108 protein-coding genes, 4 tRNA genes, 1 other RNA gene and 2 pseudogenes (2 of these 115 only partly in view) are annotated in these 113,575 nt (G+C 68.9%); 74 read left to right on the top strand and 41 right to left on the bottom strand.

What is annotated here, in order from left to right; translation table 11 throughout:
• Positions 1–90 carry the 3' end of a class I SAM-dependent methyltransferase gene (locus KEC56_RS10220; protein WP_227530871.1) on the top strand. The gene continues 660 nt to the left of window position 1, outside the view, so 90 of the gene's 750 nt are visible here — the last part of the coding sequence; the start codon falls outside the window, past its left edge; the stop codon is at positions 88–90.
• Positions 87–545 (top strand): pyrimidine dimer DNA glycosylase/endonuclease V, encoded by a 459-nt coding sequence (locus KEC56_RS10225; protein ID WP_227530872.1) that lies wholly within the window; start codon positions 87–89, stop codon positions 543–545. The genes KEC56_RS10220 and KEC56_RS10225 overlap by 4 nt, the downstream gene beginning before the upstream one ends.
• Positions 546–611: 66 nt before the next feature.
• On the opposite strand, the gene map is transcribed toward KEC56_RS10225, so the two are convergent.
• Positions 612–1,394, bottom strand: a complete 783-nt coding sequence (map, locus tag KEC56_RS10230) for a type I methionyl aminopeptidase (protein ID WP_175988252.1) — start codon at positions 1,392–1,394, stop codon at positions 612–614.
• Positions 1,395–1,492: 98 nt separating this feature from the next.
• On the opposite strand from map, the gene KEC56_RS10235 reads away from it, so the two are divergent.
• The 9 genes from KEC56_RS10235 to KEC56_RS10275 all read left to right on the top strand — a co-directional run bounded on the left by KEC56_RS10235 (position 1,493) and on the right by KEC56_RS10275 (position 8,625).
• Complete coding sequence (locus tag KEC56_RS10235) at positions 1,493–1,987, top strand: MFS transporter permease (RefSeq protein WP_227530873.1); 495 nt, start codon at positions 1,493–1,495, stop codon at positions 1,985–1,987.
• 166 nt (positions 1,988–2,153) lie between these two features.
• Complete coding sequence (rplS, locus tag KEC56_RS10240; protein WP_175988256.1) at positions 2,154–2,501, top strand: 50S ribosomal protein L19; 348 nt, start codon at positions 2,154–2,156, stop codon at positions 2,499–2,501.
• Between the two features lie 121 nt (positions 2,502–2,622).
• On the top strand, positions 2,623–3,354 hold the full coding sequence (lepB, locus tag KEC56_RS10245; protein WP_227530874.1) for a signal peptidase I: 732 nt from the start codon (positions 2,623–2,625) through the stop codon (positions 3,352–3,354).
• Positions 3,351–4,010 (top strand): ribonuclease HII, encoded by a 660-nt coding sequence (gene rnhB, locus KEC56_RS10250; RefSeq protein WP_175988260.1) that lies wholly within the window; start codon positions 3,351–3,353, stop codon positions 4,008–4,010. The genes lepB and rnhB overlap by 4 nt, the downstream gene beginning before the upstream one ends.
• 19 nt (positions 4,011–4,029) lie before the next feature.
• Positions 4,030–4,356, top strand: coding sequence for a DUF2469 family protein (locus KEC56_RS10255; protein ID WP_175988262.1), 327 nt, complete (start codon positions 4,030–4,032; stop codon positions 4,354–4,356).
• 92 nt (positions 4,357–4,448) lie between these two features.
• The gene (locus KEC56_RS10260; protein WP_175988264.1) at positions 4,449–4,811 is read left to right on the top strand and encodes a YraN family protein; all 363 of its coding nucleotides are present in this window, start codon (positions 4,449–4,451) and stop codon (positions 4,809–4,811) included.
• Positions 4,808–6,337: a YifB family Mg chelatase-like AAA ATPase gene (locus tag KEC56_RS10265; protein WP_227530875.1), complete on the top strand. Its 1,530-nt coding sequence runs from the start codon at positions 4,808–4,810 to the stop codon at positions 6,335–6,337. Before KEC56_RS10260 ends, KEC56_RS10265 begins: the two co-directional genes overlap by 4 nt.
• Entirely contained in the window at positions 6,334–7,491 is a 1,158-nt protein-coding gene (gene dprA, locus KEC56_RS10270) for a DNA-processing protein DprA (protein WP_227530876.1), read from the top strand. Before KEC56_RS10265 ends, dprA begins: the two co-directional genes overlap by 4 nt.
• 231 nt (positions 7,492–7,722) lie before the next feature.
• The gene (locus KEC56_RS10275; RefSeq protein ID WP_227530877.1) at positions 7,723–8,625 is read left to right on the top strand and encodes a tyrosine-type recombinase/integrase; all 903 of its coding nucleotides are present in this window, start codon (positions 7,723–7,725) and stop codon (positions 8,623–8,625) included.
• A gap of 3 nt (positions 8,626–8,628) precedes the next feature.
• On the opposite strand, the gene KEC56_RS10280 is transcribed toward KEC56_RS10275, so the two are convergent.
• Positions 8,629–9,120, bottom strand: coding sequence for a murein hydrolase activator EnvC family protein (locus tag KEC56_RS10280; RefSeq protein ID WP_227530878.1), 492 nt, complete (start codon positions 9,118–9,120; stop codon positions 8,629–8,631).
• A 376-nt stretch (positions 9,121–9,496) separates the two neighbouring features.
• Between KEC56_RS10280 and rpsB the strand changes: the two genes are divergently transcribed.
• The 8 genes from rpsB to KEC56_RS10320 all read left to right on the top strand — a co-directional run bounded on the left by rpsB (position 9,497) and on the right by KEC56_RS10320 (position 15,435).
• Positions 9,497–10,378 (top strand): 30S ribosomal protein S2, encoded by an 882-nt coding sequence (gene rpsB / locus KEC56_RS10285; RefSeq protein ID WP_227530879.1) that lies wholly within the window; start codon positions 9,497–9,499, stop codon positions 10,376–10,378.
• 40 nt (positions 10,379–10,418) lie between these two features.
• Complete coding sequence (tsf, locus tag KEC56_RS10290) at positions 10,419–11,246, top strand: translation elongation factor Ts (RefSeq protein WP_175988281.1); 828 nt, start codon at positions 10,419–10,421, stop codon at positions 11,244–11,246.
• 93 nt (positions 11,247–11,339) lie between these two features.
• Positions 11,340–12,056: a UMP kinase gene (gene pyrH / locus KEC56_RS10295; protein ID WP_175988283.1), complete on the top strand. Its 717-nt coding sequence runs from the start codon at positions 11,340–11,342 to the stop codon at positions 12,054–12,056.
• Positions 12,057–12,126: 70 nt separating this feature from the next.
• Complete coding sequence (gene frr, locus KEC56_RS10300) at positions 12,127–12,681, top strand: ribosome recycling factor (RefSeq protein ID WP_175988285.1); 555 nt, start codon at positions 12,127–12,129, stop codon at positions 12,679–12,681.
• Positions 12,682–12,685: 4 nt separating this feature from the next.
• Positions 12,686–13,810: a phosphatidate cytidylyltransferase gene (locus KEC56_RS10305; RefSeq protein ID WP_175988287.1), complete on the top strand. Its 1,125-nt coding sequence runs from the start codon at positions 12,686–12,688 to the stop codon at positions 13,808–13,810.
• A complete protein-coding gene (locus tag KEC56_RS10310) occupies positions 13,792–14,391 on the top strand; it encodes a DivIVA domain-containing protein (protein WP_372456267.1) in 600 nt (199 codons plus the stop codon). The genes KEC56_RS10305 and KEC56_RS10310 overlap by 19 nt, the downstream gene beginning before the upstream one ends.
• 48 nt (positions 14,392–14,439) lie before the next feature.
• Complete coding sequence (locus KEC56_RS10315; protein ID WP_227530880.1) at positions 14,440–15,138, top strand: aggregation-promoting factor C-terminal-like domain-containing protein; 699 nt, start codon at positions 14,440–14,442, stop codon at positions 15,136–15,138.
• A 9-nt stretch (positions 15,139–15,147) separates the two neighbouring features.
• On the top strand, positions 15,148–15,435 hold the full coding sequence (locus KEC56_RS10320; protein WP_227530881.1) for an Rv1322 family protein: 288 nt from the start codon (positions 15,148–15,150) through the stop codon (positions 15,433–15,435).
• A gap of 129 nt (positions 15,436–15,564) precedes the next feature.
• On the opposite strand, the gene KEC56_RS10325 is transcribed toward KEC56_RS10320, so the two are convergent.
• Positions 15,565–16,614 carry an AI-2E family transporter gene (locus tag KEC56_RS10325; protein WP_227530882.1) on the bottom strand — a complete coding sequence of 350 codons (1,050 nt, stop codon included), beginning with the start codon at positions 16,612–16,614 and terminating at the stop codon, positions 15,565–15,567.
• Between the two features lie 171 nt (positions 16,615–16,785).
• Between KEC56_RS10325 and KEC56_RS10330 the strand changes: the two genes are divergently transcribed.
• Positions 16,786–18,666, top strand: a complete 1,881-nt coding sequence (locus KEC56_RS10330; RefSeq protein WP_227530883.1) for a DUF8094 domain-containing protein — start codon at positions 16,786–16,788, stop codon at positions 18,664–18,666.
• Positions 18,663–19,610, top strand: coding sequence for a tetratricopeptide repeat protein (locus KEC56_RS10335; protein ID WP_227530884.1), 948 nt, complete (start codon positions 18,663–18,665; stop codon positions 19,608–19,610). Before KEC56_RS10330 ends, KEC56_RS10335 begins: the two co-directional genes overlap by 4 nt.
• Before the next feature lie 9 nt (positions 19,611–19,619).
• On the opposite strand, the gene glgB is transcribed toward KEC56_RS10335, so the two are convergent.
• From glgB to glgX, 3 genes are read right to left on the bottom strand one after another with little or no spacing between them, the layout of a single operon-like run.
• Positions 19,620–21,797, bottom strand: coding sequence for a 1,4-alpha-glucan branching protein GlgB (glgB, locus tag KEC56_RS10340; protein ID WP_227530957.1), 2,178 nt, complete (start codon positions 21,795–21,797; stop codon positions 19,620–19,622).
• Positions 21,798–21,802: 5 nt separating this feature from the next.
• The gene (locus tag KEC56_RS10345; protein WP_372456268.1) at positions 21,803–23,869 is read right to left on the bottom strand and encodes a maltotransferase domain-containing protein; all 2,067 of its coding nucleotides are present in this window, start codon (positions 23,867–23,869) and stop codon (positions 21,803–21,805) included.
• A 57-nt stretch (positions 23,870–23,926) separates the two neighbouring features.
• Positions 23,927–25,987, bottom strand: a complete 2,061-nt coding sequence (glgX, locus tag KEC56_RS10350; protein WP_227530885.1) for a glycogen debranching protein GlgX — start codon at positions 25,985–25,987, stop codon at positions 23,927–23,929.
• A 92-nt stretch (positions 25,988–26,079) separates the two neighbouring features.
• On the opposite strand from glgX, the gene KEC56_RS10355 reads away from it, so the two are divergent.
• From KEC56_RS10355 to ligA, 3 genes are read left to right on the top strand one after another with little or no spacing between them, the layout of a single operon-like run.
• The gene (locus KEC56_RS10355; protein ID WP_227530886.1) at positions 26,080–27,255 is read left to right on the top strand and encodes a cysteine desulfurase family protein; all 1,176 of its coding nucleotides are present in this window, start codon (positions 26,080–26,082) and stop codon (positions 27,253–27,255) included.
• A 9-nt stretch (positions 27,256–27,264) separates the two neighbouring features.
• Positions 27,265–28,362, top strand: a complete 1,098-nt coding sequence (gene mnmA / locus KEC56_RS10360; RefSeq protein WP_227530887.1) for a tRNA 2-thiouridine(34) synthase MnmA — start codon at positions 27,265–27,267, stop codon at positions 28,360–28,362.
• Between the two features lie 31 nt (positions 28,363–28,393).
• Positions 28,394–30,709, top strand: a complete 2,316-nt coding sequence (gene ligA / locus KEC56_RS10365) for an NAD-dependent DNA ligase LigA (RefSeq protein WP_227530888.1) — start codon at positions 28,394–28,396, stop codon at positions 30,707–30,709.
• Positions 30,710–30,714: 5 nt separating this feature from the next.
• Here ligA and KEC56_RS10370 read toward each other — a convergent pair whose 3' ends face one another.
• The 3 genes from KEC56_RS10370 to KEC56_RS10380 form a co-directional block, all read right to left on the bottom strand.
• Entirely contained in the window at positions 30,715–30,987 is a 273-nt protein-coding gene (locus KEC56_RS10370; protein ID WP_227530889.1) for an acylphosphatase, read from the bottom strand.
• A 100-nt stretch (positions 30,988–31,087) separates the two neighbouring features.
• Entirely contained in the window at positions 31,088–32,902 is a 1,815-nt protein-coding gene (locus KEC56_RS10375) for a DEAD/DEAH box helicase (RefSeq protein ID WP_227530890.1), read from the bottom strand.
• Between the two features lie 48 nt (positions 32,903–32,950).
• Positions 32,951–34,648, bottom strand: a complete 1,698-nt coding sequence (locus KEC56_RS10380; RefSeq protein ID WP_227530891.1) for a long-chain-fatty-acid--CoA ligase — start codon at positions 34,646–34,648, stop codon at positions 32,951–32,953.
• Between the two features lie 28 nt (positions 34,649–34,676).
• Here KEC56_RS10380 and gatC point away from each other — a divergent pair, with 28 nt between their 5' ends.
• From gatC to KEC56_RS10410, 6 genes are all read left to right on the top strand, one after another.
• On the top strand, positions 34,677–34,976 hold the full coding sequence (gene gatC, locus KEC56_RS10385) for an Asp-tRNA(Asn)/Glu-tRNA(Gln) amidotransferase subunit GatC (protein WP_175988734.1): 300 nt from the start codon (positions 34,677–34,679) through the stop codon (positions 34,974–34,976).
• The gene (gene gatA, locus KEC56_RS10390; RefSeq protein ID WP_227530892.1) at positions 34,973–36,490 is read left to right on the top strand and encodes an Asp-tRNA(Asn)/Glu-tRNA(Gln) amidotransferase subunit GatA; all 1,518 of its coding nucleotides are present in this window, start codon (positions 34,973–34,975) and stop codon (positions 36,488–36,490) included. Before gatC ends, gatA begins: the two co-directional genes overlap by 4 nt.
• A complete protein-coding gene (gatB, locus tag KEC56_RS10395; RefSeq protein WP_227530893.1) occupies positions 36,490–38,028 on the top strand; it encodes an Asp-tRNA(Asn)/Glu-tRNA(Gln) amidotransferase subunit GatB in 1,539 nt (512 codons plus the stop codon). Before gatA ends, gatB begins: the two co-directional genes overlap by 1 nt.
• 162 nt (positions 38,029–38,190) lie before the next feature.
• The gene (gene dinB, locus KEC56_RS10400; protein ID WP_227530894.1) at positions 38,191–39,447 is read left to right on the top strand and encodes a DNA polymerase IV; all 1,257 of its coding nucleotides are present in this window, start codon (positions 38,191–38,193) and stop codon (positions 39,445–39,447) included.
• 38 nt (positions 39,448–39,485) lie between these two features.
• Positions 39,486–39,806, top strand: coding sequence for a hypothetical protein (locus KEC56_RS10405; protein ID WP_227530895.1), 321 nt, complete (start codon positions 39,486–39,488; stop codon positions 39,804–39,806).
• Positions 39,790–40,371, top strand: a complete 582-nt coding sequence (locus KEC56_RS10410) for a nucleoside/nucleotide kinase family protein (RefSeq protein WP_175988723.1) — start codon at positions 39,790–39,792, stop codon at positions 40,369–40,371. Before KEC56_RS10405 ends, KEC56_RS10410 begins: the two co-directional genes overlap by 17 nt.
• A 6-nt stretch (positions 40,372–40,377) precedes the next feature.
• Here the strand turns inward: KEC56_RS10410 and KEC56_RS10415 are convergent, their stop codons facing one another.
• The 6 genes from KEC56_RS10415 to orn form a co-directional block, all read right to left on the bottom strand.
• Complete coding sequence (locus KEC56_RS10415; protein ID WP_227530896.1) at positions 40,378–40,881, bottom strand: DUF2017 family protein; 504 nt, start codon at positions 40,879–40,881, stop codon at positions 40,378–40,380.
• Positions 40,878–41,174 (bottom strand): ATP-dependent Clp protease adapter ClpS, encoded by a 297-nt coding sequence (gene clpS / locus KEC56_RS10420; protein ID WP_227530897.1) that lies wholly within the window; start codon positions 41,172–41,174, stop codon positions 40,878–40,880. Before clpS ends, KEC56_RS10415 begins: the two co-directional genes overlap by 4 nt.
• Entirely contained in the window at positions 41,171–41,518 is a 348-nt protein-coding gene (locus KEC56_RS10425; RefSeq protein ID WP_175988717.1) for a metallopeptidase family protein, read from the bottom strand. The genes clpS and KEC56_RS10425 overlap by 4 nt, the downstream gene beginning before the upstream one ends.
• 28 nt (positions 41,519–41,546) lie before the next feature.
• A complete protein-coding gene (locus KEC56_RS10430) occupies positions 41,547–42,173 on the bottom strand; it encodes a LysE family transporter (RefSeq protein ID WP_175988715.1) in 627 nt (208 codons plus the stop codon).
• A 55-nt stretch (positions 42,174–42,228) separates the two neighbouring features.
• Positions 42,229–42,304 (bottom strand) — tRNA-His (locus KEC56_RS10435).
• 35 nt (positions 42,305–42,339) lie between these two features.
• Positions 42,340–42,966, bottom strand: coding sequence for an oligoribonuclease (orn, locus tag KEC56_RS10440; RefSeq protein WP_175988713.1), 627 nt, complete (start codon positions 42,964–42,966; stop codon positions 42,340–42,342).
• Positions 42,967–43,019: 53 nt separating this feature from the next.
• Between orn and KEC56_RS10445 the strand changes: the two genes are divergently transcribed.
• Positions 43,020–43,091 (top strand) — tRNA-Arg (locus KEC56_RS10445).
• 2 nt (positions 43,092–43,093) lie between these two features.
• Here KEC56_RS10445 and KEC56_RS10450 read toward each other — a convergent pair.
• On the bottom strand, positions 43,094–43,363 hold the full coding sequence (locus KEC56_RS10450) for a hypothetical protein (RefSeq protein WP_227530898.1): 270 nt from the start codon (positions 43,361–43,363) through the stop codon (positions 43,094–43,096).
• Between the two features lie 191 nt (positions 43,364–43,554).
• Here KEC56_RS10450 and KEC56_RS10455 point away from each other — a divergent pair, with 191 nt between their 5' ends.
• The 7 genes from KEC56_RS10455 (at position 43,555) to KEC56_RS10485 (ending at position 48,046) form a co-directional block, all read left to right on the top strand.
• Positions 43,555–44,046, top strand: a complete 492-nt coding sequence (locus KEC56_RS10455; RefSeq protein WP_175988710.1) for a single-stranded DNA-binding protein — start codon at positions 43,555–43,557, stop codon at positions 44,044–44,046.
• Between the two features lie 222 nt (positions 44,047–44,268).
• Positions 44,269–44,475, top strand: coding sequence for a hypothetical protein (locus tag KEC56_RS10460; protein ID WP_227530899.1), 207 nt, complete (start codon positions 44,269–44,271; stop codon positions 44,473–44,475).
• Positions 44,476–44,603: 128 nt separating this feature from the next.
• Positions 44,604–45,011, top strand: coding sequence for a cupin domain-containing protein (locus KEC56_RS10465; protein WP_227530900.1), 408 nt, complete (start codon positions 44,604–44,606; stop codon positions 45,009–45,011).
• A gap of 35 nt (positions 45,012–45,046) precedes the next feature.
• Complete coding sequence (locus KEC56_RS10470; RefSeq protein ID WP_227530901.1) at positions 45,047–45,193, top strand: hypothetical protein; 147 nt, start codon at positions 45,047–45,049, stop codon at positions 45,191–45,193.
• 127 nt (positions 45,194–45,320) lie between these two features.
• Positions 45,321–45,821, top strand: a complete 501-nt coding sequence (locus tag KEC56_RS10475; protein ID WP_227530902.1) for a DUF6993 domain-containing protein — start codon at positions 45,321–45,323, stop codon at positions 45,819–45,821.
• A gap of 58 nt (positions 45,822–45,879) precedes the next feature.
• Positions 45,880–47,559: an energy-dependent translational throttle protein EttA gene (gene ettA / locus KEC56_RS10480; protein ID WP_227530903.1), complete on the top strand. Its 1,680-nt coding sequence runs from the start codon at positions 45,880–45,882 to the stop codon at positions 47,557–47,559.
• The gene (locus KEC56_RS10485) at positions 47,552–48,046 is read left to right on the top strand and encodes an acyl-CoA thioesterase (RefSeq protein WP_227530904.1); all 495 of its coding nucleotides are present in this window, start codon (positions 47,552–47,554) and stop codon (positions 48,044–48,046) included. The genes ettA and KEC56_RS10485 overlap by 8 nt, the downstream gene beginning before the upstream one ends.
• A gap of 9 nt (positions 48,047–48,055) precedes the next feature.
• On the opposite strand, the gene KEC56_RS10490 is transcribed toward KEC56_RS10485, so the two are convergent.
• The gene (locus KEC56_RS10490; protein ID WP_227530905.1) at positions 48,056–48,943 is read right to left on the bottom strand and encodes an acyl-CoA thioesterase; all 888 of its coding nucleotides are present in this window, start codon (positions 48,941–48,943) and stop codon (positions 48,056–48,058) included.
• A gap of 65 nt (positions 48,944–49,008) precedes the next feature.
• Between KEC56_RS10490 and KEC56_RS10495 the strand changes: the two genes are divergently transcribed.
• Complete coding sequence (locus KEC56_RS10495) at positions 49,009–49,692, top strand: DUF8185 domain-containing protein (protein ID WP_175988695.1); 684 nt, start codon at positions 49,009–49,011, stop codon at positions 49,690–49,692.
• A gap of 2 nt (positions 49,693–49,694) precedes the next feature.
• Here the strand turns inward: KEC56_RS10495 and KEC56_RS10500 are convergent.
• The 4 genes and pseudogenes from KEC56_RS10500 to pepN all read right to left on the bottom strand — a co-directional run.
• A pseudogene (locus tag KEC56_RS10500) lies at positions 49,695–50,983 on the bottom strand (FAD-binding dehydrogenase); the annotation flags it as partial.
• A gap of 79 nt (positions 50,984–51,062) precedes the next feature.
• Entirely contained in the window at positions 51,063–51,515 is a 453-nt protein-coding gene (locus KEC56_RS10505; protein WP_227530906.1) for a globin, read from the bottom strand.
• Entirely contained in the window at positions 51,512–52,591 is a 1,080-nt protein-coding gene (locus KEC56_RS10510; RefSeq protein WP_227530959.1) for a mechanosensitive ion channel family protein, read from the bottom strand. Before KEC56_RS10510 ends, KEC56_RS10505 begins: the two co-directional genes overlap by 4 nt.
• Positions 52,592–52,632: 41 nt before the next feature.
• On the bottom strand, positions 52,633–55,191 hold the full coding sequence (gene pepN / locus KEC56_RS10515) for an aminopeptidase N (RefSeq protein WP_227530907.1): 2,559 nt from the start codon (positions 55,189–55,191) through the stop codon (positions 52,633–52,635).
• A gap of 122 nt (positions 55,192–55,313) precedes the next feature.
• On the opposite strand from pepN, the gene KEC56_RS10520 reads away from it, so the two are divergent.
• The 8 genes from KEC56_RS10520 to KEC56_RS10555 all read left to right on the top strand — a co-directional run bounded on the left by KEC56_RS10520 (position 55,314) and on the right by KEC56_RS10555 (position 65,280).
• A complete protein-coding gene (locus tag KEC56_RS10520; protein ID WP_227530908.1) occupies positions 55,314–56,495 on the top strand; it encodes a ferrochelatase in 1,182 nt (393 codons plus the stop codon).
• A 35-nt stretch (positions 56,496–56,530) separates the two neighbouring features.
• Positions 56,531–57,016: a ribose-5-phosphate isomerase gene (locus KEC56_RS10525; RefSeq protein WP_227530909.1), complete on the top strand. Its 486-nt coding sequence runs from the start codon at positions 56,531–56,533 to the stop codon at positions 57,014–57,016.
• 1 nt (position 57,017) lies between these two features.
• Positions 57,018–58,016 carry an Fpg/Nei family DNA glycosylase gene (locus KEC56_RS10530; protein WP_227530910.1) on the top strand — a complete coding sequence of 333 codons (999 nt, stop codon included), beginning with the start codon at positions 57,018–57,020 and terminating at the stop codon, positions 58,014–58,016.
• Positions 58,017–58,061: 45 nt separating this feature from the next.
• Positions 58,062–59,540, top strand: a complete 1,479-nt coding sequence (locus KEC56_RS10535) for an alanine/glycine:cation symporter family protein (protein WP_227530911.1) — start codon at positions 58,062–58,064, stop codon at positions 59,538–59,540.
• Between the two features lie 44 nt (positions 59,541–59,584).
• Entirely contained in the window at positions 59,585–60,241 is a 657-nt protein-coding gene (locus KEC56_RS10540; RefSeq protein ID WP_227530912.1) for an FMN-binding negative transcriptional regulator, read from the top strand.
• Entirely contained in the window at positions 60,238–61,713 is a 1,476-nt protein-coding gene (locus KEC56_RS10545; protein ID WP_227530913.1) for an amidohydrolase, read from the top strand. The genes KEC56_RS10540 and KEC56_RS10545 overlap by 4 nt, the downstream gene beginning before the upstream one ends.
• Positions 61,714–61,789: 76 nt before the next feature.
• Positions 61,790–63,100 (top strand): HNH endonuclease signature motif containing protein, encoded by a 1,311-nt coding sequence (locus tag KEC56_RS10550; protein WP_227530914.1) that lies wholly within the window; start codon positions 61,790–61,792, stop codon positions 63,098–63,100.
• 62 nt (positions 63,101–63,162) lie between these two features.
• The gene (locus KEC56_RS10555; RefSeq protein WP_227530915.1) at positions 63,163–65,280 is read left to right on the top strand and encodes an acyltransferase family protein; all 2,118 of its coding nucleotides are present in this window, start codon (positions 63,163–63,165) and stop codon (positions 65,278–65,280) included.
• A gap of 63 nt (positions 65,281–65,343) precedes the next feature.
• Here the strand turns inward: KEC56_RS10555 and KEC56_RS10560 are convergent, their stop codons facing one another.
• Complete coding sequence (locus KEC56_RS10560; RefSeq protein WP_175986175.1) at positions 65,344–65,829, bottom strand: Dps family protein; 486 nt, start codon at positions 65,827–65,829, stop codon at positions 65,344–65,346.
• A 140-nt stretch (positions 65,830–65,969) separates the two neighbouring features.
• Between KEC56_RS10560 and KEC56_RS10565 the strand changes: the two genes are divergently transcribed.
• Together KEC56_RS10565 and KEC56_RS10570 are read left to right on the top strand one after the other, a co-directional pair.
• Positions 65,970–66,509: a gamma carbonic anhydrase family protein gene (locus KEC56_RS10565; protein ID WP_227530916.1), complete on the top strand. Its 540-nt coding sequence runs from the start codon at positions 65,970–65,972 to the stop codon at positions 66,507–66,509.
• A gap of 14 nt (positions 66,510–66,523) precedes the next feature.
• Positions 66,524–66,597, top strand: a tRNA-Ile gene (locus KEC56_RS10570).
• An 11-nt stretch (positions 66,598–66,608) separates the two neighbouring features.
• Here KEC56_RS10570 and KEC56_RS10575 read toward each other — a convergent pair.
• Together KEC56_RS10575 and KEC56_RS10580 are read right to left on the bottom strand one after the other, a co-directional pair.
• Positions 66,609–66,851, bottom strand: a complete 243-nt coding sequence (locus tag KEC56_RS10575) for a hypothetical protein (protein WP_175986177.1) — start codon at positions 66,849–66,851, stop codon at positions 66,609–66,611.
• Between the two features lie 17 nt (positions 66,852–66,868).
• Positions 66,869–68,866 (bottom strand): DUF262 domain-containing protein, encoded by a 1,998-nt coding sequence (locus KEC56_RS10580; protein WP_227530917.1) that lies wholly within the window; start codon positions 68,864–68,866, stop codon positions 66,869–66,871.
• A 176-nt stretch (positions 68,867–69,042) separates the two neighbouring features.
• Between KEC56_RS10580 and KEC56_RS10585 the strand changes: the two genes are divergently transcribed.
• Together KEC56_RS10585 and KEC56_RS10590 are read left to right on the top strand one after the other, a co-directional pair.
• Positions 69,043–69,816: a hypothetical protein gene (locus KEC56_RS10585; protein ID WP_175986179.1), complete on the top strand. Its 774-nt coding sequence runs from the start codon at positions 69,043–69,045 to the stop codon at positions 69,814–69,816.
• A gap of 155 nt (positions 69,817–69,971) precedes the next feature.
• The gene (locus KEC56_RS10590; protein ID WP_175986180.1) at positions 69,972–70,475 is read left to right on the top strand and encodes a DUF3145 domain-containing protein; all 504 of its coding nucleotides are present in this window, start codon (positions 69,972–69,974) and stop codon (positions 70,473–70,475) included.
• 131 nt (positions 70,476–70,606) lie between these two features.
• On the opposite strand, the gene KEC56_RS10595 is transcribed toward KEC56_RS10590, so the two are convergent.
• The 7 genes from KEC56_RS10595 to aceE all read right to left on the bottom strand — a co-directional run bounded on the left by KEC56_RS10595 (position 70,607) and on the right by aceE (position 78,666).
• Positions 70,607–71,068 carry an ASCH domain-containing protein gene (locus KEC56_RS10595; RefSeq protein ID WP_227530918.1) on the bottom strand — a complete coding sequence of 154 codons (462 nt, stop codon included), beginning with the start codon at positions 71,066–71,068 and terminating at the stop codon, positions 70,607–70,609.
• Entirely contained in the window at positions 71,068–72,309 is a 1,242-nt protein-coding gene (locus KEC56_RS10600; RefSeq protein WP_175986182.1) for a beta-ketoacyl-[acyl-carrier-protein] synthase family protein, read from the bottom strand. The genes KEC56_RS10595 and KEC56_RS10600 overlap by 1 nt, the downstream gene beginning before the upstream one ends.
• Before the next feature lie 75 nt (positions 72,310–72,384).
• The gene (locus KEC56_RS10605; RefSeq protein WP_227530919.1) at positions 72,385–72,633 is read right to left on the bottom strand and encodes an acyl carrier protein; all 249 of its coding nucleotides are present in this window, start codon (positions 72,631–72,633) and stop codon (positions 72,385–72,387) included.
• 66 nt (positions 72,634–72,699) lie between these two features.
• Entirely contained in the window at positions 72,700–73,707 is a 1,008-nt protein-coding gene (locus KEC56_RS10610) for a beta-ketoacyl-ACP synthase III (RefSeq protein WP_227530920.1), read from the bottom strand.
• Positions 73,704–74,624, bottom strand: a complete 921-nt coding sequence (locus KEC56_RS10615) for an ACP S-malonyltransferase (RefSeq protein ID WP_175986185.1) — start codon at positions 74,622–74,624, stop codon at positions 73,704–73,706. The genes KEC56_RS10610 and KEC56_RS10615 overlap by 4 nt, the downstream gene beginning before the upstream one ends.
• A 90-nt stretch (positions 74,625–74,714) precedes the next feature.
• On the bottom strand, positions 74,715–75,908 hold the full coding sequence (locus KEC56_RS10620; protein ID WP_227530960.1) for a PucR family transcriptional regulator: 1,194 nt from the start codon (positions 75,906–75,908) through the stop codon (positions 74,715–74,717).
• A 31-nt stretch (positions 75,909–75,939) separates the two neighbouring features.
• Positions 75,940–78,666, bottom strand: coding sequence for a pyruvate dehydrogenase (acetyl-transferring), homodimeric type (aceE, locus tag KEC56_RS10625; RefSeq protein WP_227530921.1), 2,727 nt, complete (start codon positions 78,664–78,666; stop codon positions 75,940–75,942).
• Between the two features lie 155 nt (positions 78,667–78,821).
• Between aceE and KEC56_RS10630 the strand changes: the two genes are divergently transcribed.
• Positions 78,822–78,894 (top strand) — tRNA-Val (locus KEC56_RS10630).
• A gap of 13 nt (positions 78,895–78,907) precedes the next feature.
• Here KEC56_RS10630 and KEC56_RS10635 read toward each other — a convergent pair.
• On the bottom strand, positions 78,908–79,747 hold the full coding sequence (locus tag KEC56_RS10635) for an aldo/keto reductase (protein WP_175986209.1): 840 nt from the start codon (positions 79,745–79,747) through the stop codon (positions 78,908–78,910).
• A gap of 59 nt (positions 79,748–79,806) precedes the next feature.
• On the opposite strand from KEC56_RS10635, the gene KEC56_RS10640 reads away from it, so the two are divergent.
• The 4 genes from KEC56_RS10640 to rnpB all read left to right on the top strand — a co-directional run bounded on the left by KEC56_RS10640 (position 79,807) and on the right by rnpB (position 82,989).
• On the top strand, positions 79,807–80,184 hold the full coding sequence (locus tag KEC56_RS10640; protein ID WP_227530922.1) for a YchJ family protein: 378 nt from the start codon (positions 79,807–79,809) through the stop codon (positions 80,182–80,184).
• On the top strand, positions 80,181–80,912 hold the full coding sequence (locus tag KEC56_RS10645; protein WP_227530923.1) for a zinc ribbon domain-containing protein: 732 nt from the start codon (positions 80,181–80,183) through the stop codon (positions 80,910–80,912). The genes KEC56_RS10640 and KEC56_RS10645 overlap by 4 nt, the downstream gene beginning before the upstream one ends.
• The gene (locus tag KEC56_RS10650) at positions 80,909–82,600 is read left to right on the top strand and encodes a bifunctional 3'-5' exonuclease/DNA polymerase (RefSeq protein ID WP_227530924.1); all 1,692 of its coding nucleotides are present in this window, start codon (positions 80,909–80,911) and stop codon (positions 82,598–82,600) included. The genes KEC56_RS10645 and KEC56_RS10650 overlap by 4 nt, the downstream gene beginning before the upstream one ends.
• Positions 82,601–82,614: 14 nt before the next feature.
• Positions 82,615–82,989, top strand: an RNA gene (gene rnpB / locus KEC56_RS10655) — RNase P RNA component class A.
• 74 nt (positions 82,990–83,063) lie between these two features.
• Here the strand turns inward: rnpB and ppgK are convergent.
• Positions 83,064–83,807, bottom strand: coding sequence for a polyphosphate--glucose phosphotransferase (gene ppgK, locus KEC56_RS10660; protein WP_175986213.1), 744 nt, complete (start codon positions 83,805–83,807; stop codon positions 83,064–83,066).
• Between the two features lie 69 nt (positions 83,808–83,876).
• On the opposite strand from ppgK, the gene KEC56_RS10665 reads away from it, so the two are divergent.
• The 8 genes and pseudogenes from KEC56_RS10665 to KEC56_RS10700 all read left to right on the top strand — a co-directional run bounded on the left by KEC56_RS10665 (position 83,877) and on the right by KEC56_RS10700 (position 93,362).
• Positions 83,877–84,116, top strand: coding sequence for an SPOR domain-containing protein (locus tag KEC56_RS10665; protein ID WP_227530925.1), 240 nt, complete (start codon positions 83,877–83,879; stop codon positions 84,114–84,116).
• Positions 84,117–84,131: 15 nt separating this feature from the next.
• Complete coding sequence (locus KEC56_RS10670) at positions 84,132–85,469, top strand: glutamine synthetase family protein (RefSeq protein ID WP_227530961.1); 1,338 nt, start codon at positions 84,132–84,134, stop codon at positions 85,467–85,469.
• A gap of 4 nt (positions 85,470–85,473) precedes the next feature.
• Positions 85,474–88,449, top strand: coding sequence for a bifunctional [glutamine synthetase] adenylyltransferase/[glutamine synthetase]-adenylyl-L-tyrosine phosphorylase (locus tag KEC56_RS10675; RefSeq protein ID WP_227530926.1), 2,976 nt, complete (start codon positions 85,474–85,476; stop codon positions 88,447–88,449).
• A gap of 4 nt (positions 88,450–88,453) precedes the next feature.
• A complete protein-coding gene (locus KEC56_RS10680; protein WP_227530927.1) occupies positions 88,454–89,371 on the top strand; it encodes a diacylglycerol/lipid kinase family protein in 918 nt (305 codons plus the stop codon).
• A gap of 698 nt (positions 89,372–90,069) precedes the next feature.
• Positions 90,070–91,161, top strand: a complete 1,092-nt coding sequence (locus KEC56_RS10685) for a hypothetical protein (RefSeq protein ID WP_227530928.1) — start codon at positions 90,070–90,072, stop codon at positions 91,159–91,161.
• 75 nt (positions 91,162–91,236) lie between these two features.
• Positions 91,237–91,563 carry a transposase gene (locus KEC56_RS10690; RefSeq protein ID WP_227530962.1) on the top strand — a complete coding sequence of 109 codons (327 nt, stop codon included), beginning with the start codon at positions 91,237–91,239 and terminating at the stop codon, positions 91,561–91,563.
• Between the two features lie 72 nt (positions 91,564–91,635).
• A pseudogene (locus KEC56_RS10695) lies at positions 91,636–92,880 on the top strand (IS3 family transposase).
• A gap of 71 nt (positions 92,881–92,951) precedes the next feature.
• Positions 92,952–93,362, top strand: coding sequence for a hypothetical protein (locus KEC56_RS10700; RefSeq protein ID WP_175986217.1), 411 nt, complete (start codon positions 92,952–92,954; stop codon positions 93,360–93,362).
• A gap of 199 nt (positions 93,363–93,561) precedes the next feature.
• On the opposite strand, the gene glnA is transcribed toward KEC56_RS10700, so the two are convergent.
• Entirely contained in the window at positions 93,562–94,986 is a 1,425-nt protein-coding gene (glnA, locus tag KEC56_RS10705; RefSeq protein WP_175986218.1) for a type I glutamate--ammonia ligase, read from the bottom strand.
• A 122-nt stretch (positions 94,987–95,108) separates the two neighbouring features.
• Between glnA and KEC56_RS10710 the strand changes: the two genes are divergently transcribed.
• The gene (locus KEC56_RS10710) at positions 95,109–95,504 is read left to right on the top strand and encodes an RDD family protein (RefSeq protein WP_227530929.1); all 396 of its coding nucleotides are present in this window, start codon (positions 95,109–95,111) and stop codon (positions 95,502–95,504) included.
• Positions 95,505–95,507: 3 nt separating this feature from the next.
• Here KEC56_RS10710 and KEC56_RS10715 read toward each other — a convergent pair whose 3' ends face one another.
• Entirely contained in the window at positions 95,508–95,996 is a 489-nt protein-coding gene (locus KEC56_RS10715) for an ATP-dependent zinc protease family protein (protein ID WP_175986219.1), read from the bottom strand.
• 17 nt (positions 95,997–96,013) lie between these two features.
• Here KEC56_RS10715 and KEC56_RS10720 point away from each other — a divergent pair, with 17 nt between their 5' ends.
• A complete protein-coding gene (locus tag KEC56_RS10720; protein ID WP_175986220.1) occupies positions 96,014–97,198 on the top strand; it encodes a RimK family alpha-L-glutamate ligase in 1,185 nt (394 codons plus the stop codon).
• 27 nt (positions 97,199–97,225) lie between these two features.
• Here KEC56_RS10720 and KEC56_RS10725 read toward each other — a convergent pair whose 3' ends face one another.
• On the bottom strand, positions 97,226–97,936 hold the full coding sequence (locus KEC56_RS10725) for a DUF4191 domain-containing protein (RefSeq protein WP_175986221.1): 711 nt from the start codon (positions 97,934–97,936) through the stop codon (positions 97,226–97,228).
• Between the two features lie 106 nt (positions 97,937–98,042).
• Between KEC56_RS10725 and KEC56_RS10730 the strand changes: the two genes are divergently transcribed.
• Positions 98,043–99,512, top strand: a complete 1,470-nt coding sequence (locus KEC56_RS10730) for a hypothetical protein (RefSeq protein ID WP_227530930.1) — start codon at positions 98,043–98,045, stop codon at positions 99,510–99,512.
• A 14-nt stretch (positions 99,513–99,526) separates the two neighbouring features.
• On the opposite strand, the gene sucB is transcribed toward KEC56_RS10730, so the two are convergent.
• The 3 genes from sucB to KEC56_RS10745 form a co-directional block, all read right to left on the bottom strand.
• Positions 99,527–101,311, bottom strand: a complete 1,785-nt coding sequence (gene sucB / locus KEC56_RS10735; protein WP_227530931.1) for a 2-oxoglutarate dehydrogenase, E2 component, dihydrolipoamide succinyltransferase — start codon at positions 101,309–101,311, stop codon at positions 99,527–99,529.
• A 65-nt stretch (positions 101,312–101,376) separates the two neighbouring features.
• Entirely contained in the window at positions 101,377–102,750 is a 1,374-nt protein-coding gene (lpdA, locus tag KEC56_RS10740) for a dihydrolipoyl dehydrogenase (RefSeq protein ID WP_227530932.1), read from the bottom strand.
• On the bottom strand, positions 102,750–104,225 hold the full coding sequence (locus tag KEC56_RS10745; RefSeq protein WP_227530933.1) for a leucyl aminopeptidase: 1,476 nt from the start codon (positions 104,223–104,225) through the stop codon (positions 102,750–102,752). Before KEC56_RS10745 ends, lpdA begins: the two co-directional genes overlap by 1 nt.
• A gap of 102 nt (positions 104,226–104,327) precedes the next feature.
• Here KEC56_RS10745 and KEC56_RS10750 point away from each other — a divergent pair, with 102 nt between their 5' ends.
• The 4 genes from KEC56_RS10750 (at position 104,328) to murJ (ending at position 108,975) form a co-directional block, all read left to right on the top strand.
• Positions 104,328–105,272 (top strand): proteasome assembly chaperone family protein, encoded by a 945-nt coding sequence (locus tag KEC56_RS10750; protein WP_175986225.1) that lies wholly within the window; start codon positions 104,328–104,330, stop codon positions 105,270–105,272.
• 159 nt (positions 105,273–105,431) lie between these two features.
• Entirely contained in the window at positions 105,432–106,700 is a 1,269-nt protein-coding gene (locus KEC56_RS10755) for an RNA polymerase sigma factor (RefSeq protein WP_227530934.1), read from the top strand.
• On the top strand, positions 106,700–107,392 hold the full coding sequence (locus tag KEC56_RS10760) for a coenzyme F420-0:L-glutamate ligase (RefSeq protein ID WP_227530935.1): 693 nt from the start codon (positions 106,700–106,702) through the stop codon (positions 107,390–107,392). The genes KEC56_RS10755 and KEC56_RS10760 overlap by 1 nt, the downstream gene beginning before the upstream one ends.
• Positions 107,392–108,975 carry a murein biosynthesis integral membrane protein MurJ gene (gene murJ / locus KEC56_RS10765; protein WP_227530936.1) on the top strand — a complete coding sequence of 528 codons (1,584 nt, stop codon included), beginning with the start codon at positions 107,392–107,394 and terminating at the stop codon, positions 108,973–108,975. The genes KEC56_RS10760 and murJ overlap by 1 nt, the downstream gene beginning before the upstream one ends.
• A gap of 22 nt (positions 108,976–108,997) precedes the next feature.
• Here the strand turns inward: murJ and KEC56_RS10770 are convergent, their stop codons facing one another.
• The gene (locus KEC56_RS10770; protein WP_227530937.1) at positions 108,998–110,023 is read right to left on the bottom strand and encodes a sugar-transfer associated ATP-grasp domain-containing protein; all 1,026 of its coding nucleotides are present in this window, start codon (positions 110,021–110,023) and stop codon (positions 108,998–109,000) included.
• Between the two features lie 98 nt (positions 110,024–110,121).
• Between KEC56_RS10770 and KEC56_RS10775 the strand changes: the two genes are divergently transcribed.
• Both KEC56_RS10775 and KEC56_RS10780 read left to right on the top strand, forming a co-directional pair.
• Positions 110,122–110,826, top strand: coding sequence for an alanine racemase C-terminal domain-containing protein (locus KEC56_RS10775; RefSeq protein WP_227530938.1), 705 nt, complete (start codon positions 110,122–110,124; stop codon positions 110,824–110,826).
• Positions 110,827–111,846: an alanine racemase gene (locus tag KEC56_RS10780; RefSeq protein ID WP_227530939.1), complete on the top strand. Its 1,020-nt coding sequence runs from the start codon at positions 110,827–110,829 to the stop codon at positions 111,844–111,846. It abuts the gene before it with no gap.
• 49 nt (positions 111,847–111,895) lie between these two features.
• On the opposite strand, the gene KEC56_RS10785 is transcribed toward KEC56_RS10780, so the two are convergent.
• The gene (locus KEC56_RS10785; protein WP_175986229.1) at positions 111,896–112,114 is read right to left on the bottom strand and encodes a DUF7455 domain-containing protein; all 219 of its coding nucleotides are present in this window, start codon (positions 112,112–112,114) and stop codon (positions 111,896–111,898) included.
• Between the two features lie 183 nt (positions 112,115–112,297).
• Between KEC56_RS10785 and KEC56_RS10790 the strand changes: the two genes are divergently transcribed.
• Positions 112,298–113,575, top strand: the 5' portion of a protein-coding gene (locus KEC56_RS10790; protein WP_227530940.1) for a DNA gyrase/topoisomerase IV subunit B. The gene runs 813 nt beyond the window's last position; the window shows 1,278 of its 2,091 coding nt (coding positions 1–1,278); the start codon lies at positions 112,298–112,300; the stop codon falls past the right edge of the window.

Genomic DNA, 113,575 nt, shown 5'->3' on the forward strand with positions numbered 1-113,575 from the left:
CTCGACGCCGATCCCGAGACTGTGGGCCGCGACGAGTTCGTCCTGCCGATGGTGACCGAGGTGTTCATCTACCGCGCGGGCGCCGCATGAGGATCTGGTCGGTCCACCCGCGCCACCTCGACCGCCAGGCGCTCATCGCCTGCTGGCGGGAGACGCTGCTGGCGCAGAAGGTGCTCGTCGGCGAGACCCGCGGATACACGCGTCATCCCCAGCTGGAGCGGTTCCAGGCACAGGCAGACCCCATCGCATCCGTCGGCGTGTACCTCGAAGCGCTGGCCGATGAGGCCGACGCGCGCGGCTATCGCTTCGACCGAACCCGCATCCGCGTGGCGGGCGCAGAAGTCCCGCAGATCGACGTCACCGAAGGACAGCTCGCCCTCGAATGGCGCCACCTGCGCACCAAACTCGCCGCCCGCAGCCCTGAGGTCCTCGCTCGGTGGCAGAACCTGGCCGCGCCGGACTCGCATCCGCTGTTCCGCGTCACCCCCGGCCCGGTGGCGAGCTGGGAGCGCGCGGTTCCCCGCGAAACAGGCCCTGCCCGCTGAAACAGGCCGTGTCGGGGCCTGTCTCGGACGGCAAGACCTGTTTCGCGGAAGAAGCGAGGCGCCGAACTACTTGACGCCGAGGAAGCTGCGGTCGGTCAGGACGATCGGGCCGTCCGCGGTGATCGCCACGGTGTGCTCGGAGTGCGCCCCCCGCGAGCCGTCGGCGCTGCGCAGAGTCCAGCCGTCCTCGTCCGTGCGCAGCTCGTCGGTGGTCGCCAGGAACCAGGGCTCGAGCGCCAGCACGAGGCCGTCGCGCAGCGGGAAGCCCCGGCCGGCCCGCCCGTCGTTGGCGACGTGCGGGTCGCCGTGCATGGTGCGGCCGACGCCGTGGCCGCCGAAATCGGTGTTGATCGAGTAGCCCTCGCCGTGCGCGATCGCAGCCACTGCGGCGGAGATGTCGCCGATGCGGTTGCCCACGGTGGCGGCGGCGATCGCGGCATCCAATGCCCGTTCGGTCGTCTCGATCAGACGCAGATCCTCATCGCGAGCGGTTCCGACGACGAAAGAGACGGCGGAGTCCGCGACCCAGCCGTCGACGGCGACGGCGAAATCGAGCGAGACGAGGTCGCCGTCGCGCAGGGTGTAATCGTGGGGGAGCCCGTGCAGCACGGCGTCGTTGATCGACGTGCAGATGACCTTGCCGAACGGCCCGTTGCCGAACGAGGGGGCGTAATCGATGTAGCAGGACTCGGCACCGGCCTTGCGGATCAGATCGTGCGCCTTGCGGTCGATCGTGAGCAGGTTGGTGCCGACCTTCGTCTCGTCGCGCAGCGTCGCCAGGGTCTCGGCGACGAAACGTCCCGCAGCTCGCATCTCGTCGATCTCGGCCGGGGTGCGCAGTTCGATCATGGTGTTCCTCTCGTCCCTCCCATTCTCCCCGAGATCGCCGAGGAGTGCTCACAGCGAACATCCCGTCTGCACCAAGCGCGCGCGCCTACCATCGGAGTATGTGGTTGCGACGAGCCTTCTACCGCTGGATGTTCCCGGCCGTCGTCGTGCTGCCGCTGTGGCTGCTCCTCGGCTGGGGGATCTTCAACGCGGGCGGCTGGGCTTTCCTGTGGGTCCTGTTCATCGCCATCCCCTCGGTCTTCGTCGGGCAGCTCGCACTGACGCTGCTGCAGCGCGCGCGGCCCTCGGCCCGCGAGACCGGGGCCGCGTCCTGGTGGGACGTGCTCGGCTTCGGCGTGTGGCACGCGTTGACGATCGCGATCGGATGCTACCCGCAGACGTGGTTCCCGCTGCTGCTGACGGCTGCGATCGTCGTCGGCCTCGGGCTGTTCTGGCTGATGCTGCGGCAGCTGTGGAGCGAGGCGGGTATCGCGGGCGTCGGCATCGGCTTCCCCTCCTCGGTCACCGAGGATGCGCAGCCGGACGCCCCGCGCCGCGCGCCGGCCGACGGCGACGTGTTCGTCATCCAGGAGAAGCCCGCCTCCGAGCGCTGACGAGTTTTGGCCGACCGCCGGATCCATGGCAGAATGGTTCCTTGTGCCGTGACCGGCTCTGCCTCAGGGGAGCCCGCGTTCGCATCATGCGCCGTTCGGCACACACTTCACGTATTCCTTCCATCCATTGCATCCCGACCTGTGGCGAGTGCAGAGAGAGACGATCATGCAGATCCTGGACGCCGTCGACGCGGCTTCGCTCCGTTCCGACATTCCCGAGTTCCGTCCCGGCGACACCGTCAAGGTGCACGTCAACATCACCGAGGGCAGCCGCTCTCGTATCCAGGTCTTCCAGGGCGTCGTCATCGGCCGCCAGGGCGACGGCGTGCGCGAGACCTTCACGGTCCGCAAGATCAGCTTCCAGGTGGGCGTCGAGCGCACCTTCCCGGTGCACTCCCCGGTGATCGACCACATCGAGGTCGTCACCCGCGGTGACGTGCGTCGCGCGAAGCTCTACTACCTCCGCAACCTGCGCGGCAAGAAGGCCAAGATCAAGGAGAAGCGCGACAACTGATCGCGTCTTCCACACCAAGCACCCCGGGACACCGCGTCCCGGGGTGCTTCGTTTCATCCGGAGTGTGCGAACCTTGAAGCTGCCGTCGCCGTGCGGTGATGAGACCCACCGAAGGAATGCGATGACCACTGAATCCGCCGCGGACGCCCCGAACAAGCCGAGGCGCGGGTTCTGGATCTTCCTGCGCGATGTTCTCGTCATCATCGTCATCGCCGCGCTCGTCTCCTTCCTCGTCAAGAGCTTCGTCGTCCGCTCGTTCTACATCCCGTCCGCGTCGATGGAGAAGACGCTGATCGTCGACGACCGAATCCTCGTCGATGAGCTGACGCCACGCTGGACCGGCTACGAGCGGGGCGATATCGTCGTCTTCGCCGATCCCGGCGGGTGGCTCCCCGTGCAGCCGCAGGCTCCGCGGGGACCGGTCGTCCTGGAATGGGTCGACGGCCTGCTCACGCTCATCGGGCTCTCCTCGTCCGACAGCGAGGACCACCTCGTCAAGCGGCTGATCGGCCTGCCCGGCGACCACGTCGTGTGCTGCAACTCGCTCGGCCAGATCACGATCAACGACGCGCCGATCGACGAGCTGTCGTACCTGAACCTGCCCGACGGCGACACGGCGGCCTCGAATGAGCCGTTCGACGTCACCGTTCCCGAGAACTCGATCTGGGTGCTCGGCGACAACCGCGACCGCTCGCAGGACGCCCGCGCGCATCAGGACCTGCCCAGCGGCGGCTTCGTCCCGCTCGACAACGTGGTGGGCAAGGCGTTCCTGACCACGTGGCCGCTCGCCAGGATCGGCACGATCGACGGTCACCACGACGTCTTCAACGGCGTGCCGGACCCCGAAGAATGACCGTCGTCGCACCGCGCCTCACCCTGGAGCGCAAGCTCCTGGCCGAATACGACCTGATCATCTCGCTCGACGAGGTCGGACGAGGAGCCCTCGCGGGCCCGGTCGCGGTCGGAGCCGCAGTCATGGATGCCGCAGGCTCCCGCCGCCGCGTCCCGGAGGGCCTGCGCGATTCGAAGCTCGTGACCGAGAGGCGCCGGCCGGAGGTCGCCGCCCGCGCGGCGGCATGGGTGCAGGCTTCCTCGGTCGGCTGGGCGAGCGCCGCGGAGGTCGACGAGGTCGGCATCATGCGCGCGCTCGGCCTCGCCGCGTCCAGGGCGATCGACGCGGTGGCGGCGCAGGGCGCCGCGCTCGACGGGGCGCTGGTGATCCTCGACGGCAACCACGACTACGTCTCGCGCGTTCATCACACGCCGCTGCAGGTGCGCTCGGTCATCAAGGGCGACCGCGACTGCGCATCCGTCTCGGCGGCGTCCGTCATCGCCAAGGTCTCCAGGGACGCCCACATGGGCGATCTGCACGTCGAGCACCCGGCGTACCAGTGGGATCGCAACAAGGGGTACGCGAGTCCCGAGCATCGTGCCGCCATCCGCGAAGGAGGGCTGTCGCCGTTCCACCGCTCGTCGTGGGCGATCACGGATGCCCCGACCCTGTTCTGACTCATAGGATGGACTCATCATGGATGAAGAGGCATTCGACGACTACGACCGCGAACTCGAACTCGCGCTGTTCCGCGAGTACCGCGACGTTGTCGGTCAGTTCCAGTACGTCGTCGAGACCGAGCGGCGGTTCTACCTCGCCAACGAGGTCAACGTCGTCCGCCGCGACACCGAGCACGACTTCTACTTCGAGATCTCGATGGCCGATGTCTGGGTGTGGGACATCTACCGTGCCGACCGGTTCGTGAAGGCCGTCCGTGTGCTGACGTTCAAGGACGTCAACGTCGAGGAGCTCCAGCGCCGCGAGTTCGAGCTGCCGGAGGAGCTCTCGCTCGACGGCAACTGACTCGAGCGCACATGTGCTCCGCAGGGGGCGGGTGTGCACCGGTCGTGCGATCCGGGGTCCGCGGCACGGCCTGCTGACTGCAAGCTGTCGGCATGGCAGCGAAAGACGACTTCGGACGAGCCGGTGAGGACCGTGCCGCACTCCATCTGAGCACGCACGGCTATCGCGTGCTCGACCGCAACTGGCGGTGCTCCCAGGGCGAGATCGACATCGTGGCGGAGACCGCAGGAACGATCTGCGTCGTCGAAGTCAAGACTCGGCGCAGCATCGCGTTCGGCCACCCCTTCGATGCCGTCGACGACCGCAAGCGCGAGCGGCTGTGGCGGCTCGGGTACGCCTGGTGCCGGACGCACCCCGAGTTGGCCGGGAACCGGATGCTGCGGCTCGAGGTCATCGGCATCGTCGGTCCCGACCCGGTGGACGCGGTGCTCGAGCACCTGATGGATCTGCGATGAAGACGGCGCGCACGTGGGCCGTGGCGCTCACCGGCGTCGACGGCCACCTCGTCGAGATCGAGGCGGACGTGTCGAATCAGACGCCGGGGTTCAAGATCGTCGGGCTGCCCGACAAGGCGCTGGACGAGGCGGCGCAGCGCGTGCACAACGCGGTCACGAACGCGCAGCTCGAGCTCACTCGTCGCCGCCTCACCGTGAACCTCTCGCCCGCCAGCCTGCCCAAGCACGGCAGTGGATTCGACCTCGGCATCGCCGTCTCAGCGGTGGCGACGGGTGGAGTGCTGGATGCCGCATCCATCGCGCGGACCGTGCACATCGGCGAGCTCGGTCTCGACGGGCGGGTCAGGCCCGTCCCCGGCGTCCTGCCGGCTGTGTTCGCGGCGTCGAGGGCGGGCTTCGACCGGGTGATCGTGCCGCACGCCAATGAGGCGGAGGCGCGCCTGGTGCCGGGTATGCAGGTGCAGGCGGCCACCACACTCGCCGAGGTCGCGATGTGGCACGGAGCCGATCTCGCGGTCGCCGAGGTAGAACCCGTCGGAGCCGAGATCTCGCCGGCGCCGGCTGCGGATCCGCTCGACCTCGCGGACGTCGTCGGACAGGAGGAGGCGGTCGAGGCGCTGATCGCCGCCGCGGCCGGTGGGCATCACCTGCTGATGAGCGGCCCGCCCGGTGCGGGCAAGACGATGCTCGCGCGCCGGCTGCCCGGCATCCTGCCGCCGCTCACGCAGGAGGAGGCGCTCGAGGTCGCCGCCGTCCGTTCCCTCTCCGGAGCGGTCGTGAGCACGCTCGACGACCTGCCGCCGCTGGAGGCGCCGCACCATTCGGCGTCGGTAGCGGCGCTCGTGGGCGGCGGATCGCGCGCCGTCCGTCCCGGCGCCATCGTGCGAGCCCATCGCGGCGTGCTGTTCCTCGATGAGGCGGCCGAGTTCTCGCGCGTGGCCCTGGACGCACTGCGGCAACCTCTCGAATCCGGGGCGATCGAGATCGATCGTGCAGGATTCCGCGCCCGGTTCCCCGCGCGCTTCCAGCTCGTGCTGGCGACCAACCCGTGCCCGTGCGGCAACTACGGCGTCCGCGGCGCGGAGTGCATCTGCCCGCCTGTGGCGATACGCCGGTACGGGGCACGTCTGTCCGGGCCGCTCCGGGACCGCATCGACATCGACCTCCAGGTCGCCCGCGTCGCGGCATCCAGGGCGACCTCGGTGGATCGAGCGGGCATCACCAGCGCACAGGCCGCCGCACAGGTGGCCGCAGCGCGTGGCCGAGCGGCCGAGCGATGGGCGGGGACGCCGTGGCGCCTGAACGCCGAGGTCGCCGGCGCATGGCTGCGCCAGGGCGACCGGAGGCTCGCTCCTGCTGTCCGGGCGCCGCTGGATCGTGCGCTCGAGCGCGGGCAGCTCACCCTGCGCGGCTACGACCGAGTGCTGCGTCTCGCCTGGACCATGGCGGACCTCGCCGGCGTGGATGCCCCGGGCGGCGACGAGCTCGGGCGGGCGCTGTTCCTGAAGAGAGGACTGATCGCATGATCGATGCGCTGATGAACGACCGGGAGATCCGCCGCGCTGCGGAGAGCGCGCGGCCGGGCGACGAGCCCGTCCAGACGCTGGCGCGGGCCGCCTGGAGCGTGATCGCCGAACCGGGAGACGGTGTCGCGGGAGCCCTCATCGCCCAGTTGGGTGCGGCGGAGGCGCTGCGGTTCGGGCTGTCCGACGAGAGCTTCGGACTGGCGGAGAAGGCGGTGCAGGACGGGAGGCGCCGGTGGATGCCGCGGGCGCATCCGCGTGCCGTCCGCGATGCCCTGCGGGGAGCTGCGGAGGTCGGCGCGCAGGTTCTGCTTCCGGGTGATGCGGATTGGCCGTCCGCCGTCGACGATCTCGGCGACCATGCCCCGACAATGCTGTGGGTTCGCGGCGAGGCGTCGCATCTGGCCGCCACGAGTCGGGTCGCGATCGTTGGTGCCCGCGCCGCGACGGCGTACGGCGACTCGGTCGCGGCGGAGCTCGCGGGCGATCTCGCGGCGGGCGGCACGATGGTGGTCTCCGGCGGAGCCTACGGGATCGACGGATCCGCGCACCGGGCATCGCTCGGCGCCGGGGGAGCGACCGTGGCGTTCCTCGCCGGCGGCGTCGATCGCGCATACCCGGCAGGCCACCAGCAGCTGTTCGAACGCATCCGCTCGTCCGGGGCGGTCCTCAGCGAGCTACCGTGCGGTGCCGCTCCGACGAAGTTCCGGTTTCTGGCTCGCAACAGGCTCATCGCCGCCCTCGGCGCGGCGACGGTCGTCGTCGAGGCCGGGTGGCGCAGCGGCTCGCTCAACACCGCCGGACACGCCTCATCGCTCGGCCGGCCCCTCGGGGCCGTCCCCGGGCCCGTGACGAGCGCGGCGTCGGCCGGCTGCCACCGGCTCATGCGCGAGTACGACGCGGTGTGCGTCACCAATGCCGCCGAGGTCCGCGAGATGCTCGGGATCGACGCTGCGCCGACTGCCGACACCGACAGGACGGACCCGGAGCAGGTCCGGCTGCTCGACGCGTTGAGCACCCGTACGGCCCATCCGCCGGTCGAGCTCGCGCGTCTGTCCGGCCTGTCCGTCGAACGCACCCGCGCGCTGCTCGGGACGCTCAGCCTCGAAGGCACCGTGAAGCAGGAGGAGAACGGGTGGCGACGTGCGCGCACCTGATCAGCGGCGGGCGGTCAGGTCGGGCGATATCCGCCTTCGCGGGCGGTCTCGATCCTCCGAGTCCCGCCCCGGGCGCGGCATCCGTCGCCCGCGCTGCATCCGACGGTGCCGGCTCCTCCCTTCAGCACCCCCGTCCCCAGCCCCAGGCGCAGCCGCCCCGGTCCCACGCCGGGCGGCTGCGTGTCGGCGGGGCATCTGCGCCGGGCCTGCGGGACGCGGCAAGCTGTATCCATGGATCTTCCGTCCGCCGCAGACGCGTTCACGACGCACCTCGAGCAGGTGCGTCGCCTGTCCGCTGCGACGGTGCGCGCGTACCGTTCCGATCTGCGTGATCTGGCTGGCGTCGTCGGCGCGGTGCCACTGCGCGAGGTCGACCTCGAAGCGCTCCGGGATTGGCTCTGGCGTGCCACGCAGCGCGGCGACGCCCGCTCGACGCTCGCGCGTCGTGCAGCAGCGGCACGCTCGTTCTTCGCCTGGGCGAAGGACGAGGAACTCATCGTCGTCGATCCGGCGCTGCGTCTGATCGCTCCCAAGCGCGGCCGGACGCTGCCGGCGGTGGCCTCGAAGGAAGGCCTGCGCGACATGCTCGACGAACGCGCCCGCAGCGCGGCGGGCGGCGATCCCGTCGCTCTGCGCGATCACGCGATGCTCGAACTGCTCTACGGCTCGGGGATGCGGGTGTCCGAGCTGTGCGGGCTCGATGTGGACGACCTCGACCTCGACCGTGGCACGGCACGCGTGTGGGGCAAGGGCTCCAAGGAGCGCGTCGTCCCGTTCGGCACGCCCGCGGCCGCCGCGATCGGCGCGTACCTCACGCGGGGTCGTGCGGCGCTGATCGCGCGAGCCGCGACGACGTCTCCCGCCGTCTTCCTCGGCATCCGTGGCGGGCGGATCGGGCCGCGCGCCGTGTACGCGCTCGTCGCGGCCGCCCTGGGTCCGATCATCGGTTCGGATGCCGTCGGGCCGCACGCGCTGCGCCACTCCGCTGCCACCCACCTGCTCGACGGCGGTGCCGATCTGCGCGCGGTGCAGGAGATCCTCGGGCATGCGAGCCTGGGGACGACGCAGATCTACACGCACGTCTCGTCCGAGCGCCTCGCCGCGACCTATCGCCTGGCGCACCCGCGCGCCTGACGCTCAGCGCGGAGGGGACGCGCAGCAGGGGAGCAGCACCGCGCGCGGAACCCCGCCGAACAGCAGCATCGGATTGATGTACACGTCGTTCAGGCGCACGCCGACGTGCAGCGTCCCCGCTGGCGCATGCCCGCCGACGGCGACCGTGCCGATCTCGTCACCGGCACGGACGACAGCACCCGGAGCGAGGTCGGACGCGAGCGGCTCGAACGTGCTCACATAGCCCTCGCCGTGATCGATCGTCAGCAGGGGACGATCCACGACGACTCCGCGGAACGCGACGACGCCGTCCTCGGGCGCTGTGACCGTGGCACCCTGACCCGCTCGGATGTCGATGCCGCGGTGTCCTGGCCCGTAGTCGTGAGCGGGCGCGCGGAACGGTTCGACCACCTCACGCGCACCCGCCGTCGGCCACGACCACGCCGGAGCGGGCGACGGTGCGTCGGCTGCGAAGGCGGGCGGCGGCAGCGTCAGAAGCGCGGCGACGAGTGCCACGACGAGAGCGGGTCGCCGGGTCCGGCTCCGACGGCGTCGGCTGCGATTCGATGTCGGCATCCGTCCATGATCCGACGTCGGCGCGCGCCCCGCCGGAGGGGTGGTCGCGAACCGTGAAGAACCCGTGGGAATCGGCGCCTGTGCAGCGCCGGTGGGAAGGCTCCGATCCTGTACACTTGAGGTCGCACCTCGATTTTCGGGGTGACTACGCGTGCCCAAAGCGATCACCGTCCTCACGGACACCGGTCGCGGCATCCACTCCCTCAGGTCCCGCTCTCCAGAGCGGGTGGGCGTGTGCCGGGCACCAGGATCACCGGTCGCCTGACCGGCGAGAACAACCTCAAGGACGCGCAAGCGTCAGAACCAGGAGAAGACCATGGCTGTGGTCACCATTCGCCAGCTGCTCGACAGCGGCGTTCACTTCGGACACCAGACCCGCCGGTGGAACCCGAAGGTCAAGCGCTTCATCCTCACCGAGCGCAGCGGCATCCACATCATCGACCTGCAGCAGTCGCTCGGCTACATCGACGCCGCCTACGACTTCGTCAAGGAGACGGTCGCCCGCGGTGGCACGATCCTCTTCGTCGGCACCAAGAAGCAGGCGCAGGAGATCCTCGCCGAGCAGGCGACCCGTGTCGGCCAGCCCTACGTCAACCAGCGCTGGCTCGGCGGCCTCCTCACGAACTTCCAGACGATCGCCAAGCGCCTGGCGCGCATGAAGGAGCTCGAGGAGCTCGACTACGAGAACCCCGCGGCTTCCGGCTTCACGAAGAAGGAGCTCCTGCTCAAGAAGCGCGAGCTCGACAAGCTGCACAAGTCGCTCGGCGGCATCCGCAACCTCACCAAGACGCCGTCGGCCCTGTGGGTCGTCGACGCCAAGCGCGAGCACCTCGCGATCGACGAGGCCAAGAAGCTCGGCATCCCGGTGATCGGCATCCTCGACACCAACGCCGACCCGGACGACTTCCAGTACCCGATCCCCGGCAACGACGACGCGATCCGCTCGGTGTCGCTGCTGACGCGCATCATCGCCGACGCCGCCGCCGAGGGCCTGCAGCAGAAGCACAACCCCGAGTCGGGCGACGCCGAGCCGCTGGCCGAGTGGGAGAAGGAGCTTCTCGAGGCTCCCGCCGAGGGCGCCGCTGCTGAGGAAGCCGCCGCTGAGCCGGCCGCCGCTGAGCCGGCCGCCGATGAGGCACCCGCCGCTGAGGCCGCACCGGAGACCGAGGCTCCGGCCGAGGCCGCTGACGCCAAGTAATCCGCGTACACACACCTAACGAGGCAAGGAGCCACCACACATGGCCAACTTCACCATCGCCGACATCAAGGCGCTGCGTGAGCAGCTCGGCACCGGAATGGTCGACACGAAGAAGGCGCTCGAGGAGGCCGACGGCGACGTCGAGAAGGCCACCGAGATCCTGCGTCTGAAGGGTGCGAAGGGCAACGCCAAGCGCGCTGACCGTTCCACCAGCGAGGGCCTGGTCGTCTCGCGCGAGCAGGACGGCAGCGTCACGCTCATCGAGCTGGCCTGCGAGACGGACTTCGTCGCGAAGAACGAGCGCTTCATCGCCCTCGCCGACAAGGTCGCCGACGCCGTCGCCGCCGTGAAGGCGGACTCGGTCGAGGACGCGCTTGCGGCTTCCGCCGGCGCCCAGACCGTCGGCGAGCTGATCTCGGACGAGGCGGCGATCATCGGCGAGAAGATCGAGCTGCGCCAGGTGCGCACCGTCACCGGTGACGCTCTCGAGGTGTACATGCACCGCACGAGCAAGGACCTGCCCCCGCAGATCGGCGTCGTCGTGGCCTACACGGGTGACGACGCGGCGACCGCGCGCAGCATCGCGCAGCACGTCTCGTTCGCCAACCCGTCGTACCTGAGCCGCGAGGACGTTCCGGCCGAGGCCGTCGAGAAGGAGCGCGAGATCGTCACCGAGATCTCGCGCAACGAGGGCAAGCCCGAGGCCGCCCTGCCGAAGATCGTCGAGGGCCGCGTGTCCGCGTTCATCAAGCAGGTCGCCCTGCTCGAGCAGGACTACGCGAAGGACAACAAGCTCTCCGTCGCCCAGGTGGCGAAGGACGCCGGGATCACCGTGACGGACTTCGCGCGGTTCAAGGTCGGCGCGTAGCAGTTCTCAAGGGGTTCGGATCCACCAGGGTCCGAACCCCTTCTTCGTGCCCAGAAGGCACTATCTTGAATCGTGACGAGAGGACATCCACCCATGACTGAACGCACCGGACGCCGCCGCGTCCTTCTCAAACTCTCCGGAGAGGCTTTCGGCGGCGGTCAGCTCGGGGTGAACCCCAACGTCGTCGGTCAGATCGCGCGCGACATCGCCGCGGCCGTCGACCAGGTCGAGATCGCCGTCGTCGTCGGCGGGGGCAACTTCTTCCGTGGCGCAGAGCTCAGCCAGCGCGGCATGGACCGCGGGCGTGCCGACTACATGGGCATGCTCGGCACCGTCATGAATGCCCTCGCCCTGCAGGACTTCCTCGAGCAGGCAGGTGCCCCCACTCGTGTGCAGTCGGCGATCTCGATGACTCAGGTCGCCGAGCCGTACATCCCGCTGCGCGCGGAGCGCCACATGGAAAAGAGCCGCGTCGTCATCTTCGGTGCGGGTGCGGGTCTTCCGTACTTCTCCACGGACACCGTCGCCGCCCAGCGTGCCCTGGAGATCGGTGCGCACGAGGTCCTCGTGGCCAAGAACGGCGTCGACGCCATCTACACCGCCGACCCGAACAAGGACGCCTCGGCGACCCGCATCGACACCGTGACATACCGCGATGCGCTGCAGCAGGGCCTCAAGGTCGTCGACTCGACCGCCTTCAGCCTCTGCATGGACAACGGCATGGACATGCGCGTGTTCGGCATGGAGCCGGCAGGCAACGTCACCCGCGCCCTGCTCGGCGAGCAGATCGGCACGCTCGTCACCGCGTGACGCCGCTTGCCAGGGTGCGAAGGCCGCACCCGGATAGAATTGCACGAACCCCCTGATGATAGGAGCCACCGTGATCGCGGACGTCCTCGCTGAAACCACCACTCGCATGTCGCGCGCCGTCGAGGCCGCGAAGGAGGACTTCGCCACCGTGCGCACGGGGCGCGCGAACCCGCAGCTGTTCCAGAAGGTGATGGTCGACTACTACGGCTCGCCCACGCCGCTCGCTCAGCTCGCCTCGCTCGCGAACCCCGAGGCGCGCTCGCTCATCATCACGCCGTACGACAAGTCGGCGCTCAAGGCGATCGAGCAGGCCATCCGCGACATGCCGAACCTCGGCGCGAACCCCACCAACGACGGCAACATCGTGCGCGTCACGATGCCGGAGCTGACCGAGGAGCGCCGCAAGGAATACGTGAAGCTCGTGCGCACCAAGGGCGAGGATGCGAAGGTGCGCGTACGCGGCATCCGTCGCAAGTCCAAGGACGAGCTCGATGCGCTGAAGGACGAGGTCGGCGAGGACGAAGTCTCGCGCGGTGAGAAGGAGCTCGACGCTCTCACGCGTCAGCACGTGGACCTCATCGATGACGCCCTCAAGCGCAAAGAGACCGAGCTCCTCGAGGTCTGAGCGCATGGACGATCAGGTCGGAGACGCCGAAGGGCAGCCGCTGACGCGGCGAGAGGCCCGCGATGCGGCGACCCCTGATGTGACCCCGGAGGCGGCTCCGCAGCCGCAGAGCGCGCCGAGCCATGAGTCGGTCATTCCGCCGCGCCCGCCGCTTCCGAAGCCTGGGGACGTCTCGACGGAAACCGGCTCGGCGATGCGCGAGCAGCTGCGCCAGGCGCGCGGGGACTTCGAGATCCGTGCGCATCAGGCCAGAGAGCACCTGGATCAGGCGAACGAGCGCATCAAGGCGCGCACGGGTCGCGACCTCGTTCTCGCGATCCTCGTCGGCCTCGCCTTCGGCGCCGTGCTGCTGGGGTCTTTGCTGTTCGTCAAGGAGCTCTTCCTCGTCATCGCCCTGGCGGTCGCCGTCCTCGGGATCTTCGAGCTGTCCCGCGCGCTGCGCAACGCGCAGCGCCGCGTCGACATCGTCCCCCAGGTCGCGGCGGGTGTCCTTCTGATGCTGGCCGGCTACTTCGCGCCCGCCTGGCTCAGCTGGGTGACGCTCCTGTTCGCGGTGGCGTTCGTGATCGTGTGGCGCCTCGTCGCGCAGATGATCGTCAAGGACGGCCGCACCTACGGCGACGTCCTCACGGACGCCCTCGTCGGCGGTTTCGTGCAGATCTACGTGCCGTTCCTCACCAGTCTCGCCCTGATGCTGCTGCGTCAGGACGGCGGACAGTGGTGGGTGCTGGCGTTCATCGTCGTCGCCGTCGCGTCCGACACCGGCGCGTATGCGGCCGGCCTCGCCTTCGGCCGCCACCCGATGGCGCCGCGGATCAGCCCGAAGAAGACCTGGGAGGGCTTCGGCGGTGCAGTGATCGCCGCCGCTGCCGCCGGCGTGCTCCTCGCGTTGTTCATGCTCGATCTGCCCTGGTGGGCCGGTCTCGTCTTCGGCGTCGCCATCCTCGTCTCGGCGACGGTCGGCGACCTCGGCGAATCGATGATCAAGCGCGATATCGGTATCAAGGACATGAGCTCCTGGCTTCCCGGGCACGGTGGCATCCTCGATCGGGTCGACAGCATCCTGCCCTCGACGGTGCCCGCCGTGATCCTGTACTTCCTCTTCTCCCCATGGGCGGTGCTCGCATGACGACGGATGCCGTGAAGCAGACGGACACGCAGACCGCGGGTGCGTCGTCCTTCCGCATCGCCACCGGGCGCGAGCGCGGCTACCATCGTGCAGCCGTCGACACGTTCCTGGCCGCGGCCAGGGAGAGCTTCGAGTCCGACTCCGGCGAACTCTCGGCCGAGGACGTGCGCATCGCATCGTTCCCCCTGGTCAAGGGCGGGTACGCGATCGGCGATGTCGATGCCGCACTCGGGCGCATCGAGGACGCCTTCGCCGCGCGCCGACGCGAGGAGGCGATCCGCGACGGCCGTGCCGAGGAGTGGGTTCTGCGCGCGCGTGCAGAGGCGCAGGTCATCCTCGACCATCTCGCACGGCCCCGCCGCCAGCGCTTCGCCCGCGCAGGATTCCTGTCGTTCGGGTACCGCGTCGACGAGGTCGACCACGTGGCGAACCGCATCGTCCGCTTCCTGCGCGACGGTGACGCGCTGAGCGTGGAGCAACTGCGGTCGGCGGCGTTCCGCATGCAGCGGCACGGCTACCGCGAGGAGCAGGTCGACGCCCTGCTGGACGCCGCCATCGAGGTCATGCTCGCCGTCCGGTGAGCGCTCTCATGGTGAACTCAGGCAGCTCGCGCTAGAATCGATTCCATTGTGACTCCCGGTACTGAGATCGACCCCGTCAGCGGTGCCTCCGCGCAGGTCGCGTCGGCAGCCCCGAAGCTCCCGGCCACCACCAAGCGCTCCTGGATCCGCAGGCGCGGCATCACCGGCGCCCTCGCTGGATTCGGCGTCGTCGCCATGGCGGCAGCCGTCATCGCACCGACCGGTATGGCGCTGGCCGAGCAGTCCGAGGCCGACACCACGACGGCGTTCTCGCTCGCGGTCGAGGACACCCAGGATCTGACCGTCACCGTCCAAGGCGCGACCATCGCCCCCGTCGAGCGCGGCAGCTTCGAGGTGTACGTGAAGCCCAAGCCCCAGCCGAAGCCGGCACCCGCGGCCGCGTCGACGTCGACGTCGACGTCGACGCAGTCGTCATCCAACGCGCCGGGCCCTGTCTTCTACACCGGCGGCGGCGCCCCGGCCGAGTGGATGGCCGCTGCGGGTATCGCATCGAGCGACTGGGGCTATGTCGACTACATCGTCTCCAAGGAGAGCGGCTGGAACCCGAACGCGACGAATGCGTCCTCCGGTGCCTGCGGCCTCGTCCAGGCTCTGCCCTGCAGCAAGGTCCCCGGCAACGGCTACGACCCCGTCGACAACCTCCGCTGGGGCAACGGATATGCGACCGGCCGCTACGGCAGCTGGGCGAACGCGTACGCGTTCTGGACCGCGAATCACTGGTGGTAATGTCCGGCCATGCCCCGCTCGAACCGACGGCGTCCGGAGCGCCAGGATACTGACGACTCCTTCCAACGGCTTCTGGCCGGGTGGAAGCGCACCGAGGTGCGGCGGGGCCGGCAGTGGACCGTGCAGCCGGTCTCCGGCCGGCAAGCCGTGAAGGAGTACACCTGCCCCGGCTGTCACCGGGCGATCACGCCGGGAACGCCGCACCAGGTCGTGTGGCGCGCCGACGGCGTGCTGGGGGATGCCGCGGACCTCGCTGCCCGCCGTCACTGGCACACCCACTGCTGGCGTGCGGCGTGACGATGCAGATCCGCGGACCGCTGGAGCTTCCCGCGCATCGAGAGGACACCGAGCTGACGACCGCCGACGATCCACCCGAACGCGCTCCCTCTGCCGACAGAGTGGCCGGCCTGACGGGCGCGGAGCGCGTCAGCGCTCGTTCATCCGCGGGATGAGCACCTGGCGGTAGATGATCAGGATGCTCGCGGCGACCGGGATCGCGATCAGCGCGCCCAGCAGGCCGAGCAGCGATCCGCCGGCGAGGGCGGCGACGACGACGACTGCGCCGGGCACCGAGACCGCACGACTCATGATGCGCGGAGAGATGACGTATGCCTCGATCTGCATGTAGATGAGGTAGTAGATCCCGGCGGCGAGGGCGGTCGCGGGGGAGCCCAGGCCGGGGATCAGGCACACCAGCACGATGATCGTCGAGCCGGTCAGCGTTCCCACGAGCGGGATGAGCGAGAAGAAGAAGGCGATGACGGCGAGCACGGCGGCGAACGGGGCGCCGATGATGTTGAGGTAGATCGCGCTGAGGATGCCGTTGATCACGCCGAGCGTGACCTGACCCATGACGTAGTAGCCGACCGAGTCCGTGATCTGCTCGGCCAGGTCGATGAATCGGGGCCGCTTCGAGGCGGGGACGAGCTGGTAGACGGAGCGCTTGAGCGACGGCGTGGATGCGGTCAGGTAGATCGTCAGGATGAGCACGATGAACGCGCCGAACAGTCCGCCGACGATCGAGACGCTCGCGTTGATGACGCCGCCGGTGATGTCGCCGAGATTGGCGATCAGCCAGTCCTGGGCCTCGGTCAGCACGCGCTCGATGTCGAGATTCGGGAAGAGCCCCGTGATCCAGTCCTCGACGTCCGTGAGGAAGGTCGGCCGGCTCACGAGCTGCGTGATCTGCTCGATGAGCTGCATGACCTGCGAGACGAGCACCGGCAGCACGATGAGGACGATTCCCGCGAAGACGCCGAGGACGAGGACGAGGGTGATGAGGACGGCTAGCCAGCGGGGGAGTCTGCGGCGCTCGAGGAACGAGATGACCGGGTCAAGGCCCAGGCTGATGAACAGCGCGGTGCCCACGTACAGGAGCACGGTCGACAGCGACTGGATGCTGCCGATCAGCAGGATGCCGAGGCCGACGCCGAGCGTCGCGACCAGCGCGGTGCGGAACGGATTGTGGAGTTTCATCTGCTCTCCTCCGGATGACTGCTCTCAGGCTAGTCGGCCGACCGGCCACCCGAACGGCGACGTGCCGAGGCCCAGGCGCCCCTCGTAGTCAACACTCAGGCAGTTTCGATAGTCTGGAACGTCGAGCGGTGACGCGGACTGGGAGTCCGTGTTGCGTAAGGAGACTTTTTCGTGCGTTTCGTCTGGGCCGTCGTGGCCTTCGTCCTGGCCACGCTTCTCATCGGAGCGGGCATCGCTCAGCGAACGATCTTCATGGGCCCCGCAGCCCAACAGGTCGAGCTGAGCGTCGAGGACTCGACCCCGTTCGTGCTGGTCGACGGCGCCGTACTGCGCGCGAACCCGGGCCAGCAGACGCTGCTCGTCCGCGGTGACGGCGATCTCTTCGCCGCCTACGGGCGCACGGCCGACATGCAGGCGTGGCTCTCGGACGCGACATACACGGCGATCGATCTGGACACCGACGGCGAACCGACGAGCACGGTCGTCGAGCCCGCGGTGCAGCCCGAGGAAGGCGAGCCGGCCGAGGGCGAGACCGAGCAGACGGGGCGCAACCCCGCCGGATCCGACCTGTGGCTGGACTCGTTCAGTGAATCCGATCAGCTGATCACCGACATGCAGCTGCCCGAGGGCATGAGCATCCTGATCGCGAAGGACGGCACAGAGCCCGCGCCGTCCGACATCATGGTGTCCTGGCCCGTAGACCGCTCGACCCCGCTGGTCGGGCCGCTGATCACCGCCGGCGGCATCGTGCTGCTGGTCGGTCTCGTGCTCTACGTGCTCGCGATCCGTCATCAGCGCCGCGGTCGTGGCCCGCGCCGCAAGGGCCCGGGGCCCCTGCCCGTGACCGAGCCGATCGACCTCTCGGTGGAACCGGCACCGGTGCGTGAGGCGCTCGAGGAGCCGAAGGACGCGGACGCCGCATCCGGATCGGACTCCGAAGCGGCGGCCGATGCGAAGGAGAAGCGCACTGAGCGACGGGCGCTGAAGGGTCGCCGCCTTCTGGTGCTGCCGGCGCTGGGACTCGCCGGCCTCATGTTCGCCGGCTGCTCGAGCGACTCCTGGCCGCAGTTCGACGCGGCCACCCCGACGCCGACCCCGACGCAGACCGTCATCACGCCCGAGAACCAGAAACCGCCGGCAGTGACCCAGGCGCAGGCCTCCCGCATCCTGCAGAGCATCTCCGCGACGATCGAGCAGGCCGACGCCGATCGCGACATCGACCTGGCGGGTACCCGCCTTTCGGGCATGGCGCTCGATGCTCGCAGCACGGACTACACGCTGCGCGGGACCCTGGCCGATCGTGAGCCGCCCGCGGCCATTCCGACCGAGGCGATCGAGGTACTGCTTCCGCAGGCCACCGACGAGTGGCCGCGCACCGTGCTCGTACTCAGCAAGAGCAAGAGCGACGACACGATTGCGCCGACCATCCTCACGATGACCCAGGCAGACCCGTGGTCGAACTACATGGTCACGAACATCGCCGAGATGCAGGCATCGACCGAGATCCCTCAGCTCGCGCCGGCGTGGCTCGGGACGAGCCTGATCACCGAGAACGCCGCGGCCTTCCTCACCCTCGCCCCCGACGAGCTCGCAACCGCTTTCGCGGACGTCGTGGATTCGGGGGAGAAGAGCGAGTACTACGGCTCGTTCGATCCGGTCGCGCTCTCGCTCGCGGACTCCATCGTGCAGAGCCGCAACGCCGTGACTCAGGCCCTCGCCGACGGCGGCGCAGCCGAGACGTCGCAGGCGGCCTTCGACGTCGCTCCCAGCGACGATCCCGCTGTCGCGATGGCGACGCTCGACAGCGGCGCGATCGTCGCTGTCTCGCTCGTCGATCAGGAGAAGATCACGCCGAAGACATCCGATGCGGTGATCCGTTTCGGCGAGAACCCCGAGGCGAAGGCGCTGACAGGTGCCGAGGAGGCGTCGAATGGCGTCGTGACGACCTACGGTCTGCAGCTGTTCTTCTCCGTGCCCAGCCAGGGCTCGACCGAGCAGGTCCGCCTGCTCGCCGTGCACCAGGACATCCTCAACGTGGAAGTGATCAAGTGAGCGACATCTCCCCGGCCGCCCTGCGTGGCGCCGTCGACCTCTCGTCCCTGCGCAATCGGCCGGCGGCCCCGGCGAATCCGGCCTCCGCGCCCGATGGCGACCAGACACCGGTGCAGGGCGGGCTCATCGTCGATGTGACGGATGCCACGTTCGGACAGGTTCTGGAGCTTTCACGCACGGTCCCCGTCGTCGTCGATCTGTGGGCAGAGTGGTGCGGGCCGTGCAAGCAGCTCAGCCCCATCCTCGAGAAGGTCGTCACCGAACTCTCCGGCCGGGTCGTGCTCGCCAAGGTCGACGTCGACGCCAATCCGCAGCTGGCCCAGAGCTTCCGCGCGCAGTCGATCCCGATGGTCGTGGCGCTCATCGCCGGACAGCCCGTGCCGATGTTCACGGGAGCCGTGCCCGAGGAGCAGGTGCGCCAGGTCTTCGACCAGCTCCTGCAGGTCGCGGCGCAGAACGGCGTGACCGGCAGCGTCGACGTCACGGGCGAGGCGGACGCGCAGGGCGCTGACGAGCCCCAGGAGGCCCCGCTTCCGCCGTTGCACGCCGAGGCGTTCGCCGCGATCGAGCGCGGCGACTACGCGGCTGCGATCGCGGCGTACGAGAAGGCGCTGGCTGAGAACCCGCGCGATGAGGATGCTCGTGCAGGGCTCGGACAGGTCCGCCTGCTCGATCGCGTGCAGGGACTGGATCTGCAGGAGGCCCGCGCAGCCGCGGCAGCAGCCCCGCAGGACGTTCAGGCGCAGTTCGCCGTGGCCGACCTGGACATCTCGGGCGGGCACGTCGAAGACGCCTTCGGCAGGCTCCTCGACCTGTTCGCCGCACTGCCGTCCGACCAGCGCGCACCCGTGCGCGAGCGGCTGGTAGAGCTGTTCGGCCTCATCGGCGCGGACGACCCGCGCGTCACCGCAGCCCGCAACAGGCTCTCGTCGCTGCTGTTCTGACGCCGGTCCTCAGCTGCGCTCCGGCCGGTAGCGCAGCCAGAGCGTCGACAGCGGGGGGAGGGTGATCTTCGCCCTGGGTGTGCCGAGGTCGTCCGACGCGTGCGCGGCGACGCGTCCGTAGTTGCCGATGCCGGATCCGCCGTACTCGGTGGCGTCGGTGTTCAGGATCTCTTCCCACACACCGGCGACGGGCAGATCGATCTCGAGGTTCGCGCGCTCGACGCCAGCGAAGTTGCTGGCCACGACGACGCGCCCGCCGTGCAGGTCGCGCCGCTCGAAGACGATCACCGTGGGATCCCAGCTCGGCGCCCCGAGCCTGCGGAAGCGGGTGCTGTCGCCGTCGCGCTCCCACAGCGGCGCCGTGCCGCGGTAGACGGCGTTCATGGCGCCGACGAATCGCTGAAGCTGTGCATGCGCCGGCTGATCGAGCAGCCACCAGTCCAGCGGGCGGCTCTCGGACCATTCGGACAGCTGCCCGAACTCCTGCCCCATGAACAGCAGGTTCTTGCCCGGGTGGCCCCACATGTAAGCGAGATAGGCGCGAACGTTCGCGAGCTTGTGCGCATGGTCGCCCGGCATCTTCGAGAGCAGACTGCCCTTGCCGTGCACGACCTCGTCGTGACTGATCGGCAGGAGGTAGTTCTCGCCGAAGGCGTACACGAACGAGAACGTCATCTCGCCCTCGTGGTGGGAGCGGTACATCGGATCGCGGGAGATGTACTGGAGCGAGTCGTTCATCCAGCCCATGTTCCACTTGAACCCGAAGCCGAGACCGGCCTGATCGGTGCGGGCCGTGACGCCGGGGAAGCTCGTCGACTCCTCGGCGATCATGATGATCCCGGGGTGGGTGCGGTACGCGGTGGCGTTGACCTCCTGCAGGAACCGGATCGCCTCGAGGTTCTCGCGCCCGCCGTGCACGTTCGGCTCCCACTCGCCGTCACGGCGCGAGTAGTCGAGGTACAGCATGGATGCCACGGCATCCACGCGCAGTCCGTCGATGTGGAACTCCTCGAACCAGTACAGCGCGTTCGCCACGAGGAACCCGCGCACCTCGGGGCGCCCGTAGTCGAAGATCAGGGTGCCCCAGTCCTGGTGCTCACCGCGGCGGGGATCCGGATGCTCGTAGAGCGGCCGCCCATCGAACCGCGCCAGCGCGAAGTCGTCCTTGGGGAAGTGGCCGGGCACCCAGTCCAGGATGACGCCGATCCCAGCCTGATGAAGCCGGTCGATGAGATACCGCAGGTCGTCGGGCGTCCCGAACCGGGCCGTCGGGGCGTAATAACCGGTGACCTGGTAACCCCACGACCCCCCGAACGGATGCTCCGCGAGAGGCATGAACTCGACGTGGGTGAATCCCGTCTCGGTGACGTGCTCGATGAGCGGATCCGCGATCTCGCGATAGCCGAGTCCCTCCCGCCAGGATCCGAGGTGGAGTTCATAGATGCTCATCGGCTGGGCGACCGCGTGGGTCGCCGCGCGGCGCGTCATCCAGGCGCCGTCCTTCCAGCTGTACGCGGAGAACGGGACGACCGAGGCCGTCTCGGGCGGCACCTGAGTGCGCTGCGCCATCGGATCGGCTTTGAGGATCCACGCCCCGTCCGGTGTGAGGATCTCGTACTTGTACGTCATCCCCGGGGACGCACCGGGGATGAACAGCTCCCAGACGCCGCTCGAGCCCATCGAGCGCATGCTGTGGCCCTGGCCGTTCCATCCGTTGTGGTCTCCCACGACGCGGACCGCCCGCGCATTCGGGGCCCACACGGCGAATGCCACGCCGATCTCGCCGTCGAGGAGGTGCGCGCCCGCGCCCAGCACCTCCCACAGCCGTTCGTGCCTGCCCTCGTTCAGGAGGTGCAGGTCGAGCTCGCCGATCGACGGCAGATGGCGGTAGGGATCGCCCGCCGTCTGCTCGTCTCCGCCCTCGTAGACGGTCACGAGTTGATACGGCACCGGCGCACCGAGGTGGTCGCCCTGCCATATGCCGTCAGCGGCATGCTGGAGGGGGACGCGTGTGCCGTTCTTGAGGAGGGCGACCACGCTCTCGGCGAGCGGACGCAGGGCTCGGATCGTGGTCGATGTGCGCCCGGCGGAATCGATGGTCGGGTGGGGACCGAGGACATCATGCGGTGCGTGGTGGGCGCCGGCGGCGACGGCCGCCCAGTCGGCGGGGACATGCGGCTTCGTCATGGCGCTCATGGGCGGCCCTTCACGTGGAGGATGTGCACGGGCTCGGCGAACGCGTCGAGCCGGACGTAGTCGTGATCGGTCCAGGTCCAGGTCGCACCGGTGACGAGGTCCTCGACCTCGAACGGATCACCGGGTTCGACCCCCCACACCCGCGTGTCGAGATGGATCGTGGTCTCGCGGACGGAATGCGGGTCGACATTGACGACGACGATCAGCGTGTCGGCCTCTCCGGTGCCGGTGAACGCCGCGTCCAGGTGCTTCGAGTACACGAGCACGGCGTCGTCGTCGCTCCAGTGCACGTTCAGGTTGCGCAGCTGGCGCAGCGCGGGGTGTGCACGGCGGATCTCGTTCAGCCGACGCAGATACGGCGCGAGGGAGTCGCCGGCGGCTTCGGCTCCGGCGAAGTCCCGCAGCTTGTACTCGTACTTCTCGTTGTCGATGTTCTCCTCGGAGCCGGGTCGCGCGACGTTCTCGTACAGCTCGTAGCCCGCGTACACCCCGTACGTGGGAGCGGCGGTCGCGGCGATCGCCGCGCGGATCCGGTACGCGGCGCGGCCGCCGAACTGGAGGTACTCCGTGAGGATGTCGGGTGTGTTCACGAAGAGGTTCGGGCGCAGGTAGTCGGCGGTGTCGACGGCGAGACCGGTGAGGAATTCCTCGAGTTCGCGCTTGGTGTTCCGCCACGTGAAGTACGTGTAGCTCTGCTGGAATCCGGCTGCGGCCAGCCCCCGCAGCGGCGCGGGCCGGGTGAATGCCTCGGCGAGGAAGACGACGTCCGGATCGATCTCGGTGACGCGGGCGATCAGCCACTCCCAGAACTGCAGCGGCTTGGTGTGCGGGTTGTCGACGCGGAAGACCCGCACGCCCTGGGCGATCCAGTGCTGGACCACGCGCAGAACCTCCTGACGGAGGCCCTCCGGATCGCCGTCGAAGTTCAGTGGATAGATGTCCTGGTACTTCTTCGGCGGGTTCTCCGCATACGCGATCGTGCCGTCGGGGAGGGCAGTGAACCAATCCGGATGCTCGGCGACCCAGGGATGATCAGGGGATGCCTGCAGCGCGAGGTCCAGGGCGACCTCGATGCCCCTGCGGCGTGCTTCGCCCACGAAATGCCGGAAGTCGGCGAGCGTTCCGAGGTCGGGGTGGACGGCGTCGTGACCGCCCTCCGCGGCGCCGATGGCCCAGGGCGAGCCGGGGTCGCCGGGTCCGGCGTGCAGTGTGTTGTTCGGCCCCTTGCGGTGCGTCCGTCCGATCGGGTGGATGGGCGGGAGGTACAGCACTTCGAACCCCATGTCGGCGACACGCTGGAGGTGGGCTGCGGCTGTGCCGAACGTTCCGCTCGTGATGCTGCCGTCCTTCTCCTGCTTCGCGCCCTCGGAACGCGGGAAGAACTCGTACCAGGCGGCGACCCCGGCGACCGTGCGTTCGACGAGGAGGCGGTGCTCCTTCGTCTGGGACGACAGCGACATCAGCGGCCGTTCGGCGAAGAGGGCCGCCAGATCGGCATCCGTGGCGATGGCCAGGGCGGCCTCGGCATCACCATCGTCGAGCAGCGCGGAGAACCTGGCCAGAGTCGACCGTTCGGCCGCCGGGCGGGTCCTGTCGGTCGCGGCGTCGGCGAGAAGGTCGCGTCCGAGCGCCGCCATCACCGGCGCGTCGACGCCGGCGGCGATCTTCACGGCCGCGGCGTGAGCCCAGGTCGCGAAGTCGTCCGCGAACGCCTCGAAGCGATAGCGCCACGGACCCTGCGCGTCGAGCGCGATGTCGGTCGACCAGCGGTCGGTGCCGTCGGCCAGCGCCGTCAGCCGATGCAGCGACTTCTCGCCGTCCGGTGCGGTCAGGCGCACGTGTACGCCGATCCGGTCATGCCCCTCCCGGAAGGCGACGACGCTGAACGGCACGACCTCTCCGGCGAAAGATTTCGCCGCGAAACCACCGGGGACGGCGGGCCGCGCATCCGCGAGGGGGATGCGGCCGGTCAGCGTGCCCGGCGACGGTGTCGCGGCCCGGGGCCGCAGAGGGATCTGAGCGGGGCTACGAAGCGCCGCGGGACGTTTGCCAGAAGCTGCCACACCCCGAATGTACCGTGCCGCGGTGCCGCGCAGAACCCGTCGTCGGGCGCGCGCCGACTACTCGACGCGGAACAGGCGCATGGACGTGCCGGGGGTGGGCACGAGATCTCCCGGAGCGAACTTCTCCATCGCGTCGCTCGGCCGCTCGTCGGCGCTGGACCAGAGCGAGACGAACGTCGTCGCGCCGTCGATCTCCGGCAACCGGACGTCGGTGGGGGACTCCGTGCCGTGCACGATCAGCAGGATGCGGTTGACCGGCTCGTCGACGGGCGTGGACTCGGCCACGTACTGCAGTGTTCGGCTTCCCGGATCCGTCCAGTGCGTCTCATCCATCGTCTCGCCGCGCTGGTTGTACCAGTCCATGACCGACGCGTTGGGGGTGTGGACGTCGCGCCGTGCGTATCGCGACGGTCGCAGTGCCGGGTTCTCGCGCCGCAGGCGCGTGAGAGCCGCCACGTGCGCGCGCAGGTCCTCCTGCCAGGGCTCGAGCTCCCAGCTCAGCCAGGTCATGGGGGAGTCCTGCGCATAGGCGTTGTTGTTGCCGCGCTGCGTGCGCCCGGTCTCGTCGCCGGCTGTGATCATCGGGATGCCCGCCGAGAGCAGCAGGGTGCCGAGGAGGTTCCGCATGGCCTTCCGGCGAGCGGCGCCGATCGCGGGATCGTCGGTCGGGCCCTCGACGCCGTGATTGAACGCCCTGTTGGTGTCGGCGCCGTCGCGGTTCTCCTCGCCGTTGGCCTCGTTGTGCTTGATGTCGTAGCTGACGAGGTCGTGCAGCGTGAAGCCGTCGTGCGCGGTGATGAAGTTGACTCCGGCGAGAGGCCCGCGCTCCTTGCTGAACGTGTTGGACGAGCCGGCGAGGCGCGTCGCGAAACCGCCGATGCCGACCGGTGCCGACGCCCGCCGCGCGTAGTCGATGTCGCTGAGCCAGAAGTTGCGCACGCGGTCGCGGTAGCGGTCGTTCCACTCGTGCCAGCCCGGCGCGAAGTTCCCGGTCTGCCAGCCGCCGAGCCCCACATCCCAGGGCTCAGCGATGAGCTTGGCGCCCGCCAGAGCCGGATCGTCCCGGATCGCCAGCAGCAACGGGTGCTCGCGGGAGTACTCGTGCGCGGCATCCCGGCCGAGGGCAGCGGCGAGGTCGAAGCGGAATCCGTCGATCTGCATCTCGTTCGCCCAGTAGCGGAGCGAGTCCAGGACCAGACGCGCGCCGGCATCCGTCGCGGTGTTCAGCGTGTTGCCGCATCCGGTGGTGTCGATGTACGCGCCGTCCGGTTGCTGGCGGTAGTAGGTCGCGTTGTCGATGCCGCGCAGGCTCGACCGCGGTCCGCCGATGCCCTCTTCGGACGTGTGGTTGTACACCACGTCGAGGATCACCTCGAGGCCGGCCTCGTGCAGCAGCTTCACCATGCCCTTGAACTCGGCGAGCACAGCCTCGGGGCCCTGCTTGCGCGCCTCGTCGGTGGCGTAGGCGGCGTGCGGGGTGAAGAAGTTGAGGGTGTTGTATCCCCAGTAGTTCGTCAGACCCCGCTCGAGCAGACGCGGCTCGGACACGAAGGCGTGCACGGGCAGCAGCTCGATCGAGGTGACGCCGAGCGAGCGGAAGTGCTCGATCATCGCCGGGTGCGCGAGGCCCGCGTACGTGCCGTGCAACGCCGGCGGCATGTCGGGATGCCGTTTGCTGACGCCCTTGAGATGGGCTTCGTAGATGACGGTGCGGTCCAGGGGGACGCGGGGTTTCGCGATCCCGCCCCAGTCGAAGCCGTCCTCGATGACGACCGAGCGCCAGTCCTCGTAGCCCGTGCCCTCGGCGAGTCCGCGTCCGTAGGGGTCGAGCAGGAGCGTCTCGGGGTTGAACATGTTGCCGGGCCCGTGCGGGCCGCCCACCCGAAGCGCGTACCGGGTGCCCGGCTGCAGAAGGGGAGTGGTGATCTCCCACACCCCGTCGGGATCGCGCTCGAGGGTCGCCTCGTCGGTGACCCAGTCCAGATCGGTCTCGTCGAACACGACCAGTTCGATGGACGAGGCGTTCTGCGACCAGACGCGCAGGGTCGCGACGCCGTCGTGCAGGCGCACGCCGAGGTGATCGAGGGCAGCACCGCCTGGGGCTGTGAATTCGGGCATGAGTAAAGAATAGGGGCGATGCGCTGGGGTCTCGCCGGATCCGGGACCCGGTTCCAGATGCCGCACCGGTCGAAATGGGGGAGAGTTGAGGGATGCGGTTCTATCTCGACCATGCGGCGACGACCCCTCTGCGTCCGGAGGCGCGCGAGGCGTGGCTCACGGCCGCCGAGGTCGTGGGCAACGCCGCGTCGACGCACGGTGCGGGTCAGGACGCCCGCCGGCTGCTCGAGGATGCGCGCGAGACCATCGCCGAGGCGCTCGGGTGCGACCCGATCGAGGTCGTGCTGACGTCGGGTGGCACCGAGTCCATCAACACGGCGCTGCACGGCATGTGGACATCGCGCGCAGCGGATGCCGATGCCGTCGTCCTCCCCGATGGCGAGCATCACGCGACCATGGACACCGTCATGGCGCTGGCAGCCGCCGGCGCGCTGGTCCGCCCGGTTGCGCTGACAGCTCTCGGGCGCATCGAACCGGCGGCGTTCGCCGACGCGCTCCCCGGCGCTGCGCTGGCCACTGCGCTCGTCGCGAACAACGAGGTCGGAACGCTCAACGACGCGCGCGCTCTGTCCGCGGCGGCTGCGGCTGCCGGGGTGCCGCTGCATCTCGACGCCGTCGCGGCCCTCGGACACGTGCCGCTCTCCTTCAGGGAGCTGCGGTCGGTTGCCGCGGCCGGGACCGGGTTGGTGGCCATGAGTATCGCCGGGCACAAGATCGGCGCACCGGTCGGGGTCGGGGCGCTCGTGGTGGCTCGGACGGCCAGGATGGCTCCGCTGCTGCACGGCGGCGCGCAGCAGCGCGGTCTTCGCCCCGGTACCCAGGACGTACCGGGGGCGGCGGCGCTGGCGGCCGCACTCATGGCCGCCAGGTCCGAGTTCGACGTCGAGAATGCGCGGCTCACCGGGCTCCGCGACCGGCTCGTCGACGGCATCCGCACTGCCGTTCCCGCCGCCCGTCTGCTCGGCGATCCCGTCGACCGGCTCCCGGGCAATGCGCACATCCTGTTTCCGGGCGCTGTGGGGGAGAGTCTGCTCTTCCTCCTGGACGTCGCCGGTGTCGCGGCATCCACGGGATCCGCCTGTCAGGCAGGCGTCGCCGAGCCCTCGCACGTCGTCATGGCGATGGGCGGCAGCGAGCGGGACGCCCGGAGCGTCCTGCGCTTCACGCTCGGCCGCACGTCGACAGACGCCGATGTCGACGCCGTGCTCGGTGCCATCGCCGATGCCTACGCGCGGGCGTCCGGTGCCCGCTCAGCCGGACGCTCGTAGACTGGGGTCATGCGGATCCTTGCGGCCATGAGCGGTGGCGTCGACTCCGCCGTCGCTGCCGCGCGTGCCGTGGAGGCGGGCCACGACGTCACCGGCGTTCACCTCGCCCTCTCCAGGGCCGGTGGGACGCTGCGGACGGGCAGTCGCGGCTGCTGCACGATCGAGGATGCGATGGATGCCCGGCGTGCCGCCGATGTGCTCGGCATCCCGTTCTACGTCTGGGACTTCTCCGAGCGCTTCCGCGACGACGTGATCGACGACTTCATCTCGGAGTATCAGGCCGGCCGCACCCCCAACCCGTGCATGCGGTGCAACGAGAAGATCAAGTTCGCCGCCCTCCTCGAGCGTGCGCTGGAACTCGGCTTCGACGCGGTGTGCACCGGGCACTATGCCAACCTCGTCTCCACCGAGACGGGGCTCGAGCTGCACCGTGCCGCCGACGACGCCAAGGACCAGTCGTACGTTCTCGGCGTGCTGACCGCCGAGCAGCTCGCGCACACGTACTTCCCGCTGGGCGAGACGCCGTCGAAGGCGATCGTGCGCGCCGAGGCTGCCTCGCGCGGCCTCAGCGTCGCGCAGAAACCCGACAGTCACGACATCTGCTTCATCCCCGACGGCGACACGCGCGGCTGGCTGGCCGAGAAGGTCGGGGCCGAGCAGGGCGAGATCCTGGACCGCGACGGTCAGGTCGTCGGATCGCACGACGGCGCGCACGCGTTCACCGTCGGGCAGCGGCGAGGACTCAAGCTCGGCATCCCTGCGCCCGACGGCAAGCCCCGCTTCGTTCTCGAGGTCCGTCCGGTGACGAACACGGTCGTCGTCGGTCCGAAGGAGGCGCTCGCGATCGGCGAGATCTCGGGGGAGCGGCACTCGTGGGCAGGGGCCGCGCCCACGTCGGACGAGTTCGACTGCGAGGTGCAGATCCGTGCGCACTCCGAACCCGTCCCCGCGCATGCGTCGGTCTCGGCCGACGGGGTGACGGTCGTGCCGGATGTGCCGCTGGACGGCGTGGCGCCGGGCCAGACCGCGGTGCTCTACGTCGGCACCCGCGTGCTCGGCCAGTTCACGATCGACCGGACCGTATCGGCGGTTCCCGTCTCGGCCTGAGAATGTCGGTGTGCGCTCCTAAACTGAGACGGTGCCGGAGAACATCTCGCTGGAAGACGCCCGCGTCGAGGCAGAAGAGCTGACCACACGCATCCTCGAGGCGAAGGACGCGTACTACGGGCGCGATACCTCGCTGGTGGATGACGCGACGTACGACGGGTGGATGCACCGCCTCGAAGAACTCGAGCGACTGCATCCCGAGCTGCAGGGGCAGGATTCCCCGACGCAGATGGTCGGCGCCGCGCAGGCGACGGGACTGGCGACCATCGAGCACGCCGAGCGGATGCTGAGCCTCGACAACGTCTTCTCGATCGAGGAGCTGCGTGAGTGGGCGGCGAAGACCCGCTCGGCCGCAGGGCGCGACGTCGCCTGGCTCACTGAACTGAAGATCGACGGCCTCGCGATCAATCTGCGCTACGAGAACGGCGTGCTCACCTCGGCGGCCACGCGCGGTGACGGCCGCGTCGGCGAGATCGTCACCGAGAACGCGCTGCGCCTGCCGATGATCCCGGAGCGCCTGAGCGGCGAAGGACACCCCGAGATCGTCGAGGTCCGCGGCGAGGTGTTCATCCCGGTCGCGGCGTTCGAGCGCCTCAACGCCGCGCAGGCCGACCTCCGCGAGCGGGCGTACGCCGATGCGCTCGCTCGATGGGAGGGGCGCGGCGGCGCGAAGCGTCCCTTCGAGGAGGAGAAGGCGCGCAGCGCTGCGGCTCGTCGGTTCCCGGCCTTCGCCAATCCGCGCAACGCCGCCAGCGGTGGCCTGCGCCAGCAGATCGACAAGAAGGACGGGCTCGAACTCGAGGCTGGGCTGCTGCGGATCGCGTCGCTCGACCTGTACGTGCACGGCATCGGCGCATGGACGAACCCGCCCGTCGCCGCCCAGAGCGAGGTGTACGACCTGCTCGCGTCGTGGGGGCTCCCGGTCAGTCCGCACTCGAAGGTCTGCACGTCGATCGACGAGGTCGCCGAGTTCGTGGCGTACTTCGGCGAGCATCGCCACGACATCGAGCACGAGCTCGACGGCATCGTCGTCAAGGTCGACGAACTCGCACTCCACGATGAACTGGGCACGACCTCACGGGCGCCGCGCTGGGCGATCGCCTACAAGTACCCGCCGGAGGAGGTGCAGACGAAGCTGCTCGACATCGTCGTCTCCGTCGGTCGCACCGGGCGCGCCACGCCATTCGCGGTGATGGAGCCTGCGCACGTCGCAGGGTCCGTGGTCCGGCAGGCCACCCTGCACAACAAGGACGTCGTGAAGGCCAAGGGCGTGCTGATCGGCGACACCGTCGTCCTGCGCAAGGCGGGCGATGTCATCCCCGAGGTGCTCGGGCCCGTGGTCGAACGTCGAGACGGCACCGAGCGCGAGTTCGTCATGCCCGCGGACTGCCCCGAGTGCGGCACGCCGCTGCGGCCCATGAAGGAGGGCGACATCGACCTGCGCTGCCCGAACGCGCGTTCGTGCCCGGCGCAGGTCCGCGGCCGTGTCGAGCACATCGGTTCGCGGGGCGCCCTCGACGTGGAGGCGCTCGGAGAGGTGACCGCTGCGGCGCTGACGCAGGCCGAGCCGCCCGCCGTCGCCCCGCTGGACACCGAGGCCGGCCTGTTCACCCTCACCCTCGAGCAGATCGTGCCCATCGAAGTCGTGGTGCGCGACGCCGAGACGGGGCTGCCGAAGGAGGACGACGACGGCATCGTCAAGACCCGCGCGCCGTTCCGCCGCAATCCCACCGCGGCCGAGAAGAAGCAGGGGATCGAGGGGCCGCAACCGTCGTCGCAGGCACAGACGCTGCTCGCCGAGCTCGAGAAGGCCAAGACCAAGGAGCTGTGGCGTCTGCTGGTTTCGCTCAACATCCGGCATGTCGGTCCGGTCGCGGCGCGAGCGTTGGCGCAGTGGTTCGGGTCGCTCGATGCCATCCGGGCCGCGACGCGTGAAGAGCTCGCCGCCGTCGAAGGCGTGGGCGGGATCATCGCCGACTCGCTGCGGGACTGGTTCGAGGTCGACTGGCACGTCGACATCGTCGAGCAGTGGGCTGCAGCAGGCGTCCAGTGGGCGACGCCGGGGCACCCGGGGCCGGGTGCTGCGGCGGCCCTGGGCGGCGTGCTCGACGGGCTCACCGTGGTGGCGACAGGGTCGCTCGAAGGTTACACGCGCGACGGTGCTCAGGAGGCGATCATCAAGGCCGGCGGCAAGGCTGCATCGAGCGTCTCCAAGAAGACCGACTTCGTCGCCGCAGGCCCCGGGGCCGGCTCCAAGCTCGCGAAGGCGGAGGAACTCGGCATCCGCATCCTGGATGCCGCGCAGTTCCACCTCCTCGTGACCGAGGGCCCCGACGCGCTCGCCTGACGAGGTCAGGTCGAGCGGATGCTGAAGCCCGCCCCCGGCTGTGCTGCGGCTGCCGTGACGTCGACGCCGTCAACGCGTGAACCGATCGGTCCCGCGGCCATCGCGTCGAGGACCGCCTGAACGGCGGCATCCGAACCGTGCAGCTCCGCCTCGACCGACCCGTCGCGGAGATTGCGCACCCAGCCGGTGACGCCCTGAGCGTCCGCGGCATCCCGTACGAACCAGCGGAATCCGACGCCCTGCACGCGTCCGCGCACCACGACCCGCACCGACTTCATGTCTTCAGCTTGCTCGCATTTCCGAAGCGCAACGGGGTTTGCGGCATGACACGGGCGCAGGTGGCCCGGGTCTCATGCTGCAAACCCCGTGTCGAGGAACTCAGCCCTTGTGCCGCGGCTTGCGCGCCGGGCGGTCGTCGTACGACGGACGGTCCCCGCGCTCGTAGCCGCTGTCACGGTCCTCGCGCGGGCGGCGCGCACCGCCTCCGCGCGGGCCGCGGTCGGGCTTGATCTCGATCGCGCGTCCCGAGATGCGGGTGTCGCGCAGCTTCTCGAGCACGGATGCCGGCATGTTCGCCGGAAGCTCCACGATCGAGAAGTCGGGGCGGATGTTGATCGCACCGAAGTCGTCGCGGCCGAGGCCGCCCTCGTTCGCGAGCGCGCCGACGATCTGGCGGGGCTCGACGCGGTGACGGCGTCCGACCTCGATCCGGTACGGCGCGTAGTCACCGCGGCTGCGGCGCTCGCGTGGCTCGCGTGCCGGGCGGTCGCGGTCACGGCCCTCGCGCGGCGGACGGTTCTCGCGGGCGACGGCGGCGGTCAGCTCATCGTTCTCGGGGTCGAGCAGCAGAGGAGTCTCACCCTGCGCGACGACGGCGAGGGCCGCGGCGACATCGGCCTCGGGCACGTCGTGGTTGCGGACGTAGTGGGCGATGATGTCGCGGAACTTCTCGATGCGGTCGCCTTCGCCCAGGGCAGCGGTGATCGCGTCGTCGAAGCGTGCGAGCCGCGTGGTGTTGACGTCCTCGGTGGTCGGCAGCTGCATCTGCGTCGGCTGCTGGCGGGTCGCCTTCTCGATGTGCTTGAGAAGGTAGCGCTCGCGCGGGGTGATGAAGCTGATCGCATCTCCCGAGCGGCCCGCACGGCCGGTGCGGCCGATCCGGTGCACGTACGACTCGGTGTCGGTGGGGATGTCGAAGTTCACGACGTGGCTGATGCGCTCCACGTCCAACCCGCGGGCGGCGACATCGGTGGCGACGAGGATGTCGAGCTTGCCGTCCTTGAGCTGATTGACGCTGCGCTCGCGCTGCACCTGGGGCACGTCGCCGTTGATCGCCGCCGCCGAGTATCCGCGGGCACGCAGCTTCTCGGCCAGCGTCTCCGTCTCGTTCTTGGTGCGGACGAACACGATCATCCCGTCGAAGTTCTCGACCTCGAGGATGCGGGTGAGTGCGTCGACCTTCTGCTGGTACGAGACGACGAGGTAGCGCTGCGTGATGTTCTGGTTGGTCGTGGTCTTCGCCGTGATCGCGACTTCTTCCGGCGCGTTCAGGTACTGCTGGGCGAGGCGCCGGATCGCGGCGGGCATCGTCGCCGAGAACAGCGCGACCTGCTTGTCGGACGGGGTCTGGGCGAGGATCTGCTCGACATCCTCGGCGAAGCCCATCTTGAGCATCTCGTCGGCCTCGTCGAGCACGAGGTACTTCAGCTCGGACAGGTCGAGGGTGCCCTTGGCCTGGTGGTCCATGATGCGCCCCGGCGTGCCGACGACGATGTGCACGCCGCGCCGCAGCGCCGACAGCTGCACGCCGTAGCCCTGACCGCCGTAGACCGGCAGCACGCGGACGTCCTTCATGCGCGACGCGTACGCCTCGAACGCCTCGCACACCTGCAGCGCGAGCTCGCGGGTCGGGGCGAGCACGAGCGCCTGGGGAGTCTTCTGCGACAGGTCGAGGTTCTCGAGCACGGGAAGCGCGAAGGCGGCGGTCTTGCCTGTTCCGGTCTGCGCGGTGCCGAGAACGTCACGGCCCTGGATCAGCAACGGGATGGTCGCCGCCTGGATCGGCGATGGCGTCTCGTAGCCCAGGTCGCGGACGGCCTTGAGGACGGGCCCGGTGATGCCGAGCTCCTCGAATCCGGGTGTCGTGGTCGACTCGTCGGCGGGCTCGGTGCTGGGTGCGTCTTCAGGGGTCACTGATCAAAGGTAGCGCCCCGCGCCCGCGCTTGTCTGGGAGAACGCGCGTCAACTGCCGGTGAGGGCTGTGATCTTCTCCTTGACCTGGCGGCGCAGCACCTTGCCGATGAGCGACTTGGGCAGCTCGTCGACGACGAACAGGCGCCGCGGGACCTTGTACGGGGTGAGGATGCTGCGGGCGAAGGTGCGGATGGCGTCCTCGTCGAGCTCTGCGCCGGCATCCAGCACGACGGCGGCGACGACCTCTTCACCCGAGTGGCCGCTGGGCAGTCCCACGACGGCGACGTCCTCGATGGACGGATGCTGACGAAGCACGTTCTCGACCTCGGTGGGCGAGACGTTGAAGCCGCCGGTGATGATGAGCTCCTTGATCCGGTCGACGATCCGCACGAAGCCGGCGTCATCGATCGTCACGATGTCGCCCGTGCGGTACCAGCCGTCGACGAACGCCGCTTCCGTCGCCTCGGGCTTGCCGTAGTACCCGGAGAACACCTGCGGCCCGCGGACGACGAGCTCGCCGGGGGTGCCGGGCTCGACATCCTTCGTCGGTTCGTCCGGGTCGACGACCCGGCACTCGGTTCCGGGGAGCGGCAGCCCGACGGTACCGGCGACGCGGTTCTCGGCCACGGGATTCGCCATGAGCACGGGGGAGCATTCGCTGAGCCCGTATCCCTCGACGAGGTAGCCGCCGCTGGCGGCTTCGAACGGCACGACCAGCTCATGCGGCAACGCCATGGCGCCCGAGATCGCGACCTCGGTTCCCGCCAAGGAGATGCCCTTCGCCGTGGCAGCGGCCAGCAGGCGCTCGGCGATCGGCGGCACGAGCGGCAGGAACGTCGGCGGATGCTTCTTCACGACGTCGAGGACGAGGTCCGGGTCGAACTTGGGGAAGAGCACGAGCCGCGCACCCATCGACATCGCGAACGTCAGACAGAGCGTGAGCCCGTAGGCGTGGAACATCGGCAGCACCGCGTACACGACGCAGCCGTTGCCGCGGGTGATCGAGGGAACCCACGACTGGGCCTGGGCCGCATTGGCGAGCAGGTTCCGATGCGTGAGCGCGGCGCCCTTGGGCGTGCCTGTCGTGCCGGACGTGTACTGGATGATCGCGAGGTCGTCGGTGGCCGGACGCGGGTGCGATGCCGGCAGCGGCTCGGAGCGCACGATCTGCTCCCACGAGATCGCCCCGCGGACCTTCTCGGTGAGCGCTTCACGCGACTCGCGGGCCTTCGCGATCGGCAGCTTCAGGGCGAGACGGGTGAGCGTCGGCATGGCCGTGGTCACATCGACGGAGATGAGCGAGGTCACCGCAAGATCTTGAGGGAAGTCCTGCACGGTCTTCACGACCTTGCTCCACACGATGGCGTGCTTGGCGCCGTGGTCCTCGAACTGCTTGCGCAGCTCGCGCGCCGTGTACAGCGGGTTGTGCTCGACGACGATCGCGCCCAGCCGCAGCACGGCGTAGAAGGCGACGATGTGCTGCGGGCAGTTGGGCAGCACGATGGCGACGGGGTCGCCGGCGCGCACGCCGAGCGCATGGAGCCCTGCGGCGGCACGATCGATCGCCTCCTGCATCTGCCCGTACGAGGTCGTCCGGCCGAAGAACTCCAGCGCCGGAGCATCCGGGTAGTCCCGCGCCGAGGCTGCCACGATGTCGATGAGCGAGCCGCTGACGGGAGCGAGCTCGGCGGGAACACCCTCGGCGTAGCTGGCGATCCAGGGACGAGGGGGAACGAACGTCGTCATGGTCTCAGCCTAGAACTAGACTTGGGGAGTGTCTGAAATCACCCCTGATCTTGTGCGCCATCTCGGCGTGCTCGCGCGCATCCAGCTGAACGACGACGAGGTGACGCGGCTCACGGGCCAGCTCGATGCCATCGTCGACAACATCGCCAAGGTCTCGCAGGTCGCGACGCCCGACGTGGTGGCCACGAGTCACCCGATTCCGCTGGCGAACGTGTTCCGACCCGACGAGGTCGGCGACACGCTCACCCACGAGCAGGTGCTGCAGAACGCGCCGGATGCCGCCGACGGCCGCTTCCGCGTGACCGCGATCCTCGGGGAGGAGCAGTGAGCGACATCATCCGACTGACCGCCGCCGAGCTCGCCGAGAAGCTCTCCGCCGGCGAGGTCTCCAGCCGCGAGGCCACCCAGGCGCACCTCGACCGCATCGCCGCTGTCGACGGCGACGTCCACGCCTTCCTGCACGTCAACGACGGTGCTCTCGCCGCCGCAGACGCGATCGACACGGCCCGCGCCGCGGGGGAGCAGCTCCACCCGCTCGCCGGCGTCCCGCTGGCGATCAAGGACGTGCTGGTGACCACCGATCAGCCGACCACGAGCGGGTCGAAGATCCTCGAGGGCTACATGTCGCCCTACGACGCCACGGTCGTCGCCCGTTCGCGCGCCGCCGGTCTCGTGCCGCTCGGAAAGACGAACATGGACGAGTTCGCGATGGGCTCCTCCACCGAGCACTCCGCCTACGGCCCGACCCGCAACCCCTGGGACCTCGACCGGATCCCCGGGGGGTCCGGCGGCGGTTCGGCGGCCGCGGTCGCCGCGTTCGAAGCACCTCTCGCCCTGGGCTCTGACACCGGAGGGTCGATCCGGCAGCCGGCGCACGTCACAGGCACGGTCGGCGTCAAGCCGACCTACGGCGGCGTCAGCCGCTACGGTGCGATCGCGCTGGCCTCGAGCCTCGACCAGGTCGGTCCCGTCACGCGCACCGTGCTCGACTCGGGCCTCCTGCACGACGTCATCGCCGGGCACGACCCGCACGATTCGACCTCCCTCACCGACGCCTGGCCGTCGTTCGCGGATGCCGCACGCGAGGGCGCACGCGGGGACGTTCTCAAGGGGCTGAAGGTCGGCGTCATCAAGGAACTCCCGGACTCCGGTTTCCAGCCCGGCGTCGCGGCATCCTTCCGCGCCTCGCTCGACCTGCTGGAGCGGAACGGCGCCGAGATCGTCGAGATCTCCACTCCCCACTTCGAATACGGTGTCGCCGCGTACTACCTGATCCTCCCCGCCGAGGCATCCAGCAACCTGGCGAAGTTCGACTCCGTGCGCTTCGGCCTCCGCGTCACGCCGGACGGCAACCCGACCGTCGAGGACGTCATGTCGGCCACCCGCGACGCCGGTTTCGGCGACGAGGTCAAGCGCCGGATCATCCTCGGCACCTACGCGCTGTCGGCCGGGTACTACGACGCCTACTACGGCAGCGCGCAGAAGGTGCGCACGCTCATCCAGCAGGACTTCGACCGCGCGTTCGCCGAGGTCGACGTCATCGCGACGCCGACGGCGCCGACCACGGCGTTCAAGATCGGCGAGCGGATCGACGACCCGCTGCAGATGTATCTGAACGACGTCACGACGATCCCGGCGAACCTCGCCGGCGTCCCCGGCATCTCGATCCCCTCGGGGCTGGCAGATGACGACGGTCTGCCCGTCGGCATCCAGTTCCTCGCGCCTGCGCGTGAGGATGCCCGTCTGTACCGGGTCGGCGCCGCGCTCGAAACACTGCTGGTCGACTCGTGGGGAGCGTCGCTGCTCACCCGAGCCCCGCAGCTTGCAGGAGGGAACCGCTGATGGCCGCGGCAAAGCTGATGGATTTCGACAAGGCGCTCGAACTGTTCGAGCCGGTGCTCGGCTTCGAGGTGCACGTCGAACTCAACACGAACACGAAGATGTTCTCGGCCGCGCCCAACCCGGCCAACGAGAAGTATCACGCAGCTGAGCCGAACACGCTCATCGCACCGGTCGACCTGGGACTTCCCGGCGCGATGCCGGTCGTGAACGAGACGGCGATCCGGTCATCGATCAGCCTCGGGCTCGCGCTGAACTGCTCGATCGCCGAGTCCAGCCGGTTCGCGCGGAAGAACTACTTCTACCCGGACCTCGGCAAGAACTACCAGATCTCCCAGTACGACGAGCCGATCGCGTACGAGGGCTCCGTCGAGGTCGAGCTCGAGGACGGCACGCTCGTGACCGTTCCGATCGAGCGCGCGCACATGGAGGAGGATGCGGGCAAGCTGACCCACATGGGCGGCGCCACCGGGCGCATCCAGGGGGCGGAGTACTCGCTCGTCGACTACAACCGCGCCGGAGTCCCGCTCGTCGAGATCGTGACGAAGACGATCTTCGGTGCGGATCACCGAGCGCCGGAGGTCGCCAAGGCCTACGTGTCGACGATCCGCGACATCGTGCGCAGTCTCGGCATCTCCGAGGCGCGCCTGGAGCGCGGCAACCTGCGCTGCGACGCGAACGTGTCGCTGCGGCCGCGCACAGCCGAGGGCGAGGAGCCGGCACCGCTCGGCACCCGCACAGAGACGAAGAACGTCAACTCCATGCGGTCCGTCGAGCGCGCAGTCCGCTACGAGATCCAGCGCCAGGCGCAGATCCTCCATGACGGCGGTTCGATCACGCAGGAGACCCGTCACTGGCACGAGGACACCGGCACGACCTCGCCCGGTCGCCCGAAGTCGGATGCGGACGACTACCGCTACTTCCCGGAGCCGGATCTGCTCCCCGTGCAGCCGGCGGCCTCTCTCGTCGAGGAGCTGCGCGCAGCCCTGCCCGAGCAGCCGGTGGCTCGTCGTCGCCGGCTGAAGGCCGAATGGGGGTTCACCGACCTCGAGTACCAGGACGTGCGCAACAGCGATCTGGTCGATGCCGTCGAGGCGACGATCGCCGCGGGTTCGACGCCTGCTGCCGCCCGCAAGTGGTGGACGGGTGAGATCACCCGTCTCGCGAACGCGCAGGAGAAGGATGCCGCGACACTGGTCAGCCCCGAGAACGTCGCAGCCCTGCAGAAGCTCGTGGACGAGGGAACCCTGACCGACAAGCTCGCACGTCAGGTCCTCGAGGGCGTCATCGCCGGCGAGGGAACGCCGCAGGAGGTCGTGGATGGCCGCGGACTCGCGGTCGTCTCGGATGACGGGGCCCTCATCGCGGCGATCGACGAGGCGCTGGCCGCTCAGCCCGACGTCATGGCCAAGATCAAGGACGGCAAGGTGCAGGCCGCAGGCGCCATCATCGGTGCCGTGATGAAGGCCATGAAGGGGCAGGCGGACGCCGCACGCGTGCGCGAGCTCGTTCTGGCCCGCGCAGCGGAGCCAGAAGCTTAGGCGAAGTCTCGAGCGCGCCGCCCAGTAGCGCCGCCTCGTGCCCCGACACTTCGGGGGCCGCGGGCCCGGATGTCGGACCGATTCACGTGATCGGTCCGACATCCGTCGTTTCGGCCCCCGGACTGTTCGTCGGATGTCGGTGCCCTCGGCGAGAATGGACGTATGGGGCGCGGTGACGGACGTGGCCGCATCGTCTCACCCGACGGTGCGGACGACAGCGGCACGCGCATCCTGCACGTCGACATGGATGCGTTCTACGCGGCCGTCGAGGTGCTCGATGACCCGTCGCTGCGCGGACTGCCGCTGATCATCGGGGCGCCGGACGGCCGTTCGGTCGTCTCGAGCGCATCGTACGAGGCTCGTCGCTACGGTGTGCGCGCCGCGATGCCGGTCGGTCAGGCCATGCGCCTGTGCCCGACGGCGAAGATCGTGATGCCGCATTTCGAGCGCTACCAGGCCGTCTCGAAGCAGGTGATGGGGGTGTTCGAGTCGATCACACCGCTCGTGGAGCCGCTGTCCGTCGACGAGGCGTTCCTCGACGTCCAGGGGGTGCGCCGGCTGTGGGGGAGCCCAGGACGGATCGCGCGCATGGTGCGCGAGCGCGTGCACGCCGAGGTCGGGATCACGTGCAGCGTCGGCGTCGCCGCGACCAAGCACGTCGCGAAGATGGCCTCGACGCTCTCCAAGCCCGACGGTCTGCTGATCGTCGCGGCGGCCGACACGCTCGACTTCCTCACGTCGCGCTCGGTCCGTGCGCTGTGGGGCGTGGGGCCGAAGGCCTCCGAGGCGCTGGAGGCCCGCGGCATCCGCACGATCGGCGACATCAGGAACTCCCCGCAGGACATGCTCGATCGTGCCGTCGGACCCGCCCTGGGCGCGCGCATAGCGCAGCTCGCGCGCGGCATGGATGCGCGCGAGGTCGAGACGGAGCGGGTGGAGAAGAGCGTCGGTCACGAGGAGACCTTCGACGTCGACATCACCGATCGCGAGTTCCTTCGCGCCGAGCTCCTGCGACTCGCCGATCGGGTGGCGGTGCGGCTGCGCCGAGCAGACTGGGAGTGCGGCACGGTCGCCATCAAGGTGCGCTTCGACGACTTCACCACTCTCAGCCGGTCGCAGACCCTCACGGAGCCGACCTCCGTCGGGCAGCGCATCGGCGAGGCAGCGCAGAGCCTCTACGAGTCGATCGACCGGCGGGATCCGATCCGCCTGATCGGGGTGCGCGCCGAGAAGCTGCGGTCGGCGGGCAGCGCCGCTTTCGCCCTGTGGGACGACGACGAGCACTGGCGCAAGGTCGAGGGAGCGCTGGATGACGCGCGGGCCCGGTTCGGCAACGCCACGATCACGCGCGCTCGGCACATCGGCCGCGGCGACGGGCGGGGCGCCGCGCGGCATCCCAAGGATCACGGGGTCGATTGAACTCCCCGGTGTGGCGTTTCGCCCTGTACCGTGGAGTCATGCCGAACATCGCACTGGACCTCGGAAAGCAGATCTCCGCCTTCGGCGTGAAGGCCGCCTACGGCGAGCCGCAGGACATCGACGGCGTGAGCATCACCCCTGTCGCCCTGACCTGGGCCGGGTTCGGCGGCGGCGCCGACCAGGACCAGAACGGCGGCGGCGGAGGAGGCGGTGTCTCCATTCCTCTCGGCGTATACGTTCGTCGCGAAGAGGGGTTGCGATTCGAGCCCAACATCGTCGCGTTGCTCGCTGTCGGCATTCCGTTCGTCTGGGTCGCCGGGCGGGCTCTCTCGCGCGTGATCCGTGCCCTCAAGAAGTAACGACCCCGTCGAACAGGCGCTCCGCCGCGGCGCCGCCGAGGTCATCGAAGCCGTCGTCGCCGTTGCGGCATCCAATCCGGTCGTGCTGATCGACGGACGAGCGGGGGCGGGGAAGACGACCCTGTCGCGCATGGTCGCCGCGAACTGGCCCGTCGCCGGGAGGCCTCAGCTGATCGCCCTGGACTCGCTGTACCCGGGCTGGGACGGTCTCGACGCGGGTGCCGAGCGTGCGCTGCACGACATCCTGCGCCCGCACGCACGCGGTCTGCTGAGCACGTGGCGGCGCTGGGACTGGGAGGACGAGGTGGAGGCGGAGGCCTACGCCGTCACTCCCGCGCTCGGAGTGATCCTCGAGGGGTGCGGCGCTCTCAATGCGGCATCCGCCCGCCTGGCGGATGTGCGGGTATGGGTCGAGTCGCCGGCGCCGTCGCGCAAGCGCCGCGCGCTGGACCGCGACGGCGACGGATTCCGCCCGCATTGGGACCGCTGGGCGGCCCAAGAGGAGCGTCATCTGCAGCGTGATGACCCGCGCGCGCTTGCGACGCTGACCGTCGCGATCCCCTAGAGCGATTCAGGCCTGGTCACGGGCGTCGTCCAGTCCGTCGGCGATCGCGATCAGGCCGTCGAGGCGGTAAGCGAGCCAGTCGTAGACCCCGAACCGCGGATCGTCGAGGTCGTGCTCGTCGTCGATCGTGATGCCGAGGCGTCCGGCGATGACCAGGCGCAGCGCGGTGATCGTGCGCAGCCAGGAATCGATGTCGACGACGCGGATCGCGACATCGACGTGTTCACGCTCGTCGTCGGGGTCGTCGTCGCCGTCGAGGAACGGTGAGAGCGCTCCGCGAACGATCGCGGCATCGGCGGTGCGGCGGTCGAGCAGGTCGTCGCGGGTCGCTGCGGCGAACGCCTCGGCGGCATCGGGGTCGTCGGGATACGGTGCCGGGACGAGACGGTCGACGGCGGGATCGGGATGCCCGTCAGCCGCGGCGATAACCTCGGTGAGCTGGTCGATGAGAGCGGCGAGATGCTGAACCTCGATCGGCGCGAGGCGGAACGAGATCGTGCGTGCGGTCACTGCGGTGCCTTCCGCACGGTCGCCCACAGGCCGTAGTCGTGCATGGCCTGCGCATGCACCTCCATGGTCTCCCTCGGTCCGGTGGCGACGATCGCGTGTCCGTCGTGGTGCACAGCGAGCATCAGCGTCGTCGCGTGCTCCGCCGTGTAGCCGAAGTAGGTGCGGAACACCCGCACGACGTAGCTCATGAGGTTCACGGGATCGTTCCAGACGACGACCTGCCACGGCTCGAGAGGCGCGGCCCGAAGGTCGAGCGTCTCGTCGAGATGGGGGAGTGCGACTGGGGTGCTCATGCCCACCCCAGCTCGTGCAACTGGTCGTCATCGATGCCGAAGAAGTGCGCGATCTCATGCACGAGCGTGGTGTGCACCTCGTGGCGGAGATCCTCCTCGTTCTCGGCCTGGGCGAGGTGCGGCTCGCGGTAGACGATGATGCGATCGGGCAGTTCGCCCATGCCGTAGTGGCCGCGCTCTGTGAGGGCGAGCCCGTCGTACAGCCCGAGCAGGTCGAGGCTGCCGTCCTCGGGCCGATCCTCGACGACGAAGACGACGTTGTCGAGGTCCTGGACCATCTCTTCCGGCAGCAGGTCGAGCTCGTCGACGACGAGCTTCTCGAAGGTCGCGGCATCCATCTCCATCGTCGTCCAGCCTACGGCCCGCTTCGGGTCAGTGGACGAACAGGAGGAGCGCGGACACGAACAGGAACATCGTCCCGAAGATGATGTTCAGCGTGCGGACGCCGCGGCGGGTCCGGGTGAGCGCGCGGAAGGGCCGGGCGGCGGTCGCGAAGAACCCCCACATGACGATCACGTCGACGACGATGACCGTGCCGATGAGGATCAGATACTGCGGGAGCGCTGGCTGGTCGAGGCGGATGAACTGCGGGACGAACGCGAGGAAGAAGACGATCGCCTTCGGGTTGAGCACGTTGACCCAGAAGCCGCGGCGGATCATCGCGAACCGGCCTTCCCGGGGCGGAGGAGTGCCGTCGGATGCCGCGGGCTCGGGGACCCGGGCGAGGATCATGCGGATGCCGAGGAACGCGAGATAGGCGGCACCGGCGTAGCGCACGATGTCGAACAGGAGCGGGGAGCGGGAGACGAGCAGGCCGACGCCGGCGGCCACGATGATGACGTGCACGATGAGCGCGAGCTGCTGGCCGATCACGCCCCAGACGGATCGGCGCCACCCGTGCGCGAGCGCGTTCGACATCGTGTTGATCGCTCCGGCTCCGGGCGTGAAACTGATCACGACGGATGCGGTGAGGAGCGAGAGCCAGACCGTCAGTGACACAGCACAATCCTAGGGAGATGGAGAAGGCCGGATCATGCGATCCGGCCTTCGTGCATGGGGTGGCTGACGGGGCTTGAACCCGCGACCCCCGCGACCACAACGCGGTGCTCTACCAACTGAGCTACAGCCACCATGTGTCCGTCGAGTGGACAACCCCTCAAGTGTATTACACCTCTGAAGCGAACGATGACACCGTGCGTTCGGCGATCGCGCGCGCCTCGTCGCTGTTCGGTCCCGGGTCCGCGACGAACACGGCCTCGCGGTAGTACTGCAGCTCGCGGATGGATTCGAGAATGTCGGCGAGCGCCCGGTGGCCGCCGTCTTTGGCGGGAGCCTGGAAGAACACGCGCGGATACCAGCGTCGGGAGAGCTCCTTGACGCTGGACACGTCGACGTTGCGGTAGTGCAGCCACTGGTCGATCTGCGGCATGTACTTGGCGAGGAACATCCGGTCGGTGCCGATCGTGTTGCCGGCCAGGGGAGCCTTGCGCTCGACCGGGACGAACCGCTTGATGTACTCGAGGGTCTGCTCTTCGGCGTCAGTCAGAGACACCCCGTGCGGGATCTCGTCGATGAGCCCGGACGTCGTGTGCATGTCGGTGACGAATTCGCCCATGTTCGCCAGCGCGGCCTCGCTCGGCTTGATGACGACATGGAACCCGGGGTCGAGGGGGCGGAGCTCGAAGTCGGTCACGACGACGGCGATCTCGACGAGTTCGTCGACCGAGAGATCGAGTCCCGTCATCTCGCAGTCGATCCAGACGAGTCGGTCGTTCTCGGACGCAGATACCATCCCCTCATTGTAGTGAGGGCGCCGACACCGGCTTTGGTACCGTAGGAAGGTACGCCTCCGTAGCTCAGAGGAAGAGCATCGGCTTTCTAATCCGTTGGTCGCAGGTTCGATTCCTGCCGGGGGCGCTTCACCCGTTGCGGAGGGCCTGCACGGCATCGTCCGGACGCCAGAAGTCGCCGACGAGCCGGAAGGCGCCGGTCGCGAGGTGCAGGCGCTCGGCGCGGTAGTGCAGGCCCAGCGGATCGGCGACGATGCGCAGATGGCCGAGGATGCGGCCTGCCTCGTTCTGCACGCGCCACAGATGGTCGGACGCGCGCACCAGATGTTCGCGATCGGAGGCGAGTCGCGGCGCCGCGTAGGGGATCTCGGGAACAGGGTGCTTCTGGGTGGTGGTCATCATCTTCTCCCTTCGATTCGAACATATGAGCGACCACGGACATTCGATCTGCGGGCATCACTCACCCGCCCTGCACCGATGAGGTAGCGACGCAACTTCTCCACCGGCAGCGGGATCGGGCGCAATGCAGGTCGGCGACCCGGAGCACTCTGAGGTGACCCGGGCTCACCCGGACCACGAAGGAGATGGAAATGAACGACACTGTGACGATCCATGGCCGCGTCGGCGGCGACCCCAACCGCGGGACGGCGGGCGGTGTGCCCGTCCTGAACTTCCGCGTCGCGAGCCCGCAGGGCTGGTACGACGCGAAGAACCAGACCTTCGTCGAGACCGGAACGAACTGGTACAACGTCTCGGCGTTCCGGCGGCTGGCCGAGCACGCGAAGGTGTCGCTGCGCTCGGGCGATGCGGTTATCGTGACGGGGCGCCTCAAGCTGCGTGAGTGGGAGAGCGGCGGGAAGAAGGGGATGAGCGCCGATATCGAGGCGGAGGCGATCGGACACGATCTGCGCTGGGGTACGGCCGCCTTCGCCAAGGCGCCGACGGCGAGCGCATCCAAGCCGGCGCCGGCGAGTCCGGATGCCACGTCCTCAGCACAGGGCGCGGGCGCCGATCCGCTCGAAGACGACATCGTCGAGCCGACCTCCGAAGAGCGCGCCGAGGTGTGGAACGTCACGGTCTGAGCGCTCGCGGTGCAGGCGCGTGCGGTCAGCCTTCGGGATCATGATGGATGCGAGTGCGAGTGATTCCCTGCACCCACGCGCCGAGTGAGATGACAGGTGCGAGGCTGGCTCGCGACCGCGAGGTCGCGGGTTCGAGCCCCGCTCCTGCTACTACTACCTTGCTCAGGTAGCAAAGGCCCTCGCGATTCGAGGGCCTTTGCTGTTCGTGGGGGGCTACTCCGCATGGTCGAGGAATACCCGATTCGCGCATCCCGCTTCGCGGCGGCGCTTCGTGAGCAGCGCGCCGTGCGGCTCAAGGGCAGCGTGATCGACGAGGAGCAGACTCTCTTCATCTACGAGACCCGCGCGGTGAGTGGGGATGCGCTTCCCGTCGACGACGTGCTCGACGGGTTGGACGAGCCCACCACCGCAGCCGGGGTTCCTCCGTGACACGCTCCGATCGTTGCAGGACGCATACTACGAGCGCTTCGCGGAGCTCGTGCCGTTCGTCGGGCCCGACTCGTAGGTCGCCGAGGTCGACTTGATACGCTACCGCCAACCGACCTCGAGGAGTTGTCATGGGTGACAAGACCCAACCGTTTCTGTTGCGGCCCGAGTCCATCGGCAACGACCCCGACTCGTTCGACGCAGCAGCCGTCCTGCTGGATGCGTCGCTCGCACCGGACGCGCGGGAGGCGCGCGGCCCGGCGGTCAAGCGCATCCTCAACGGCCATGCTGCCGAGTTCATCATGATGACCTACGCCCCGGGGCAGGTGCTGACGCAACACAAGGCGGCGCATCCGGTGACGATCCAGTGCCTCGAAGGGCAGCTCAACCTCACGGTGGATGACACGATTTACGAACTCGTCCCCGGCCGGGTCGCGCACCTCAAGGCCATGACGGTGCACCAGGTGGCCTGCCCTGACGATGCGCCCGCCCGCAACGTGCTCCTGCTCACGATGCTGACGGCCGGCGCCAGCTCCTAGCCCAGCGCTCGGCCGCGCCAGGTACCCTCGGGGCGATGGCTACCGAATCGCTCCCCGAGCTGCCGCGCGCCCACCGGGGCGTCTATCGCGGCGCCGTGCGCATGGCGCAGACCGCCAGCGAGGCCGCCGGGGCGGCGGGTATCCCGCGCCCGCTCGTCGAACTCGTGAACGTCCGCGTCTGACAGGTGAACGGATGCGCGCGCTGCCTCTCCGTGCATGTGCCGGCCGCGCGCAAGGCTGGCGTCGACGACTCGCGGTGCAGGCGCGTGCGGTCAAGCTCGGTCGACGGGGCGCGCATAGGATCGGAGCGTGACCCGTCGACCCGCCCTCCTCCGCTCGCGCATCGCCGTCGTCGCGCTTCTTGCGGGATTATCCTGCGGGCTCGTAGCGTGCACGCCGAGCGCGTCACCGACCCGAACCGTGACGACCGCGCCGGAGGCGACGCAGGTCGCGCCGACGGCGACCCCGGATGCCCCCGTCCTGCAGCCGGACGGCACGGCCGAGGAGAACCTGCCGTTGTTCGCCGAGATCACGGCAGACGTGTGGGCTCACACCGCCAGCTCGTCCGGACGCGCGTACATCGACGCTCTCGTCGACGCCGGCTTCGACAAGTCCGCGATGCAGGTCACCGAAGACCTCACGACCGTCGGAAATGCGGCCGAGAGCATCCAGTTCTCCGTCCGATGGGGTGATCGGCAGTGCCTGGTCGGGCAGGTCGGACCTTCCACGGGAGAACCGGTCACGATGGTCATGGATCAGCTCGCCGAAGGGCGGTGCCTGGTGGGGCGAACCCGTTCGATCGACTGGTGACGCGGAGCCGGTAGGCTGGAGAGTCGATTCTCGACGCTGACAGAAGGAGCGGTTCTCGGTGGCTGAGTACATCTACTCGATGGTTCGTGCGCGCAAGGCGGTGGGCGAGAAGCTCATCCTCGACGACGTGACGATGTCGTTCCTCCCCGGGGCGAAGATCGGCATGGTCGGCCCGAACGGAGCCGGTAAGTCGACGATCCTCAAGATCATGGCGGGGCTCGACACGCCGTCCAACGGCGAGGCGAAGCTCACGCCCGGATTCAGCGTCGGCATCCTCATGCAGGAGCCGGAGCTCGACGAGACCAAGACCGTGCTCGAGAACGTCCAGGACGGCGTCGCGATCAAGGCGAAGCTTGACCGATTCAACGAGATCTCTACGCAGATGGCGGATCCTGATGCCGATTTCGACACGCTCCTCGCCGAGATGGGCGTGTTGCAGGAAGAGATCGACGCCGCGGACGGATGGGACCTCGACTCCCAGCTCGAGCAGGCCATGGACGCCCTGCGCACCCCGCCGGGGGATGCCGCGATCGCACCGCTGTCCGGTGGTGAGAAGCGGCGCGTCGCCCTCGCCAAGCTGCTCCTGCAGAAGCCCGACCTGCTGCTGCTCGACGAGCCCACCAACCACCTCGATGCCGAGAGCGTGCTCTGGCTCGAGCAGCACCTGAAGTCGTACAAGGGCGCTGTCATCGCGATCACGCACGACAGGTACTTCCTCGACAACGTCGCCGAATGGATCGCCGAGGTCGACCGCGGGCGCCTCATCGGCTACGAGGGCAACTACTCGACCTACCTCGAGAAGAAGGCCGAGCGACTCGACATCCAGGGCAAGAAGGACGCCAAACTCGCCAAGCGTCTCAAGGATGAGCTCGACTGGGTGCGCTCGAGCGCCAAGGGCCGCCAGACCAAGTCCAAGGCGCGTCTGGCCCGCTACGAGGAGATGGCGGCCGAGGCGGAACGCACCAGGAAGCTCGACTTCGAGGAGATCCAGATTCCGGCGGGGCCCCGTCTGGGCAACGTCGTCATCGAGGCGAAGAACCTCAAGAAAGGCTTCGGCGACCGCGTCCTGATCGACGGGCTGAGCTTCAGCCTTCCGCCGAACGGCATCGTCGGCATCATCGGCGCCAACGGCGTCGGCAAGACCACGCTGTTCAAGACGATCGTGGGCCTGGAGCCTCTCGACGGCGGCGACCTGAAGATCGGCGAGACCGTCAAGATCAGCTACGTCGACCAGTCCCGCGCGAACATCGACCCGGAGAAGACCCTGTGGGAGGTCGTGTCCGACGGCCTCGACTTCATCACGGTGGGCAAGACCGAGATCCCCTCGCGCGCGTACGTGTCGAAATTCGGCTTCAAGGGCCCGGACCAGCAGAAGAAGGCGGGCGTGCTCTCCGGCGGTGAGCGCAACCGTCTCAACCTCGCCCTCACCCTGAAGGAGGGCGGCAACCTGCTGCTGCTGGATGAGCCGACCAACGACCTCGACGTCGAGACCCTGAGCTCGCTCGAGAACGCGCTGCTCGAGTTCCCCGGCTGCGCCGTGGTCATCACGCACGACCGGTGGTTCCTCGACCGCATCGCCACGCACATCCTCGCCTACGAGGGCACCGACGAGAACCCGGCGCAGTGGCACTGGTTCGAGGGCAACTTCGAGGCGTACGAGAAGAACAAGATCGAGCGCCTCGGACCGGACGCCGCGAACCCGCACCGCTCCACGCACCGCAAGCTGACTCGTGACTGACGCCGCGCACGCAGGAAACCGCCTGCACATCCCCATCCACCTGCGGTGGGGTGACCTGGACGCGTTCAACCACGTCAACAACGCCTCGATGCTCAAACTCCTCGAGGAAGCGCGCGTGAGGGCGTTCTGGAAGGCGGGCCCTGGGGAGGAGGCTCCGGAGACGGCGGTCCTGGAATCCGGTATCGATCAGGGTGTGCTCACGCTGATCGCCCGGCAGGAGATCGAGTACTTCGCCCCGGTGCCCTACCAGCGGCACCCGCTCGAGGTGCAGATGTGGTTCGGCAAGCTCGGCGGCTCGAGCATCGAGGTCTGCTACGAGGTGTTCAACGACCCGTCGAACGACGAACGCGTCCTCTACGCCCGCTCGACGGCTGTCGTCGTCCTCGTGGACGCGCAGTCCGCCCGGCCCACGCGCCTGACGGACGAGATGCGCGAGGCGTGGGACCCCTACCTCGGCGAGCCGATCGTCTACGCCCACCGCCGATAGCGGCGGCGGTCAGCCGGCCTCCGGAACGCGGATCATGATCTCCTGCGTCACGCTGGCTGCGAGAACTCCCTCGCGGGAGTAGATGCGCCCTGTCGCCAGCCCCCGGCCACCTCGTGCGTTCGGGGACTTCTGCACGAACAGCATCCAATCGTCCACGCGCACCGGGCGGTGCCACCACATGGCGTGGTCGAGGCTCGCGACCTTCAGGCCGGGCGTGACCCATGCGACGCCGTGTGCACGCAGGATCGACTCCTGGATCGTCATGTCGCTGAGGTACGCGAGAGCGGCCCTGTGCAGCCGCTGATCATCGGGCATCGGTGCGCGCATCCGCATCCACACCGCCTGGTGCGCCGCGCGCTCCCCGTCGGCGGTGAGGTAGATCGGCGACTGGACGTGCCGCGTGTCGACCGGCCTTTCGGTGAGCATGCGCAGGGCCGTCGCTCCTGCTCCGCCGACGAGTTCCTCATCAGGCAACAGGTCCTCAGGATCCGGCATGCCGGTCGGCATCGGCGCCGCATGCTCGAGCCCCGGAGTCTCGTCCTGGAATGAGGCGATCATCGAGAAGATCGGCACGCCGTTCTGATAGGCCTGGGCGCGCCGCGTCGAGAAGGAGCGGCCGTCGTGGATGCGATCGACGGAGATCGTGACGCCCTGCGCCGAGTCGCCGGGGCGCAGGAAGTAGCCGTGCATCGAATGGGCGGCGCGGTCGGGCGGCATCGTGCGCTCGGCGGCGAGGAGCGACTGCCCGAGCACCTGGCCGCCGTAGATGCGACCGGTCGGCATGCTGTGCGAGCGGCCGGTGAAGATGTCCTCCGTGGTCCTTGCTCGACTCGCATCCAGATCCAGCACGTCGAGGAGTTGATCGACGGATGCCCGAGCCTGTGCCTCTGCGCTCATCGGTGCTCCTCCCCGCGACGTCCATCGCACCCTCCCAGTGTAGAGAACCCGGTAGTTTGGAACGTGTGCAGCCACGCCTCGTCCTCGCCGATTCCGGAACCGCGAGCGATGTGCTCACCTTCGTCGGGCGTGCAGCTCAGATCTCGGATGATGGCGTCCGTCTGCAGGCGCGCGGCGGTGTTCTCGCGCTGACCGCTGCGGCGCTCGCGCCGCAGGGACTGTTCGACCAGACGCCCACGATCCTCGCGATGCGCATCGTGCATGCCGACCCCGAGCTCGAATGCGACATCGTCGTCGACGAGCTCACCCGTGACGACGACGAGCGGATGCTGCGTCTGCCTGAGACGGGGCGGTCACCGGCCTGGGCCGGAGTCTCACCTCCGCGCGGCGGTTGGGAGCGCGCGGCAGCCGTCAGCGCCGCCACGGTGGCCGAGCGGGCGCAGTGGGGCATCTCCGCCGTCGCACGCGGCGCCGCCCCCGGTTCCGGTGAAGAGGCCGTCCGCGCGCTGCGCGCGGCGATCTGGGGCGAGCCGGATGAGCACCTCGGCGGACTGCCGCGCGGCGTCGCGTTCGCAGCCCACGCCTTCGGATTCATCTCGGGGGAGGAGCAGGTGCCCGTGACGCGGTCGGGTCGGTGGACCCGGCTCGGATTCCGCCGCGGTCACGTTTTGGCACGCGGTCCCGTCGCCAGCGGTCTGACCGCTGTGCGGCCCACCGGCGCATCGACCGGCCCCGCGACCGGGCAGTAGGCTCAGCACGCCGCGGCGCGGCCGGCCTGACGCCCCGAGAACAGGCATCCGCCGAGGAAGGTGCCCTCGAGCGCGCGGTAGCCGTGCACGCCGCCCCCGCCGAATCCGCTCGCCTCGCCCGCGGCGAAGAGCCCGGGGATGACCGCGCCGTCGGAGCCGAGGGCGCGACCGGCCAGATCCGTGTTGATGCCTCCGAGCGAATTGCGGGTGAGCACGTGCAGCTTGACGGCGATCATGGGTCCGGCACCCGGGTCCTGCAGACGGTGCGGCGCCGCGGTGCGGATGAGCTTGTCGCCCCGGTACCCGCGCATGGACCGCAGCATCCCGATCTGGGCGTCTTTCGTGAAGTCGTTGTCCATCTCCCGGTCGCGTGCGAGAATCTCCCGCCACACCTGGTCGATGTCGAGGATGCCGCCGCCGTCGTACCGCTGCATCTGCTCGAGCAGCGACTCGAGGTCGTTCTCGACGACGAAGTCCGCCCCCTCGTCCAGGAACGCCTGAACGGGTCCGGTCGGTCCCTTCGCCAGGCGGGACTTCAGCAGCAGTTTCACGTCCTTGCCGGTGAGGTCGGGGTTCTGCTCGCTGCCTGAGAGAGCGAACTCCTTCTCGACGATCTGCCGCGACGTGACGAACCACGAGTGGTCGTGGCCGGTCGCACGCAGGTGCTCGAGCGTGCCGAGCGTGTCGAAGCCGGGGAACAGCGGAACGGGGAGGCGCCTACCTGTGGCGTCCAGCCACAGCGACGAGGGGCCGGGCAGGATGCGGATGCCGTGCATCGGCCAGACCGGGTTCCAGTTCTGGATCCCCTCCACGTAGTGCCACATGCGGTCGCCGTTGATCAGGCGGGGCCGGCTGCCGCCGAGACCGTCTGCATCGAGCCGTCGACATACGAGGGCACGCCCGACAGCATGTGCGCGGGCGGGGTGCCCAGCCGCTCCGGCCATGCCGAGCGGACGAGCTCGTGATTGCCGCCGATGCCGCCGGAGGCGACGATCGTCGCGCCCGCCGTGATCTCGAAGTCGCCGACGGCATCGCGCGATGAGGTCACGCCTCGTTCGGCCTCGCTGTCGGCGAGCACGTCGCCGCGAGCGGCCACCACGGCGCCGTCCGCGATCACCAGCTCGGTGACGCGGTGCCGGGGGAGGATCGTCAGCGTCCCGGCATGCTCGGCGCGCCGCGCGGCTTCCTCGAAGGGGGCGACGATGCCGGGTCCGGTGCCCCACGTGATGTGGAACCGGGGCACTGAGTTGCCGGGCCCCAACGCGCCGTAGCCGCCGCGCTCGGCCCAGCCGGCGGTCGCCTCAGCCGCCGCGACGAGCCCCGACAACCCCTATCCGATGACCAGGACGTCTGTGGACAGGGGGCGGTCGTCATGCGTTCTCCGTCGAATCCTGACTGCTGCTTCGTGTCTCGAGCGTCTGCCGCCCGGCGGGAGCAGGGCCGATCCCGGACCGCTCCATGGTGTTCACCATGGCATACGCGGCCCGCTCGAGGTAGTCCCAGAGCGTCGCCTCGTGCAGCGGCGAGAGCTCGGCCTCGTCCACGGCGACGCGCATGCAGCGCAGCCAGCGGTCCCGGGCGTCGGGGTCGACACGGAACGGCATGTGCCGCATGCGCAGCCGCGGATGCCCCCGCCGCTCGCCGTACGTCGCAGGTCCGCCCCAGTACTGCACGAGGAACATCGTCAGCCGCTCGGCGGCGGGGCCGAGATCCTCTTCCGGGTACATCGGCTTCAGGACGGGATCGAGGGCGACCTCGCGATAGAACACGTCGACGATCCGCTCGAAGGTCGCCTGCCCGCCGACCTCGTCGTAGAACGTCATGGCTTCGACTCCGGCGGCTCCGGCTGCTGCTTCGGGTTCTTCTTGCGCCAGATGCCCCGAGCCGGAGGCACACCGGTCACGGCGTTCGGGCGGGTCTTGGGCGGGTTCGCACCGCGCACACGCCGTGCGCCCGCGGAGCCCTCGGGCACGACCGATGCCAGAGAGGGGACGGCGAGGCCGAGCTTCTCGACGGCGTCCTTGAGGCGCATCCGCAGCTCGTGCGCGACGTCGTCCATCGCGGTCGCCCGCGTCTTCATGACGACGCGGATGACGAGAGCATCCCCGTCCATGGACTCCAGACCCCAGACCTCGGGGCGCTCGATGATACGGGTGCGCCACTTCGGGTCCTTGGCGAGCCCCTGCGCGGCTTCCAGCAGCGCCTCCTCGACGACCGCGACGTCGGCGTCGACGGGGACGCCGATGTCGACGATAACACGAGCCCACCCCTGCGACATGTTGCCGATGCGGGTGACCTCGCCGTTGCGGACGTACCAGAGCGTGCCGTTGACGTCGCGCACGTGCGTGATCCGGACGGCGACGTACTCGACGACGCCGGAGGCGAGGCCCATGTCGACCATGTCGCCGATGCCGATCTGGTCCTCCGCGACGATGAACAGCCCGTTCAGCACGTCCTTGACGATGTTCTGGGCGCCGAAGCCGAGGCCGGCGCCCAGAGCAGCGGTGAGCAGGGTGAGCGAGCCGACGAGGTCCGGGGCGAGCGCGTGGGTGATCAGCACGATGCCGACGATGCCGACCGTGACGTTCACGATGTTCTGCAGGATGGTCCCGAGCGTCCGGGTGCGCTGCACGAGCCGCATGTCCGACAGCGGCGAGCGCTCCAGCGCCTGCGTGTCTTCGACGTTGGCCTTCGACTTCGCGCTGTCGACGATGCGGTGCACGACCCGGCGGATCACGAAGCGCAGAGCGAACGCGATCGCGACGCAGATCACGATGATCAGCAGGACGTTCAGCAGATTCCCGCCGGCCTCTATGAGCCAGGCGAGCGTGCGCGACCAGAAGTCCACCAGCCACGACGGCAGCTGAGGTGCGGGCGCGGTCTCAAACGGGATGTCCAACACCCTTCGATCCTACTGATCGGAGGTCTGCGAACCCTGAGTCAGGACGCTTCCTCGGCATCCCGTGCCTGTGCCGACAGCGCGCGCTCGACGTCTGCGAGACCCTCGCTGACCAGGCGCCGCAGCGCCGGAGCCGCGTCGCTGTTCGCCGACAGCCACGCGCGGGTCGCATCGCGCAGCTCGGTGTTCGCGAGGGGCGTGGGGTACAGGCCGACGATCAGGTAGTTCGCGATCTGATAGGTGCGCGATTCCCAGACCGGCACGAGCATGTCGAAGTAGGGCTGCACGAATTCGCCGAGGACCTCGGTGCTGTTCGGGTGCACGAAGCCGAGCGCGGCGGAACGGACGATCGTGTTCGGGAGGTCGGCGTTGTCGACCAGCGATGCCCATGCCGTGCGCTTGTCCTCGGCCGTGGGGAGCGCGGCCCTGGCCTGGGCGGCGAATTCGGCGCCCTTCGAGGTGTTGTCAGCTGCGAGTGCGGCGTCGATGGCTGCCGCGTCCGTCGCTCCGACGGACGCGAGACCGACGAGCAGCTGCCATGACAGGTCGGTGTCGATCTCGAGGCCGGGCAGCGTCTCCTCGCCTGAGCGCAGGCGTCCGACGATGCCGGCGTGCTCGGCGCTGACGAGGGACGAGGCGAACGCGGTGACGAACTGCAGCTGGCTGTCGCTGCCGGCCTGCGCGCCCTGGGCGAGATCCCACAGGCCGTCCGCGATCTTCGCACGTGCGGCGTCACGGGCCGCGGGGGCGACGTACAGGTTCGCGGCCGTGCGCAGCTGGGCGAGGGTGGTGCGGACCGTGGTCGACTCGGTCTCGCGGCCGATGTTGCCCAGGACGAGGTCGATGTAGTCGGATGCCGCGCTCTCGGCGTCGCGGGTCTGGTCCCAGGCGGCGCCCCAGACGAGCGAGCGGGCGAGCGGGTCCGAGACGTCAGCGAGGTGCGCGATCGCGGTCTCGAGCGAGCGCTCGTCGAGGCGGATCTTCGCGTAGGCGAGGTCGTTGTCGTTGAGCAGGACGAGGTCCGGGCGCTTCAGGCCCTGCAGCTCCGGCACCTCGGTGCGGTCGCCGTCGACGTCGATCTCGACATAGTGCGTGCGTGTGAGCGCGCCGCCGTCCAGGTTGTAGAAGCCGATGCCCAGGCGGTGCGGTCGGATGGTGGGGTAGTCCGCCGGCGCGGTCTGCGTGATCGCGAAGCGCGAGATCACGCCGTCGGCGTCGTCGGCGATGACGGGAGAGAGGGTGTTGACGCCGGCGGTCTCGAGCCACTTCTTCGACCAGGTCGTCAGCTCGCGTCCGCTGGTGGCCTCGAGCTCGGTGAGCAGATCGCTGAGCTCGGTGTTGCCCCAGGCGTGCTTCTGGAAGTACTGGCCGACGCCGGCGAAGAACGCGTCGATACCGACCCAGGCGGCGAGCTGCTTGAGGACGGATCCGCCCTTGGCGTACGTGATGCCGTCGAAGTTCACCTGCACGTCTTCGAGATCGTTGATCTCGGCCGTGATGGGGTGGGTGGAGGGGAGCTGATCCTGGCGGTACGCCCAGGTCTTCTCCATCGCGTTGAACGTCGTCCACGCCTCGGTCCACTCGGTGGCCTCAGCCGTGGCGATCGTCGACGCCCACTCCGCGAACGACTCGTTCAGCCAGAGGTCGTTCCACCACTTCATGGTGACGAGGTCGCCGAACCACATGTGCGCGAGCTCGTGCAGGATCGTGACGACGCGGCGCTCCTTGACGGCGTCGGTGACCTTGCTGCGGAACACGTAGGTCTCGGTGAAGGTCACCGCGCCGGCGTTCTCCATGGCCCCCGCATTGAACTCGGGGACGAAGAGCTGGTCGTACTTGGCGAACGGGTATGGAACGCCGAACTTCTCCTCGTAGTACGCGAAGCCCTCGCGGGTCTTGTCGAAGATGTAGTCGGCGTCGAGGTGCTCCCACAGGCTCTTGCGGCCATACACGCCGAGCGGGATGACGCGACCATCGGCGCTGGTCAGCTCGGAGAACGTCGACTCGTACGGGCCGGCGATGATCGCGGTGATGTACGACGAGATACGCGGCGTGGGCTCGAAGCCCCAGGTCGCGGTGCTGCTCTCGTCGTGGTTGATGGGCTCGGGCGTGGGGGAGTTCGAGACGACCTTCCAGGTGTCGGGCGCGGTGACCGTGAACTGGAAGGTGGCCTTCAGATCGGGCTGCTCGAAGACGGCGAACACGCGCCGCGAGTCCGGCACCTCGAACTGCGAGTAGAGGTAGACCTCGCCGTCGACCGGGTCGACGAAGCGGTGCAGGCCCTCGCCCGTGTTGGTGTAGAGGCAGTCGGCGTCGACGACGAGCACGTTCTCGGCGTGCAGATCGGCCAGCGCGATGCGCGACTCGGCGAACACCTCGGCGGGATCCAGCAGCTCGCCGTTGAGCGAGATCTCGCGCACGTCGCGGGCGATCAGGTCGATGAAGGTGAAGCTGCCGGGCTTCGCGGTGAAGCGCACCACGCTGCGCGAGCCGAAGACCTCCGCGCCCTTGGTCAGATCGAGCGAGATCTCGTAGGACTGAGTCTCGATGAGCTCGCGGCGCTCCTGCGCTTCGATACGGGTGAGGTTCTCTCCAGGCACAGCTGTTTCTCCCAGGGGTTCGGGGGTGTCGCGTCGGGTCGACGCTGCTGGCGCCGACGGCAACCATGACAGCCTACGCCAGGACTGCGCGGGGGCGCGCGCCGAGATGCGAGGATGGAGCAGTGACTGCTCCCGATCAGAGTCCTGTTCCATTCGCCTCGCCGGCCGCCGCCACCGGCGCCGAGTTCGTCGAGACCCCGGTCGACTACGACGCTCTTGTGCTCGCGAGCTTCGGCGGCCCGGAGGGCCAGGACGACGTCATCCCGTTCCTGCGCAATGTGACTCGTGGCCGCGGCATTCCCGACGAGCGTCTCGAAGAGGTCGCCCATCACTACCGTCACTTCGGGGGCGTCAGCCCGATCAACGAGCAGAACCGTCAGCTGAAGGCGGCGCTCGAGGCCGAACTCGCCTCGCGCGGCATCGAGCTGCCGGTCTACGGGGGCAACCGCAATTGGGCTCCCTACCTCGAGGACGCCTTCACCGCAGCGGCGCACGAGGGGCACAAGACTCTTCTCGTGCTCGCCACCAGCGCCTACAGTTCGTACTCCAGCGATCGTCAGTACCGCGAGGACATCGCGCGGGCGATCACGGATGCCGGCCTCGAAGGCCGGGTCACCGCCGACAAGGTGCGGCTGTTCTTCGATCACCCCGGTTTCGTCGCTCCCTTCCAGGAAGGGGTGGATGCCGCGGTCGCGTCGTTCCTCGAGCAGGGCATCGCGGCATCCGACATCCACGTCCTCTTCTCGACGCACTCCATCCCGACGGCGGATGCCGAGCGCTCCGGCCCCCGCGATATCGACTGGGGCGAGGGCGGCGCATACGTCGCGCAGCACCGCGCCGTCGCCGAGCACATCGTCCACAAGCTCGGCGCTGTGACGGGGGGCGCGACCGTCCCCTGGCAACTGGTCTTCCAGTCGCGTTCCGGCCCGCCCACCCAGCCCTGGCTCGAGCCCGACATCAACGACGTGATCGCGGAGCTGCCGGCCGCGGGCGCGAAGGCCGTCGTCATCGTTCCTCTCGGCTTCGTCAGCGACCACATGGAAGTGCTCTGGGATCTCGACACCGAGGCCATCGAGTCCGCGGCCGAGGTGGGCATCCCCGCAGTCCGCACTCAGACGCCTGGCATCCACCCTGCGTTCGTCTCGGGGCTCATCGACCTCGTCCTCGAGCGCGTCGAGGGGACACCCGCTGCTGAGCGCCCGCACCTCACGGATCTCGGCCCCTGGTACGACGTCACGCGCCCGGGCGACTGCGAGAACGTGCGGCTCGGATTCAAGCCCGCAGCCGCCGGGATCGCCCCCTGACGGGCGCGTCCGTCGGCGCTTCTAGGATGGTCAGCATGCGCATCCACATCGCCACAGATCACGCCGGCCTCGAATTCTCGACGCGGTTGCAGGAGCATCTGCGCTCGCTCGGGCACGAGGTTGTCGACCACGGACCCGTCGAGTACGACGCTCTCGACGATTACCCGGCGTTCTGCATCCGTGCGGCGCAGGCCGTCGTCGCCGATCAGTCGGCGGGTGTCGACGCTCTCGGCGTGGTCTTCGGCGGCTCGGGCAACGGCGAGCAGATCGCGGCGAACAAGGTCCAGGGCATCCGCGCCGCCCTCGTCTGGAACCTCTCGACGGCAGAGCTCGCCCGCGAGCACAACGACGCCAACGTGATCTCGATCGGCGCCCGTCAGCACAGCTTCGAGGAGGTCGTCTCGTTCATCGAGCGCTTCATCGGCACGCCGTTCTCCGGCGACGAGCGGCACGTCCGTCGCATCAGGCAGCTCGCCGAATTCGAGCGCGACGGATCCCTGTTGCCCGACCCGCGAGCCTGACATGCCCGAGGGTCACTCCGTCCACCGGATCGCCCGGCAGTTCGACCGCAACTTCGTCGGCAAGACGATGCAGGCGTCGAGTCCGCAGGGGCGCTTCGCCGAGGGCGCCGCGGTTCTGGACGGACGCGAAGCGGTGAGCGTCAAGGCCGTCGGCAAGCAGATGTTCCTCGAAACCGAGGGCGACCTCTGGCTGCGCGTGCACCTCGGACTCTATGGAGCGTGGGACTTCGCCGGCGAGATCCTGCTCGATCCGACGATCGCCTCCGCCAACGGCCGCATGGGCCAGACGAACCAGCGCGGGACCGATCTGGATGCCGCGATCCTCGACGACGCCGGCGAGAACTCACTGGCATCCATCGGCGCACCGCGCCGCACCCGCGTGCACGTGCGCATGTCGGAGCAGACCAAGGGGCTCGCCGACGAGGGCGCCCAGTGGCCGCCCCCGGTCGTCGGCCAGGTACGGCTGCGGCTGATGACCGACATCACCGCCGCCGACCTGCGCGGGCCCACCGCCTGCGAGCTGCAGACGCCGGACGAGATGCTCGCCACGGTGGCGAAGCTCGGTCCGGATCCGCTCGTGGGCGATCCGGCTGAGAACGAGGAGCGCTTCGTGCGTGCCGTGCGGCGTCGCGGCGTGCCGATCGCCCTGCTGCTCATGGACCAGTCGGTGGTCAGCGGCATCGGAAACGTGTACCGCGCCGAGATGCTCTATCGCGCCCGGCTCAACCCGTACACCCCGGGCAAGCAGGTGCCGGAGGAGCTCGTCCGCGAGCTCTGGCGCGACTGGGCGCACCTGCTGCCGATCGGCGTCGAGACCGGCCAGATGATGACCATGGACGACCTGTCGCCGCAGGATTACCGCGCCGCGATGGCGAGCCGCGACGACCGCCACTGGGTGTATCACCGGGCAGGACTCCCGTGCCGGACCTGCGGCACGGAGATCGTGCTCGAAGAACTCGGCGCGCGCAAGCTGTACTGGTGTCCCCGCTGCCAGGCGTGATTAGGTGGAGCCTGTTCTCTGCACCGCGGGACTGACAGGAGCCTCATGGATCTCACCGGACTTCAGCAAGCTCTGGAAACGCTCTCGGGCTGGATCTGGGGCCCGTGGCTCCTCATCCCGCTACTGCTGGGGACCGGGCTGTACCTGACGATCCGCCTGGGCGGGTTGCAGTTCATCCGGCTCGGCGCCGCGCTCCGTCTCGGGCTGATCAAGCGCAAGGATCCGGGCTCGGACGGCGACATCTCGCAGTTCCAGGCGCTCACGACCGCCCTCGCCGCCACCGTTGGCACGGGCAACATCGTCGGCGTCGCGACGGCGATCGGCATCGGCGGCCCCGGCGCGCTGTTCTGGATGTGGATCACGGGCCTGCTCGGCATGGCGTCGAAGTACTCGGAGGCGTTCCTCGGCGTCCGTTTCCGCAAGACGGACGACGCGGGCGAGAAGAGCGGTGGTCCGCAGTACTACCTCGAACGCGGTATCCCGAACCGCTTCGGCAAGGTCCTCGCCCTGTTCTTCGCGATCGCCGCGGTCTTCGCCTGCTTCGGCATCGGAAACATGACGCAGGGCAACTCCATCGCCACGAACATGGAGAACAGCTTCAGCGTGCCGACCTGGGTCACCGGTCTCGTGCTGACCGCGTTCGCGCTGATCGTGCTCGTCGGCGGCATCAAGTCCATCGGCCGCGTGACCGCAGGTCTCGTGCCGATCATGATCATCTTCTACGTGCTCGGCGCGCTGTACATCCTCATCGCCAACATCGGCGAGGTGCCTGCCGCGTTCGGCCTGATCTTCACCGACGCGTTCACGGGCACGGCGCCGATCGGCGGTTTCGCGGGCTCGGCGATCATCATCGCCGTCCAGTTCGGCGTCGCGCGCGGGATCTTCTCGAACGAGTCGGGCATGGGCTCGGCCGCCATCGCGGCGGCGGCCGCCAAGACGAGCCACCCGGTCCGCCAGGGTCTCGTGTCGATGACGCAGACGTTCATCGACACGATCATCGTGGTCACGTGCACGGGTCTGGTGATCGTCACCACCGGCGTCTGGAACATGACCGACCCCGAGACGGGCAAGCAGATCAGTGCGGCGCTCATGACCGGTGAGGCCTTCTCACACGGGCTGCCCGGTGAATGGGGCCATTACATCGTCACGATCGGTCTCGTCATGTTCGCCGGTTCCACGATCCTCGGCTGGTCGTACTACGGCGAGCGGAACGTCGAGCGACTGTTCGGGCGTCGTGCGGTCATGCCGTTCCGCATCGTGTTCTCCCTGGTCGTGTTCATCGGATGTACCGTCCAGCTCGGAGTGGTGTGGGCGTTCTCGGACGTCATGAACGGGCTGATGGCGCTGCCGAACCTCATCGGCCTGCTCGTGCTGTCGGGCCTGATCGCGCGCGAGACGAAGCAGTATCTGCGCAACGATCCGAAGCTCGAGGCATCGCAGGAGCAGATCGACGCGTTCATGGCCGGCACACCCGGCTGGGACGAGTGGAAGACGCAGGCCATCCCGTTGCCGAAGCAGCGCTGAGCCCCGCTCGGCTCTTGCCCTCGCCTGGCGCTTAGGCTGGAGCCATGCGCCAGAATCCGAGCTTCGCGATGACCGATGTGGCCGAGTTGCGCCGTGTCATCGGCGAGAATCCGTGGGCCACGCTCGTCGGTCGGGATGCCGCCGGCATGACCGCGTCGCACTACGCGATCCTGCTCGACCCGGAGCGCGACGACCTCACGGTCGTCGGCCACGTCGGACGCCCGGATGACCTGGTGCTGGGCCTCGGCCGGCCCGAGCAGGAGCTCATGGTGATCTTCCAGGGCCCGCACGGCTACATCGCTCCGGGCTGGTACGGCGACGTGGCCGCCGTCCCGACCTGGAACTACGTGGCCGTGCACCTGTCCGGGGTCCCCGAGGTGCTGGATGCCGAGGAGAATCTCCGGGTCCTGGAGCATCTCGTCGACCACTTCGAGAACCGCTTCCCGTCGCCGCGCGGCATGTGGACGCCGCCCAACGACGAGGCGTTCGTGCGCCGGCTCGAAGCGGGAACGATCGGGTTCCGCCTGACGCCCACGCGGGTGACGGCCAAGCGCAAGCTCAGCCAGAACAAGCCCGACGAGATCATCGAGAACGTGATCCTCGAGCTGTCGCGCGATGAGTCCCATCCGAATCCCGCGCTGGCGGCCGAGATGCGGCGCGCGCACGATGCTCGCCTGGCCGCACGGGCGCAGCAGGCATGACGGCATCGGCCGGAGTGTCCGCGATCCGGAATGCGCGGATCGTCGGGCCGGGGCAGGAGCATCTGCCGAGCGATGAGCCCGTCGACATCCACCTGGCGGGGGAGCGCATCGTCGACATCGCTCCTGCCGGAGCGCTTCCGGTCGCAGGCGAGGCGATCGACGCGCAGGGTTCCTGGGTCGTGCCCGGTCTGTGGGACAACCATGTGCACACGCTGCAGTGGGCACTCGCGTCCGAGCGCGTCGCGCTGCGGGAGACGACGTCGGCGGCGGATGCCGCGGCGCGCATGGCGACGGCGGCACCGCTCGCGGACGGTCGCCGGATCGGCGTCGGATTCCGTGATGCGCTGTGGCCGGACGCGCCGTCGCTGCCGGTCCTGGATGCCGCGACAGGCGCTGCGCCGACGTACCTCATCAACGCCGACGTGCACAGCGTCTGGCTGAACTCGGCCGCCCTCGCGCGCGAAGGCTTCGACTCGCCGGACGGAATGCTGCGCGAGGACGATGCCTTCGAGATCTCGAAGCGGCTGAACGCCGTCGATCCAGCCCGCGGCGATCGGGCGGTGGCGGCGGCCGGCGACGTGGCGGCTTCGCGCGGCGTGACGGGTCTCGTGGACTTCGACCTGGCCTGGAACGCCGACGCGTGGCGGCGTCGCGTCGACGGCGGATTCGCTTCGCAGCGCGTCGAGTTCGCCGTGTACCCGGCGGATCTCTCGCGGGCGATCGCGGAGGGGCTCCGCACCGGTGAGGCCCTGGACGGATGCGACGGGCTCGTGCACGTCGGCTCGCTCAAGGTGATCACGGACGGATCGCTCGGCACGCGCACGGCGGCGTGCTCGCGGCCGTACCCGGGCGAGGAGGCCGACCACGGCGTGCTCAACGTCTCGCCGGACGAGCTCGTCGATCTGCTCACCCGCGCCACCGGGAACGGGCTCGGCGTCGCTCTGCACGCGATCGGAGACCGTGCCGTGTCTTCGGCGCTGGACGCGGTGACGACGACCGGAGCGACCGGGACCATCGAGCACGCGCAGCTCGTCCGCCACGCGGACGTCGCGCGCATCGCACGACTGGGTCTTTCGGCGAGCATCCAGCCCCAGCACGCCCTGGACGACCGCGATCTGGCCGGCGCCTACTGGGCGGAGCAGACGTCACTCGGTTATCCGATGGCCACTCTGCTCCGAGCGGGGGTTGAGCTGCGTCTGGGGTCTGACGCCCCCGTGGCGCCGCTCGATCCGTGGCAGGCGATCGCCGCGGCCGTGCACCGCACCGACGACGAGCGGGATGCCTGGCATGCCGAGGAGCGTCTCTCGTTCGACGAGGCGATCCGTGCGAGTGTCCGGAGCGCCGTCAGGCCGGGGGAGCGCGCCGATCTGGTGGTGTGCGCTGCGGATCCGCACACGGCATCGGAGGGGACTGTGCGCCGAATGCCGGTGGTGGCGACTCTGCTCGGCGGGCGGGTCACGCACTCGGGGTGAACCGACTTCAACCTGAGGTTGAAGGTTGGAGTCGAATCTGTATTCAAATGTCGGTGGCCCCGAGTTGAATGGATGCATGGCCACCGAAGCGATGACGTCACCGGAGCTCAACGCTCTCCTTGACGACCTCGTCGGCACGATCGCGTCGGTCGATCAGACCATCAACCAATTGGTCGCGGTCAAGACTGCCATGCTCGCGACGGCCGCGCGGATCGCCGACGACGAGCCCTTCGACTCCGTCGATTCGCGTGAGCTGGCGCATCGGGCGGTGGCAGCCGAGATCGCCGCCGTCCTGCGCATCAGCGACCGCGTCGTCGAGGGCCAGATGGGCGATGCTGCGCTGCTCGTGCGCGACTTCCCGCGCACGGCAGCGTCCTTCGGGTCCGGGCGCATCTCGCTGTCGCACGTGCGCATCATCCTCGAAGCCGGAGTCCCGATCGAAACCTCCGAGGCGCGGGCGCGGTTCGAGTCGGCGGTCGTGCCGCGGGCCGAGGCGGAGTCGCCGAATCGGCTTCGCCCCTTCGTCAAGCAGACTGCGGAGCAGATGCGCGAGCTCTCGTTCACCGAGCGGCATCGCGAGGCGCGCGAGAAGCGGGGCGCGTGGGTCCGTTCGCGTGAAGACGGCATGGCCGAACTCGTGCAGTACGGGCCGAGCGCCATCATCCACGCAGAGCACGATCGGCTGACGCAGATGGCTGCGGCCGTGAAGGCAGACAACGCGAAGACCGCCGATGGGATCGCGGCGGACGAATTCGCCGATCAGCGCACCACCGCTCAGCTCCGCTTCGATCTGCTCGCCGATCTCGTGCTCACGGGCGCGCCGACGGGGCACAGCACAGAAGACGGCCTGCTCGGCGAGATCACGGCGCATATCGACGTGACCGTGCCGGTGCTGACGCTGACGGATGCCGACGGTCACGCGGCGGCAGCGCATCTCGAAGGCGTCGGTCCGATCGATCCTGCGACGGCGCGGATCCTCACGGGCAATGCGCCCGGCTTCGATCGCGTGCTCACCGATCCGGTCACAGGATCCGTTCTCGCCGTCGACCGGTACCGGCCGTCCGCCGAGATGCGGCGGTACCTGCGAGCGCGGGATCGTCGCTGCCGGTTCCCCGGGTGCCGGATGCTCGCGCGACTGTGCGACGGCGACCACACCATCGACTACGCGCTGGGCGGTGCGACAGAGGTCGGCAATCTCTCCGACCTGTGCCGGCGACATCACGTCACGAAGCACTGCACCCCGTGGAAGGTCCGACAACTCGGCGGTGGGAGCCTGGAATGGACCAGCCCCACCGGCAGGATCCACGTCGACCGGCCACCCGGCATGGCGACGAGCGTCACCTTCGACGACGTGCAGGAACGCATCCCCGAACCTGCGCCGTTCTGAACACGGCGCTACGACCCGGGGCGGTGTCATGGGTTCCGCGATGCACCAGGTACCGTCATAGGGTGACATCCGCTCCGCAGACCTCTCCGTCCTCCCGCGCCCAGCGCCGCCGCGACCGATCTGCGGAGCACGCCGCATCCAGCCGTTTCATCCCGCATGTCCAGGGCCTGCGCGCGATCGCGGTGCTCTTCGTGGTGCTCTACCACTTCTGGCCGGGGCGCCTCAGCGGCGGATACGTCGGGGTCGACATCTTCTTCGTCATCTCGGGCTTCCTGATCACGGCGCACCTCGCACGCGAGCTCACCTCGACGGGAACCGTCAACCTCGGCCAGTTCTGGGCGCGCCGCGCTCGGCGTCTGCTGCCGGCGTCGCTCCTGGTCCTGCTGTTCTGCGCTGTGGCCGCGGCCACGCCGCTGCTGACTCCGACGTCGGCGATGCCCGCCGAGGTGCGCGAGATCCTCGCCTCGACGTTCTACGTCGAGAACTGGTACCTGGCGTTCAACTCCGCCGACTACCTCGCCCTCACCGGCGAGCCCACGACCGTCCAGCACTACTGGTCGCTCTCGCTGGAAGAGCAGTTCTACGTCCTGTGGCCGCTCATCATGCTGCTCGCCGCATGGATCGCGGTGAAGTTCTTCCGAGGATCCCGTCTGCGCGCGGCGATCATCGCGATCGGCGTGGTCTCGGCGGCGTCGTTCATCTTCTGCGTGGTCTACACGATCACCGACCCAGCGCCGGCGTACTTCGTGACGTTCGGGCGCATGTGGCAGTTCGGAGTGGGCGCACTGATCGCGCTCGTCCCGCGCCTGCGCGTCGACAACGCGGTCCTCAGCTTCGTGCTCGGCTGGGCGGGCATCCTCGTCCTGCTCTACACCGCTTTCACGTTCGACGGGCAGACGCCGTTCCCCGGTTACATGGCGCTGCTGCCGACGCTCGGCGCCGCCGCGATCATCGCGGCATCGAACACGGAGCGCTGGTGGTATCCCACCCGGCTCCTCGCGATCCGTCCGATGCGGTTCACCGGCGACATCTCGTACAGCCTGTATCTCTGGCACTGGCCGCTCATCATCATCGCGCCGTCCGTGCCGTTCTGGGGCCTGACGATCTACCACCGCGTCGTGCTGCTGGTCATCTGCTTCGTGCTCGCCTGGCTGACCAAGCGGTTCGTTGAGGATCCCGTCCGCTCCTGGAAGCCGCTGACGTCCCGCAGGCCGCGCGTCACGCTCTGGGCCTCGCTGGGTGCGATGATCCTCGTCGCAGCCGTCGCCGCAGGCGGCTGGGCGGTGAATGCTCCGACGTACCAGCAGGGCGTGCAGGCGATCCAGGACGTGCGCGAGAACCCGCCGGCGTGCTTCGGGGCGGCGAGCGTCCTCGACGAATCCTGCACCACAGACGCGCCCGACACGATCCTGCCCGCACCCGGGTTCGCCGGCGCGGACCGGCCGGACGAACCGCAGTGCTTCATCCAGCTCAACGACTCGCGCCCCGTGTCGTGCGAATTCGGCTCCGACGCTGCCGATGCGCCGCGGATCGCGCTCGTCGGCGACAGCCACGCCTACCAGCTGCTGTCCACCTTCGAGAGCATCGCCGATCGTGAGGGCTGGCACCTGACGACGTACTTCAAGGGCGCGTGCCCCTGGAACACGACGCCGCTGTCGACCGCCGGATCGTTCGGCGCTGCCTGTGCGGACTGGCGCGCCGGCGTCGAGTCGGAACTCGCAGACAGCGAATTCGACGCGGTCTTCACCGCAGCGATCTCGAACACGCCGTACGCGGCCGCCGGCCACGACTCGGCGTTCGATGCCGCCGTCGCCGGGTATCGGGAGGCGTGGTCGACCATGACGGACCGTGGCATCCCGGTCGTCACCGTCGTCGACAATCCCGGATGGGAGACCGACCCGAACAAGTGCCTCCGGACACGTCCGCAGGCCGACTGCAACGGTGCGCGCTCCGACGTCCTCGTCGAGCACGACCCGATCCGGGATGCCGCCGACGGCGCCGAAGGCGTCACACTGCTCGACTTCACCGACGTGTACTGCGACGACGACACGTGCTTCCCGGTCGTGGGCGGCGCGAACCTCTACCGCGACCAGGACCACCTCACTGTGACATTCGTCGACACACTCGCCCCGCAGTACACCGCAGCGCTGAAGGCAGCGATCGAGAACGGCGTCGGCTGAGCGACCACAGAAAACGGCACCGGAGAACCGGTGCCGTTTTCTGTTGACAGTGAAGCGCGGTGCTTACTCCGCGATGTGAGCGAGCAGGAACCAGCGGTCCTTCTCGAGGCCGCGCATGATCTCGATCGCGACGTCCTGGCTCGTGAGGTCGACCTCGTCGAGACCATCGATCGCGGCCTTCGTGTCGACGAGGATCGCATCGATGTCCGCGATGACGTTGCGGATCAGCTCTGCCGACTGCGTGAAGCCGGCGGGCACGGCGGAGGATGCGCCCTTCTCGGCGACGGCCTTCACCCGTGCGTCGATCGGGAGACCGAGGGCGACGATGCGCTCCGCGGCCGCGTCGGCGAAGCCGCCGGCGTTCGTGACGACCGAGTCGAGGAGTTCGTGGACGCCGATGAAGTTGGCGCCGCGGACGTGCCAGTGCGCCTGCTTTCCGCTGATGGTCAGCGCCTGGAGCCCGAGGACGACGGGGGTGAGGAACTGCGCCGCGGCGGTTGCCACGGTCGGGTCGCTCACGGTGGTAGAAACGGTCTGCGCCTTGCTCATTGTTCTTCCTCCAGTACGGCTTTTCGATGCCTGATGGATGCAACGCTACTCAGCCTGGAGCATTCCGCAAGCAAGCAAAGGCTGGGCTTAGCGGCCCGAAAATCCGCGGAATCACGCCGAAGTCAGGATAGTCTCGCCTTATGAGCATCTCGTCGTCGGCGTCCCTCCTCGCCCTTGCCTCGCGGGCCCCGAACATCGCCGAGGACGCCTTCGTCGCCGACGGAGCGCGCATCGTCGGCGACGTGACCCTCGAGGCCGGTTCCAGCGTCTGGTACAACGCGGTTCTCCGCGGCGATTCGGCGGGCATCGTCGTCGGGCGGGGGAGCAACGTCCAGGACAATGTCTCGGTGCACGTCGACAGCGGCCACGGCGTCGTGATCGGCGAGAACGTCTCGATCGGGCACAACGCGGTCGTTCACGGCTGCACGATCGGAGACGGGTCCCTCATCGGAATGGGCTCGGTCATCCTCAGCGGCGCGGTCATCGGCAGCGGATGCCTGATCGCCGGCGGGGCCGTCGTCCTGGGCGGCACCGAGATCCCCGCGGGCTCTCTGGTCGCCGGGGTGCCGGCGAAGGTCAGGCGGGAGCTGAACGAGGACGAGCGCGCCGACCTGATCCGCAACGCGGAGATCTACCACGAGCACCTGCGGACGCACGAGCAGGGGGTACCGCTCCGTTAGAGTGGAATCGCTAGGGGGCGGTGGCCAAGCTGGTCAAGGCAGCGGGCTCATAACCCGACGATCGTGGGTTCAAGTCCCACCCGCCCTACCGAACGTCCGCTACAGCGGCCGCGCCGTGATGGCCTCGTTCCCGAGGTCCTTGCGCGCGGTGCGCAGGCACTTGGTGCACAACAGCTCGACCGTGCGCGGATGGTCCTCGCCGCACGTGCAGTCGATCGTCACACGCCACTTGGCCCGGCGCCCGCACGGAGCGTACGCCTCCTCATCGCCGTGATCGCACTCGCACTCCACGGGCACGTCCTCGTCCCAGCCGAGAGCGAGGTCGGCGAACTCCAAGTCCATAGGAGCATCTTGCCGCATCACATCACGTTCCCGATATAGGAGTACTTCACGAACACCTCTGCGGCGATCCCGGATTCCTCGAGAACACCCTGGAGCGCGTTCATCATGTAGTTCGAGTCCCACCCCATGTAGAGGAAGTGCGTCTCGTCGAGTGCATCCCAGTGACCCTTCCATGCCGTGCCGGCGTAGATCGGCCCGCCATGGGCAGCACTGTAGGCCAGGGCGGACTCCCGGTCGTCCGTCCACGCCCGGTGGAAGACGCGATTGAACAGGGCGCGGACATCCTTGACCTCCCAGTGCTCGCCCCGGTACTCGACGTAGTCGAATTCGCGGTCCCATCCGGCGGGCCACCCGCGCCGGCGAACGGCATCCAGAACGGGCGTCAGACCGTCGTCGTCGATCTCAGGCAGCGCTGGGCGCGCCCAGATCCGCAGGAGGGATGCCGCAAGCCGCACCGTGCGCTCCGTGATCGCCGCCGTGCCCCACGAGGCCGCATCGGCAAGAGCCCGCGTCTCGTCGACGGAGCTGCGGGCATAGGCGTCGCGCTGCTTGTCGGCGAACGACGCCCCGAACACGCGCTCGGCGAGGCCCTGTTCGAGCAGGGTCAGGTTCCCGAGTGTCGGTGCCAGCGCGCGGTGACTGTTCTGCTCGTCCTCGGAGTACTCGCTCCAACGGCGCTTGCCGTCGCCGGACCACGCCTCACTCGGCATGAGGGGGACGATGTGCTCGATGTCGACCTCGGACGTGTCATCGACGCCCTCGAGGCGCCCGAGCACGTACGCCGCGTGCGGCAGCTCGACGTATTTGAGCACCGCGCTCACGCGCTCGTCCGAGGGGGTGATGCGCGCGAAGGCGCGCATCAGGGCTCCGCGACCCTCCACCCGCGCGCGGCAGAGGCGGGCGATCAGGCGCTCGGGGGGCAGCCCGACGAGCGCTCGGCGCAGGTAGAGCGCCTGCGTCCACTCGAGCGTCTCGAGGAGCTCCTCGCGAGGGATCAGCCCTCGGACGTGGTCGCTGTAGGCACTCATCGCGAGAGGGTAGGCGGCACGACCGAACGTGTTGATGTACCCGAGCTGCCGGCGGATCTCCTCGTCCTTCTCTCGCGAGGGATCGAGCAGGATGCCGTAGATCTCGGCGTAGTGGCGCCAGACCTCGGCATCCGCCTGGAGATGCGCGACGTCGACGCTCGGGAACGAGCGCCGGAACGCGGCATACACGCCGTGCTCGCCGTCCGCCGACACCTCCCGGCCGGTCGTCATGACGAGGTAGTGCCGCCAGAACGCGCCGATCATCTCTCCGGTGTGCTGCTCGATCGGCAGCCAGAACCGTTCCTCGACATCGAGCTGCTCCGCGTGCGTGAGCCCCATGAGGATGTAGTTGTGGATCAGCTCGTGATCGCGCAGCGGCTCGCCGGTGGAGTTCAGGCTCTCGAAGATCTGCTGGGCGTTCGCTTGCGCGCCCAGGGTGATCGAGACGTGCTCGAGCCGCTGCAGGCCGCGCCAGATGGCCGGCGCTTCGTCCGCGTGCACCTGGCTTCGGAAGAACGCGTAGTTGTCGTCGAAACGCGACTCCCGCTCGGCGTCGTCCCGGCGGTCGAGGACGACCGACTCGTAGAGGTCTGCCCAGGCGTCGTGCGGTCGCAGCTTCGTGCGGGTGCTGTCGTCGGCGCGCACGATCACGCGCTCGAGCGCGTCCGCCATCACCGGGTCGCTGTCCTGCACGGTGTGGTGGAGGGCTGCGACCAGCAGCATGATCGTCGTGAGGCGCTGCTGTCCGTCGATGAGGATGAGGTCGCTGTCGGCGTCGTCCTCGGCCGAGAGGATCGAGCCGATGAAGTGGCGATGCGCGTCGCCTGCTGCCGCCACGGCGCGGATGTCGGCGAGCAGCCGCTCGCAACCGCCGATGTCCCAGCGGTACTGGCGCTGATACACCGGCACGACGATCGTGGTGCCGGGAGCGGAGAGCCAATCGATGGTGTTCACCGCGTTCGCTTCGACATTCGTGGCGGTCGCCATGTTGTTCGCTTCAGCTCCTCACATCGGCGGCTGCGGACGCTCCGCCGTGAACGAGTCTAGTCGGGGGCGGATTTTCACGGCCGCGTCCAGGGGCGTCGGAGGAGCCCGATGTTAGGCTCGCCTTATCAGGGCCTGTTAAAACGTGCTGGCCCCCGATGAAAGGACATGACTCGATCATGGGATACATCAAGTCCGCAGCGCTCGAGGACAAGGGCTTCGTCGTCCTCGACAGCTACAACCAGGAGCTCGACCCCCAGGAGTGGCTCGACATCGAGTACAACGACTGGAAGTCCTCCGGTGACACCCGCTTCGCGCCGCTGGCCAGCGCCAAGGGCGACATCGAGTGCAACGGCTTCTGGAACCACAAGCCGCCGCGCACCGACAAGGACGGCGTCTGGATCCCCTCGCAGACCGAGAAGGCGCCCAACCTCACCCGTCGCGCGCAGGAGCCAGGCGCCAACGTCGGACGCTGCCGCGTGATCGAGCTGCAGCCGACGCCGTACGGCGAGTGCCTCTACAACCTCCACCAGGACGACAACAACCGTCTGAACCCCGACGGCACCGGCTGGGTGGTCCGCGGGTTCTTCAACCTCACCGACGACAAGGACAGCTTCTTCGTCCTCCGTGAGAACCGCACCGACCCGAGCATCGAGTACCGCATCGCTCTGCCCGCCGGGGCTCAGCTGATCGTCGACACCCAGCGCCTGTGGCACGCCGCCACGCACGTCGGCACCGAGCCGCGCTACTGCCTGATCACCTCGTGGACTTCCGGCCCCGAGCTGGACGCCTACATCGAGAAGTACAACGGCACCGATGACGTGCCGAACGTCGAGGTCCCGCAGGACGTCCTCGAGGCCGGCTACGCCGAGCAGGCCCGTAAGGATGCCGCACGAGCCGCGTACTACGCGGCGAAGGGCCAGCAGGCCAAGCTCGCCATGAGCGAGGCCTGACGCACTTCGAGGTCTGACACCCCGCACGGAAACCGCCGAATCACACGCTTGTGATTCGGCGGTTTCTGCGTCATAATCGCGGTATAACCGCACAAGAACGCCACTCTCGTGGATCAGGTCGTAGGGGAAGACGCACCTGATGAAACGGAGAGATCATGGCGACGGCATACGCACGCGGAGTGGTGTTCATCCACTCCGCACCTCGCGCGCTCTGCCCGCACCTGGAATGGGCGGTCGGACGCGCCATCGGTCGTGCGGTGAACTTCGACTGGGCCGACCAGCCCGTGCTCGAGGGCTCTCGTCGCGCCGAGTTCTACTGGGACGGCCCGGTCGGCACGGGCGCCGCTCTCGCGACCGCGATCCGCGGATGGGAGCACCTCCGGTTCGAGGTCACCGAGGACCCGACACCGCGCAGCGACGGCGGGCGCTGGCTGCACACGCCCGATCTCGGCATCCACTACGCGCAGACGGACGCCGCCGGCAACATCGTCGTCGGCGAGGACCGCATCCGCTACGCGATGGAGATCGCAGCGGGCAGCGCCATCGAACTGCAGCGCGAACTCGACGTCGCCCTCGGCTCCGCATGGGACGAGGAGCTCGAGCCGTTCCGGCACGCCAGCGACGACGCCAGCGTCGTCTGGCTGCACAAGGTCGGCTGACGCACAGCTCGGGGCGCGGGGAGGCGCAAGTATCGGCGGCCGGTGTTCATCCCGGCGGCTGAGAACGCGAATCCCGCGCCCCGCCATCAGTTCGGCCCGCGCCCCGCCATCAGTTCGGCCTGCGCCCGCCATCAGTTCGGATGGACCAGCCGGAATCGCTCGCAGAGAACCGGCATGTCCGGCTCGAAACCGCGCGGGTTCTCGGAGTGCTCGCGCCAGAAGCGCTCGTGCACGGCGCGCCAATGTCGCAGCGTCCGATCGCCTTCCCCCTCGGCGTGCGCGTGAGATTCGGGCACCCGGTGAAACGGCACGGTCTGCAGGTCGGTCGTCTCGATCACGGCACGCGGAACACCAGAGCCGTCCAGGATCATGCTGAACTCGCCCACGACGGGCAGGGGGTCCCCGGTGGCCTCGTAGTCCCAGATCGACGACGCCGTCCCGGTCTTCGTTCCGGCGAGGACGAGCTCGAGGAGACCGTCGGCGTGCTCAGGGGTCGCACCGAACGCCCATGCCTCGGGGACGGGTTCAGGCAGGTCGGGACGAGCCCGCCGCAGTTTCTCCCAGAAGGCGTCGTGCGCGGGGACCGCGTCCATCAGCCTTCGTAGTCCGTGAACGCCACCACGGCGTTGTGGCCGCCGAAGCCGAAGGAGTTGCTGATCGCGAGCTGGGGGCCGTCGCCCAGCGGCTGCGCATCGCCGGAGACCCGCAGCGGGATCTCGGGGTCCTGCGTGGTGATGTTGATCGTCGGCGGAGCGACGCGGTCACGGATGGCGAGGATCGTGTAGATCGCCTCGAGAGCGCCCGTACCGCCGAGCAGGTGACCCGTCGACGCCTTGGTGGCCGACACCGGGATCTCGTGCACGCGATCGCCGATGACGTTCTTCAGCGCGATGTACTCGTTCGGGTCGCCGACCGGGGTCGAGGTCGCATGCGCGTTGACGTGGGTGATCTCGTCGGGAGTGCGACCGGCAACCTCGAGCGCCAGGCGCACGGCGCGCTCGGCGCCGCGGCCCTCCGGGTCGTTCGCGGTGATGTGGTACGAATCGGCGGTCACTCCACCGCCGACGAGCTCGGCGTAGATCTTCGCGCCACGCGCCTTGGCGTGCTCCTCGGTCTCGAGGATGAGCACTCCGGCGCCCTCGCCCATGACGAACCCGTCACGATCGACGGAGTAGGGGCGCGATGCGGTGGCCGGGTCGTCGTTGCGACGCGACAGTGCCTGCATGGACGCGAAGGACGCCACCGTGATGGGGTGGATGGCCGACTCGGTGCCGCCGGCGATGACGACGTCGGCGAGCCCGGACTGAAGGTGCTCGTAGGCGTTCACGAGCGATTCCGTGCTCGAGGCGCAGGCCGATGCGACCGTTCGTGCGAAGGCGCGCGCCTGGAAGTGCAGCGACAAGTTGCCCGCTGCCGCATTGGGCATGAGCATCGGCACCGTCATCGGCATGACGCGGCGCGGGCCCTTCTCGCGGAGGGTGTCCCACGCGTCCAGCAGGGTCCACACGCCGCCGATGCCCGTCGCGAAGTCGATGCCCAGGCGCTCCGGGTCGACGTCGGGGGAGCCCGCGTCCTCCCAGGCCTCCATGGCCGCGACCATCGCGAACTGCGACGACGGATCCAGACGCTTCGCCTGCGGGCGGGCCAGCACCGTCTCCGGGCGGACGATGGCCTCGGCGGCGAACGTGACGGGGAGGTCGTATTCGGCGACCCAGTCGTGCTCCAGCGAGCGGCCACCGGAGACTCCGGCGAGCAGGTTGGTCCAGTTCTCCGGCGCGGTGCCGCCGATGGCGGAGGTGGCGCCGATGCCCGTGACGACGATGCGCTTGGTCATGTGCGTGTGGTTCCTTAGGTGAGGGGGCAGGAGGATGCCACGCCCCGCGGGTGCGGGGGTGGCATCCGTCAGGTGTTACTCCTGGCCGGCGACGATGAAGTTGACCGCGTCCTTGACGGTCTTGAGGTTCTTGACCTCGTCGTCCGGGATCGTGACGCCGAACTTCTCCTCGGCGTTGACGACGATCGTCATCATGGAGATCGAGTCGATGTCCAGGTCGTCCGTGAAGGACTTCTCGAGCGCGACCTCGGAGCTGTCGATGCCGGTTTCGTCGGTCACGAGCTCGGCGAGGCCGGCGAGGACCTCATCGTTGGTGAAAGCCATGTGGATTTCCTCTTTCTTGCGGTTGGGTTCGGAACCGTGCCCAGTCTAGGGAACGGCATGCGGAGTTCAGGGGAGGACGACGACCTGAGCGGCGAAGACGAGCCCGGCGCCGAATCCGATCTGCAGGGCGAGACCGCCCGACAGCTCGGGGTGCTCGGCCATCAGCCGGTGGCTGGCGAGCGGGATCGAGGCGGCCGACGTGTTGCCGGTCGTCTCGATGTCGCGGGCGATCACCGTTGTCTCGGGGAGCTTCAGCTGCTTGGCGAACTCGTCGATGATGCGCATGTTCGCCTGGTGCGGGATGAACGCCGCGAGGTCCGCAGCCTCGACACCGGCGACCTCGAGAGCCTCACGGGCGACCTTGGCCATCTCCCACACGGCCCAGCGGAAGACCGTGGGGCCTTCCTGGCGCAGGGTCGGCCACGGCACGTCGCCGGCGCCGTCGCGGTAGTCGATCAGCGTGTGGTTCATGCCGACGGCATCCGCCTTCGATCCGTCGGAGCCCCATACGGCCGGCGCGATGCCGGGCGTGTCGCTGGGACCGATGAGGGCGGCGCCCGCGCCATCGCCGAGCAGGAACGAGATGCTGCGGTCTGCGGGGTCGACGATGTCGGAGAGCTTCTCCGTACCGATGACGAGAGCATGCTTCGCGGCACCGGCCCGGATCAGTGCGTCGGCCTGAGCGATCGCGTAGGCGTAGCCCGCGCACGCGGCGTTGATGTCGTATGCCGCCGCGGGGTTCGCGCCGACGCGGTCGGCGACGATCGCCGAGACGGACGGCGACTGCTTCGGGTTGCTGATGGTGGCGACGATGACCAGATCGACGTCGGATGCCGCGACCCCGGACTTCTCGATCGCTTCGGCGGCCGCGATGGCCGCGAGGTCGATGGCGTCGGTCTCCTTGACGGCGCGCGTGCGCGTCACGATGCCCGTGCGCTGACGGATCCACTCGTCGCTCGAGTCGATCGGGCCGATGAGGTCCTCGTTCGGCACGGCGATCTCGCCGCGCGCGGCGCCGTAGGAGAGGATGCGCGTGTACTGCGGGCCGCTCGTCTGCTTGAGTGCGGGGGTCATGCTGCGGCTCCGTTCAGCAGCGCTGCGGCCGCATCGAGGTCATCAGGGGTCTTCACGGCGACGACGGGCGTACCCCGCAGTCCGCGCTTCGCGAGGCCCGTCAGGGCGCCAGCGGGTGCGAGCTCGATCATGCCCGAGATGCCGGCATCCGCGAAGGCGGCCATGCACAGATCCCAGCGGACAGGGGAGGAGACCTGTTCGACGATGAACTCGAGAGCCTGCGCGCCGGAGGCGACGACGGAGCCGTCCCGGTTCGTCCAGAGCGTGACTCCGGGATCGGAGGGCGCGGTCCCTGCGACCGCGTCACGGAGCGCCTCGACCGCAGACGCCATGTACGAGGTGTGGAACGCGCCCGCGACCTGGAGCGGGATGACGCGGGTGCCCTTGACGGGCTCCTCCGCGAGGGAGGCCAGAGCCGGCAGCGACCCTGCGGCGACGATCTGTCCGCCGCCGTTGTAGTTCGCAGGCGTGAGCTCGAGTTCGGCGAGCCGGTCGAGGACGGCCTGCTCGTCGCCTCCCAGGACCGCCGACATGCCGGTCGGGGTCTGGGCGGCGGCATCCGCCATCGCCCGGCCGCGGATGCCGACGAGACGCATGGTCTCCTCGGCCGGGATGACGCCCGCGCCGACGATGGCGGCGAGCTCGCCGACCGAGTGCCCGGCGATCCCGTCCGCGGTGCGTCCGGCGCGATCGACGACGGCCTGCAACGCGATCAGCGAGGCTGCGACGATGAGCGGCTGAGCGATGCGCGTGTCGCGGATCGTGTCGGCGTCCGATTCGGTGCCGTGCAGGATCAGGTCGACATCGGCGGCTTCGGAGTAGCGGCGGAGGCTCTCCTCGACGCCGTCGAGTTCGAGCCAGGGTGTCAGGAAGCCGGGGGTCTGAGAGCCCTGTCCGGGGCAGGCGGCGACAATCACCTCCCCAGTCTGCCAACGATCAGCCCGAAACGGTGGATGCACCCTCACAAGATTCGTGGATTCGTTTGTGCGTGGCGTACATCGTCGCGATCAGCGCGTCCGGCGGGCGGCCGGCCGGCGCCGGACGGTGTCGGCGGTTCCGATCGATCCGAGGATGAGCGCGGTCTGCAGGATCAGCGCCTCGCGGGGGCCGGTGGCATCCCAGCCGATCACCTCGCTGACGCGCTTGAGGCGGTAGCGGACGGTGTTCGGGTGCACGAACAGCTCGCGGGCAGTCGCCTCGAGGGAACGTCCGTTGTCGAGATAGCTCCACAGCGTCGTGACGAGGTCCGTCGAGTGGGCCTGGAGCGGACGGTAGATCCGCTCGATCAGCGTGTGCTTGGCGAGCGGATCGCCGGCGAGAGCGCGCTCCGGCAGCAGATCGTCGGCCTCGACGGGCCGTGGCGCCGTGCGCCATGCCCGGGCGACGGCGAATCCGGCGAGTGCCGCGCGGGCGCTCTGGCCGGCATCCACGAGAGCTGCGACCGGGGGGCCGAGCACGACGTATCCGGGTCCGAACGACGGCTCGAGCCGCGTCGCGATCTCGTCGAACGCGAGCTCGTCCTCCGCATCCTCCTTGCCGGGTGCCTGAGCGCGGCCGAGCACGAGCACCAGGCGCGACCCCTGCACGCCGATGAGGACGTCGACGGCGAGCTTGCGTGCGGTGCGGCGGACGTGATCGACGTCGAACTGCGGGGGAGTCGTGCCGACCAGCACGCACACCTCGCCGTGACCGTGCCACCCGAGGGCGGCGATCCGGCTGGGCAGTTCCTCGTCGGCCTCCCCGGTGAGGATCGAGTCGACGACGAGGGCCTCGAGCCTGGCATCCCACAGACCGCGCGCCTCGGCGGCGCGGGCGTAGACATCGGCGGCGGCGAAGGCCACCTCGCGCGAGTACAGCAGGATCGCCTCGCGCAGGTGCTCGCCCTTGCCGGCGACCCGTTCCTCCGTCACCTCGACGGTTACGCGGATGAGCTGGAGCGTCTGGGTGAGGCTGACGCTGCGCAGAAGCTCACGGGGAGCCGTCGCGAAGATGTCGGCGGCGATCCACGGAGTCGAGGTCGGGTCGTCGTACCACTGGATGAACGAGGTGATGCCGGCCTGAGCCACCAGCCCGACCGCGGAGCGGCGGGCCGGTGGCATGTCGGCGTACCAGGGCAGCGTGTCCTCGAGGCGCTGGATCGTGGCCGTCGCGAGATCACCCGAGATGCGGCGGAGCCAGGCGAGCGTCGCGGCCTTGTCCATCGACGCCGGAGACGATGCGGTCACACCCGGCTCAGCTTTCGCCGCCGGCATTTCCGCTCGTACCGGCATTCACGTTGTGCAGGTCGTACTTCGCGATCGCCTGAGCGATGACCGAGCGGTCGACCTTGCCCTGATCGGCCAGACCCTGCAGGGCGCGGACCACCATGGACGGACCGTCGATCTTGAAGAAGCGACGGGCGGCCGCACGCGTGTCGGCGAAACCGAAACCGTCGGCGCCGAGCGTGTAGAAGTCGCCCGGAACCCACTGACGGATCTGGTCCTGCACAGCGTGCATGTAGTCGCTCGTGGCGATGAACGGGCCCTCGGCCGACTGCAGCTTCTGCGTCAGGTACGCGACCTGCGGCTCCTCCTCTGGGTGGAGGAAGTTGTGCTCGTCGGCGGCGAGGCCGTCGCGGCGCAGCTCGTTCCAGCTCGTGACCGACCAGACGTCGGAGACGACGCCCCAGTCGCTCTGCAGGAGCTCCTGGGCCTCGATCGCCCACGGCACGCCGACACCGGACGCGAGCAGCTGCACGCGGGGCCCGTCGCCGGTGCCCTCGGAGACGCGGTGGATGCCCTTGAGAATGCCCTCGACGTCGACGTCCTCGGGCTCCGCCGGCTGCTTGAGCGGCTCGTTGTACACCGTCAGGTAGTACATGACATCGGGGTCGGGGTGCGATCCGCCGTACATGCGCTCGATACCCGCCTGCACGATGTGGGCGACCTCGTAGCCGTACGCCGGGTCGTATGTGACCGTCGCCGGGTTGGTGGAGGCGAGCAGCGGCGAGTGGCCGTCCGCGTGCTGTGTGCCTTCACCCGTGAGCGTGGTGCGTCCGGCGGTCGCGCCGATGACGAAGCCGCGGGCCATCTGGTCGGCGGCCGCCCAGAAGGCGTCACCGGTGCGCTGGTAGCCGAACATCGAGTAGAAGATGTAGATCGGGATCAGCGGCTCGCCGTGCGTCGAGTACGACGTTGCCGTCGCGGTGAGCGCGGCGGTGGCGCCGGCCTCGTTGATGCCGACGTGCATGATCTGACCCTGCGGGCTCTCCTTGTAGGCCAGGAGCAGCTCGCGGTCGACGGCGGTGTAGTTCTGGCCGTTCGGGTTGTAGATCTTCGCCGACGGGAAGTACGAGTCCATGCCGAAGGTGCGCGCCTCGTCCGGGATGATCGGGACGATCCGCTCGCCGAAGCCCTTCACGCGCAGAAGGTCCTTGAGCATGCGGACGAACGCCATCGTCGTGGCGACCTCCTGGTTGCCCGAGCCCTTCTTCGGGAAGGCGTAGTCCTTGTCCTCGGGGAGCGCGAGATCGACGTGCTTCGTGCGGCGCTCCGGCAGGAAACCGCCGAGCTCGCGACGGCGCTCGAGCATGTACTGGATCGTCTCGTCCTGCGCACCGGGGTGGAAGTACGGCGGCTGGTACGGGTTCTCCTCGAGCTGCGCGTCCGTGATCGGGATCTGCATGGTGTCGCGGAAGAGCTTGAGGTCGTCCAGCGTCATCTTCTTCATCTGGTGGGTCGCGTTGCGGCCCTCGAAGTGCGGACCGAGGCCGTAGCCCTTGACGGTCTTCGCGAGGATGACCGTCGGCTGGCCTTTGTGCTCCATCGCGGCCTTGTACGCCGCGTACACCTTGCGGTAGTCGTGACCGCCGCGGCGCAGCTTCCAGATCTGGTCGTCGGTGTAGTCCTTCACCAGGGCAGCGGCGCGCTCGTCGCGGCCGAAGAAGTTCTCGCGCACGAACGCGCCGCTCTCGGCCTTGTAGGTCTGGAAGTCGCCGTCGGGGGTGACGTTCATGAGGTTCAGCAGCGCGCCCTCGGTGTCACGGGCGAGCAGGTCGTCCCACTCGCGGCCCCAGACGACCTTGATGACGTTCCAGCCCGCGCCGCGGAAGTAGGACTCGAGTTCCTGGATGATCTTGCCGTTGCCGCGGACGGGCCCGTCGAGACGCTGCAGGTTGGCGTTGATGACGAAGGTCAGGTTATCCAGGCCCTCGTTCGCGGCGACCTGGAGCTGGCCGCGCGATTCGACCTCGTCCATCTCGCCGTCGCCGAGGAACGCCCAGACGTGCGAGTCCGCAACGTCCTTGATGCCGCGGTTGGCGAGGTACTTGTTCGTCATCGCCTGGTAGATCGCGTTGATCGGACCGAGGCCCATCGACACGGTGGGGAACTGCCAGAACTCGCGCATCATGCGCGGGTGCGGGTACGAGGGCAGGCCGTTGGGCGCGCCGGACTTCTCCTGGCGGAACGCGTCGAGCTGCGCCTCGGTCAGGCGCCCCTCGAGGAATGCGCGAGCGTACATGCCGGGGGAGGCGTGGCCCTGGTAGAAGATCTGGTCGCCGCCGGAGGGGTGGTCCTGGCCGCGGAAGAAGTGGTTGTGGCCGACCTCGTAGAGCGAGGCCGCCGATGCGTAGGTGGAGATGTGTCCGCCGACGCCGATGCCGGGGCGCTGTGCGCGGTGCACGGTAATGGCGGCGTTCCAGCGGATCCAGTGCCGGTAGCGGCGCTCGAGCTCTTCGTCACCGGGGAACTCGGGCTCGTTCTCCGAGGCGATGGTGTTGATGTAGTCCGTGGTCGGGACCATCGGCACGTTAAGGTGCAGCTCCTTGGAGCGCCCCAGCATGCTGAGCATGATCTCGCGGCCGCGGCCGTGGCCCTTGGCCTCGACGAGCTCGTCGAGCGACTGCCGCCATTCGCGGGTCTCTTCCGGGTCGCTGTCGAGGGGGCCCTGGGAGTACGGATCCTGATCGTGGACGGTCACGTGGAGCCTTTCGTCAAGCTGGCAGGTCTTGCCAAGGAAACGGGAAGCGACACGGGGGAGTGTTGTCGCCTCCGCACAACGCGCGCTGTTCTCAGCCTATCCCTCTTCGCCGCTCGCGTCGCGCACGAAGACGCGCCGCTAGACTGGACGGGTCAGGGCCTTTAGCTCAGCTGGTAGAGCGCCACGTTTACACCGTGGATGTCGTCGGTTCGATCCCGGCAGGGCCCACCTCTTCGGATCCTCAGGACTCCTCGTGCGTGCGCGGATCCGCGTCGAACAGACGGCCGTCCGGGCGCCCCAGCGCGCTGATCGCCTCGACCTCCGCGTCGTCCAGCACGACGGATGCCGCGGCGAGGTTCGCCTTCTGGTGCTCGAGTGACGACGCCTTCGGGATCGCGACGCTGCCCCGTGCCACATGCCAGGCGAGGACTGCCTGAGCGGGGGCGATGTCGTGTGCGCGTGCGACCTCGACGATCACCGCCTCGTCGAGCAGCGCCTTCGCCCGACCGATCGGACTCCACGCCTCGGTGATGATGCCGTGCTCGCGGTGATACTCCAGCTGCTCGGCCTGCGGGAAGTACGGGTGCAGCTCGATCTGGTTGACGACCGGTAGCACGCCCGTCTCGCGCTCGAGGCGCTCCAGGTGCTCGGGGAGGAAGTTCGACACGCCGATCTGGCGCACGGTGCCTCGCTCCCGGGCCTCGACGAGAGCGGCCCACGCCTGGACGTACTCGTCCTGGATCGGGTTGGGCCAGTGGATCAGGTGCAGGTCCGTCGCGTCGAGGCCGAGACGGAAGCGGCTCTCCTCGATGCTCCAGCGCGCCTTCTCGGACGGGTGGTGGCGCCCTGGCAGCTTGGTCGTGACGATCACCTCGGCACGATCGGTGGCGGCATCCGCGACGCCGCGTCCCACCGTGCCCTCGTTCTCATAGTTGAAGGCGGAGTCGACCAGTCGGTACCCGGCGTCGATGCCGGCCGCGATCGCCGCCGCCCCGGCGTCGCCGTTGAGCCTGTAGGTGCCGAGTCCGATCGCCGGAAGGGTGAAGCCGTTGTGCGCGGTGCGAAGGGGGAGAGCGGTCATCCTCACAGCGTACGGCCCCCGTCCGCGCTGGGCATGTCCGCACGGGGCATGATGGACGCATGCGCTGCCCTTGCACGTCCGGTGACACCTACGACGGATGCTGCGGACCGATCCTGTCCGGCGCGATCGCCGCGCCCACAGCCGTCCGCCTGATGCGCTCGCGCTTCACGGCGTTCGTGACCGGCGACGCCGAGCATCTGCTGCGCTCCTGGCATCCCTCGACGAGGCCGGCCGGAATCGATCTCGACCCCGACATCCGCTGGACGCGGCTAGACATCCTCGACACCGTCGCCGGAGGTCCGTTCGACGCGGACGGGGTCGTGGAGTTCGCAGCGTTCTTCCGCGAGGACGGTGCACCGGGCTCGATGCGCGAGCGGAGCCGTTTCGTCCGGGAGAACAGGACGTGGCTGTACCTGGACGGTAGATTGGACGTGTGAACGCCAGCCCCGAGCACCAGCACATCCTCCTCGACGTCGCCGAACTCGACCGACGCCTCGAACAGGCCGAGAAGCAGCGGACGACCCCGGCGCAGGGCGCCAGGATCAACGAGCTCGCCAAGGAGCGTCAGGAGCAGCTGCGCGAGCTCACCGCCCTCACCGGCAGCCGCGACGACATCCGCACGGAGCTGACCAGGCTCGAATCCGACGTCAAGGTCACCGAGCAGCGGCGCACGCGCGACACCGAGCGCCTGGCGGCATCCACGAATCCGAAGGACGCGCAGGCGCTCGAGCACGAGCTCGCCAGCCTCGCCCGCCGCATCAGCGACCTCGAGGACTCCGAGCTCGACGTCATGGGACGCCTCGAGGAGGCCGATGCGGCTGTCGCCGCCCAGCAGGCGCTCATCGACACGACCACAGCCGAGGGACAGCAGCTCACCGCGGCGGCGAAGGCGCAGATCGCCGCCGCCACCACCGAGATCGAGCAGCTCACGCGGGATCGCGAGGCCGTGACCGCGGATGTGCCCGCCGACCTCCTGGCCGAGTACACCCGCCGTGCCTCGCGCGGCATCGGCGTCGGACTGCTCCGGCGAGGCACGTGCGAGGGCTGCCGCATGATGCTCTCCGGGACGCACCTGGGCGAGATCCGCCAGGCCGCCGCGGATGCCGTGATCTCGTGCCCGGAGTGCGGCGCGATCCTCGTGCGCACCGACGAATCCGGTCTGTGAGCGGAGAGCCGGCAGCCGATCAGCGGATCCTGCTGGCACAGACAGAGACGGGCCTCGCCGCTGTGCCCCTGGTGGCAGGCGAGCCGGCGACCGAGATCATCGAGCTCGGCGGCGACGGCATCGCCGAGTGGGTCGCGCGGGAGGAGGAGCTCCGGAGTCCGCGGTGGGTCATCCGCAGCGCACGCGACCTCTATCCGCGACTGCTCGCGGCCGGCGTCCGTCTGACGCGCACGCACGATCTGGTTCTGTGTCACGCGATCCTCCGCGACACGGACGTCGTCGCGCGCCCGCTCGCGCCGTCCGAGGACTGGATCCCGCGGCAGCCGGACACGGCGGAGCCGGCCCTGTTCGATGCCGATGAGCGAGGCGGACCGATGCCGATCGCCGAGCTCGTGGCGCAGTACCGGGAGCAGGTGCGGGTGATCGGATCCGATCGGACGGGCCGTCTGGCGCTGCTGTGCGCCGCGGAATCCGCCGGTGGCCTCATCGCCGAGGAGATGCGTGCGGCGGGTCTGCCCTGGGACGCCGACGAGCACGACCGCATCCTCACCGAGGTGCTCGGTGCCCGCCCCGCGGGAGGCGGGATGCCGGCGCACATGCTCGCGCACGCCGAGGCGGTGCGGTTCCATCTGGGCGCCCCCGGCCTGCACCTCGACAGCCATCCGAAGCTCCTGAGGGCTCTGCACCGCGTCGGTGTCAACGTCGAGTCGACGAGCCAGTGGGAGCTCGGCGAGATCTCGCATCCGGTGATCGCCCCTCTGCTGGCCTACAAGAAGCTCTCGCGGCTCATGAGCGCGAACGGCTGGGCGTGGCTGACCGAATGGGTTCGCGACGGACGCTTCCGCCCCGTCTACATCCCCGGCGGTGTCGTCACCGGCCGCTGGGCATCATCGGGCGGGGGAGCGCTGCAGGTCCCGCGCATCCTGCGTCCGGCCGTCCGCGCCGACCCGGGCTGGATGCTCGTCGTCGCCGACGTCGCGCAGCTCGAACCCCGGATGCTCGCGGCGATGTCGGCCGACCGCGCGATGGCGGAGGCCGCGCGGGGGCAGGACCTCTACGCCGGCGTCGTGGCGTCCGGAGCGGTCGTCACCCGTGAAGAGGCCAAGTACGCCGTGCTCGGCGCGATGTACGGCGCGACCACGGGGGACAGCGGCAGGCTCGTGCCGCGCCTGCGCAAGGTCTACCCGCGAGCCATGCACCGCGTCGATGAGGCCGCGCGCATCGGCGAGGACGGGGGCGTCGTCTCGACCTGGCTCGGTCGGTCGTCGCCGCGGCCGGATGCCGGCTGGCAGGCTCAGCAGGCCGCGGCCACAGGTGCCGACACGGATCCCGCCGACGTGAAGCGCGCCCGGGCCAGAGCTCGTGATCGGGGCCGTTTCACCCGTAACTTCGTCGTTCAGGGAACGGCTGCGGAGTGGGCGCTGATCTGGCTCGCCGAGATCCGGCACCGACTGCGACAGCTCCCCGATGCGGCCGCGCCGGCGCCGGGATCCGGGCCGTTCGCACGGCAGGCGCACCTGGCGTTCTTCCTGCACGACGAGGTGATCCTGCATGTGCCGCAGGAGCAGGCGGATGCCGCGGCATCCGCTGTGCGCGAGGCCGCGGCCGTCGCGACCCGCCGCCTGTTCGGCGACTTCCCGATCGATGTGCCCCTCGACCTGAAGATCGTGCGGACCGCCGAGAAGTAGACTGGCAGTGCGAATGGGGCGGCTGGACGGTCGCGTTGCGGGCAACCGCACCGAGGAACGTCCGGGCTCCGCAGGGCAGGACGGTGGGTAACGCCCACCCGGAGTGATCCGCGAGAAAGTGCCACAGAGAGCAGACCGCCTCCGCGCTTCGGCGCGCGAGGTAAGGGTGAAAGGGTGGAGTAAGAGACCACCGGGGGCCGTGGTGACACGGCCTGCCAGGTAAACCTCGTCCGGAGCAAGGTCAGACAGAGGATGATGACGCGGCTCGCCGAGTCCTCGGGTAGACCGCTGGAGCGGCACGGCAACGTGTCGCCGAGAGAGATGGCCGTCGAAGGGACACCCCGAGAGGGGCCCCGGAACAGAACCCGGCGTACAGGCCGCCCCATTCGCACCCACACCGCAAGGCCGCGCCGAGACAGCTCCGAGTCGGCGCAGTCTCGGCGCGGCCTTGCAGGTTCGAGTGTCAGTCGCCTGCCAGGGACGCGGCGCCGATGATGCCCGAGTTGTTGCGGTGGATGGCCGGCACGATCGGAGTCTTCAGATCCAGCAGCGGCAGGAAGTCATCGGCGTTCTTCGAGACGCCGCCGCCGACGACGAACAGGTCGGGGCTGAACAGGAACTCGATGTGCGAATAGAACGCCTGGAGCCGCTCCGCCCACTCGGCCCAACTGAGCCCTTCGCGCTCGCGCGCCGATGTCGCAGCCCACTGCTCGACGGACTCGAACCCGCGGAAGTTGAGGTGCCCGAGCTCGGTGTTGGGAACGAGTATGCCGTCGTAGATGAACGCCGAGCCGATGCCCGTGCCGAGCGTCGTCATCAGCGTCAGGCCGCGGACATCCCGCGCAGCGCCGTGCCGCGCCTCCGCGACTCCGGCCGCGTCGGCGTCGTTGACGAAGACGATGTTGCGCTCGAGGCCGTCGCGGAAGAAGCGCTCGGCGTCGAAGTCCAGCCACTGCTTCGAGACGTTCGCCGCAGACAGCGTCTTGCCGCGCTTGACGATCGCCGGGAAGGCGACGCCGAGCGGCATCGCCGTCTTGACGTCGAGCTTCTCGAGGACGGTCTTCACGGCCGTGAGCACGTCCTCCGGGGACGCGCCCTCAGGGGTGGGGACGCGCACGCGGTCCGACGCCATCGTGCCGTGCTCGAGGTCGACGATTCCTGCCTTGATGCCTGTGCCGCCGATGTCGACGCCGATCGCTTTTGCCATGGTGAATAGCCTAGCCAGAGCCGGCCGCGCCACTAGGATCGTGACGAAGCCTTTATGAAGGGATTTGCCATGACTCGGGGAGAAGATTCGTACATGTCGAGCGGTGAGCGCAAGTACTGGTACAACACGACCTCGGGCGAGGTCGAGTACGGGTACATCTCGCCGGCGGTCGATCGTGTCGGTCCGTTCGACACCGCCGAGGCTGCGGCGAACGCGATGCAGACGTTGCGCGAGCGCGCGGAGGCGTGGGCCGTCGAGGAGCGCATCGACGACGACTGGCACAAGACCACCGATGTGGACGGGAAGTAGCGGCGCTTCATGAGCATGGACAAGCAGCGGGACTTCGTTCTCCGCACCATCGAGGAACGCGGCGTCAAGTTCGTCCGACTCTGGTTCACCGACGTGATCGGCACGCTCAAGTCGGTGGCGATCGCCCCGGCTGAGGTCGAGGGCGCCTTCACGGAGGGCATCGGCTTCGACGGTTCGGCGATCGAGGGTCTGACGCGCACGTACGAGTCCGATCTTCTCGCCCAGCCCGACCCGACCACGTTCCAGATCCTGCCGTGGCGGGGCGAGATCGACCCGACCGCGCGCATGTTCTGCGACCTGACCACCCCCGACGGTCAGCCGGCGGTGGCCGACCCCCGCAACGTGCTCAAGCGCACGCTCGCGAAGGCCGCGGACGCCGGGTTCACGTTCTACACGCACCCCGAGATCGAGTTCTACCTGCTGAAGTCGTCCGTCATCGGCCCCGAGGGCCCCGTCCCCGTGGACTCCGCCGGCTACTTCGACAACGTGCCGGGCGGCACGGCGCACGACTTCCGCCGGAGGTCGGTGCGGATGCTCGAGGACCTCGGCATCTCCGTCGAGTACAGCCATCACGAGGGCGGACCCGGCCAGAACGAGATCGACCTCCGCTACGCCGACGCCCTGACGACGGCGGACAACGTCATGACCTTCCGCACCGTGGTCAAGGAGGTCGCCATCGAGCAGGGCGTCTACGCGACGTTCATGCCCAAGCCGATGAGCGACCAGCCGGGCAGCGGCATGCACACGCACATGTCGCTGTTCGAAGGCGACCAGAACGCCTTCTGGGAGGAGGGCGCCCAGTACCAGCTCTCCAAGGTCGGCAGGCACTTCATCGCCGGTCTCCTCCGGCACGCGCACGAGATCTCGGCGGTCACCAACCAGTTCGTGAACTCGTACAAGCGGCTGTGGGGCGGCGACGAGGCGCCGAGCTTCGTCACGTGGGGGCATGCGAACCGCTCCGCGCTCGTCCGAGTGCCGATGTACAAGCCCAACAAGAGCCAGTCGTCGCGCGTCGAATACCGGGCGCTGGATTCAGCGGCGAACCCGTACCTCGCCTACGCTCTGCTGCTCGCGGCAGGACTGAAGGGCATCGAGAACGAGTACGAGCTGCCCGCAGAGGCCGAGAACAACGTGTGGTCGCTCAGCGACGCCGAGCGCCGCGCACTGGGCTACACATCGTTGCCTGCCAGCCTCGACCACGCACTGGAGTTCATGGAGGGCTCCGAGCTCGTCGCCGAGACCCTCGGCGAGCAGGTCTTCAACTACGTGCTGCTGAACAAGCGCAAGGAGTGGGAGGCCTACCGCGGGCAGGTCACGCCTTTCGAACTCAAGAGCAACCTCGAGCTGCTCTGAGAGGATGGCTCGCTCGGAATCGGCACTGTCGCGATCTGCGCTGGCGAGGCTCGGCTTCACCGTGTTGAGCACCGGCGCCGAGGCGATCGGCGAGCTGTCGACGACTCTGGGCGTCGAGCCCGCCGATCTCGTCGACGGTGCAGTCGCCGCTGACCCCGATGCGGCGGTCACCCGGATGCTGCGGGTTGCGCGTCGCGCGACGAGTCCGCTCGCGGGGCTGCTCGCGGACGGGCGCACGCGTCCGATCGTGTGGCGCGTCTTCGGGGCCTCGAACGGTCTGGCCGACTTCTTTCTCCGGCATCCGCATGAGCTCTCGGTGCTCGCGGAGGTCGGTTCGCTCGTGCCCAGTGCGTCCGCGCTCAGCGAACGGATGCTGGCTGCCGTGGGCGCAGCGGACGGGGTCGCATCCTCCGGTGACGAGTCCGCCTGGGTCGCCCTGCGGATCGCCTATCGCCGCGCGATCGCCGAGATCGCGGCCATCGACCTGTGCACCCCGGAGCCGGCGTCCCGGATCGCCGCCATCTCGGCCGCCCTCGCCGATGCCGCGGGCGCAGCGCTCGAGGCGTCGCTGGCCGTGGCCCGCGTCCGGGTGGCCTCGGCCTACCCGGCCGAAGATGTCGCGCTCACGCAGCTGGCGATCATCGGGATGGGCAAAGCCGGCGCGCGCGAGCTCAACTACGTCAGCGACGTGGACGTCATCTTCGTCGGGGGCACCGCCGACGACGACGCCCTCGAGGAGGGCCGCGCGATCGACATCGCGACGCGTCTCGCCCGCGAGACGATCAAGGGCATCTCCGGCATCGAAGTGGAGCCGCCTCTGTGGGAGGTCGACGCGAACCTGCGCCCGGAGGGCAAGCAGGGCGCACTCGTCCGCTCGCTCGGCTCGCACCTGGCCTATTACGACCGATGGGCGAAGAGCTGGGAGTTCCAGGCGCTGCTGAAGGCCCGACCGATCGCGGGCGACGAGGCGCTGGGAGCGGCATATCTCGAGGCGGTGCAGCCCAAGATCTGGTCGAGCGCGGCGCGGGAGGACTTCGTCGACAGCGTGCAGCGGATGCGCGAGCGCGTGACCGAGCACGTCGACCCCGAGGATGCCCCGTTCCAGTTGAAACTCGGCATCGGGGGGCTGCGGGACATCGAGTTCACCGTGCAGCTGCTGCAGCTCGTCCACGGTCTGACCGACGAGACGATCCGCACCCGCGGCACGCTCGAGAGCCTGGACGCGCTCGTCGCCGGCGGGTACATCGGCCGGGCGGACGCCGCGACGTTCGCGGCCGACTACCGCACGCTGCGTCTCATGGAGCACCGGGCTCAATTGAAGGACCTCACGCGCACGCACCTGATGCCGCGCACGCCGGAGGGGCAGCGGGAGCTCGCGCGTGCCACGGGCCTGGCCGACACGGCAGAGGGCATCTGGAGCGTGTGGGAGCAGGCGCGCCGTGAAGTCCGCGACATCCACACCCGGCTGTTCTACCGACCGCTGCTCAGCGCCGTGGCCGCCCTGCCGGAGGGGGAGAGGACCCTGTCGACCGAGCAGGCGCACGACCGCCTCGCCGCGATCGGCTTCCGTGATCCCGCCGGCGCACTGCGGCACATCGGGGCGCTCACGTCAGGGATCAGCCGCAAGGTCACGATCCAGCGGCATCTCATGCCGGTCATGGTCCGCTGGTTCGCCGACGGCAGCGACCCCGACTACGGGCTGCTCGCGTTCCGGCGCATCAGCGAGCGTCTGGGCGACACGTCGTGGTTCCTGCGGATGCTGCGCGACTCTGCCGGAGCAGCCGAGAGCCTCACCATGCTGCTGTCCTCTTCGCGGTACATCGGAGAGCTCCTCGAGGGCATCCCCGAGTCGGTCGCCTGGCTGGACAGCACCGATCGGCTGCGGCCCAGGAGCCCGGAGAAGCTCGATGAGGAGGCACGGGCGATCCAGACCAGGCACGCCTCGGTGACCTCGGCCCTGAAGGCGGTGCGGGCACTGCGCCGGCGCGAGCTGCTGCGGACCGCGATGGGTGGCGTCCTCGACGTGATCACGATCGAAGAAGTCGCCGCGGCGCTCACATCCATCACCGAGGTGACGATCCAGGCGGCGCTTCGAGCCGTGCGCCGCGAGGTCGTCCCGCCCGAGGACGACGCGTTCGAGTTCGCGATCATCGGCATGGGCCGGTTCGGCGGCGCCGAGCTCGGATTCGGGTCGGATGCCGACATCCTGTTCGTGTACGACGCCGCGGGGGTCGCGCCCGAGCGGGCGCAGCAGTTCGCGACGCAGATCGTCGCAGGGCTCCGCGAGCACCTCACCGACAACCGTGTGCCGCTCGACCTGGACGCGGATCTGCGGCCGGAGGGCCGGAGCGGACCCGTCGTGCGCTCTCTGGGCGCGTACACGGAGTACTACCGCCGGTGGTCGGTGTCGTGGGAGGCCCAGGCGCTCCTGCGTGCGCGAGGGGTCGCCGGCAGCGAAGGACTCATCGCGCGGTTCATGGCCATGGCGGACAGCATCCGATATCCCGCCGAGGTCGACGAACAGGGCGTGCGCGAGATCAAGCGCATCAAGGCACGCGTCGAGGGCGAGCGCCTGCCGCAGGGGGCCGATCCGCATCGGCACCTCAAGCTCGGTCCCGGTGGCCTGAGCGATGTGGAGTGGCTCGTGCAGCTCATCCAGCTGCAGCACGCGCACAGTGTTCCCCCGCTGCGCACGACATCCACCTTCGGCGCTCTGGAGGCCTCCGTCGCTGCGGGACTGATCGACGAGACGGACGCGGAACTGCTGCGCGAGGCCTGGCGGCTCGCGTCCCGACTGCGCTCGGCCATCACGCTGCAGACGGGACGGACGAGCGACGTACTGCCCTGGGACCGGCGGGAGCTCGATGCGCTCGGACGGCTGCTCGGCTACCCGGAGCGCTCGGCGAGTGCCGTGGAGGAGGACTATCTCGGGACGACGCGCCGTGCGCGCCGTGTCTTCGAGCAGTTGTTCTACGGTTGAGCACATGACTGCGCACTCCTACGGCATCGTGTGGAACCCTTCGAAGATCGACGAGGACACTCTCAGGGCGGCGGTCGCCGATCATCTCGGTGATGACGTGCGCTGGTGGGCGACCAGCGAGGAGGACCCCGGGCGCGGAATGGCCGAAGACGCCGTCGCGGACGGATGCGCCACGGTGATCGCCGTCGGCGGCGACGGCACCGTGCGAGCGGTCGCCGAGGCTCTCGCCGGGACGGACGCGGCGCTGGGCATCGTCCCGCAGGGGACGGGCAACCTGCTCGCGCGCAACCTCGAGGTGCCGCTGGATGACATCCCGGCGGCCCTGCGGCGGATCGCGCAGGGCGACGAGCGCCGCATCGACCTCGGGTGGGTGCGTCACGGCGACGAGGACGAGCGCGCGTTCGCCGTCATGGTCGGCTTCGGCGTCGACGCGCAGATGCTCGTCGAGACCGACGACGACCTCAAGAGCAGGGCCGGCTGGCTCGCGTACGTCGAGGCCATGGGGCGGGCCTTGGCCGGTACGGAGATGACCGAGGTGTCGGTCACGATCGACGAAGACGAGCCGCAGGAGGTGCGCGGACACACGATGCTGATCGGGAACTGCGGCATGGTCCAGGGCGGTCTGCGCCTGCTGCCGGACGCGAAGCTCGACGACGGTCGCCTGGATCTGCTGCTGGTGAGCTCGGAGGGCGCGCTCCAGTGGATCGACACGGTCCGCTCCGTCGTGTGGGAGAACGGCATCCGCCGCCTTCTCACCGGAGGCGAGTCCGCCGTGAGTACGGACTCGACGCACTTCCACACGGCCGAGCGCGTGCGGGTCGAGCTGGCGCGGCCTCAGCAGTTCGAGATCGACGGCGAGGAGGTCGGAGAGGTCTCGGTGTTCGAGGTCCGGGTGCAGGCAGGCGCGCTGCGCGTGCTCTGAGACGCGCAGAGGCCGCCCCGATCGAACCGGGGCGGCCTCTGCGCTGATCGGGTGTCAGAGGCCGAAGTACAGCTCGTGCGGGAGTCGGGAAAGTGTAGCCGCGGATTCACGCCGATCCCCGCTCTCGCGAACTGGATGGAGTTGCCACTCGCGGGTCACCAGCAGCATGAAATCAGCACACGCCCCGCTCAAATGCGGAGAGCCATTTATCTCTGCAGTAGACGCCCGGCCCGTCTTCGGCGCCTCGTGCCACACATGCCTTCCCGCTCGGGTTGCGGCGGGCCATAATTCGCCTTTCACGTGCCCGGCTTGCCGTCTTCGGAGCTGGGCCTTGACACCCCTGCACCGGGTACCCCCGCATCAGTACCGCACCTGCCGCTGGCAGTCGATGCATCACCTGTCCGAACGGAATCGACCGGCCCCACGCTGATCACTGCTCCCAGACCGCCGAAGCACTTCAACCGATCCGTCACTGCAGCATCATCGAGAAGCCATCCTCGACACCGGCAGGTCCCGGGCCCGCTGGCTGTGATGTCTTCGCGCTGGCGGCGTCGGCGGGGAGAGGATTTCGCAGTGAGCAGCACCGCTCTTTCCGGGATCGAGGCGACCACCGAATCCGGCCCTCGGTGCTGCACGAAACCTTGGGGGCTCCATCGAGCCAGTAGCAATCCGGCCCGTGGTTGCCTCATCATGGAGCAGTGACTGCTGAGCGTTGCGGATCCACCGCCGATCCTGCCGAACCCCTTTCCGATGCCGAGCTGCTCATCGGCCTGGTGGTCTCACCATCCCTGAGTGCGGTGCTCGGCCCCGAGGTCACCACCTCGGTGCGCCAGATTCTGGTGCAGCGGTATCCGGGAGTGCGCTGGCAACTGAAGATGGCCGAAGACCGGCTGGTCGATCCACCCACCGAGACCTTGGACCTGCTGGAGGCGGCCCGAAACCGCGTGCTGGAGGAGAACTGGGATTTGGCCGTGGTGCTCACCGAGATCCCCCTGAAGACCGGCCGACGTCCGGTGCTCACCCAGCTCAGCCCCGTGCACGGGGTAGGACTGGTCTCCGTCCCAACCCTGGGACCCGTGCACGTGCGGCAGAAGGTGCAAGAGACCACCGTGCACGTGGTCGAGCAGCTCCTGGGCTACGACGCCGAAGACCGCAACGCCCAGCGGGATCTTGCTCGAAGAGCCCACCAGCTGTCCACCGATCTCGACGAACGCCCGGACGACAACGTCGTGCAGTTCACGGCCCGAGTGCTGAGCGGCAACGTGCGGCTGCTGCTGGGCATGATCCGCGCCAACCAGCCTTGGGCCTTCGTGGCCCGGCTCTCCCGGGCGATGGTCGTGGCAGCGGCCACCGGCATGCTGACATTGGTGGCCTCGGACCTATGGGTACTGGCCATGGCCTACGGGCCGGTGCGCCTGGTCCTGCTGGCGGTGATGGCGATCGGGGCGGTGAGTGTCACCCTGATCCTGGGAGCCGACCTGTGGGAGCGCCCACGGCGGCGAGCCCAACGTGAGCAGGTGATCCTGTTCAATTTGGCCACCACCGCGACCGTGGCCATCGGGGTTGTGGTGTTCTACCTCGGCTTATTCATCCTGTCCTGGGTCGGCGCGCTGCTGCTCATCGACGAGCAGGTACTGGCCGGTATCGCCGGTCACCCAGTGAACGCTTTGGACTACGCGAAGATCAGCTGGCTCACCGCCAGCCTGGCCACCGTGGGCGGAGCACTAGGAGCTGGACTGGAGGACGACGATGTGGTGCGCGCCGCTGCCTACACCCGGTCCAGCACCTGACACAGCCCCAGACAGAAGAAACTGAAACATCTACGCGTTGATGCCACGTCTATGCAGGTGTCATTGCCGGTCGTGATGACTTGGTGGGCTCAGCGCAGTGCGCTGCCTCGTACTCGGCGGGTGGGGCGTTGCCGAGGCGGGTGTGCGGGCGGGCGCTGTTGTACCTGTCGATCCGGGATCCGCACCGCCCTGCCGGACGCGCGGATCGCAGTCGACAAGTGGCATCTCGTCGCCCTCGCCAACCTCATGGTCACCCAGGTCCGTCAACGGATCACCCGGCAACTGCACGGCCGCCGCGGCACCGCCACCGACAAAGTCTGGGCCAGCCGGCAACTGCTGCTCACCGGCTACGAGCAGGATCAGCAAGCAAGAACGACCTCGTGTACATCCGCAACGCACTGAAACCGGGGGCTTGACCCCTGATCTTGGACACGCTGATTCCAGCACGATGCTGGGGAAGCGAGAATCTGAGGGATGGCAAGGAAGAACTACACGGACGAGTTCCGGCAGCGTGCGGTGGATTTGTACGAGTCCACGCCGGGCGCGACGCTGAAAGCGATCGCGGCCGATTTGGGGATCTCCCGGGGTGCGTTGAAGGAATGGGTCGACAAGCTCGGATCCGGGACCGCTGCGGCCGGTTCGGTGTCGCCGCCGGTGTCGGTGCGGGCGGAGTCGCAGGCGGCGAGGATCATCCGGTTGGAAGCCGAGTTAGCGGTCTCGAGAGCGGAGCAGGTCAAGCTCGAGACGGAGCGGGACATCCTCCGTCAGGCGGCGAAGTATTTCGCTGCGGAGACGAACTGGTGAACCGCTTCCAGTTCGTCGAGGACCACAAGGACGCCTACGGCGTGAAGCGGTTGTGTGAGGTCATCGAGATCGCCCGGTCCTCGTTCTACGCGTGGCTGGCCGCAGCCCCGGGACGGGCCGCGCGAGCCGCGGACGACGCCCGGTTGGCGGCACGGATCCGGGTGCTGCAGGACCCCGCGCAGGGTGGTGACCGCGCCTACGGGGCACCGAGGATCACTGCCGACCTCAACGACGGCGTCCCCGCCGCCGGGCGGGTGAATCATAAGCGGGTCGCTCGGGTGATGCGGGAACACGCGCTCGCGGAGATCCGACTGCGCCGCCGGGTGAAGACCACGATCCCGGACCAGTCCGGACGGAAGTTCCCCGACCTGATCGGGCGGGACTTCAGCACCGGGGAGCCGAACCGCAGGTGTCGGCGATATCACCTACCTCCCCATCGCGGACGGCAGCAACCTGTATCTGGCGACCTGCATCGACCTCGGGTCGCGCAAGCTCGCCGGCTGGCAGGTCGCCGACCACATGCGCACCGAACTCGTCGAAGGCGCTCTCCGCGGCGCGCACCGCGACCGCGGATCGCTGGCCGGCGCAGTGTTCCACAGCGACCACGGCTCGGTCTACGCGTCGAAAGCCTACGCAGCACTCTGCGAGCAGCTCAAGGTGACCCAGTCCATGGGCGCGGTGGGCACGAGCGCCGACAACTCGCTGGCCGAGAGCTTCAACGCCGCGCTCAAACGCGAGCTCCTCCAAGGCGCGTCGGCGTTCCCCGATCAAGCCACCGCCTACCGGGCCGTGTTCCGGTGGACGAACCGATACAACACGCGCCGACGCCACTCCGCGATCGGCCAGATCACCCCGAACAGCTACGAGAACACCTACGCGGCCGCGAGATCAGCTACCCTCACGGAAGCGGCATAACCGAAATGACACCGTGTCCACGATCCGGGGTCAAGGCCCCCGCGCTTGCGGGAACTCCCGCCGCACGACATATGGCGCAGAACCTGATCCGGCAAGCGGAGTTTGGCGGAGCTATCCCCGACACCCATGCTGCAAAGCAGGCTGTTGTCGCCAGTGAGCCGTTGCTCATCGCCGACCTCATCGCGCCCCACTCAGGAGAGTTGGGCGTCTCGGCTGAAGTGCACGGTGTGCTCGACGGGATCCTTGAAGAGCTTCGCGCTAACGCGCTCACGGATGCCTCGGCGCGAAACGTTCAATCGCGCAGTGCGCTCGCGTCGATTTCGCTGCCGCTCACCTTGCAGGGGCTTCTCAATGCTGAAGTCGGGCTCGCGCTGGAGCTGATGTTCGGCGCGTTGCCACCGGAACGATGGGCTGCGGTGCCAGCGGTCAGCTACGCCGTCGCGCCTGATCTCACACGGGCTCCCGTCGGTGGGCTGCTGTAGCAGCGAACCGTCGAGCCAGCGCGTTGTTCGCGTGGGCAGAAGCGGGCATCCACGCTGTCCGAAGACCTGTCCGTTTACTCCCCGTAGCCGTCCGTAAACGTCCACAGATAGTCTGAGCCCCAGACGGCGATTGCCGCCTGGGGCTCAGTAAACTGCTGGGCTCAGAGACCGGAAGTGTGGCTCTGAGGGCCTGCCGGAATCAGACGCCGAAGTACAGCTCGTACTCGAACGGGTGCGGACGCTGGGCGATCGGGAGGATCTCGTTCTCGATCTTGTACGAGATCCAGGTCTCGATGAGCTCCTCGGTGAACACGCCGCCCTCGGTGAGGAAGGCGTGGTCCTCGCGCAGGGCCTCCAGCGAGTCCAGCAGCGAGTTCGGCACCTGCGGGATGTTCTTGGCCTCCTCGGGCGGCAACTCGTAGAGGTCCTTGTCGACCGGCTCATGCGGCTCGATGCGGTTCTTGATCCCGTCCAGGCCCGCCATGAGCTGCGCGGCGAACGCGAGGTACGGGTTTCCGGAGGCATCAGGCGCGCGGAACTCGATGCGCTTGGCCTTCGGGTTCGAGCCGGTGATCGGGATGCGGATCGCGGCGGATCGGTTTCCGGCCGAGTAGACGAGGTTGACCGGGGCCTCGAAGCCCTTCACCAGGCGGTGGTAGCTGTTGAGGGTCGGGTTGGTGAAGGCGAGCAGCGCCGGGGCGTGCTTGAGGATGCCGCCGATGTACCAGCGGGCGATGTCGCTGAGCTGGCCGTAGCCGGCCTCGTCGTAGAAGAGCGGCTTGCCGTCGTTCCACAGCGACTGGTGGGTGTGCATGCCGGAGCCGTTGTCGCCGTACAGCGGCTTGGGCATGAAGGTGGCGACCTTGCCCCACTGCTCGCACGTGTTCTTGACGATGTACTTGAACTTCAGGATGTCGTCCGCCGAGTGCACCATCGTGTCGAAGCGGTAGTTGATCTCCTGCTGACCGGCCGTTCCCACCTCGTGGTGCGAGCGCTCCAGCACGAAACCGGCGTCGATGAGCTTCAGCGTGATGTCATCGCGAAGATCGGCCGTCTTGTCGACGGGGGAGACGGGGAAGTAACCGCCCTTGTACGGGGTCTTGTTGGCGAGGTTGCCGCCCTCCTCCTCGCGGCCGGTGTTCCACGCGGCCTCCTCGGAGTCGACCTTGTAGAAGCTCTCGCCGGCGGTCACCGAATAGCGCACGTCGTCGAAGATGTAGAACTCCGCCTCGGGGGCGAAGAACGCGGTGTCGGCGATTCCGGTGGATGCCAGGTACTTCTCGGCCTTCTTGGCGACCTGACGCGGGTCCTTCGAGTAGATCTCGCCCGTGCGGGGGTTGTAGATGTCGAAGATCATGACCAGCGTCTTCGCCTCGCGGAACGGGTCGAGGTAAGCGGTCGAGACGTCGGGAATCAGCTGCATGTCCGACTCGTGGATGCTGGCGAACCCGCGGATCGAAGAACCGTCGAACAGCTGCCCATCGGTGAAGAACGCCTCGTCGACGGCCGATGCCGGGATGTTGAAGTGCTGCTGCACCCCCGGAAGATCGGTGAAACGGATGTCAAGGAACTTGACGTCGTTCTCCTTGATGTAGCTCAGCACCTCGGACGAATCGGTGAACATGTATCACTCCTGGATGACGCGGATCGGGGCCTTCAGGCCTGCCTGAACAGTAGGGCGAGGGGATTTCCCTCCCGTGTCCGCTTTGTTTCGGCCATGTTACAGAGCATCGATAGGATCGATCTGTGGCTGACCCGGTGAACACGTACCCAGGAGAGCGTCTCGGCTACCCCGCGGAGGGCCCGGGAAGCATCGCTCGGATCGGTCGCCGAATCGGCGCCCTGGCCATCGACTGGGCCGCTGCGGTGGTCATCTCGATCGCTTTCTTCCAGTACGACTCGCTGGCGACGCTCCTGATATTCGTCGTGGTGCAGATCCTCTTCATCCCGACACTCGGCGGCAGCCCGGGGCACCGCATCCTCGGCATGCGACTGGTGCTTGTCAACGGCGCCTGGGTAGGGCTGTGGCGGCCCATCGTGCGCACGGTCCTGCTGGCACTTGTCATCCCGGCCGTGATCTGGGACGCCGATCAGCGGGGCCTGCACGACAAGGCCGTCGGAACGGCCCTGATCAGGGCGTGACGCTCAGATGCGCCCGCGGTTGCGGCGGCGCATCTCCTTCGGAGCGCGTCCGCCCAGGAACGAACGGGCAGGGTCCACGATGAACCCCCGGCGGAGCGCCTCGCGACCGATCAGCATCCGGAATCCCATCTCGTCGCGCTTGCTGAGCGTCACCTCCGAGACGACCAGCTGATCGACGATGCGGATCGCCAGGAGCACGACCAGGCGCTCCTGAATGTGCCCCGAGGAGCTGCGCACCTCACGGCGGTCGTGGATCGGGCACTCGACGATCGTGGCGTCCGCGTTCGTGTCCTGCCAGGGGTTCACGCGGAACCGCACCCAGGCCTCGCCCTCGCGCTCGAACTCGACCACGTCGAACGCGTGCAGCGATGAGGTGCGCGCACCGGTGTCGATCTTCGCTTTGATCCAATCGACGCCGGCGTCGGGCAGGCTCACCCATTCACGCCACCCCGTAAGAGTGTTTGAATGAGATGTCTTAACCACGCGATACATCTTGGCAGGAAAACCACGTGAAGCTCGCCGTCCTCTCCCGCGCCCCCCAGGCATACTCCACGCAGCGGCTGCGCGCAGCCGCACTGCAACGCGGACACCACGTGAAGGTGCTCAATACGCTCAAGTTCGCGATCGACCTCACCGCGGATGAGCCCGATCTGCATTTCCGCGGCAAGCCGCTCAGCGACTACGACGCGATCCTGCCCCGCATCGGCAGCTCCATCACGTACTTCGGCACGGCGGTGGTGCGGCAGTTCGAGCAGATGGACGTCTACACGCCGAACACGGCCAACGGCATCTCCAGCGCGCGCGACAAGCTGCGGGCGAGTCAGATCCTCTCCCGGCACAACATCGCGATGCCGGCGACGGCGTTCGTGCGCAACCGCGCCGATGTGCGTCCGGCGATCGAACGCGTGGGCGGCGCTCCCGTCGTCATCAAGCTGCTCGAGGGCACGCAGGGCATCGGCGTGATCCTCGCCCCGCAGGTCAAGGTCGCCGAGGCGATCATCGAGACGCTGCACTCGACCAAGCAGAACGTGCTGATCCAGAAGTTCATCTCCGAGAGCCGCGGCCGCGACATCCGCGCGCTCGTGGTCGGTGACCGCGTCGTGGCAGCCATGCGCCGGGTGGCGGCCGGAGACGAGTTCCGCTCGAACGTCCACCGGGGCGGCAGCGTCGAGGCTGTGCAGCTCGACCCCGTCTACGAGCAGGCCGCCGTCCGCTCTGCGCAGATCATGGGTCTGCGCGTCGCCGGCGTCGACATGCTCGAAGGGGACGACGGGCCTCTCGTGATGGAAGTCAACTCCTCACCCGGCCTGCAGGGGATCGAGCAGGCGACCAAGCTCGACGTCGCCGGCGCCATCATCGACTACATCGCGAACCAGGTCGCCTTCCCCGAGATCGATGTCCGGCAGCGGCTGACGGTGTCGACCGGGTACGGCGTCGCAGAGCTGCTCGTGCACAACGCCGCCGAACTCGTCGGCAAGACGCTGGGGGAGTCAGGGCTGTGGGAGCGTGACATCACGGTGCTGACGCTGCACCGCGGCGTGAGCGTGATCCCGAACCCTCGCAAGCACGTGGTGCTGGAGGCGGATGACCGCCTGCTGTGCTTCGGCAAGCTCGACGAGATGCGCTCGATGATCCCCGAGCGCCGGCGTCGCCGGGCGAAGGTGCGCAGGCTTCCCAAGGAAGCGCTGAGCTGAGCTCCGCCGCGCTGGGCCCGCCGTGGCTCAGCGCGGACGCTGAGCGCGGACCTTGGTCGGGTCGATGCCCTTCGGGATGGGGAGGGAGCTCACCGACTGCGACACCGAGTCGATCCGGCGGATGACGGCCGCCATGGTCGTCTTGTCGATGGCGTTCGGCAGCTTCTTGATCGTCTTCGACAGGTCGGAGATCGACACGTCGTCGTCTCCGTGACCCACGTAGTAGACGTTCACGGGCACGCCGTTCGCCACGCGCTGCGCCTTGGAGCGCTCCTCGTTGATGAGGCGGGTCAGGCGGCCGCGGGCGCCCTCGCCGACGACGACGATGCCGCCGCGACCGATCGCGCGGTACACGGCCTCCTGCGTCTTCGGGTTGATGCCGACCGGAGTGTCGGAGGCCTGCCACTTGCGTCCGAGGCTCGTGCTGAGGATGTGACCGGTCGCGCCGGGCATGCCGTCGATCTTCTGGTACATCGCCGTCGTCGACAGGCGTGTCATGAGGAAGAGCGCACCGAGCACGCCGACCATCAGACCCGTGATCGCCCAGAGGATGAGAGACCAGATCTGGAACGGCGGGATCAGGTAGCCGACGACGAGGCCGAGGAGGATGCCGGCGACGAGGATCGCGATCTGCACCCACGGCAGCCACGGGTAGACCTCACGTGTGAACCGGAAGAGGGACTTGATCTGGGAGAAGAACCCAGGACGCTTTTCGGGTTCGGGAGCACGCTTAGCCATACCGACCAGGATACCGACTCCGTGGCCGCCCCACGCGCGCGTTCGCGGGCGGCGCACTCGTCCTGCACCGGGCGCCGCGCCGTGCACGCTGTCCACATTCGTGGGAGTGGGCATCGTCGCCGCCGTCGCGTTGCGCTTCGATGATGGGATGACCGAGATGGATGCCGACGCCGACCGGACCGGCCTCGTACCGGGGGCGCATCGACTGATCCGCGCGCTCCGCGGAAGCGAAGGGCCGTTCGAGGGCGCACTCGTGGGGCATGAGGACGGCGTCGCGGTCAGCGTCGACGCCGAAGCACTGGCGGGCTGGGGCGGCTGGGCGCACTCCGGAGCCGATCACATATGCGGAGTGCTGGATGTGCGCCGCACTCGTGACGGGCACGAAGCGCTCCTACCGTGGTGCACGCAGCGGGTGGAGGCGTTCCTCGGCAAGCGACAGGCGGCAGGCGAGAACCTGTCGCCCGGCGAGATCGCCACCCTGGCGGCGAGTCTGATGCGAGGAATCCGTGAGCTCGGCAGCGATGCGGAGGGCAGCGGTGGCGAGTGGTGGTTGACCGGCGACGGCCGTCCGCTCTTCGTGCAGGGCGAGGGCGGCGCGGCTCGGGCGCAGACGGCTGGGCTTCTCGACCGCATCGTCGAGCACACCGCAGATCGGCCGACGGTCAGGGTGATCGAGGAGATGGCCGGTGCGCTGCGGGAACGTCGTCATCACGCTGACGACGAACTCCGCTGGGAGCAGGAGCTGTTCGCGCAGGCAGCGCCCCGCGCGCTGCGTCTGGATGTGTTCGCTCCGGAACGCGCCCGCGACGTGGGCACGCGCAGGCAAGCCGGCCCGGCGACGGGTGCGAGGAGTGCCGTGCGGGTCCGGCGCCGGGTGACGCGCGCCCACGACTCGCCAGAACGCCGGCTCATCGACACGGTGCGAGGCGCGGCACGGGGCGTCGTCGAACGCCTGTCTGCGCTGTTCGCCCGCGTCCACCGCTGCGTCCGGCGGCCGCGCGGTACGGCGCCAGCCCCTGCGCGCCGATCTCATCGGCGCCCGCTGATGCTCGCCGCACCTCTCGCGGCCGTCGTGCTGATCGCCGGCCTGATGTGGCCGCAGGGAGAGGACACGGGGGCGGCCGAAGCCGCTCAGCGCTCGGTCGACACGGGTGAGGCGGCGGCCGAGCTGAGCGAGGATCCCGCCCCGGACGCCACGGAGCCCGCAGGTGAACCCGAGACGGACGAATCCGAGTCGGACGACTCCGAAGCACCGAAACCGGTCGACGACCCCGAGGACGCGCTGTCGGCCGTCCCCACGATCCTCGACACCCTCGAGACCTGCGCTGGGGCTGAGGCTGAGACATGCCCGTCGGTGCTGGTCGACGGAGTCACCGGGCCGACAGACGGGCTGGCGGCACAGGGGTCGCACGCCAGCACGGCGACACTGGTCGACGACTACGGGGATGTGGCCGTGGTGCGGCTCACCGCGACCGCGGAGGGGTCCTCAGCGGCGGAGCAGATGCTCGTGCTCGAGCGCCGGGACGAGAAATGGCTGGTGCGCGACGTCTATGACGTCGCGCACCAGCCGGAATAGATGCTGAGCTGTGATCAGGCCCCGAGGTTGCCCGCGAAGTCCGCGGACTCGAGACGCTGCTTGATCGCACCGAGGAAGCGAGCGGCGTCCGCACCGTCGATGATCCGGTGGTCGTACGAGATCGCGAGGTATACGTACGAGCGGATCGCGATCGCGTCGACACCGTCGACCGTCACGACACCGGGACGCTTGAAGACCGTTCCGGTTCCGAGGATCGCGGACTGCGGCAGGAACACCAGCGGCGTGTCGAACAGCGCGCCGCGCGAACCTGTGTTCGTCACGGTGAAGGTGCCGCCGGCGAGCTCGTCGGGCTTGAGCTTGTTGTCGCGGGTGCGGGCGGCGAGATCGGCGATCTCGTGCGCGAGCTGGGCCAGGTTCTTCGTCGCCGCGTCGCGGACGACGGGAGTGAGCAGGCCGCGCTCGGTGTCGACGGCGATCGAGATGTTCTCGGTCGCCGGGTAGACGATGTTCTCGCCGTCGACGGTCGCGTTGATGATCGGGAACGCCTGCAGCGCCTCGGCGGCCGCGAGCGTGAAGAACGGCAGGAAGGACAGCTTGTCGCCGGTCTTCTTCTGGAACTCGTCCTTGACGCTGGTGCGGTAGTTCGCGAGGGCCGTGACATCGACCTCGACGAAGGTCGTCAGCTGCGCCGTCTGCTGCATAGAGGCGACGGCGCGCTCGGCGACGACCTTGCGCAGACGCGACATCTTCTGTGTCGTGCCGCGCAGCGGCGAGACCTCGAGCGGGGCCGGAGCGGGCGCTGCGGCTGCAGCAGCGGGGGCTGCGCCCTTCGCCTCGGCGGCCTTGAGGACGTCCTCCTTGCGGATGCGTCCGCCGACGCCCGAACCGGTGACGGTTGCGAGATCGACGCCCTGCTGGGAGGCGAGGCGGCGCACCAGCGGCGTCACGTAGAGCGAGCCCTTGTCGTCGCCCGACGAAGCAGATTCCGCGGCGGGAGCCGCCGGGGCCGGCGCCGCGGGCGCGGCGGGTGCAGGAGCGGGCGCGGCCGGTGCGGATGCAGGAGCCGGCTCGGCTGCGGGAGCAGGAGCAGCTTCGGCGGCCGGGGCGGCCTCAGCAGCGGGAGCCTCCGCAGCGGGAGCCTCCGCGGCGGGGGCCTCGGCAGCGGGAGCCGGAGCCTCAGCGGCGGGAGCCTCGGGTGCCGCGCCGGAGCCGACGCGAGCCAGAACGCCGCCGACCTCGACGGTCTCGTCCTCGCCTGCGACGATCTCCTGCAGGACGCCTGCGACCGGCGAGGGGATCTCGGTGTCGACCTTGTCGGTCGAGATCTCCAGCAGCGGCTCATCGACGGCGACCTCATCGCCGACCTGCTTCAGCCAGCGGGTCACGGTGCCCTCGGTTACGCTCTCTCCGAGCTCCGGCAGGCGGATGTCGGTCGCGTCGCCGGACGGCGCGGCTGCAGGCGCGGGCGCCTCCGCAGCGGGCGCCTCCGCGGCGGGGGCCGCCTCAGCAGGCGTCTCCTGCGCAGGTGCGGCCTCGGCAGGAGCCTCTTCGGCGGCCGGCTCAGCGGCGGCCGGGGCATCCGAAGCCGGGGCAGCGGCGCTGCCGTCGCCGATACGGGCGAGAAGGGCCCCGACCTCGACGGTCTCGTCCTCGGCGACGAGGATCTCCTCGATCACGCCGCTGACAGGCGAGGGGATCTCAGTATCGACCTTGTCGGTCGAGATCTCGAGCAGGCCCTCATCCGCCTGGACGGTGTCTCCGACCTGCTTCAACCAGCGGGTGACCGTACCCTCTGTGACGCTCTCTCCGAGAGCGGGGAGGACCACGGATGTGCTCATGACGGAGTCTCCTTCAAGAATGTGAATGACGTGTTCAAGCTTAGTGACCCTGGCACCGGTTGGTGTCAGAGGGCGTGGAGTGGTTTTCCGGCGAGGGCCAGGAACGCCTCGCCGAGCGCCTCGCTCTGGGTCGGATGCGCGTGGATGAGCGGAGCGATGTCCTCGGGGTGGGCTTCCCACGCGACGGCCAGCTGCCCCTCGGTGATCAGCTCGCCGACACGATCGCCGAGCAGGTGGACGCCGAGGACGGGGCCGTCCTTGAGGCGAACGACCTTGGCGAGGCCCGCCGTTCCGATGATCTCGCTCTTGCCGTTGCCTGCGAGGTTGTACTCGTACGAGACGACGGCATCCGCGCCGTGCTCGTCGACGGCGGCCTGCTCCGTGACGCCCACCGAGGCGACCTCCGGGTTGCAGTACGTGATCTTCGGGATCTGCGACTCGGGGATCGGCGCAGGGGAGAGGCCGGCGATGCGTTCGGCGACCGCGATTCCCTGCAGGAATCCGCGGTGCGCGAGCTGCAGGCCCGGCACGATGTCGCCGACGGCCCACAGGTTCGGGACGCCGGTGCGCAACTCCTCATCGACGATCACGAAGCCGCGGTCGAGCGTGACGCCCGCCTCCTCGAAGCCCAGGTCCGCGGTCGCGGGACCACGCCCGACAGCGACGAGCAGGTAGTCGCCGGTGAACGTCTTGCCGTCCTCCAGCGTGACCGTGACGCTCTGGTCGTCCTGTGTCGCGGTCTGGAAGCGGGTGCCGAGCGAGTACTGGATGCCGCGGCGGCGGAACGCCCGCTCGAGCCCCTTGCTCAGCGCGATGTCCTCGTTGGGGACGAGGTGCGGCAGGGCCTCGATGATCGTCACCTCGGCGCCGAACGAGCGCCAGACGCTGGCGAACTCGACGCCGATGACGCCTCCGCCGAGCACGAGGACGCGCTCGGGGACGACGTCGAGGGCGAGGGCCTGCTCGCTGGTGAGGATGCGCCCGCCGATGTCGAGCCCGGGAAGCGAGCGGCTGTACGACCCCGTCGCCAGCACGACATCGGTGCCGGAGTACACGTCGTCGCCGACCGACACCGTTCGGTCGGCGTTCAACCGACCGGTGCCGGAGACGGTCGTGATCCCGCGCGCCTTGATGAGGCCCTCGAGTCCCTTGTACTTCTTGGCGACGATGTTCTCGCGGTAGGTGCGGACGCCGGCGGCATCCACCCCGTCGAACGTCGCGCCGACGCCGACTGAAGCGGCATCGTGCACATGATCGGCGACCTCTGCCGCGTGGAGCAGCGCCTTGGTCGGGATGCAGCCGCGGTGCAGGCACGTGCCGCCGACCTTGTCCTTCTCGATCAGCGCGACGCTCTTGCCGAGCTCGGCGGCGCGGAGGGCGGCGGCGTACCCGCCGCTGCCCCCTCCGAGGATGACGAGATCGAAGGTGTGCGTGGTCATCAGGCCTCCTTGGCGCGTGCTTCGGCGAACGCGACGAGCGAGCGGACGGTCGCGCCGGTCGCGCCCTTGTCCGTGAATCCGTAGGGGGAGCCGGCGTGCTCCGACGAGCCGGCGATGTCCAGATGCACCCACGGGATGCGCGGGGCGTCCTCGGCTTCGCCGGTGCGGCCGACGAAACGCCGCAGGAAGAGGCCCGCGAACATCGACCCGCCGGAGCGGTCGCCCATGTTGGCGTTGATCATGTCGGCGATGGGGCTCTCGAGCGAGTCCTCCATGTACTCCGGCAGCGGCAGCGCCCACGCGAGCTCGTCGGCCGACTCGGCGGCTGCCAGATACTCGGCGACCGCATCGTCGTCGCCCATGACACCGGTGTGGCGGTGTCCGAGGGCCACGAGGATCGCGCCGGTGAGGGTTGCGACGTCGAAGATCACGTCGGGATTCTCGCGGCTGGCCGACACGAGCCCGTCGGCGAGGACCAGCCGGCCCTCGGCATCCGTGTTGAGCACCTCGACGGTCTGGCCGTCCAGCATGCGCAGCACGTCGCCGGGCCTGGTCGCACTGCCCGAGGGCATGTTGTCGGTGATGCACATCCACGCCGTCACGCGGACGGGGAGCTTCAGCTCGGCGATCGCGCGCAGCGCGGCCAGGACGGTCGCCGATCCCGCCATGTCGAACTTCATGCCGACCATGGAGGCTGCGGGCTTGAGGGAGAGTCCACCGGTGTCGAACGTGATGCCCTTGCCGACGAGGGCGATGTGGGTCGTGGCGCCGGCGGGGGAGTAGTCGAGGTGGACGACGCGCGGCGGGCGATCGGAGCCCTGCGCGACGCCGAGCACGCCACCGAATCCCTGCTCGGCGAGCATCTGCTCGTCGAGGACGTCGACGGAGACGTCGAGGTCGGCGACGGCATCCACCGCGCTCTGGGCGAGATCGGCCGGGCTCTGCCATTCGGCGGGGACCGAGACGAGGTCCTTAACGAGCGCGAGCGCGTCCCCGAGCACGCGGGCGCGCTCGATGTCGGCCGCCGTGATCGAGGCGCTGTGCACGGTGACGGACTCGGCGCGGCTCTTGCCGGGCTTCGCGCGGTAGCCGTCGAAGCGGTAGCCGCCGTAGACGGCCCCCTCGGCTGCTGCAGGAGCGAACTCGTCGAGCGGCGCGGCGACCGCCAGAGCGACATCGGCGAATCCGGTGAGCGAGCGCAGCGCCGTGCCGGCGGCATCCCGCACCGATGCCGCGTCCGCATTCTTGCCCGCGCCGACGACGGCGAACGGGAGCGAGGTCACCTCGGGGGCGTGGACGCGGGCGAACGAGGACGCGGCGCCCGTGAAGCCGATGGCCTGCAGCACGTCTTTCAGGCCCGGCAACGCGTCCAGTGCGTCGGGGAACGCCTCGAGATCCGGGACGACGAGCACTGCGGCGTCGGCAGCGCTCCCGGGAAATGGACTGTCGGTGTGCGAGAGCGCAGGAAGCGTCATGCCTCCATCCTAGGCACCGCCGCGGGGGCCGCCCCCAGGCCTGTTCGCTGTGAGCAAGACCGCGGCGCGCCCCGTGTCCGCTCCTGCTCGTAGCATGGAGGCATGCCCGTCTCCGGAGAGCTGTACGAACGCGTCGCGAACGCGCCCGCCGTCCCGCAGGGGCTGCCCCTGGTCATCCTGCTCACCGGATTCACGGATGCCGGCAGCGCCGTATCCGGTCTGATCGACCACCTGCGCGACGTCGCGGACCCGCAGCCGGTCGCCGTGTACGACAACGACCTGCTCCTGGATTACCGGGCGCGCCGCCCCATCTTCGTGTTCGAGCAGGACCACCTCACCGAGCTCCGCCCCGCCCGGCTCGAACTCTCCATCGCGCACGACACACTCGGGCAGAGATTCCTGCTCCTGTCCGGATACGAGCCGGACTTCGCGTGGAACGCCTTCGCGCAGAGCGTGCTCGACTTCGCCGACGAATTCCAGGTGTCAGGCGTCAGCTGGGTGCACTCGATCGCGATGCCGGTGCCGCACACCCGCCCGATCAGCACGACCGTCAGCGGCAATCGCAAGGAGATCACGGCGAGCCTGTCGGTATGGCGCCCGCGGACGCAGGTCCCGGGTACGGCGGGCCACCTTCTCGAGTACCGGTTCGCCGAGCGGGGCGACCGCGTGGTCGGATTCGTCCTCCTCGTGCCGCACTATCTCGCAGACACCGAGAACCCGGAAGCGGTCATCGCGGCCGCCGATCGCGTCATGGGAGCGACGGGCCTGGTCCTCTCGCTCGACGACCTGCGCGAGAGCCGGGAGGAGTTCCTCGCCAAGGTCGACGAGCAGGTCGCCGGCAACGACGAGCTGCGTCAGATGGTGCACACCCTCGAGAACCGCTACGACGCCTACATGGCGGGGCGCGACCCGGAGGACGCCGACCGCTTCGACGAGGGCGGTTTCGACGAGCGCGACCTTCCCAGCGCAGACGAACTGGCGGCCGAGTTGGAACGTTATCTCGCGACCCGCCCGCCCGGCGACGACGACAAGCGCCCTCGCTCCTGAGCCGAGTTCCGGTCGGATGCGTCCTGCGCCCGATTCGTGTGCGATACTGGTTATCCGACCCATTGTCAATGGCCCGCGCTTGCGCTGCGGACTTGACAAGGGTCTTACTAGTGTCCGAAATGTCCCGGGGCTGCGCGCCCGCCCCGTGAAAGGCGAAACGTGACTCCTGCCGCGACCAAGAACACCCGGACGAAGAAGACGACGGCCGAGCCTGACGTCGACGCCGCAGCCGCGGAAGAGACGGCCCCCGCCGAAGAGACGGCCGCCGCCGACAAGACAGCCGCGAAGAAGCCTGCCGCGGCGAAGAAGCCGGCGGCCAAGAAGGCTCCCGCACGCCGCAAGAAGGCGGACGACATCGTCGATCAGGCTCAGGCCGAGGCCGACGTCGTTCCCGAGGACTCCGAGGAGGAGGACAAGAAGCCGGTCTTCACCGAGCCGCTGCCCACCGGCGCGATCGTCCTGACCTCGAAGGACGAGGACGACGTCCCCGTCTACTCGACCCAGATCACCGGCGCGACAGCCGACCCGGTCAAGGACTACCTGAAGCAGATCGGAAAGGTCGCGCTGCTGAACGCGGCCGAAGAGGTCGAGCTCGCGATGCGCATCGAGGCGGGTCTGTTCGCCGAGGAGAAGCTGTCGGCGATGTCGGCGGCCGAGAAGACCAGCCAGCTCGGGCTCGACCTGCAGTGGGTCGCCCGCGACGGTCAGCGCGCCAAGAGCCACCTGCTCGGCGCGAACCTCCGCCTCGTCGTCTCGCTCGCCAAGCGCTACACGGGCCGCGGCATGCAGTTCCTGGATCTGATCCAGGAGGGCAACCTCGGTCTCATCCGCGCCGTCGAGAAGTTCGACTACACCAAGGGCTTCAAGTTCTCGACCTATGCGACCTGGTGGATCCGTCAGGCGATCACGCGCGCCATGGCCGACCAGGCCCGTACGATCCGCATCCCGGTGCACATGGTCGAGGTCATCAACAAGCTCGCCCGCGTTCAGCGGCAGATGCTGCAGGACCTGGGCCGCGAGCCCACCCCCGAGGAGCTCAGCCGCGAGCTCGACATGACGCCCGAGAAGGTCGTCGAGGTGCAGAAGTACGGCCGTGAGCCCATCTCGCTGCACACTCCGCTCGGCGAGGACGGTGACAGCGAGTTCGGTGACCTCATCGAGGACACCGAGGCCGTGGTCCCGGCGGATGCCGTCGGATTCACGATGCTGCAGCGTCAGCTCGAGCAGCTGCTCGACTCGCTCTCCGAGCGCGAGGCCGGCGTGATCCGCATGCGCTTCGGCCTCGGCGACGGCCAGCCCAAGACCCTCGACCAGATCGGCGACACGTTCGGCGTCACGCGCGAGCGGATCCGCCAGATCGAGTCGAAGACGATGGCGAAGCTGCGCCACCCGAGCCGCTCGCAGTCGCTGCGGGACTACCTCGAGTGATGCAGCCGAACGACGGCAAGGCGCTCGAAGCGAGCGTCGACGGCACGAGCTACGCGCGCATCCCGCTGAAGACCAGGGTCGTCATGCCCGATGACGACCTGGATGCCGTGATCACCGAGTACGCCGCGGACGCGGTCGAGCCGGGGGACATCCTCTTCGTCACCGAGAAGATCGTCGCGATCACGCAGGGGCGCTCCTACCGCCTCGACGAGATCCAGCCCCGGAGGCTCGCGCTGTTCCTCTCGAAGTACGTCACGCGCACTCCGCACGGGATCGGCCTCGGCATGCCGGAGACGATGGAGATGGCGTTGCGGGAGTGCGGCACGCCGCGCATCCTGTTCGCCGCAGCCGTGGCCGCCGTCACGAAGGCGTTCGGCCGCAAGGGCGACTTCTACCGCATCGCCGGCGACAAGGCCCGTGCGATCGACGGCCCGACCTCGGGGACGATCCCGCCCTACAACCAGGCCGTCGTCCTGGGTCCGACCGACCCGAAGGGCGTCGCAGCTCACATCAAGACGCTGATCGGCGGGAAGGCGGACGTCGCCGTCGTCGACATCAACGATCTCGGCGGCAACATCCTGGGTTCGACGCTCGATCGTGCCGGCGAGGATCGTCTGGTCCGCATCCTGAAGGACAATCCGCTCGGACAGGGGCACCAGTCGACCCCGATGGGCATCATCCGCGCCGCCTGATGGGGATCGGACGCGCCAGCGCTGTGATCGCAGCCGGGACCCTGGTGTCCCGGCTCACCGGTCTGCTGCGCGCCGTCGTGCTCGTGGCGGCGATCGGCTCCGTCGGCAAGGCGTCCGACGCGTTCGCGGTCGCGAATCAGCTGCCCAACAGCATCTACCAGGTCATCTCCGCCGGAGTCCTCACCGGTGTGATCGTGCCTCAGGTCGTCAGGGCCAGTGCGCAGAAGGACGGCGGCCATGCCTTCCTCGCGAAACTGCTGACCCTCGGCACGATCATCGTCGGCTCGATCACCCTCGTGGCGACGATCGGAGCGCCGCTGCTGATCGACCTGTACGCCCCGGGCTTCGGCCCTGAGCAGTCGGCCCTGGCGGTCCGCTTCGCGTACTGGTGCGTGCCCCAGCTGTTCTTCTACGGGATGTTCGCGCTGCTGGGGGAGATCCTCAACGCCCGCCGCGTGTTCGGCCCGTACGCGTGGGCGCCGATCATCAACAACATCGTCTCGATCGCCGGATTCGCACTGTTCATGGTCCTGTTCGGCCAGAGCCGTGCAGGTCTCGATGGCTGGAGCACCGAGATGATCACGCTGCTGGCGGGGGCGGCGACCCTCGGCGTGGTCGCGCAGACCGTGGTGCTGCTCCTGTTCTGGCGCCGGATCGGCATCCCGCTGCGACTCGACTTCCAATGGCGCGGCATGGGCCTCGGCCACATGGGAAAGCTCGCGTTCTGGACGTTCCTGACCACGCTCGCCGGTCAGGTGGTCGGGCTCGTGCAGTCCAGGGTGATCACTCCCGCGTCGGGGGAGAACGCGTCTGTCGCGGCATCCCAATACACCTGGCTCGTCTTCATGGTCGCCTATTCCACGATCGTCCTCGCAATCGGCACTCCGTACTTCACCCGGATCAGCGAGCACGCGGCCGCCGAGAAGCACGAGGATCTGCGCGAGACGGCCCGACAGGCGATCCGGATCCTCGGGCTGCTGGTGATCGTCGCGACGGCCGCGATCGCGGTCGCCTCGGTCCCGGCGGCGCGGATCTTCAGCAGCTCGGCCGACGAGGCGGTGCTCATAGCGCCCGTCCTCCTCGCCTACCTGGTCAGCCTGCTGCCCCTCGCCGTCCTCTTCATCGTCCAGCGCACGTTCTACGCCTACGGCGACGCGCGCACTCCGTTCGTCTACACCCTCATCCAGGCGGCGCTGCTCGTCGTGCTGACTCTCGTGGTCGCCGTAACGACGCCGCTCGAACAGCGTGCGGCGATGGTCGCGCTCGCTCAATCGGTGGCGAGCACGGTTCAGACCGTCATCGCGGCGGTCATGCTCAGGCGGAAGTTCGGCTCGTTCGGTCTCGGAGGCACGATGCTGGCCCTCGGACGCTTCGTCCTGCTCGCGATTCCGGCCGCCGGCGCGGGGTGGGGGCTCTTCCTGCTGATGGGGAGTGTCGACGGCTGGATGCTCGGCGGCATGCTGCAGGGCGCGCTGGGAGCGGCGCTCATCGCCGGTGTCACGGGCATCGTGTTCGTCGCGCTACTGGCGCTGTTCCGCGTGCCGGAGCTGACGACCGCGATCCGGATGCTGCGCCGCCGCTGACGCGCGCAACCGTCCGGAGCGGTCAGAAACCGATCGCGGCGCGGTAGCGCGGTTTGTTGCCGGTGCGGATGCCCGAAACCGACGGCTTGTTCTCGTACACGCCCGCACCCCAGTTGCCCTCGACGAGCACAGGGCCGTCCGGGCCCACGACGATGTCCCAGCCCACGTACTGGATCTGCGGAACGACCCGCGCGACGGTGTCGACGAAAGCGACCACCTCGTCGAACAGGGGCAGCTGGAAGTCCGCGATGCGGAAACCGGAGTCCGGGTGGTCGACGTGCACGTGGCCGTGCGAGTCGTAGCCGGCCGAGCGGGCGTGCCCGGTCTCGGGGTCGAGCATCGTGTAGAAGCCGCCGAAGGACATCTGATCGCTGACCTCGCCGCGGCCGAACTTCTGCGCGACGGCGAGGATGTGGGTCTTCTGGCCGTCGAAGAACGCGGTCACCCGAGTGGTGTTCACGGTCCCCGGGCAGACGGCCGCGAGGTCGTCGTGCTGCGAGATGACCTGCTCGATCACGACCTCGCCGCGCTCGAACAGTCCGCTGTGGAACCCGGCCCAGTCGGAGACGTCGGCCGCGTGATAGCGCTTGACGCCGCTGCCGGCCTGCCCCATGCGGGTCTTGGCGATGATCGTGCCGTGCTTGCGGGTGAACTCCTCGAGCTCCGCCGCGTTGCCGGCGGTCACTTCGAGCCATTCGCGGCGCAGGTACTCGTCGAAGACGCGGTTGAACTCGAGCTTGTCGTGGAAGATGTGACGGTACGGCTCGGCGTCGTAGCGCTGCGAGAGCTGGTTCGACACCGGGTGCGTCATGTAGGTCGCGCGCTCGGCGGCGGTCAGCATCGCGAAGTCGTAGTCGACGTAGTCCTGGAACCCGACGTTCTTGGATGCCGCGCTCCAGAGCATGTCGACGACCACGAGCGGAACAGCCTTGCCGTGCTGATCGCGCACCTCGCGGGCGCGCTCGAACACCGATCCGACATCGATGCGGCGAGCGCGGTCAATGAGGTATCGCAGGCGGGGCATGACGCCGAGGCCCTGGGCAGGCATTGATTCTCCAGATTCGTCGCGGACTCTCCATTCTAGGCGGACCGCTCCTACGAGACCGCTTCACAGGCCGCGCAGCCGATGGCCCGTAGACTCGACGGGTGGTCATTCCTCGCAGCACGGCGACGCGCGCCGTGATCTCCCGCTCTGCCCTGGCCGCACACGCGAAGAGCCTCGTCGAAGACGGCGGCCGCGTCGCCGATCTGCGCAGGGACGCGTACGGGCACGGCCTGCTCACCGTGGCGCGAGAGGTGCTGCTCGCGGGTGCGGACAGCGTGCGCGTCGATGACGAGGACGCGGTGCGGATGCTGAGCGCCGAGGGCCTCAGCGCGAGCGCGACGACCGAGCCGGACATGGACCCGGCGGTGCTGTACGGCTTCCCGGCCGAGACCGGCACGCACCAGCGCCCGGCGATGCGCCTGACCGGGCGGGTGATGTCCACCAAGCCGCTGCGCCTGGGCGAGGCCGTCTCGTACGGCTACACGCACCGCGCGGAGCGGGACACGACGGTCGCGCTCGTGACGGGCGGATACGCGCAGGCCGTCGTGCGGGCGCTCGGCAACCGCGCTCACGTCGAACTGAACGGGCGTGCGCACCCGATCGTCGGGCGCGTGGCCATGGACGTGTGCGTGATCGACCTGGAGTCGCCGGATGCCTCAGCTGACGAAGGCGACGAGGTGACCTATTTCGGGGGAGCGGGCCCTGCGCGAGGCTTCCTCGCGGAGTGGATGTCGGCGACCGGGCTCACTGCAGCGGAACTCGCCTGCGCTGCAGGGCTCCACGCCACGAGGACCGAGGAGGACTGAATGCCCGCGCGCCTCGAGATCAGCACGAGCATCTTCCGCGACAACGTCAGGGCCGTCATGGCGCGCGTCGCGCCGGGCGACATGATGCTCGTCACCAAGGACGACGCCTACGGGCACGGTCTGGAGTGGGCGGTGCGGGAGGCGCATGCCGTCGGCGCGCGCTGGATCGGGTCCTACGACGTGCCGTCGGCGCTGCGGGTCCGGGCCCTTCTGCCCGACGTCCGCATCTTCGCGTGGGAGACGTCGTCGGCCGATGAGGTCGCCGAGGCGATCCGGGCCGGCGTCGATCTCGGCGTCGGCACAGCCGGGTATCTGCGACGCGTCATCGACGAGGCGGAGCGGAGCGGGCGCCGTGCCCTGGTCCACCTGAAGATCGACACGGGGCTGCATCGCAATGGCATCCGGCCTGAGAACTGGGCAGATGCCGTCACCGAGGCGCGGCGCGCCGAGGATGCCGGTCTGCTCCACGTCGCGGGGGTGTGGAGTCATCTCGCGGAGGCGAGTGATGACGAGGACGACGCCGCGAGGGGCGAGTTCGCCCACGCCGTCGCCGTCCTCCGGGACGCCGGCGGGACGCCGGAGCACCTGCACCTGACTGCGTCCGCCGCATCCTGGGCGCGTCCCGAGCTGCGCGGGACGCTCAGCCGGATCGGCGCCTTCTGCTACGGCGTCCGCTCCGCGGACGGCCCCGAACTCGATGGCATCAGGCCCGCCGCATCGCTTCGTGCCGACATCGTGGACGTGCAGGACGATCGCGTGAGGATCGACGTGGGAGCGCTGGACGGGCTGCCCTCGAATCTGGCCGGTGCGGTCCTGGGCGGACCGGACGCGCCGCGGATCCTGCGCGTGGACGGGACCTGGACGGAACTCACCAGCTGGGCAGGGGCTTCAGCAGGCGACGGCGTCACCGTGTTCGGCGGGGACGGGCCGAGCGCGACCGACCTGGCCGAGCGCATCGACACGGTCGGCGAGGAGATCCTCACCCGCGTCTCGCCGCTGGTTCCCCGCAGATACAGCTGACGCCCGGAGCCTGCGGCCCGGGCGTCGGATCTGCGATCGACGGCGTCTGTCAGACGGCATCCACCAGGCGAGCCGTCTCGTCGTGCCACGACGTGGCGATGCTGCGGAGCTTCTCCTCGTACTTGCGCCCGTGGTGAGCGCAGAACAGGAGCTCCGAGCCGTTGACCTCTGCGGCGATGTACGCCTGTGCGCCGCACGAGTCGCAACGGTCCATGGCCGTCAGTCGGTACTCGACGGTGGAGGTCTCACGTTCGGTTGTCGCGTTCATCTGGGTGCCTCCTCGGGTATCGGCTTGTCGTTCGGGAATGTGCTCAATACAACCACGCCGGGCTGGGAGTCATGCCCGGAAGACGGCGTGTTTCGCTCACCGCGTACGCGGCGGCCCCGGGTCCAGGCGCACAGGGGAGTGTCTGCGGGCCGGCAGGTGCATGCGCGAATAGAATCGATCCTTGTGACCGCCGAGTATTCCGCCCACCATCTTCAGGTGCTTGAAGGGCTCGAAGCGGTCCGCAAGCGTCCAGGCATGTACATCGGGTCGAACGGTTCGCCGGGCCTCATGCACTGCCTGTGGGAGATCATCGACAACGCCGTGGACGAGGCCGTCGCCGGCAACGGCTCGCGCATCGACACGATCGTGCACCCCGACGGCAGCGTCGAGGTGCACGACCGCGGTCGCGGCATCCCCGTCGACATCGAGCCGCGCACGGGTCTGACCGGCGTCGAGGTCGTCTACACCAAGCTGCACGCGGGCGGGAAGTTCGGCGGCGGCTCGTACGCCGCCTCAGGCGGTCTGCACGGCGTCGGCGCCTCGGTCGTGAACGCTCTCTCCGAACGGCTCGACGTCGAGGTCGACCGCGGCGGCAAGACGTACGCGATGTCGTTCCACCGCGGTGAGCCTGGTCTCTTCCAGGATTCGGGCGAGAAGCGCCCGGATGCGCCCTTCACACCCTTCGAGAAGAGCAGCGAGCTGCGCGTGGTCGGCAAGGCGCCCCGCGGGGTCACCGGCACCCGTGTGCGGTACTGGGCCGACCGTCAGATCTTCACCAAGGACGCGGCGTTCCAGCTCGGCGAGCTCGAGACGCGAGCCCGCCAGACCGCATTCCTCGTGCCGGGACTCGAACTCGTCATCCGCGACGAGCGCGAGACCGCCGAGGGCGGCGAGGTGAAGGAGACGTCGTTCCACTACGACGGCGGGATCTCCGAGTTCGTGGACTACCTCGCGATCGACCCGCCGATCACCGACACCTGGCGCATCCAGGGCTCCGGAACCTTCAAGGAGACGGTTCCGGTCCTGCAGCCGGATGGGCACATGGTCTCCACCGAGGTCGAGCGCGAGTGCCGCGTGGACCTCGCGATGCGCTGGGGAACCGGGTACGAGACGGTGACCCGGTCGTTCGTGAACATCATCGCCACGCCGAAGGGCGGCACGCACCAGCAGGGCTTCGAGCAGGAGCTGCTGAAAGTCCTGCGCGCCCAGGTCGAGCAGAACGCGCGGCGTCTGAAGGTCGGCAATGACAAGCTCGAGAAGGATGATGTGCTCGCGGGGCTGACCGCGGTGCTCACGGTCGAGGTTCCCGAGCCGCAGTTCGAGGGCCAGACCAAGGAGGTGCTCGGCACTCCCGCCGTCCGTCAGATCGTCGCCCAGGTCCTGCGCAAGGAGCTCGGCGCCCGGTTCAGCTCCACCAAGCGCGACGATAAGAACCAGGCCAGCCAGCTGCTGGACAAGGTC

This window comes from Microbacterium tenebrionis, assembly GCF_020682665.1.
Taxonomy (GTDB): Bacteria; Actinomycetota; Actinomycetes; order Actinomycetales; family Microbacteriaceae; genus Microbacterium; species Microbacterium tenebrionis.

Excerpts from the sequence above, each read along its gene's own strand:
- KEC56_RS10680 (WP_227530927.1), top strand. The coding sequence starts at position 88,454 with ATGACTGCGCACTCCTACGGCATCGTGTGGAACCCTTCGAAGATCGAC.
- KEC56_RS10275 (WP_227530877.1), top strand. The coding sequence starts at position 7,723 with ATGGATCTTCCGTCCGCCGCAGACGCGTTCACGACGCACCTCGAGCAG.
- glnA (WP_175986218.1), bottom strand. The coding sequence starts at position 94,986 with ATGTTCACCGATTCGTCCGAGGTGCTGAGCTACATCAAGGAGAACGAC.
- KEC56_RS10235 (WP_227530873.1), top strand. The coding sequence starts at position 1,493 with ATGTGGTTGCGACGAGCCTTCTACCGCTGGATGTTCCCGGCCGTCGTC.
- KEC56_RS10760 (WP_227530935.1), top strand. The coding sequence starts at position 106,700 with ATGCAGCCGAACGACGGCAAGGCGCTCGAAGCGAGCGTCGACGGCACG.
- KEC56_RS10460 (WP_227530899.1), top strand. The coding sequence starts at position 44,269 with ATGGTCGAGGAATACCCGATTCGCGCATCCCGCTTCGCGGCGGCGCTT.
- rplS (WP_175988256.1), top strand. The coding sequence starts at position 2,154 with ATGCAGATCCTGGACGCCGTCGACGCGGCTTCGCTCCGTTCCGACATT.
- KEC56_RS10700 (WP_175986217.1), top strand. The coding sequence starts at position 92,952 with ATGGCGCAGAACCTGATCCGGCAAGCGGAGTTTGGCGGAGCTATCCCC.
- KEC56_RS10260 (WP_175988264.1), top strand. The coding sequence starts at position 4,449 with ATGGCAGCGAAAGACGACTTCGGACGAGCCGGTGAGGACCGTGCCGCA.
- KEC56_RS10310 (WP_372456267.1), top strand. The coding sequence starts at position 13,792 with ATGGGCGGTGCTCGCATGACGACGGATGCCGTGAAGCAGACGGACACG.
- KEC56_RS10715 (WP_175986219.1), bottom strand. The coding sequence starts at position 95,996 with ATGTATCGCGTGGTTAAGACATCTCATTCAAACACTCTTACGGGGTGG.
- mnmA (WP_227530887.1), top strand. The coding sequence starts at position 27,265 with ATGCGGATCCTTGCGGCCATGAGCGGTGGCGTCGACTCCGCCGTCGCT.
- KEC56_RS10455 (WP_175988710.1), top strand. The coding sequence starts at position 43,555 with ATGAACGACACTGTGACGATCCATGGCCGCGTCGGCGGCGACCCCAAC.
- KEC56_RS10745 (WP_227530933.1), bottom strand. The coding sequence starts at position 104,225 with ATGACGCTTCCTGCGCTCTCGCACACCGACAGTCCATTTCCCGGGAGC.
- KEC56_RS10670 (WP_227530961.1), top strand. The coding sequence starts at position 84,132 with ATGGACAAGCAGCGGGACTTCGTTCTCCGCACCATCGAGGAACGCGGC.
- lepB (WP_227530874.1), top strand. The coding sequence starts at position 2,623 with ATGACCACTGAATCCGCCGCGGACGCCCCGAACAAGCCGAGGCGCGGG.
- KEC56_RS10595 (WP_227530918.1), bottom strand. The coding sequence starts at position 71,068 with ATGGACGCGGTCCCCGCGCACGACGCCTTCTGGGAGAAACTGCGGCGG.
- KEC56_RS10450 (WP_227530898.1), bottom strand. The coding sequence starts at position 43,363 with ATGACCACCACCCAGAAGCACCCTGTTCCCGAGATCCCCTACGCGGCG.
- pyrH (WP_175988283.1), top strand. The coding sequence starts at position 11,340 with ATGACTGAACGCACCGGACGCCGCCGCGTCCTTCTCAAACTCTCCGGA.
- KEC56_RS10590 (WP_175986180.1), top strand. The coding sequence starts at position 69,972 with ATGGCGACGGCATACGCACGCGGAGTGGTGTTCATCCACTCCGCACCT.
- dinB (WP_227530894.1), top strand. The coding sequence starts at position 38,191 with ATGGGGCGCGGTGACGGACGTGGCCGCATCGTCTCACCCGACGGTGCG.
- KEC56_RS10780 (WP_227530939.1), top strand. The coding sequence starts at position 110,827 with ATGCCCGCGCGCCTCGAGATCAGCACGAGCATCTTCCGCGACAACGTC.
- KEC56_RS10725 (WP_175986221.1), bottom strand. The coding sequence starts at position 97,936 with ATGGCTAAGCGTGCTCCCGAACCCGAAAAGCGTCCTGGGTTCTTCTCC.
- KEC56_RS10535 (WP_227530911.1), top strand. The coding sequence starts at position 58,062 with ATGGATCTCACCGGACTTCAGCAAGCTCTGGAAACGCTCTCGGGCTGG.
- KEC56_RS10770 (WP_227530937.1), bottom strand. The coding sequence starts at position 110,023 with ATGCCTGCCCAGGGCCTCGGCGTCATGCCCCGCCTGCGATACCTCATT.
- orn (WP_175988713.1), bottom strand. The coding sequence starts at position 42,966 with ATGGTATCTGCGTCCGAGAACGACCGACTCGTCTGGATCGACTGCGAG.
- KEC56_RS10585 (WP_175986179.1), top strand. The coding sequence starts at position 69,043 with ATGGGATACATCAAGTCCGCAGCGCTCGAGGACAAGGGCTTCGTCGTC.
- KEC56_RS10580 (WP_227530917.1), bottom strand. The coding sequence starts at position 68,866 with ATGGCGACCGCCACGAATGTCGAAGCGAACGCGGTGAACACCATCGAT.
- gatB (WP_227530893.1), top strand. The coding sequence starts at position 36,490 with ATGGCCGCGGCAAAGCTGATGGATTTCGACAAGGCGCTCGAACTGTTC.
- KEC56_RS10305 (WP_175988287.1), top strand. The coding sequence starts at position 12,686 with ATGGACGATCAGGTCGGAGACGCCGAAGGGCAGCCGCTGACGCGGCGA.
- lpdA (WP_227530932.1), bottom strand. The coding sequence starts at position 102,750 with ATGACCACGCACACCTTCGATCTCGTCATCCTCGGAGGGGGCAGCGGC.
- KEC56_RS10690 (WP_227530962.1), top strand. The coding sequence starts at position 91,237 with ATGACTTGGTGGGCTCAGCGCAGTGCGCTGCCTCGTACTCGGCGGGTG.
- KEC56_RS10675 (WP_227530926.1), top strand. The coding sequence starts at position 85,474 with ATGGCTCGCTCGGAATCGGCACTGTCGCGATCTGCGCTGGCGAGGCTC.
- KEC56_RS10575 (WP_175986177.1), bottom strand. The coding sequence starts at position 66,851 with ATGGACTTGGAGTTCGCCGACCTCGCTCTCGGCTGGGACGAGGACGTG.
- KEC56_RS10265 (WP_227530875.1), top strand. The coding sequence starts at position 4,808 with ATGAAGACGGCGCGCACGTGGGCCGTGGCGCTCACCGGCGTCGACGGC.
- glgB (WP_227530957.1), bottom strand. The coding sequence starts at position 21,797 with ATGACGAAGCCGCATGTCCCCGCCGACTGGGCGGCCGTCGCCGCCGGC.
- KEC56_RS10465 (WP_227530900.1), top strand. The coding sequence starts at position 44,604 with ATGGGTGACAAGACCCAACCGTTTCTGTTGCGGCCCGAGTCCATCGGC.
- KEC56_RS10320 (WP_227530881.1), top strand. The coding sequence starts at position 15,148 with ATGCCCCGCTCGAACCGACGGCGTCCGGAGCGCCAGGATACTGACGAC.
- KEC56_RS10620 (WP_227530960.1), bottom strand. The coding sequence starts at position 75,908 with ATGGACAAGGCCGCGACGCTCGCCTGGCTCCGCCGCATCTCGGGTGAT.
- glgX (WP_227530885.1), bottom strand. The coding sequence starts at position 25,987 with ATGCCCGAATTCACAGCCCCAGGCGGTGCTGCCCTCGATCACCTCGGC.
- KEC56_RS10550 (WP_227530914.1), top strand. The coding sequence starts at position 61,790 with ATGGCCACCGAAGCGATGACGTCACCGGAGCTCAACGCTCTCCTTGAC.
- KEC56_RS10565 (WP_227530916.1), top strand. The coding sequence starts at position 65,970 with ATGAGCATCTCGTCGTCGGCGTCCCTCCTCGCCCTTGCCTCGCGGGCC.
- KEC56_RS10560 (WP_175986175.1), bottom strand. The coding sequence starts at position 65,829 with ATGAGCAAGGCGCAGACCGTTTCTACCACCGTGAGCGACCCGACCGTG.
- KEC56_RS10600 (WP_175986182.1), bottom strand. The coding sequence starts at position 72,309 with ATGACCAAGCGCATCGTCGTCACGGGCATCGGCGCCACCTCCGCCATC.
- KEC56_RS10640 (WP_227530922.1), top strand. The coding sequence starts at position 79,807 with ATGCGCTGCCCTTGCACGTCCGGTGACACCTACGACGGATGCTGCGGA.
- KEC56_RS10255 (WP_175988262.1), top strand. The coding sequence starts at position 4,030 with ATGGATGAAGAGGCATTCGACGACTACGACCGCGAACTCGAACTCGCG.
- KEC56_RS10490 (WP_227530905.1), bottom strand. The coding sequence starts at position 48,943 with ATGAGCGCAGAGGCACAGGCTCGGGCATCCGTCGATCAACTCCTCGAC.
- rpsB (WP_227530879.1), top strand. The coding sequence starts at position 9,497 with ATGGCTGTGGTCACCATTCGCCAGCTGCTCGACAGCGGCGTTCACTTC.
- KEC56_RS10470 (WP_227530901.1), top strand. The coding sequence starts at position 45,047 with ATGGCTACCGAATCGCTCCCCGAGCTGCCGCGCGCCCACCGGGGCGTC.
- KEC56_RS10380 (WP_227530891.1), bottom strand. The coding sequence starts at position 34,648 with ATGACGACGTTCGTTCCCCCTCGTCCCTGGATCGCCAGCTACGCCGAG.
- map (WP_175988252.1), bottom strand. The coding sequence starts at position 1,394 with ATGATCGAACTGCGCACCCCGGCCGAGATCGACGAGATGCGAGCTGCG.
- KEC56_RS10785 (WP_175986229.1), bottom strand. The coding sequence starts at position 112,114 with ATGAACGCGACAACCGAACGTGAGACCTCCACCGTCGAGTACCGACTG.
- KEC56_RS10540 (WP_227530912.1), top strand. The coding sequence starts at position 59,585 with ATGCGCCAGAATCCGAGCTTCGCGATGACCGATGTGGCCGAGTTGCGC.
- KEC56_RS10355 (WP_227530886.1), top strand. The coding sequence starts at position 26,080 with ATGCGGTTCTATCTCGACCATGCGGCGACGACCCCTCTGCGTCCGGAG.
- sucB (WP_227530931.1), bottom strand. The coding sequence starts at position 101,311 with ATGAGCACATCCGTGGTCCTCCCCGCTCTCGGAGAGAGCGTCACAGAG.
- KEC56_RS10370 (WP_227530889.1), bottom strand. The coding sequence starts at position 30,987 with ATGAAGTCGGTGCGGGTCGTGGTGCGCGGACGCGTGCAGGGCGTCGGA.
- dprA (WP_227530876.1), top strand. The coding sequence starts at position 6,334 with ATGATCGATGCGCTGATGAACGACCGGGAGATCCGCCGCGCTGCGGAG.
- KEC56_RS10605 (WP_227530919.1), bottom strand. The coding sequence starts at position 72,633 with ATGGCTTTCACCAACGATGAGGTCCTCGCCGGCCTCGCCGAGCTCGTG.
- KEC56_RS10225 (WP_227530872.1), top strand. The coding sequence starts at position 87 with ATGAGGATCTGGTCGGTCCACCCGCGCCACCTCGACCGCCAGGCGCTC.
- rnhB (WP_175988260.1), top strand. The coding sequence starts at position 3,351 with ATGACCGTCGTCGCACCGCGCCTCACCCTGGAGCGCAAGCTCCTGGCC.
- KEC56_RS10750 (WP_175986225.1), top strand. The coding sequence starts at position 104,328 with ATGCCCGTCTCCGGAGAGCTGTACGAACGCGTCGCGAACGCGCCCGCC.
- clpS (WP_227530897.1), bottom strand. The coding sequence starts at position 41,174 with ATGAGCACCCCAGTCGCACTCCCCCATCTCGACGAGACGCTCGACCTT.
- ppgK (WP_175986213.1), bottom strand. The coding sequence starts at position 83,807 with ATGGCAAAAGCGATCGGCGTCGACATCGGCGGCACAGGCATCAAGGCA.
- KEC56_RS10325 (WP_227530882.1), bottom strand. The coding sequence starts at position 16,614 with ATGAAACTCCACAATCCGTTCCGCACCGCGCTGGTCGCGACGCTCGGC.
- KEC56_RS10545 (WP_227530913.1), top strand. The coding sequence starts at position 60,238 with ATGACGGCATCGGCCGGAGTGTCCGCGATCCGGAATGCGCGGATCGTC.
- KEC56_RS10505 (WP_227530906.1), bottom strand. The coding sequence starts at position 51,515 with ATGACGTTCTACGACGAGGTCGGCGGGCAGGCGACCTTCGAGCGGATC.
- KEC56_RS10665 (WP_227530925.1), top strand. The coding sequence starts at position 83,877 with ATGACTCGGGGAGAAGATTCGTACATGTCGAGCGGTGAGCGCAAGTAC.
- KEC56_RS10530 (WP_227530910.1), top strand. The coding sequence starts at position 57,018 with ATGCCCGAGGGTCACTCCGTCCACCGGATCGCCCGGCAGTTCGACCGC.
- tsf (WP_175988281.1), top strand. The coding sequence starts at position 10,419 with ATGGCCAACTTCACCATCGCCGACATCAAGGCGCTGCGTGAGCAGCTC.
- KEC56_RS10425 (WP_175988717.1), bottom strand. The coding sequence starts at position 41,518 with ATGGAGATGGATGCCGCGACCTTCGAGAAGCTCGTCGTCGACGAGCTC.
- KEC56_RS10610 (WP_227530920.1), bottom strand. The coding sequence starts at position 73,707 with ATGACCCCCGCACTCAAGCAGACGAGCGGCCCGCAGTACACGCGCATC.
- KEC56_RS10635 (WP_175986209.1), bottom strand. The coding sequence starts at position 79,747 with ATGACCGCTCTCCCCCTTCGCACCGCGCACAACGGCTTCACCCTTCCG.
- KEC56_RS10405 (WP_227530895.1), top strand. The coding sequence starts at position 39,486 with ATGCCGAACATCGCACTGGACCTCGGAAAGCAGATCTCCGCCTTCGGC.
- KEC56_RS10525 (WP_227530909.1), top strand. The coding sequence starts at position 56,531 with ATGCGCATCCACATCGCCACAGATCACGCCGGCCTCGAATTCTCGACG.
- murJ (WP_227530936.1), top strand. The coding sequence starts at position 107,392 with ATGGGGATCGGACGCGCCAGCGCTGTGATCGCAGCCGGGACCCTGGTG.